Below are 113,428 nucleotides of genomic sequence, written 5' to 3' on the forward strand. Positions count from 1 at the left end.
GCAGGCCACCCTGCAGACCCTGCTCGACAAGCCGGGTGGCTACCTGCGCAATGACATTGCGCCGCCGGGCCTGTGGCTGGATAACATGCCGGCCTGGGAACTGGGTGTCCTGCACCAGACTCGCGGGCTGGTGGCGGCCCTGCCATCCCTGGTGGACGGTACGGCCGATGGGCTCGAATCGGCGGCGGTCAGCCTGCGTGGCAATGGGCGGAACTGGTTCTATCCGTCCACCGAGCACCACCTGCGTCGCGCCATCGAGGCACTGGCGCAGACGTCGGCCGCCACGGCGCGGGAGGACTCGACCGGTCTGGCGAACTGGCTGGCGCGGGTCGCGACCGACCTGGATGCACTGGGCGTTCAACTGTCGGCCAGTGTCGGTGATACCCGGCGGCTCGCCGAGCTGGGGATTCCGGTGGAATCGCTGCCTGAGCCCACGCCCTGGTACCGGGTCGACAACGTCTTCTTCGAGGCTCGCGGGCAGACATGGGCATTGCGCCACCTGCTGACGGCGGTACGCCAGGATGAGCGTGCCCGGATCGAGGCCGCGGGGCTTTCCGACGCCTGGGATGCACTGATCGTGGAACTGGAGCGCAGTCAGCGGCGGCTCTGGAGCCCGGTCGTGCTCAATGGTTCCGGCTTCGGTATCTTTGCCAATCATTCCCTGGTGATGGCCAGCCATGTGCTGAAGGCGCGTGATCTGGTGCGTGAGCTCTCCGATGGGCTGGCGGCCGAATCAGCGGCGCCGGATGCCGCGGGCGAAAACGCCACGACTACCAGTGAGCCGCCGCACGCAACGGCCGACGAGTAGGCCGGCCCCGGCCATGTCAGGCTGGGTCTTGGCGGGGATGCAACGACAGAGGGCCGTCATGCGACGGCCCTCTTGCTGGCGTAGCGGACGCGGTGGTCAGGCTTTCTGATAGGCATCCACGGACTTGTCGATCGCCTTGCGCGCCGCTTCGGAGCCTTCCCAGGATTCGACCTTGACCCACTTGCCTTTCTCGAGATCCTTGTAGTTCTCGAAGAAGTGCGCGATCTGCTGACGCAGCAGCTCGGGCAGGTCGGTGACCTCGTGGATGTCGTCATACAGGCTGGACAGCTTGGAATGCGGTACGCAGACCAGCTTGGCATCTTCACCGGCTTCATCGGTCATGTTGAGGATGCCCACCGGGCGGGCGCGAATCACGCTGCCCGGGGTGACCGGATACGGGGTGACAACCAGGGCATCCAGGGGATCCCCATCATCGGCCAGAGTGTGCGGAATGAACCCATAGTTGGCCGGGTAGAACATCGGCGTGGCCATGAAACGATCGACCAGCAGGGCGCCCATGTCCTTGTCGATCTCGTATTTGACCGGAGAATGATTGGCCGGGATCTCGATCGCCACATAGACGTCGTTGGGCAGATCCTTGCCGGCGGGGATGTTATCGAAGTTCATGAGATCGTCCTTCTCTGGCGAATGTCGGGGCTGTTGCCCGCAAGTGGCCGAATTATACGAAGCCGTCCAGGCGATTACCAATACCCAATTGGCCTCAGTCATGGCGGCAGGGCGGCGCGGCCCCTGTGCAGCGCCCGGTCCGGATTCGGGGGCCTGCCGGCACAAGCCAGTATCGCGGTCGACGTGTATGATGGCCCGGTGTCGAGCCGGCTACCCCGGCGATTCGCCGCCAGCCCGAGGAGAATGTCTTGGCATCCGCAACCCTGTCACTGAGTTATGGTCAAGCCTTCGTGGTCCCGGACAAGCGGCGGCATCGCAGCTCGATGTCGGTGCAGACGCCGGAGGCGCCACAATGGGCGACGAAGGGTGCCTGTGCCCTGATCAGTGACTCCACCATGCGCAACTCCCTGGCCAAGCAGGCGGGGGATATCAGTGTGCGCGGCTTTCTGGCCGACTATTTCTCGACCCCTGACCACTGGGACGTCAAGACATCGGCCAATCGGGTACTGACCGCCCTCAATGGCTGGTGCTATGGCCTGAGTCATCAGGTCAGTAACGGCAGCTATGTCAGCTCCCTGTCGGCCATGGTCTATCGGGGTCAGGAGGCGCACCTGTTTCATCTCGGCGATACCCTGGTATTCCGCTTGCGCGGAGCCGAGTTCGAGCAGCTGTCGCGGGATCATGTCACCGACATCGGCGGCTATCACTATCCCTCCCGGGCGCTCGGCATGGACGCCCGTATCGACATCGACTACGTGCAGATGCCGCTCAAGCAGGGCGATATCTTCCTGTTCACCACTCAGGCCGTGCAGGGCACCCTGATGCCGTCGGACTATGTCGGGCTGATCCGTCAGGATGTCAGTGACCTGGATGCCGCCTGCGAACGCCTGGCCCGGACGGCCCAGCAACGCGCTCAGGAACGCGGCTACGGCGGTGATCAGTTCTGCTTTCAGCTGGTGCGCATCGATGAACTGCCGGCGGAAGACGTCGACAGCCCCGACAAGGTCTATGGTGATCTGCCCATCCCGCCCGAGCTGGCCATCGGCGAGCGCCTGGACGGCATGGAAGTGGTCTCGGTGCTGTCGCGGACGGCCCAGTCGCGGGTGTATCGCGTGCGTGACCTGCGCAACGAGCGTGACATGGTGCTCAAGGCACCGAGCCCCGAGCTTTCCACGCGCAATGCCTACCTTGAGCACTTCCTGCTTCAGCAGTGGGTGGTGGAACGGGTGCATTCGCCCTTCGTAGTCAAGGTCATGCAGCCGTCACGCCCGCGACGCTATCTCTATTATCTGATGGCCCATGTCGAGGGCGAGACCCTGACCGACTGGGCCCACCGGCATCCCCAGGCGAGCCTGGCTCAGCGTCTGGATATCGCGGTGCAGATGGGCAAGGCCCTGCAGGCCCTGCATCATCGGGACCTGCTGCATCAGCAGGTGCATCCCGACAATGTGCTCATCGACCGGCACGGCCAGGTGGTGCTGGCCGATTTCAGTGCCTGCCATCTGCGTGATGTGGACGGTCATCGGCGCTCGCGGACCCTGGTGCGCCAGGTCGGCCTGACCGCGCACAGCGCCCCCGAGTACGCCCTGGATGATGAAGTCGGCCGGCGCAGCGACCAGTACTCGCTGGCGTCGACGATCTACTGGTTGTTGACCGGCGAGTTCCCCTATGCCCTGCCGACCCGCGAGCTGCTGCACCATACCGATATGGAGCAGATGACCTACCGCAGTGCGCGAACGCTGAACCCCGAAGTCTCACCGGCGCTGGATGGAGCCCTGAAGCGTGCACTGGCCCCGCAACGGGCCCTGCGCTTCCGCCGCCTGTCGGAATTTCTGCACGCCCTGCGGACACCGGGCAAGGAGTCCCGGGACCCGGCAGCCCGCCACGGCAGCGGCACGCCGACGCGCTTCTGGCAGGCAGTGGCAGGCCTGTTGATGTTGCTGCTGGTGTTGTCGTGGTTGTTACGCTGAGCTACGAGCTACGAGCTACGAGCTACGAGCTACGAGCTACGAGCTACGAGCTACGAGCTACGAGCTACGAGCTACGAGCTGACTGCCCGCCGCTCGTTTCTCGCAACTCGCGCCTCGCGGCTGTCGCTAGATCTTGAACTCCGGCAGCTTGCGTTCGACGCGGTGCTTGGCCAGTTTGGCGACTCTGGGCAGGCCGTTGTCGAAGGGCGGGAAGTCTTCGCCCTGGATCAGCGGGGCCAGGTAGCGGCGGCCTGCTTCGGTAATGCCGAAGCCGTCTTCGCGGATGAAGTCACGCGGCATGAATTTTTCCTGGTTAGCCACCTCGGCCAGCGGTGCCGGTTCCACGGTCCAGGCATAGGGATCTTCGCTGGTTCGCTTGATGGCCGGCATCTGCGCGTTCTGGCCGTCCAGGGCCAGTTCGACGGCCTTCTCGCCGACGGCGTAGGCCTGCTCCACGTCAGTGCGTGAGGCCAGGTGCCGGGCGGCGCGCTGCAGGTAATCGGCCACCGCCCAGTGGTATTTGTAGCCCAGGTCCTGCTTGATCATGCCGGCCAGGGTCGGGGCCACGCCGCCCAGTTGGCGATGGCCGAAGGCGTCGGTATTGCCCGAGTCGGCGAGGAAGGTGCCGTCTTCGTAGCGAGCCCCTTCGGAGACCACGATGACGCAGTAGCCATATTCCTGCACCGACTCCTGGACCCGGGCCATCACGGCCTCGCGGTCGAAGTGGATCTCGGGGAAGATGACCAGGTGCGGGGGATCCCCTTCGCCCTGGCCGGCCAGGGCCCCGGCGGCGGCGATCCAGCCGGCATGCCGGCCCATGACTTCCAGCACGAAGACCTTGGTGGAGGTGGCGCTCATCGAGGCGATGTCCAGCGAGGCTTCCAGGGTGGAAGTGGCGATGTACTTGGCGACGCTGCCGAAGCCCGGCGAGTTGTCGGTGATCGGCAGGTCGTTGTCGACCGTCTTGGGCACATGGATGGCGGTCAGCGGATATCCCATCTTTTCGGAAAGCTGGGAGACCTTGAGGCAGGTGTCGGCGCTGTCGCCACCGCCGTTGTAGAAGAAGTAGCGGATATCGTGGGCCTTGAAGACCTCGATGAGGCGCTCGTATTGCGCGCGATGCGTCTCGATGTCCTTGAGCTTGTAGCGGCACGAGCCGAAGGCACCTGCAGGGGTGTGACGCAGGGCGGCGATGGTCTCGTCACTTTCCTGGCTGACGTCGATGAGGTCCTCGGTCAGGGCGCCGATGATGCCGTTGTGGCCGGCATAGACCTTGCCGATTCGGTCGCTGTGACGACGGCAGGCCTCGATGACGCCGCAGGCACTGGCATTGATCACGGCTGTGACACCGCCGGACTGGGCGTAAAAGGCATTGTGCTGTGCCATGTAGCTATCCTGTTGCTGGTCGCATCTGGGGCGTGCCGCCGACGACCGGGCCGTCGTGCTGCGGCGCCGCCAAGGAGGTTGGGCAGGCGTGGATTCTAGCCTATCACCACCGGCACTGCATCCTGTGACGATTGTCTGCCCCGGCAGCCGGTTGGCTGGAGAGGGCGCGGGTGCCATGCTAGTCTGCCGCTTTTCCAGGCCGACTGACACCTTCTTGCAGCGGAGACAGCATGCACCTTCATATTCTCGGCATCTGCGGTACCTTCATGGGCAGTCTGGCCTTGCTGGCGCGCGAGCAGGGAGTGCGGGTCAGCGGTTCCGATGCCGGCGTCTATCCGCCCATGAGCACGCAGCTCGAGCAGGCGGGCATCAGCCTGATGGAAGGCTATGCGGCGGCCAACCTGGAACCCCGGCCGGATCTGGTGGTGGTCGGCAACGCCGTGTCGCGGGGCAACCCCGAGGTCGAGGCGCTGCTGGACCTGGGCCTGCCCTATACCTCCGGGCCGCAGTGGCTGGCCGAGCAGGTGCTGCCCGGGCGCCGCGTGGTCGCGGTGGCCGGCACCCATGGCAAGACCACCACGGCCAGCCTGGTGGCCTGGTTGCTCGAGGCGGCGGGGCAGTCGCCGGGCTTCCTGATCGGTGGTGTGCCGCGCAACTTCGGGGTCTCGGCGCGGCTCGGCGCGCCCGATGCACCCTTCGTGGTCGAGGCCGATGAATACGACACGGCCTTTTTCGACAAGCGTTCCAAGTTCGTGCATTACCGTCCCGATATCGCGGTGCTGGGCAACCTGGAGTTCGATCACGCGGATATCTTCGACGATCTGGCGGCCATCGAGCGCCAGTTTCATCATCTGGTGCGCACGGTGCCGGGCAAGGGCAAGCTGCTGGTGGCGGATGGTGAACCCGCGCTGGAACGCGTCCTGCAACAGGGCTGCTGGACGCCGGTGGAACGCTTCGGTCAAGCCGCTGCCAGTGACTGGCGTCTGACGCTGGAGCGCGCCGATGCCGCCGGCTTCAGCGTGTCCCGCCGCGCCGACGAGCAAGCCGCCCCCGCACGTGTCGACTGGTCGCTGAGCGGCACGCACAATGCGCGCAATGCATTGGCGGCCATTGCCGCCGCGCATGCCTGTGGTGTCGACGTGGCAACGGCGGCACGGGCCCTGTCGCGCTTCGAGGCACCGCGCCGGCGTCAGGAGCTGCGCGGCGAGGTGGCCGGCATCAGCGTGATCGATGACTTCGCCCATCATCCCACGGCGATCGCCACGACCCTCGAGGGGCTTAGCGCCGGCGATGCCGGAGGGCGCCTGCTCGCGGTGGTCGAGCCGCGCTCCAATACCATGCGCCTGGGCACGCTGCGGGAACGCCTGGCGGCCAGTGTCGACAGCGCCGACCTGGCGTTCTGGTATCGACCGGCGGAACTGGACTGGCAGCTGGCGCCGGTGATCGAGGCGGCGACCACGCCGAGCCGGGAGTTCACCGAACTGGATGACCTGATAACCTGCCTGGTCGGCGAGGCACGCGCCGGCGACCGCATCGTGGTCATGTCCAACGGCAGTTTCGGTGGCATTCACGAGCGGCTGTTGAACGCACTGGAGGACAAGCATGGTGGGTGAATTTCACGCCCCCGTCAGCGTGGCGATGACCGGCGCCTCCGGGGCGCAGTACGGACTGCGCCTGATCGAGGTGCTGGTGGCGGCCGAGCGCGAAGTCTGGGTAATGATCTCCAAGGCGGCGCACATGGTGATTGCCACCGAGACCGATGTGGACCTGCCGGCGAAGCCGGAACGTCTGGCGGCGGCCTTGATCGAGCGCTGCGGGGCGCGTCCGGGGCAGATCCGCTGCTTTGCGCGCGAGGACTGGATGGCGCCGGTCGCGTCGGGCTCCGGGGCGAGCTCGGCGATGGTCATCTGTCCGTGTTCCACCGGCACCCTGTCGGCCGTGGCCTGCGGGGCCAGCAACAACCTGATCGAGCGGGCGGCCGACGTGGCCCTCAAGGAGCGCCGCCAGCTGATACTGGTGCCGCGCGAGACCCCGCTGTCCGCCATTCATCTCCAGCACATGCTCGACCTGACACGTCTCGGCGCCGTGGTGATGCCGGCGGCGCCCGGCTTCTATCATAGACCCGCCAGCGTGAACGACATGATCGACTTCATCGTGGCGCGCATTCTCAATCAACTGGGGATCGCGCATGAGTTGATGCCGGCCTGGGGGACGGAAGCGTAAGCTGCCCGACACATATCCCGGTCAAGATACGTCGGATATCGCCTCGCCACTAGAGAAACAGACGATGCTCAATCCTTCCCTGCTCTCGGTCTTCGTGCCGACCTTCCTGCTGGTTTCGCTGACGCCCGGCATGTGCATGACGCTGGCCATGGTGCTGGGCATGACCCAGGGCGTGAAGCATACACTGTGGATGATGGTGGGCGAGCTGCTGGGGGTCGGCCTGGTGGCCGCCTCGGCCGGGGCCGGCGTGGCCGCCCTGATGCTCCAGCAGCCGGCCCTGTTCGCGGTGTTCAAGTGGCTGGGTGGCGCCTACCTGGTGTATCTGGGGGTGATGATGTGGCGGTCCCGGGGACGCATGGCGGTTCCCGACCAGGTCGGTGCCGGCAACCGGGCGGGGCGTCGCGAGCTCGCCGTGCAGGGCTTCGTCACCGCCGTCGCCAACCCCAAGGGCTGGGCCTTCTTCGTGGCCCTGCTGCCGCCTTTCCTCGACGCCTCGCGCCCGCTGACCGGCCAATTGGCGCTGCTGGTGACGCTCATCCTGAGCATCGAGTTCCTGGCCCTGTTGACCTACGCCACCGGCGGCCAGACCCTGCGGCACCTGCTCGGCAAGAGCCGCAACGTCCGCCTGCTCAACCGCATCGCCGGCACCCTGATGGTCGGCGTCGGACTGTGGCTGGCGGTAGGCTGAAAAAAGCGGCTCCAGCCGCTTCGAGAATGAAGAGGGCAGAACGGCGCTACGCGCCTTCAAAGAATGAAGAGGGAAGAACGGCGCTGCGCGCCTTGAAGAGGGAAGACAAACCTTGACGCTCCCAACCCTGGGGCTAGCCTGGCACTCTTCACTCTTCACTCTTCACTCTTCACTCTTCACTCTTCACTCTTCACTCTTCACTCTTCACTCTTCACTCTTACGCCGGCCCCATCCAGATGAGTCGGGCGGTGAGCAGGGCGAGCGAGGCGGTGGCGATCAGCGGCCAGGGCCCGGGGGCCAGTCGGGGGCGCTGGCGGCGTTGCCAGGACAGTTGTACCAGGGCGCAGACGACCAGGCCGAGCAGGGCGCCGCCGATCAGGTCGCTCAGCCAGTGCACGCCGATGAGCAGGCGGGAGAGGGCCATGGGTACGGCGAGGGCGATGGCAGCCCAGTAGGCCCAGAAGCGGTACCGGGGAGGCAGCTCGCGGGCCAGGAAGGCGGCCGCCATGCCCAGCAGCACCACCGAGGTCGAGGTGTGGGCGCTGGGGTAGGCCATGGAGCCGCTGAGGTGTTCCGGGGTGGTGGGCCTGGCCCGGCCGATCAAGGCCTTGCCGAGCACATTGAGACCGGCGATGGCCAGCAGGCCGCCGCCGAAATGGCCGAGGACATCCCAGCGTTTGTGCCATAACCACCAGCCGGCCCAGGGCATTACCAGGGCGATGATGCCGAGGAGGTCGCCGACCTCGGCCAGCAGGTATCCCAGCTCACGCAGTGCCGGCATGGACAGGCTGTCCAGCAGCGCATGCAGCTGTCGGTCCATGGGCATGGGGCCGTTGTGCTGCAGGACGATCAGCGTCCAGGCGCAGAGTGCGGCCAGCGAGGCCAGCAGCAACAGCCAGCTGGCCAGGGGCGGCTCGCTGTTGCGCTGCATTACCAGCACGCGCCATATCAGGCGGCCGACGGATGTGTGGCGAGCCAGGCGCACCAGACCGCGATACACGTGGCCGTCACGGTAGGTCTGATGGCGCAGCCAGGAAAAGACCAGTGCCAGTGCCACGACGGCGATGCCGAGCCCGGCCAGCCAGGGCTCGAGTGCTTCGGGTAGCCCCGGCAGGCGTTGCCAGGCATGGCCGAGCAGGTAGCCCGGCAGCACGTAGGCAGGCGCCCAGAGCGCTGCGGATATTAAATTGGCCCACACGAACCGGCGTGGTGGCATGTGCAGCATGCCGGCGATCAGCGGGATGATCGGGCGCACCGGACCGACGAAGCGTCCCAGCACGACGGAAAAGGCACCGTAGCGCTGGAAGAATTTCGCCCCGCGCGACAGCCACTCCGGGTGACGCGAGAAGGGCCACCAGCCGGGCACTTGGCGTCGATGCCGATAGCCCAGCCAGAAGCTCACGCCGTCACCGGCCACGGCGCCGCAGAAAGCCGCGAGCATGACGATGGCCACGCTCAGCTCCTGATGCCCGGCCATCGAGGCGGCGGCCGTGATCAACACCACGCCGGGCACCACCAGGCCTACCAGTGCCAGGGACTCGATCAAGGCAATGATCGCCACGATGACCAGCAGCAGGGGCGGTGAGGGCGAAAGCTGATAAAAGGCATCGGTAAGGCTCAAGGCGCACTCCAGGCGTCGAAGGGCCGACGTTGTGCGTCGGGCCGGTGGATAGAGCGGTATAACCGATAGGCGGCCACTGGCTCAAGAGGCGTTCACTTTGCCGGTGAGGCCGCCATGGCGGAGGCGGGGCGCGTCTAGCCGGCTTTGTACATGCTGAGCATGGTGACTTAGTATGGGAAGCTCCGCGGTGCACGCGAATGTGGCCGCGACGGCGGCGATCCATTTTCAGGAGAAAAGTTACGGCATGACTGCGAACGCCACACATTCTGCCAGCGAAACGCCCCGGGCGACCGACATCGAGGATGTCGAGGCCTACATGGAGCGTCTCGGTCTGGCCGCGCGCGAGGCGGCGACCGCCATGCGGCGCATCGACACGGCGGCCAAGAATGCCGCGCTCAACGCCATGGCCCGTCATCTCGAGGCCTCGCGGGCCGAGGTGCTGGCCGCCAATGCCCGCGATCTGGAAGCGGGGCGTCGTCATGGCCTGGACGCTGCCCTGCTCGATCGGCTGGCGCTGGATGACGCACGCCTCGACGCCATGATCGAGGGGCTCGGTCAGGTGGCCGCGCTGCCGGATCCGGTGGGGGAGGTCGATGGCCTGCGCTCCCGGCCCAGCGGCATCCAGGTGGGGCAGATGCGGGTGCCGCTCGGCGTGATCGGTATCATCTACGAATCACGCCCCAATGTCACCCTGGAAGCCGCGAGCCTGTGCCTTAAGTCCGGCAATGCGTGCATTCTGCGCGGCGGCTCCGAGGCCAGGGAGTCCAATGCCGCCCTGGCCGACTGCATCGCTCGCGGCCTCGAGGAGGCCGGGTTGCCCCGGGCGGCCGTGCAGGTCGTGGCCACTACCGACCGCGAGGCGGTCGGGCGTCTCATTGGCATGCCCGAATACGTCGACGTGATCATCCCGCGGGGTGGCAAGTCGTTGATCGAGCGTATCTCCCGGGAAGCCAGCGTGCCGGTGATCAAGCACCTCGACGGGGTCTGTCACGTCTATATAGATGCCACGGCCGATGCCGACAAGGCGCTGGCCATTGCCATCAATGCCAAGACGCAGCGCTACGGCACCTGCAATACCATGGAGACACTGCTGGTCGACGCCGCCGTGGCCGACAGCCTGTTGCCCCGCCTGGCGGCGGCCTTTGCCGAACATGGCGTCGAGCTGCGTGGCTGTGAACGCACCTGCCGGACATTGCCGCAGGCACTGCCGGCCAGCGAGGCCGACTGGGCGGCCGAGTATCTGGCCCCGGTGCTGGCGATTCGCGTGGTCGATGGGGTCGAGTCCGCGCTGGCGCACATCGAGCGCTACAGTTCGCGTCATACCGATGCCATCGTTACCGAGCATTATGGTCTGGCCCGGCGCTTCATGGCCGAAGTGGATTCCAGCTCGGTGATCGTCAATGCCTCGACGCGGTTCGCCGATGGTTTCGAATACGGGCTGGGTGCCGAAATCGGCATTTCCACCGACCGTCTGCATGTCCGTGGGCCGGTGGGCCTCGAGGGACTGACCACGCGCAAGTATGTGGTGTTCGGGGATGGCCAGGTTCGTGGCTGAGGCAAGCCGACCCCGCCGCATTGCCATGCTGGGAGGCACCTTCGATCCGGTGCATCTCGGTCATCTGCGCAGCGCGGTCGAGCTGCAGGAAGCGCTGGGCCTGGACCACCTGCACATGGTGCCTGCGGCACGTTCGCCGCTGCGCGACTCGCCCCGGATCGCGCCCGAGGAGCGCCTGGCGCTGCTGCGCCTGGGCATCGGTGACACTCCGGGGCTGGTCGCCGACGCCCGCGAGTTCGGCCGTAGTGGCCCTTCCTACACGGCCGATACCCTGGCCGAACTGCGTGATGAATACGGTCAGGCGGCGCGACTGGTCATGGTGCTCGGGCATGATGCCTTCATGCGCCTGCCCGAGTGGCGCCATCCCCACCGCCTGTTCGAGCTGGCCAACCTGGTGGTGATCGACCGTCCCGATCATGAGGCGCCCTTGCCGCAGGCACTGAGTGAACTCCTGGCCGGCCGTGAGGTCGATGGGGTGGCCGACCTGATGGCGTCGCCGCACGGTCACCTGCTGCGCCTGACCCTGCCGTCGCGCATGGCCATTTCGGCCACCGAGATCCGGCGTCGCCTGGCCGAGGGCGAGAGTGTGCGCTACCTGCTGCCCGAAGCCGTGGAGTCGCACCTGCTGGCACACGGTCTGTATCGATCGCGCTCGCGACCCCGGTAGGGCGCCGGGCGGCCTGCGGCATGGCAATCGACGAAAATTCAGCCTTTGCGGCTCCCGGGGCACTGCCATGTGCCGCTCGAGCCGGTACAATGGTTGATCACATTTCCTGCTGACGAGGGCAGACACGAAGGGTATGCACAGCGACGCACTCAAGACTCTGGTGATCGATGCACTGGAGGAACTCAAGGCCCGGGACATCGTGCAACTCGATGTGTCCCGGATGACCAGCGTGACCGAGCTGATGGTGGTGGCCAGTGGTACCTCCAATCGCCATCTGGCGGCTCTCGCTGACAACCTGATCAAGACGGCCAAGGACGAGGGCGTGCCGCCTCTGGGTGTCGAAGGCGAAAGCGGCGCGGAATGGGTCCTGGTGGACCTTGGCGATGTCGTGGTGCACCTGATGATGCCCGACACTCGCGCCCTCTATGATCTCGAGCGACTCTGGGCCGACCTGCCCACCGACGGCCTGCCGCGGCGCGAGGAAGAGGCGAACGGTACTTCATGAAGGTGCGTCTGCTGGCGGTGGGGACCCGCATGCCCGACTGGGTGACCCAGGGGGTCGAGGAGTACCGCAAGCGCCTGCCGCGAGACTTTGCCCTGGAAATCGAGGAAATCGCGCCCGGTGCTCGGGGCAAGAACGCCGACACGCGCCGTGCCATGGCCCAGGAGTCAGAGCGGATTCGGGCACGCCTCAAGGGCAACGAGCACATCGTCGCCCTCGAGGTGGGCGGCAAGGCCTGGAGTACCGAGCAGCTCGCCGAGCAGGCCGATCAATGGCGGTTCGCCGGCCGGGATCTGGTGCTGCTGGTCGGCGGGCCGGACGGGCTCGAGGCTTCGCTGTCGGCCGGGGCCGATCAGCGCTGGTCACTCTCGCCCTTGACCCTGCCGCATCCGCTGGTGCGCATTCTGCTGGCCGAGCAGCTGTACCGTGCCTGGACCCTGATGGTCGGCCATCCGTATCACCGTTGAGCGACACCGCACGTTCCGAGGGCCCCTCCCAGCATGCGTCAGCAACGCGACACCCTGAAGAACCCCCAACACGAGCTGCGGGTCTTTCGTATACGAGCGTTGATGGCGCTGGTGGTGGTGCTGTTGTTGACCGGGCTGCTGGGTGGGCGACTCTTCTATCTGCAGGTGGTCCAGCATGAAGTCTTCAGCACGCGCTCGGAGAAGAACCGGGTACGCGTCGAACCGTTGCCGCCGACCCGTGGCTTGATCTATGACCGCAACGGCAAACTGCTGGCGGAAAACCGTCCCACCTACAATCTGACGCTGGTACGCGAGCGGGTCGATGACCTGGACAAGACGCTGTCGTTGCTGGTCGATCTGCTCGAGTTGCCCGACGAGGAAGTCAAGGCCTTCCGCGAACGCTCGCGCCAGCGCCAGCGCCCCTTTCAGCCGGCGTTGCTGATTAGCGATCTGAACGAGGAACAGATCGCCCGACTGGCCGTCAATCGCTACCGTCTACCGGGCGTCGAGGTCGAGGCGCAGCTGCTGCGTTACTACCCGGATGCCGAGTTGATGTCGCATGTGCTGGGGTATGTCGGGCGCATCAACAGCGAAGAGCTCAAGCGGCTGGACAGCGGCAATTATGCCGGCACGCACTTCATCGGCAAGACCGGCGTCGAGCGGCAATACGAAGAGCAGCTGCATGGCAAGGCCGGCCTGCGCAAGGTGGAAACCAATGCCCGTGGACGCGCCCTGCGCGAGCTCGACCATACCGATCCGGAGCCCGGCAAGGATCTGACGCTGACCCTGGACAAGCCCCTGCAGCAGCATGCCGTCGAACTGCTCGACGGCCGTCGTGGTGCCATCGTCGCCATTGCCCCGCAGACGGGCGAGATCCTGGCCATGGTCTCGGTACCCGGCTTCGACAGCAATCAGTTCGTCACGGGTATCGATGTGGCGTCCTACCGGGCCCTGCAGGAAGACCTGGACCTGCCGCTGTTCAATCGAGCCAGTCGCGGTAGCTATCCGGCCGGTTCGACCATCAAGCCGTTCATGGCCCTGGCCGGGCTGCGGGAAGGGATGATCACCCCCGGGGAGACTATCTATGACCCGGGCTATTACCAGTTGCCCAATGATGATCGGCGCTATCGCAACTGGCTGCGCTGGGGACATGGGCGTGTGGACCTGGAGCGTGCCCTGGAGGTCTCCAATAACACCTACTTCTATTCCCTGGCGCATGATCTGGGCATCGACCGCATCCATGACAATCTTGCACGCTTCGGTTTCGGCCAGCGCACGGCCCATGACGTTCATGGTCAGGGCAAGGCACTGCTGCCGTCCCGCGAATGGAAGCGGGAACGCTTCGGCGAGTCCTGGTATCCCGGCGAGACCCTGTCGGTCGGCATCGGACAGGGCTATCTGCAGATCACGCCCCTGCAACTGGCGACGGCCACGGGCGTGCTGGCCAATCGCGGCGACTGGGTTCAGCCGCGGCTCGCCGCCGAAGTCGGAGATGAGCCGGTGCCCGTGGAGCTACCCGAGACCCCGGCGGACATCGAATTGTCCAATGATCGCTGGTGGGATGAGATATTTTCCGGCATGGAGGCGGTGCTGTCGGGTAACGAGGGCACGGCACGGCGCTCCGGCACCGACCTCGAATACCGCTTGGCCGGCAAGTCGGGAACGGCCCAGGTGTTTTCACTGGGCAAGAATGAAGAGTACAACGCCGAGGAGCTCGAGGAGCGGCTGCGGGATCATGCCCTGTTCACGGCCTTCGCGCCGGTAGGGGACCCGCAGATCGCGGTGTCGGTGATCGTCGAGAATGCCGGCGGCGGCAGCAGTCATGCCGCGGGGCTGGCCCGCTCGATGACCGATTTCTGGTTGCTCGAGCGCAATGCCGGCAAGCCGCAAGAGGTGGGCGATGCAGCGCCCGAGTCGACCTCGTCAGAGCAAGGAGAGCAGGGATGACCCGGTTCGATCTGCCCCTGGGAGGGCGCGGGCATCCGGTGCAACCACCGCGCAGCGGGATGTCGCGACGTCGCAGCATCTGGCAGCGCATTCACCTGGACCCGTGGTTGCTCGGAATGCTGTTGGTGTTGATGTTGGCCGGCCTGGTGGTGCTTTACAGCGCCGGAGGTCAAAGCCTTGATCTGGTCATTGCCCAGGCGTTGCGTTTCGGCGTGGCCCTGGTGGTCATGGTGGTGGTGGCACAATTTTCCCCGGCGACGCTGTATCGCTGGGCCTTGCCAGTGTATCTGCTGGGGGTGCTGATGCTGGTGGCCGTCGAGGTCCTGGGCGACATGGGCATGGGCGCTCAGCGTTGGCTGGTTATCCCCGGCGTGATCCGCTTTCAGCCTTCCGAAATGATGAAGCTGGCCATGCCGCTGGTCGTCTCGGCCTGGCTGTGTCGTCGCCCATTGCCACCCCGGTTGCGCGAGCTGGTGGTGTGCATCGTCCTGGTGGGCGTGCCGGTAATGCTGATCGCGGGCCAGCCGGATCTGGGGACCTCCCTGCTGGTGGCGACCTCGGCGGTGTTCGTGATCCTGCTGGCTGGCCTGTCGTGGCGCATCATCTTTACGCTGGCCGTGATGATGGCAGCCGCCCTGCCATTGCTGTGGATGAACATGCATGCCTATCAGCGCGAGCGGGTGTTGACCTTCCTGTCGCCGGAGAGTGACCCACTGGGCGCCGGCTGGAACATCATCCAGTCCACCACGGCTCTCGGTAGTGGCGGGCTCTGGGGCAAGGGCTGGCTGCAGGGTACCCAGTCACAGCTGGAATTCCTGCCGGAGCGCCACACCGATTTCATCGTCGCCGTTCTCGGCGAGGAATTCGGCCTGATCGGCATGCTGGTGTTTCTCCTGCTGTACCTGCTGATCGTCTGTCGCGGACTCTGGCTGGCCAGCATCGCTCAGGAAAGCTTCGGCCGCCTGCTGGCCGGCAGCATCATCCTGACGTTCTTTATCTATGTCTTTGTCAACATCGGCATGGTCAGCGGTATACTGCCGGTGGTGGGCGTCCCGCTGCCGCTGGTCAGTTTTGGGGGAACCTCCAGCGTGACCTTGCTGGCCGGTTTCGGTATTCTCATGGCGATTCATTCTCACCGCCGTCTGCTGCCACGCTAGACAGCAGGCAGGCCAAGGATTCGAGGGAGACAACAGGATGACCGGGATGTCGCGACGCTTGAGGTGGGCCTGGCTGGCCGGGGGCTGTCTGGTGGTGTCCTGCGCCACGGCTTCGGCCGCCGATTTCGAACCGCGCCAGGGCGATGTCAAGGCGCTGGTCGACGAAGTCAGTGCCCGGGGCGTTGACCGGGCCTGGCTGGAAGACGCCATGCAGCAGGCCGAGTATAGTCAGGAAGTGCTGGATGCCATGTCCGGTGCCGCCGAATACCATATGGTGTGGCACGAATATCGGGATATCTTTCTCGATGATGAACGCGTCGCCAAGGGCGTGCGCTTCATCGAGCAGCATCAGGATGCCTTCGAACGTGTACAGCGTGAGTATCAGGTACCGGCCGAAGTCGTCGCTGCCGTGCTGGGTGTCGAGACGCGCTACGGTGAAGTGAAGGGCGATCACCGGGTGCTGGACTCGCTCTCGACCCTGGCCTTTCACCATGAGTCGCGCGGCAGTTTCTTCTGTGGCGAGCTGGCGGCCTTTCTGGAGATTGCCCACGAGCAGGGTGTGGCACCGGGGTCGCTGGAAGGCTCCTATGCCGGCGCCATGGGCTACCCGCAGTTCATCCCCACCAGTTATCGCGCCTATGCCGTGGATTTCAACGATGATGGTGCGCGCAATCTGTGGACGGACCCGGTGGATGCCATCGGCAGTATCGGCAACTACTTTGCCGAGCATCGCTGGCGGGGCGGGGAGGCCATCTACCAGGAGGCAGAGGGGCCGGCCACGCCGCCATCCGGCATCGACTTCAACACGGACCGCAAGCCCTATGCCTCGGTAGCCGACCTGCGCGACGCGGGCATCGAGCCCGTCGGCTCGATCGCCCCGGATGTCCGGGTGATTCCGCTGGCACTGGAGCAGGCCGACGGTAGCGTCGATTACCGCCTGGGCCTGAATAACTTCTATGTGATCACCCGTTACAACCACAGCTATCTGTATGCCATGGCGGTCACCGAGCTGGCCGAGGCGATCGCCGAGCAGCGTGGCGAGCCGGACGGCTGGTTCGAGGCGACCGCCTTCGAGCCCGAGGAGCGTCCATGAAGTCGAGGTTGAGTATCGTCTGTGCCGGGTTACTGCTGGCAGGCTGTGCCAGTGATGGCGGGCACCAGGCCCCGCCCGCGGAGCAGTCGGGTCAGGCAGCGGCCGAGGGTACCGCCGGGGGCCGTTATGCCATGTCGAGTGATGCCTATCCTGAACAACCCCCGGACGTCAGCCAGGTACCGGATGCCGTGCCGCGCCCTGAAGCGCCCTCGCGTGCCGGCAACACCTCGGAGTACGAAGTGTGGGGCAAGACATACCACGTGCTGCCCGATGCCAGTGGCTATGAACGTCGTGGTACGGCGTCGTGGTACGGCAAGAAGTTTCATGGCTATGCGACGTCGAACGGCGAGATCTATGACATGTACAAGATGAGCGCGGCGCATCGAACCCTGCCCTTGCCGACCTTTGCGCGCGTGACCAGTCTGGACAATGGGCGTTCGGTGATCGTGCGCGTCAATGACCGCGGCCCCTTCCACAGTGAGCGGGAAATCGACCTGTCCTATGCCGCGGCATCGCGACTGGACATCGTCGATCACGGCACGGGCCGTGTCAGGGTCGAGGCAATCGACCCCAAAGCCTGGCAGGCGCGTCAGGGTAGCGAGCCCGAAGGCTCGACGGCTCGCACGGACGACGCCACTGGCGACCGCCTGGACGCGGCGCCGGTCTATCTGCAGGTGGCGGCACTGGGGTCGGCAGATGGCGCCCGCGCCTTGAAGACGCGCCTGGAAGGCAGCCTTTCGCAGCCGGTCCGGGTCGCCAGCGCCGAGGACCTGTATCGCGTCCAGGTCGGCCCCTTGCAACGCGCCGACCAGGTGAGTGCCGTGCGTGGCCAGTTGAGCCGCGTCGGCTTCGACCAGGCCTTTATCGTCGATGGTGCCGAGTGATCGGCATCCCCAGAATTGTTCATCCAGTGATGTACCCGAAGAGATTAACTTCCATGAAAGTGTCGCGCTCGTTTTCCCCCCGCCGCATGATGCCGGTTCTGCTGGCATGCTGGTCACTGATCGCCATGCCGCTTCAGGCTCAGGAGTCGACTCCGTCTCCGCAGCCACAGCCCCAGGCGCAACCCCAGCCACAGACCATGATTCCGGCTCCGCCGCGTCTGGCGGCGACCTCCTGGATCCTGATGGATGCCGGCAGTGGTCGCATCCTGGCCCAGCACAATCCGGATGAGCGCCTGCCGCCGGCCAGCCTGACCAAGCTGATGACGGCCTACCTGGTCGAGCGCGAGCTCAATCAGGGCAATATTTCCCTGGACGATCAGGTGCCGATCAGCGAAAAGGCCTGGCGCACCGGCGGTTCCAAGATGTTCATCGAGGTCGGTGATCGGGTACCGGTCAGCGAGCTCCTGCATGGCATCATCATCGTGTCGGGCAATGATGCCAGTGTCGCCATGGCCGAGTACCTGGCCGGCGGTGTCGAGCCGTTCGCCGATATCATGAACCAGCATGCCGCGCGGCTGGGCATGGAGAACACCAACTTCGTCAACCCCACCGGGCTGCCCCACGATAACCATTACTCCTCGGCCCGTGATTTGGCCCTGCTGTCGCGTCACATCATCAATGACTATCCCAAGCATTACGCGACCTACAGCGAAAAGCAGTTCACCTACGGTGGCATCGAACAGCCCAATCGCAACCGTCTGCTGTGGCGTGACAGCACGGCCGATGGCCTGAAGACCGGCTGGACCGAGGCCGCCGGCTACTGCCTCGTGTCCTCGGCCAAGCGTCAGGACATGCGCCTGATCGCGGTGGTCATGGGCACGGCATCCTCCGAGGCGCGGGTCCAGGAGAGTCAGAAGCTGTTGAGCTATGGCTTTCGTTACTTCGAGACCCTCAAGCTCTATGACAAGGGCGCGGTGCTCAACACCTCTCGGGTCTGGGAAGGTGACAAGGACGAGCTGAAGGTCGGTGTCGAGGAGAATGTCTTCATGACGGTGCCGCGCAATCGCAATGAAGAACTGACGGCCAAGCTCGATATTCGCAAGGGGCTGACTGCTCCCATCAGTGCCGGCGAGACCGTCGGCAGCATGGAGGTGCGACTGGGCGATGAGGTCGTCGGCAAGCGTGATCTGCTGGCGCTCGAGGAGGTCCAGGAGGGCGGCTTCTTCAAGCGCATGATCGACAAGGTCAGCCGCTTCTTCTCCGACCTGTGGAGTGGCTGGTTCGGTTGACAGCGTGTGACCCACGCTGCTTCGCGGACTCCGGCAGGCGCTGATGATCGGCGCCTTGCCGTTGTCTTGGTGGTGAAGCGGCGCTGGCGTAGAATGGGGGAAGATACTTCCACTCAGGTGCGGGATGAACGACAAGACCCGACGCGATCTGCGTCAAGCCAACCAGACGACCACACAGGCCGAACCACCGAAAATCACCTTCCCCTGCGACTATCCGATCAAGGTGGTGGGCGATGCCGTGGAGGGGTTTGTCGATATGGTCCGCGAGACCGTGTCACGCCATGACCCGTCCTTCGATCCGCAGCGCATCGAGGTCATCGACAGTCGCAACGGCCGCTTCCAGTCGGTGCGTTTCTCCATCCGGGCCACCGGCGAGGAGCAGCTCAAGGCGCTGTTTCATGAGTTGAAGGCCAGTGGCCTCGTCCACATGGTGGTGTGACGTGGAGCCCATTCAGGTACATCGCCTGGGACGGCGCCCCTATGAACCCGTCTGGCAGGCGATGCGTGAGCTCACCGACCAGCGCGATGCCGAGACTCCGGATCAGTTGTGGCTGGTCGAGCACGACCCGGTGTTCACCCAGGGACGTGCCGGCAAGCCGGAACACCTGCTGATGCCCGGTGACATTCCGGTCGTGGCCACGGATCGCGGCGGGCAGGTCACCTATCATGGCCCCGGCCAGGTCGTCGCCTATCCGCTGCTGGATGTGCGCCGGGCAGGCATCGGCGTGCGCGAGCTGGTCAATTGCCTGGAGCGGGCGGTGATTGCCCTGCTGGCCGAACTGGACATCGAGGCGCGTGCTCGACCGGACGCACCCGGCGTTTATGTCGGGGAGGCGAAGATTGCGTCTCTGGGCCTGCGCATTCGCCATGGTGGCAGTTTCCACGGCGTGGCGCTCAACGTTGACGGTGATCTGGCACCCTTCCAGCGCATCAACCCCTGCGGCTATGCTGGCATGGCGATGACTCGGGTGGCGGATCTGGTGGCATCGCCGCCGGACATGGCGACCACCGCGACGCGGTTGGCAGAGTGCCTGGCCCACGAGCTGGGACGCGAGTTGCGCTTTGTCGAGACGCCGGCCGTCTCGGCCTGAGCCCTGACGTCACAAGCAGGAGAGCGGACGCCGCCCACCAGGGGCGGCGTTGCGGTATCGCGGGTGGCTGTACTCAGCCGACGTTGAGGGCGGGAATCAGGTTGGGGTCCGCTTCCTCGGCCTGGCCGGGAACCGTGCCCGGGCTGGCCAGCTCGAGGCCCAGGTTGTTGTTCTCGAAGACGCGGTCGGCCCGGTAGCTGGAGCGCACCAGCGGGCCGGAGGGAACTTCCATGAAGCCCTTCTCGAGGCCGAGCTGACGGTAGCGTTCGAACTCCTCCGGGGTGACCCAGCGTTCCACCGGAAGGTGATTGCGGGTCGGACGCAGGTACTGTCCCAGAGTGACGATATCGACGCCGATCTCGCGCAGGTCATCGAAGGTCTGGAGAATCTCTTCCTCGGTTTCGCCGAGGCCGAGCATCAGGCTGGTCTTGGTGATGATGCCGGGACGATGACGCTTGGCGTGGGCCAGTACGTCCAGCGTCTTGCGATAGCCGGCACGCGGGTCGCGCACGCGACTGGTCAGGCGCTCGACGGTCTCGACGTTCTGGGCGAACACCTCGAGGCCGGAGTCGACCACACGCTCGACCGCCGCGGGCTCGGCATCGAAGTCCGGTGTCAGGGCCTCCACGGCGACCTCCGGTGTGCGCGCCTTGATGGCACGCACGCAGTCGGCGTAATGGGTGGCGCCGCCATCCTCCAGGTCATCGCGGTCCACCGAGGTCAGCACGACATACCGCAGCCCCATCAGCTCGACAGACTTGGCGGTATTCTGGGGTTCGTCGCTGTCCAGCCATCCCTTGGGATTGCCGGTATCGACGGCACAGAAGCGGCAGGCGCGGGTGCACACCGAGCCCATGAGCATGATGGTGGCCGTGCCGTTGCTCCAGCACTCGCCCATGTTGGGGCAGTGGGATTCGGCGCAGACGGTGCTCAGACGATGTTCATCGACATTGCGCTTCACGGCATCGAAGCGTTCGCCACCGGGAATCTGGGCGCGTAGCCACTTGGGTTTGCGCCCCAGGGAGGGATTGTCCTCCTCCGGCCGGCTGCGTTGTTTCATGCCGTCCTTGATGGCGGTGGCACCGTGTTCGTTCCGGTACTTGTCACCACTGACTATCTTCTTGACGGTCTCGTCGCTCATGGTCTGCAAGCCTCTCCCTTCGGCGGCTGTGCGTCACGCCCAGGCGGTCGCGGGGTGTCCACGAGATTGCCGCATATCGGCTGACGTCGGGCATGGCGTACCTGGATTCTGGACATAAAGTATCATATTCGCCATCGGCCTGCAGGGGGCGGATATTTCCCTTGCGCCACGGAATTCGCTATATTGCATTGCAGCAAATCGATGCCCGCCGGATGCTGTCCGGCTTTCGCCCTGGAGTCCTGCGATGTATCCCATGATGCTCTCTTCGTCCTCGCCGGCGATGTCCCTGCTGGATCCTCTCGGCTTCGGTCGCGCGGCCTGCGACTACTGGGTCGATACCCTGCAGCGCGGCACCCTCTATCTGGATGTCATGCGCCAGCGTGGCAATCAGTATCTCGAGCACATCGAGAAGACCAAGCCCAATGTCCTGGGCTTCGAGGCCGAGGTGCTGGTCGATGGCCGTGAGCTGCCGCGCCCCGTCAATTACGAACTGCTGCGGATCCTGCCGCCCGAGGGAGTCGAGATCGACGACCAGAGCCGGCCCTTCGTGGTGGTGGACCCGCGGGCCGGGCACGGGCCGGGCATCGGTGGCTTCAAGCCCGACAGCGAGGTCGGGGTGGCCCTGAGAGCCGGGCATCCGTGCTACTTCATCGGTTTTCTGCCTTACCCGGTACCGGGCCAGCAGGTCGAGGATGTGGTCGAGGCCGAAATCGCCTTCCTGCGCCATGTCATCGAGCGTCATCCGGATGTCTCGGAAAAGCCGATGGTGGTCGGCAACTGCCAGGCCGGCTGGCAGATCATGATGGCGGCCGCCCTGGAGCCGGACCTCTTCGGGCCGATCCTGGTGGCCGGTGCTCCCCTGTCCTACTGGGCCGGTGAGCGCGGCGGCGCGCCGATGCGCTATACCGGCGGCATGACCGGCGGCAGCTGGATGACCGCACTGCTGGGCGACATGGGGGCAGGGCTGTTCGATGGCGCCTGGCTGGTGCAGAATTTCGAACGTCTCAATCCGGCCAATACCTGGTGGGACAAGCAGTATCGGCTCTTCGCCAATGTGGACACCGAGGCCCAGCGCTACCTGGAGTTCGAGCGCTGGTGGGGCGGCCATGTGGTCCTGGGGGCCGACGAAATCCAGTACATCGTGGATAACCTCTTTATCGGCAACCGGCTGTCCACCGCTCAACTGGTCTCGTCCGACGGACGGCGCATCGATCTGCGCAACCTGCGCTCGCCGGTGGTGGTGTTCTGCTCGCAGGGCGACGATATCACGCCACCGCCCCAGGCACTGGGCTGGGTGCGCGACCTCTACGAGAACACCGAGGACGTCATTGCCAACGAGCAGACGATCGTTTATTGCGTGCACGACACCACCGGCCACCTGGGAATCTTCGTCTCCGGGAGTGTGTCGCGTCGCGAGCACACCGAGTTCACGGCCAATATGGATTACATCGATGTCCTGCCGCCGGGGCTCTACGAGACCCAGGTGACCTCGGCCGACAAGCACGCCGATGACGAGCTGATCGAACGCGACTACCTGCTCGAGTTCCAGCGTCGCGAAGTCGCTGATCTGGACGAGGTGGTCCAGCATCGCCCCGAGGACGATCGGCGCTTCGCCACCGTGGCGCGCCTCTCGGAGATCAATCTGGGGCTGTATCGCCTCTTCGGCCAGCCCTGGGTGCAGGCCATGGCCTCACCGGAGTCGGCACGCTTCATGCGGCGCATGCATCCCAATCGCCTGGGCTATCGCCTGCTCTCGGATCGCAACCCGCTGATGAGCGCCGTGCCGGTCATGGCCGAGCGCGTGCGGCGTGATCGTCATCCGGTCGACCAGGACAATGTCTTCCGGGCCCTGGAGGGCGTGCTGTCCAGCGGTATGTCGCAGGGGCTGGATGCTTGGCGCCAATATCGCGATGGCCTGATCGAGCAGAGCTTCTTGATGTTCTACGGGCAGCCCATGCTCCAGGCCATGGTCGGCCTGCAGGGCGATGCGCATTCCCGGCGCCACCGCCCCGGTGCCGAGCCGGAACATCGGCGCTTCATCGAGCAGCGTCGCGCGACCACCCGCGCCAAGGTGGCCGAGGGCGGCAGCCACGAGGCCGTGATGCGCTCGGTGATCTATGTGCTGGGCGGGGCGCCGGCCAGTGACGAACGCAATTTCAAGCGTCTGCGGGCGAGCCGTGCCGAGCTCGAGCCGAGCGCTACCCTGGCCGATTTCAAGCAGCTGGTGCGCGAGCAGTTCTTCATTCTGGAGCATGACCGGGAAGCGGCACTGGAAGCGATCCCGACGCTGCTGAGCGGGGAGGGCGCCGAACAGATCGACGCTCACCTCGAACATATCGAGCATGTGCTGGCCGCCAGTGGCGATCTTTCCGCGCATGCCGCCGAGCGTTTCGAGCGTGTGCGCGGCCTCTTCCACTCGGCCAGGCCGGGGAGGGAAGGCGACCGCTCCAGCGCCGCCGGCGAGACCTGAGGAAACGCTGAATAAATCGACGAGCATAGTGAAGCGCAAGGCACACGGAGCACAGAAAGCGAGACATAACAGCAGTTAGGCGAGCTTTCGAGCACCGTGTAACGCAGCGATTCGCATGCGCAGGCATTTAAGCAGTGTTTCCCTGATCGCGCGCTTTCCTCTCGCGCTGCCTGCAACGCCCCCGTCGAGCTTTCGGCGGGGGCGTTGCGCTTTCCGGCGTACAAAGCTTCACTTGTGGCAAAAGGCGGGTAAAGTCTAGGTTCTTGAGTTGCGACTGGCATGAAGCCGAGTGCTGGGGTAGGGTAAGCGCATTTTTCACCGTCGCAGGATGAGGCGGGCCGAATCCGATCGGCGCGAGCCTGGGCTGGCGCCAAACGTATAGTGGAGCACTATGGGCAAGTCACTGGTCATCGTCGAGTCGCCGGCCAAGGCGAAGACGATCAACAAATATCTCGGCAACGACTACATCGTGAAGTCGAGCGTGGGACACATCCGTGACCTGCCGACCAGCGGCTCGGGCAAGGCAGCTTCCGATCCCAAGGAGCGCGCCCGGCAGGCTGCCGAGACGCGCAAGATGTCTGCCGAGGAAAAGGCCGAGCATCGCCGTCGCAAGGCTCACGATCAGCTCATTCGTCGCATGGGCATCGATCCGGACAATGGCTGGGAGGCCGACTATGTCGTGCTGCCCGGCAAGGAAAAGGTTGTCGCGGAACTCAAGAAGCTCGCCGACAAGGCCGATCACGTCTATCTCGCCACCGACCTGGACCGCGAGGGTGAGGCCATTGCCTGGCATCTGCGCGAGACCATCGGCGGCGACGCCTCGCGCTATCGACGCGTGGTGTTCAACGAGATCACCCAGAACGCCATCAAGGAGGCCTTCGAGGACCCGGGGCAGTTGAACATGCCGCGGGTCGAGGCCCAGCAGGCACGGCGCTTTCTCGACCGTGTGGTGGGTTTCATGCTGTCGCCCCTGCTCTGGGCCAAGATCGCCCGTGGCCTCTCGGCGGGGCGAGTGCAGTCGGTGGCCATGCGCCTGATCGTCGAGCGCGAACGCGAGATCCGGGCCTTCGTGCCCGAGGAATTCTGGGATGTGCACGCCGATCTCGCGCCCGCCGATGCGTCCGGTGACGCGGTGCGTTTCGAGCTGGTCAAGCACAACGGCGAGGCCTTCCGGCCGACCAGCGAGAGCGAGACGCTGGACAGGATCGCCGCCCTGCGCGATGCCAGCCTGGCGATTACCGGGCGGGAAGACAAGCCGACGAGCTCCAGGCCCAACGCACCCTTCATCACCTCGACCCTGCAGCAGGCCGCCAGCGGCCGGCTGGGCTTTTCGGTGAAGAAGACCATGACGCTGGCGCAGCGCCTCTATGAGGCCGGCTACATCACCTACATGCGGACGGATTCCACCAATCTGTCCCAGGAGGCGGTGAACGGCGCCCGGGACTACATCCTCGACGCCTATGGCAAGCCATACCTGCCCGAGTCGCCGAACCGTTACACCAGCAAGGAAGGCGCCCAGGAGGCCCACGAGGCCATCCGGCCCTCCGAAGTGACGCGCCAGGCGAGTGACCTGGCCGGCATGGAACGAGATGCCGAGCGCCTCTATGAACTGATCTGGCGCCAGTTCGTCGCCTGCCAGATGACGCCGGCCGAGTATCTGTCGACCACCCTGACGGTCGAAGCTTCGGGCTATGAGCTGCGGGCCAAGGGACGCGTGCTCAAGTTCGACGGTTACACCCGGGTCATGAAGCCCATGGGGCGCAAGGATGAGGACCAGTCGCTGCCCGACCTGGGCGAGGGCACGACCCTGAGCCTGGAAGCGCTGGATCCGCAGCAGCACTTCACCAAGCCGCCGGCCCGCTATACCGAGGCGAGCCTGGTCAAGGAACTCGAGAAGAAGGGCATCGGCCGGCCGTCGACCTATGCCGCCATCATCTCGACCATTCAGGATCGCGGCTATGTGCGCCTCGAGAACCGGCGTTTCTATGCCGAAAAGCTCGGCGATATCGTCACCGAGCGTCTCAAGGAATCCTTCCCGGACCTGATGGATTATTCCTTCACGGCACGCATGGAGGACAGCCTGGATGAAGTGGCCGAGGGCGAGCGTCGCTGGCGGGAACTGCTCGATGCCTTCTATGCCGAGTTTCGCGACGAGCTCAGGGTCGCCGAGAGCGATGCGGGCATGCGTCCCAATCAGCCTGTCGCCACGGGCATCGACTGCCCGACCTGCGGGCGCGAGATGCAGATCCGCACGGCTTCCACCGGCGTCTTCCTGAGCTGCAGTGGCTACAGTCTGCCGCCCAAGGAACGCTGCAAGACCACCGTGGACCTGCTGCCGGGGGATGAAGCCGTGGCCGCCGATGCCGGCGAGGAAGCCGAGACGGATGCCTTGCGCGCCAAGCACCGCTGCCCGAAATGCGGCACGGCCATGGACAGCTATCTCATCGATGAGCAGCGCAAGCTGCACATCTGCGGTGACAGCCCGGACTGTGACGGCCACGAGATCGAGGAAGGGCGCTTCCGCATCAAGGGCTATGAAGGGCCGACCATCGAGTGCGACAAGTGCGGCAGCGAGATGCAGCTCAAGTCCGGCCGTTTCGGCAAGTATTTCGGCTGCACCAGCGACGGCTGCAAGAATACCCGCAAGCTGCTGCGCAATGGCGAAGTGGCTCCGCCCAAGATGGACCCGATTCCGATGCCGGAGCTGGCATGCCAGAAGGTCGAGGACCATTATGTCCTGCGCGATGGGGCCAGCGGGCTCTTCCTGGCCGCCAGCAAGTTCCCCAAGAATCGCGAGACGCGTCCGCCGCTGGTGGCTGAGCTGAAGTCGCATGCCGAGGAGTTGCCCGACAAGTATCGCTATCTGCTGGACGCCCCCACGGCCGACCCGGAGGGGCGACCGGCGCAGATTCGCTTCTCGCGCAAGGCCAAGGAGCAGTACGTGATGACGGACGAGAACGGCAAGGCGACCGGCTGGAAGGCCAATTTCGTGGACGGCCGCTGGCAGGTGGAGGACAAGCGCAAGTGACCCCGCGTGCACGCACCAATCAACTGCTGTATCAGGCCGAACTCCTGCTGGACCGGGCGCCGGGGGATGACGAGCATGCCCAGGCGCGACGCATGGCGGCCGAGGAGGGGGCGCTGGCCTTGTTCGAGCTGGCGCTGGAGTCGCTGGTCGGCGAGCTCACCGAGTTCACCGAGCAGGCGCCGGGGGCGGACTGGCGCTCCCTGCTGCTGTCGCGTGACCTCCCGCTGGCCGAGCTGGAGCGCCTGCGGAGCCTAGCCGAGCGCCCCGGCAGCTGGCTGTATCGTCTCATTGCGTGTCTCGACATGTTGCATTCCAGCGACGGTGCGGCGCGTCGTTCCACCGGCGCCGCTCAGGGCATGATCGCCGTCGGCGGCCAGGACCTGGCCAGTGAACTCGCCGACTGTCTGCAGGATGCCAAGCAGGAAATCGGCGCCCTGCGCCTGACCAACGAGGAGTGGTGACCGCGCGTGTGCCCTCCGTTCCGCTGTCCAACCCCGGTGAGCCAGCTGCCATGACATCGTTTTCCCGTCGACGCTTCGGTTTTCTGCTCTCCTGCTTGTGCGCCCTTGTGCTGACCAGCGGCGTCGCCCACGGCAACCTGATGCAATCCGTGGCCGCCTTCAGCGGCCCCATGGATGAGCTGCTGGCCCGAGCGGCCGCGCCGCGCTACAGCAACGAAGTCTGGGTGCTGGTGGATGATCAGGAGGCCAGTCTGAGCCTGTATCGCGGCGATACCCTGCTGGAACGTTTCGAGCCGATTTCCCTGGGACGCGGCGGCGCCGAGCCTCAGCGTCTGCGCGGCAGTCGTGAGACGCCCATGGGCGAATTCCGGGTCAGCCGCTTCAACTTCGAGAGCAAGTTCCACACCTTCATCGGTCTCGACTACCCGACGCCGCTGCATGCCCGGATGGCGCTGCAGTCCGGCGTGTTCAGCGAGCGGGAATATGATGACTACTTCGCCTACTACCGTCGCCATGGGCAGCCACCCCAGTCGACGGCCCTGGGCGGCTATATCGGGATTCATGGGGTGGGTGTGGCCGATCCGGACATTCATCGTCGTTTTCACTGGACGGATGGCTGTGTCGCCGTCACCGACGCCCAGATCGAGACACTGTCGTCGATGATCGACATTGGCACGCGGGTCGTCATCCGCTAGGCTTTGCGCTGCATCACAAGCGTTCACCGAGCATCGGGCGCTGTTGTCGGAAAACAGTGTTTGACTTCTTCGGCGCTCGGCGTAATGTTGCGCTCAAGAGGTACTTGCGTTAGAAATCGTTCTAGTACTTCCCGTTGTCCCGCATTGCGGGAAACCTGCTTCGGCAGGTGCATCCAAAGTAGTTCAAGGAAAGTTCCAAGGAGAACACCATGACTCTCAAGACGACTCTGAAGCTGTCTGCTGCTGCTGCCTCTCTGGCGATTCTGGCGGGTTGCGCATCTTCCGGCGCACTGGAAGAAGTTCGCACTACTGCCGAGTCTGCCCAGGCGGATGCCGCTGAAGCGCGCAGCATCGCCACTGAAGCCCAGAATACCGCCAACCAGGCCCAGAGCCAGGCTGAGCGCGCTCTGCAGATGTCTCAAAAGAACCGCGAAGAGATGAACCGCATGTTCGAGCGCACCATGCGCAAGTAAGGGTGTTGCCGGCCGCCTTCGGCGGCTGGTCATCACGCTACGACAAGGGCCCCGCCATTCGGCGGGGCCCTTGTCGTTGGGAGAGTGGCAGGCTCAGCGAGCCGGTTCGTGCGGCTCGCCGGCATAGGCCAGGTGGTTGTGAAAGCCGGCGTGGGCGAACTGCAGGTCAAGCTGGTCATAGAACGGCGTGGGTCTGGGTTCCGGTTCCTTCGGTTCCGGGGGAGCTTCCAGCGCTACCGGTATACCGCTCGGCACCTCGACCACTTCCTTCAGGCGAGCGTAATCGACCTCATACTCCTTGCCCGCCAGGCTCGACTGCACCTGAGACAGTGCCTCGGTGACACGCTGGATGGTGGTGCCCTGCTGTTCATCCAGGTAGGGGTAGGCCTGGACGTGAAGCTTGCCGTCGGCCCAGCCGAGCTTGAGGCTTTCATTGATGATGCGCACCCGGGTGCCCACCGAGACCTGGGCGAAGAGGGTTTCCACGTCATCCGGCAGCATCCGCACGCAGCCGTGGGATACGCGCATGCCAACGCCTTCCGGCTTGTTGGTGCCGTGGATCAGGTAGCCCGGAATGCCCAGGCGCATCTTGCGCGTGCCCATCGGGTTGTCGGGGCCGGCCGGCACCACGCTGGGCAGTGGGTCTCCGGCCTCGGCGTGCTCCTGGCGGATCGACTCGGGCGGATACCAGGCTGGGTTCTTGACCATCTGCGTGATGGTGGTGTCGCCCAGCGGTGTCTCCCAGTCCTGGCGGCCGACCCCGAGCGGGTAGGTCTGGACGGTGCGCGGTTCACCGTCCTCGGCGGGCGGATAGTAGTAGAGGCGCATCTCGGCGACATTGATCACGATGTCCTCGCGGGGGGCATCGGGCAGAATGAAACGGCCCGGAATGGTCACTTCGGTGCCTTCGCCGGGGTACCAGACGCTGACCTCGGGGTTGGCGCGCACCATGGCCCGGTAGCCGATGCCATGGGCGTGACCGATGTCGATCAGGGTGTCCTCCTTATCGGCCTCGACCGTGGTGATCTCGCCGACCAGGTCGCCCTGTTCGGGAAGCCGGAAATGCCCGGCGGGAAGGTCGTCCGCGTCGGCCATTGACGGCGTGGCGAAAGCGCCGCCGAGGGCGATGGCCAGAGTGAGGCGGGCAGAAGGCCCGCGCAGGAATCCAGGTCTCATTGCTGTCATCATCATGGTCTGCCGTTGAGTCGTCGCCATGCCCGCCTGTGGGGCGGCCAGGGGCTTGCATTGGAGTTATCCACCGCGGGAAAGTTCGTCACCCGGGTGAGGAAAGTACGCATTCAGGCGGCTTCCGCCTTGCGGTTGAGCATGTCCAGCAGCTCCTCGACGCAGGCGAAGCGTTGGGTCTCGTCCTGCATGTCGGCCGAAAAGCGCAGGGTGTCGGCACCTTCCAGCCGGTAGGTGTCGGGCTGATGCTGGATCAGCTCGACCAGTGCCAGGGGGTCGACCGGCGTCTGGGCGGAAAAGATCACCCGACCACGCTCGCTGCCGGCCTCGAGCTTGAGGATCCCCAGCCGTTCGGCGCGCTGGCGCAGCCGCGTCTGGCGCAGTAGCGTCTTGACCGAATCCGGCAGCAGGCCGAAGCGGTCGACCATCTCGACCTGCAGTTCCTTGAGGTCGGCCTCGTTCTCGGCATGACTGATGCGCTTGTACATGACCAGCCGCTGCTGGACGTCATGCAGGTAATCGTCCGGGATCAGGGCCGGCAGGTTCAGGCTGAGCTCGACGCCCTCGTCGAGCGGGGCCTCGATATTGGGCGTCTTGCCGTCGCGGATGGCCTTCACGGCCCGGTCCAGCATCTGCATGTAGAGGCTGTAGCCCAGGGCTTCCATCTGCCCGCTCTGTTCATCGCCGAGCAGCTCGCCGGCGCCACGGATCTCCATGTCGTGGCTGGCCAGGGTGAAGCCGGCGCCCAGATCCTCGGCCTGGGCGATGGCTTCGAGGCGCTTGGTGGCGTCGCGGGTCATGGCGCGCGGCGGCGGGGTCAGCAGATAGGCGTAGGCCTGATGATGACTGCGGCCGACGCGGCCGCGCAACTGGTGGAGTTGGGCCAGCCCGAACTTGTCGGCCCGCTGGATGACGATGGTGTTGGCGCTGGGCACGTCGATGCCGGTCTCGATGATGGTCGAGCATACCAGCACATTGAAGCGCTTGTGATAGAAGTCGGACATCACGCGTTCCAGCGAACGCTCCGGCAACTGGCCGTGTGCCACCCCGACCCGGGCGTCGGGTACCAGCTCGCGCACCGTCTCGGCCGCGGTCTCGATGGTCTTGACCTCATTGTGCAGGAAGTAGACCTGGCCGCCACGCAGGATCTCGCGCAGGATGGCTTCCTTGATGACGGCCTCGTCGCGCTGCTGGACGAAGGTCTTGACCGAGAGACGCCGCGCCGGCGGGGTGGCGATGATCGACAGGTCGCGGATGCCGCTCATGGCCATGTTCAGCGTGCGGGGAATCGGCGTGGCCGTCAGCGTCAGGATGTCCACCTCGGCGCGCAGCTGCTTGAGTCGTTCCTTCTGGGCGACCCCGAAGCGGTGTTCCTCGTCGATGATCAGCAGGCCCATGTTGGCGAACTGCATGGATTTGGACAGCAGCTTGTGGGTGCCGATGACGATGTCGGCGCGTCCATCCTCGATACGCTGCTTGGCCGCCGCCTGTCCCTGACCGCCGGTAAAGCGTGATACCAGCTCGATGTTCACGGCGGTGTCGGCGAAGCGGTCGCGAAAGTTCTCGTAGTGCTGGCGGGCCAGCAGGGTGGTGGGGACCAGCACCACCACCTGGCGGTCGGAGTGCACGGCGAGGAAGGCAGCGCGCATGGCCACCTCGGTCTTGCCGAAGCCGACATCGCCGCAGACGACGCGGTCCATGGGGCGCGGTGCCGTCATGTCGCCGACCACGGCCTCGATGGCGGCGCGCTGGTCCGGGGTTTCCTCGAACGGGAAGCTGCCGGCGAAGCGAGCGTAGTCGCTGTCCGGCATGGCGCAGGCGAAGCCCTCGCGTGCCTCCCGGCGGGCGTAGACATCGAGCAGCTCGGCGGCGGTGTCGCGGATCTTCTCGGCGGCCTTCTTCTTGGCCTTGTCCCACTGTTCCGAGCCCAGGCGGTGCAGGGGTGCCAGGTCGTCGTCGACGCCGGCATAGCGGGAGATCATGTGCAGGCTGTCGACCGGCACATAGAGCTTGGCGCCATCGGCGTATTCCAGCGACACGAACTCGGCGGCCTGGCCGCTGGCTTCGATGGTTTCCAGGCCCTGATAGCGGCCCACGCCATGCGCCTGGTGCACCACCGGCGCCCCGGGGCGCAGTTCCGACAGGTGGCGAATGGCCAGCTCGTCGTTGTCGGTGGCCTTTTCGCGGCGCCGGCTCTGGCGGACTACCTCGCCGAACAGCTCGGTCTCGCTGATGACCGCCAGGTCGGGGGAGTCGAGCCACAGTCCGGCGTCGATGGTGCCCTCGGTGATCGCCAGGCGCTGCTCGCTGGCGAGAAAGGCGGGGAAGTCCTCGACATGCGGCAGCTCCAGGCGCAGAGGGGCCAGGGTCTCCTCGAGGGCCTCGCGTCGCCCGCGGGACTCCGCCACGAACAGGATGCGGGTCGGATGATCGGCGAGAAAGCCGGACAGCGATGCCAGCGGCTCCCTGGCCCGGGCGTTGACCGTGACCTCCGGTACCGGACGCGCCGCCGGCAGGATGGCGTGCGGGTGTTCGGGGTCGTCGGTCAGCTCGACCCGGGGGAGGCGCTTGATGCCGGCAAACACCTCGGCAACCGGCACGAAGGCTCTGTGTGGCGGCAGCAGGGGCCGGGTGGGGTCGACCCCGAGGTTCTCGTAGCGACTCTCGATGGCGGCCCAGTGGTGCTCGGCGGCCTCATGGACCCCCGGGGTCAGGGCGACCCGCGACTGGCTGGAGAGGTGGTCGAAGAGGGTGGCGGTCTCCTCGAAGAACAGGGGTAGATACTGCTCCAGGCCCGGAGAGGGGATGCCCTTGAGGGCGTCCACATAGAGCGGACACTGGCGCGGATCGACATCGAAGAGCGTTTCGAAACCCTCGCGAAAACAGGCAATCGCCCCGCGTGACAGCGAGTACTCGTGGGCCGGCAGCAGGTCGAGGCGTTCGATCCGGTCCTGGCTGCGCTGGGTGTCCGGATCGAAGCTGCGCAGGGTATCGACCTCGTCATCGAACAGATCGATACGCAGCGGGGTGTCATGGCCCATGGGGTAGAGGTCGATGAGAGCTCCCCGCAGGGCGAACTCGCCGGGCTCGTAGACCGTCTCCACGGCCCGGTAACCGGCGCGGGACAGGCGTTCGCGGAAGCCTTCGCGATCCAGCGTCATGCCGACCTCGAGGGTCATGACCCGGCCGGCGATGTAGTCGACCGGCGGCAAGCGTTGCATCAGGGTGTTGACGGGCACCAGCACGATGCCGTGTTCGCCCTCGTGCAGGCGGCGCAGGGTCCGCAGCCGGGCCGAGACGATGTCCTGGTGGGGCGAGAAGCTGTCGTAGGGCAGGGTTTCCCAGTCGGGGAAGGGCAGGACCGGCAGATGCGAATAAAAGGCCAGGTCGCCTTCCAGGCGCTGGGCGGCGGCCGTGTCGGCGGTGATGACCAGCAGCGGCGCGTCCTCGGCCAGATGCGCCAGGGCCAGGGCCGTGGCGCTGCCCGGCGGTGTCTGCCAGTAGAGGGTGTCACGCAGCCCTTGAGGACGACGAGGGTCGAGTGGCGAAAAGGTCGTCATGATGTCGGTCGCGTCGTGTCGAGTGGGTCAATGCCGGCATCATACCAGCCCGGTGGATCATGTAGTGAGACAGCCGTTGTTGTAATCCGCCTACACCGCCTGCGACCATCCCGTGATTGCTCTTCACGGGCCGGCCTCGGATAATGCAGTGCGTTTTTCCATCCCCGATAAAGAGGCCTCACGTGAGTCAGCAATCCCTCGATACCGTCTTCCAGGAGTGGCACGACAACCAGGCGATTGCCGAGCAGATGATCCCGTTGATCGGCAGCCTGTATCGCTGCAACAACGTGGTGACCACCATGTTCGGGCGTTCACTCTTCAACCGCAGCGTCATCCGGATCCTCAAGGATCACCGCTTCGTCCGCAAGATCGAGGGCACCGAGCTTTCCGTCCAGGACACCTTTCCGCTGATTCGGGCCATGCAGAGCCTCAACCTGGGGCCGGCGCACGTCGACGTCGGCAAGCTGGGCGTGGCCTTCAAGCATCGTGGCGGCGGCGATGCCGAGGCCTTCCTGCGCGAGGAGCTGGCCGAGATCGTCGATGGCCATGACCCGGATGCCGGCACCGGCCAGCCCAAGGACGTGGTGCTCTATGGCTTCGGCCGCATCGGCCGCATCCTGGCACGCGTGCTGGTGGAAAAGGCCGGGGGCGGCAATCTGCTGCGCCTCAAGGCCATCGTCGTGCGGGGCCGCGGCGACATCGCCAAGGACCTCGAGAAGCGCGCCAGTCTGTTGCGTCGCGACAGTGTGCATGGTCCCTTCGACGGCACCATCAGCGTGGATGCCGAGGCCCGCACGCTGACCGCCAACGGCAATGTCATCAAGGTGATCTATGCCGACTCGCCGGCCGAGATCGACTATACCGACTACGGCATCGACAATGCGGTGGTGGTCGACAACACCGGCATCTGGCGCGACGAGGCGGGTCTCGGCCAGCACCTGGAGTGCCGGGGCGTGGCCAAGGCCCTGCTGACCGCGCCGGGCAAGGGCGATGTCAAGAACGTCGTCTATGGCATCAATCATCAGGACATCACCGGCGACGATCGCATCATCTCGGCGGCGTCCTGTACCACCAATGCCATCGTGCCGGTGCTCAAGGTGGTCAATGACGAGTTCGGCATCGCCCACGGCCATGTCGAGACCGTGCACTCCTATACCAATGACCAGAACCTGATCGACAACTACCACAAGGGCGATCGCCGCGGGCGCAGTGCACCGCTCAACATGGTGCTCACCGAAACCGGTGCCGCCAAGGCCGTGGCCAAGGCGCTGCCGGAGCTCGATGGCAAGCTCACCGGCAATGCCATTCGCGTGCCGACGCCCAATGTTTCCATGGCGATTCTCAACCTGACCCTGGACAAGGACACCGATGTCGAGACGCTCAACGACTATGTGCGTCGCATGTCGATCGGCTCCGATTACCAGAAGCAGATCGACTTCGTCGACTCGCCCGAGGTGGTGTCCACCGACTTCGTGGGCAATCGCCATGCCGGCATCGTCGATGCTCAGGCGACCATCGCCAATGGCAAACATGTCGTCCTGTATGTCTGGTACGACAACGAATTCGGTTACAGCTGCCAGGTGATCCGCATCCTGCAACAGGTCTCCAACGTGAGCTTCCTCAAGCTGCCCCGCGCCCAGGCATGACCCCTGCCGCCGCCCCGGCCTTTGCCCGGGGCGGCCATCCCCGCTGTTGTCCCGCCCTCGAGCCCCTCCTTGCACGCCGCATGCTGCCCCGGATGTCGCGCAACGACGTCACCCAACCCGGATTGCGACCTTAGGTCGGTAGTCAGGGGACTGGCTTCTCTTTATAATATCCATGATTTTCGGGGTGGTCCGAGTGCATCTCGGGCCTGACTGGTAACATTCTGACAACCAATAGAATCTGAACCCGTTCGTACCCCTTTCCTTCGTATATCCGATCCATCAACTGGGCGAGACTATGATCGAAGTCAAGAAAGGCCTGGATCTCCCCATCACGGGGGCCCCGGAACAGCGTATCGAGGATGCGCGTCCGGTACGCCACGTGGCCGTACTCGGTACCGACTATATCGGCATGAAGCCGACCATGGAGGTCCGGGAGGGGGACAAGGTCAAACTGGGCCAGCTGCTCTTTACCGACAAGAAGATCGAGGGTGTGCGTTTCACGGCACCTGCTGCCGGTGAGGTCGTGGCCATCAACCGTGGCGAAAAACGCAAGTTACTGTCCGTCGTGATCAAGGTCGACGACACCGAGGAAGCGGAATCCTTCACCGCTCACGGTCGCGACAAACTGGAATCCCTCGAGCGCCAGACCGTGGTCGACCAGCTGGTCGAGTCGGGGCTGTGGACGGCGCTGCGCGGGCGGCCCTACTCGCGGACCCCGGCGCTGGATGCCGAACCCGAGAACATCTTCGTGACGGCCATCGACACCCACCCCCTGTCCGCCGACCCCGGCGTGATCATCAACGAACAGTCCGAGGCCTTCGCGGATGGTCTGAAGGTGCTCAAGCGGCTCACCCAGGGCAGTGTCTTCCTGTGCGGCGCGCCGGATGCCGACCTCCCGGGCGGTGACGTCCAGGGCGTCGAGACCGAGACCTTTGCCGGGCCCCATCCGGCAGGCCTGGTCGGCACGCACATCCATCATCTCTCGCCCGTGGCCTTGCACAAGTCGGTGTGGCACATCGGCTATCAGGATGTCATTGCCTTCGGCAAGCTGTTCGCCGAGGGCAAGCTCGACGTCGACCGGGTGGTCGCCGTGGGTGGCCCGCGTGCCCAGCAGCCACGCCTGCTGCGTACCCGCATTGGGGCCAGTACCGAGGAGCTGCTCGACGGCGAGGTCGTGGATCCCGAGGATACCCGGGTGATCTCCGGCTCGGTGTTCTCGGGCTTCACCGCTGAAGGCAGCCTGCGCTACCTGGGGCGCTTCAACAGTCAGTTCAGCCTGATCGAGGAGGGCAACAAGCGCACCCTGATGGGCTGGCTGTCGCCGGGCAGCGACCGGCATTCCGTGATGGGGATCTATCTCTCGAAGATCAAGGGCCTGAGCAACTATGCGCCGACCACCTCCACCAATGGCTCGGAACGTGCCATGGTGCCGGTAGGGGTCTATGAGGAAGTGATGCCGCTGGACATTCTGCCCACGCAGCTGTTGCGTTCGTTGATTGTCGGTGACATCGAGACGGCCATGCAGCTTGGCTGTCTGGAGCTGGATGAGGAAGACCTGGCGCTGTGCACCTATGTGTGCCCGGGCAAGTACGAATACGGTCCCATCCTGCGCGATAACCTCACCACGATCGAGAAAGAGGCCTGATGATGGGTATCCGACAGACACTCGACAATCTTGAGCCGCACTTCCACAAAGGTGGCAAGTACGAGCAGTTCTATCCGCTGTATGAAGCGGTGGACACCATCTTCTATACACCGCCCAGTGTCGCCAAGACCACGGCGCATGTGCGTGACGGTATCGACCTGAAGCGCATCATGATCACGGTCTGGCTGTGCACCTTCCCGGCCATGCTCTTCGGCATGTGGAATGCCGGCTGGCAGGCCAACCTGGCGATCGGCGATGGCTTCGGTGCCGCCAGCGGCTGGCGTGAGGCCATTGTCATGACCCTGGGCGGCGGGCATGACGCGGGCAGCCTGTGGAGCAACTTCGTGCTCGGGGCGACCTATTTCCTGCCCATCTACCTGGTGACCTTTGCGGTCGGCGGCTTCTGGGAAGTCCTGTTCGCCATCAAGCGTGGCCACGAGGTCAACGAGGGCTTCTTCGTCACCTCGGTGCTGTATGCGCTGATCCTGCCGGCGACCATTCCGCTGTGGCAGGTGGCTCTGGGCATCACCTTCGGGGTGGTGATCGGCAAGGAGATCTTCGGCGGTACCGGCAAGAACTTCCTCAACCCGGCGCTTACCGGCCGTGCCTTCCTCTACTTCGCCTATCCGGCTCAGCTTTCCGGTGACGCCGTCTGGGTGGCCGCCGATGGCTATACCGGCGCGACGGCCCTGTCGACGGCCTTCCAGAGCGGCATGAGCAGCCTCACGGATCAGTTCAGCTGGTGGGATGCCTTCCTCGGGTTCATTCCCGGCTCGGTGGGCGAGACCTCCACCCTGGCGATCCTGATCGGCGCGGCCGTGCTGCTGTGGACCAAGATCGCCTCGTGGCGCATCATGCTGGGCGTCTTCCTGGGCATGGTGGTGACCAGTGCGCTGTTCAACCTGCTGGGCTCGGATACCAACCCGATGTTCGCGATGCCCTGGTACTGGCACCTGGTCGTCGGCGGCTTCGCCTTCGGCATGGTGTTCATGGCCACCGATCCGGTATCCGCTTCCATGACCCAGCAGGGGCGCCTGATCTTCGGTGCACTGATCGGTGTCATGACCGTGCTGATCCGCGTGGTGAACCCGGCCTTCCCGGAAGGCATCATGCTGGCGATCCTGTTCGCCAACCTGTTCGCCCCGCTGATCGATCACTTCTTTGTTCAGGCCAACATCAAGCGTCGTCAGCGGCGTACTGGTGATCCGGTCGAGGAGAATGCCTGATGGCACAGAGCAACAACTCCATCAAGAAGATACTGACGGTGGCGTTTGCACTCTGCATCGTGTGCTCGATCATCGTGTCCACCGCTGCAGTGGCCTTGCGCTCCAAGCAGCAGCTCAATCAGGAGCTGGACCGCAAGACCAACATCCTCAACGTCGCGGACCTCTACGAGCCGGGCGATGATGTGGCGGAAGAGTTCCAGAAGATCACGCCCAAGGTCGTCGACCTGCGCACCGGCGAGTATACCGACGAGTTCGATCCCGACGACTACAGTGGCTTCGAAGCCGCTCGGGATCCGGCCCAGTCGCGTACGCTCTCGGGCGAGAAGGACATTGCCGGCCTGTCGCGTCAGGAAAACTACAGCACCGTCTACCTGGTGGGCGATCCTCAGGACCCCGAACAGCTGATCCTGCCGATTCGCGGTCAGGGCCTGTGGGGGCTGATGCGTGGCTACCTGTCGGTGGAAGGTGACGGCAACACCATCGTCGGCATCACCTACTACTCGCATTCCGAGACGCCGGGTCTGGGTGCCAAGGTCGACACGCCGCGCTGGAAGTCCAAGTGGCCAGGCAAGAAGATCTATGGGGAAGGCGGCGACGCCGAGCCGGCGATCGGCCTGGTCAAGGGCGGCGCGACCGAGGACACGGAAGTCGATGCCTTGTCCGGCGCCACACTGACGAGTAATGGTGTCAGCAACATGCTGGAATTCTGGCTGGGGCCGGAAGGCTTCGGTAGCTTCCTTGCCAAGTTCCGCGATGGCATTGATCAGGAGGCTGTCGATACGGCTTCCACTGACGAGACTGAAGGAGCCTGAAGATGTCTGCACCGACTGCCAAGGGCGTCCTGACGACGCCAATCTTCAAGAACAACCCGATTGCCCTGCAGATTCTCGGGATCTGCAGTGCGCTGGCGGTAACCAGCAGCATGAGCGTGTCGCTGGTCATGTCGCTGGCGGTAATCTTCGTGACGGCCTTTTCCAACTTCTTCGTCTCGTTGATCCGCCATCACATTCCGTCCTCGATCCGTATCATCGTCCAGATGACCATCATCGCTTCATTGGTCATCGTGGTGGACCAGATTCTCAAGGCCTATGCCTACGAGATGTCCAAGCAGCTGTCGGTCTTCGTCGGCCTGATCATCACCAACTGCATCGTGATGGGCCGCGCCGAGGGCTTCGCCATGACCAATTCGCCGGGGCTGTCACTGCTGGATGGTGTCGGCAACGGTATCGGCTATGGCTTCATCCTGATGACCGTCGGCTTCTTCCGTGAGCTGTTCGGTTCCGGCAGCGTGTTCGGCTTCACCGTGCTCGAGCCGGTGGCCACCGGTGGTTGGTACGTGCCCAACGGCCTGATGCTGCTGCCGCCCTCGGCATTCTTCATCATCGGCCTGATCATCTGGGTGCTGCGCGCCATCAACCCGGAACAGGTCGAGGAGAACGAGTTCGAGATGAAGGCCAACACCCAACCGAAGGAGGCCGTGTAACATGGAACATTATCTGAGCCTTTTCGTTGCTTCGGTCTTTGTCGAGAACATGGCCCTGGCATTCTTCCTGGGCATGTGTACCTTCCTGGCGGTCTCCAAGAAGGTATCCTCGGCGTTCGGCCTGGGGATTGCCGTCATCGTGGTGTTGACCATTACCGTGCCGGTCAACAACCTGATCCTGACCTATCTGCTGGGCGAGGGTGCGCTGACCTGGACCGGGATTCCCGGCGCCGCGAACATCGACCTGACCTTTCTCGGCTATCTGAGCTACATCGGCGTTATCGCGGCGATCGTGCAGATTCTCGAGATGTTCCTCGACAAGTATGTCCCGGCGCTCTACAACGCCCTGGGGGTCTTCCTGCCGTTGATCACCGTGAACTGCGCGATCCTCGGTGCGACCCTGTTCATGTCCGAGCGTAACTACAACCTCGGCGAGTCCGTGATCTACGGACTGGGCGCGGGTGTCGGCTGGGCGCTGGCGATCACCGCCCTGGCCGGTATCCGCGAGAAGCTCAAGTACAGCGACGTGCCCGCCTCACTGCAGGGCCTGGGCATCACCTTCATCACCGTCGGCCTGATGTCGCTGGGCTTCATGTCCTTCTCCGGCATTCAGATCTAAGGTGAGTCGTGTTCTGCCGGTGGCCATCGCGCCACCGGTCACCAGGCAACGCAAGCAATAGGAAACCGACATGGTTGATACAACAGTCATATTGCTCGGTGTGGTCATGTTCACCGTGGTCATCATCGGTCTGACGGCAGTGATCCTGGGCGCGCGCAGCAGGCTCGTGAGTACCGGGGATGTCGCCATCGAGATCAACGGTGATCCCGAGCACACGCTAACGACCCAGGCGGGGGGCAAGCTGCTCAACACCCTGGCCGCCAACGGGATCTTCCTGTCTTCCGCCTGTGGTGGTGGCGGCTCCTGCGCCCAGTGCCGCTGCCGCGTGGAAGAAGGCGGTGGCTCCATCCTGCCCACCGAGGAATCGCACTTCACACTGCGCGAGAAGAAGGAAGGCTGGCGCCTGTCCTGCCAGGTACCGGTCAAGCAGGACATGAAGATCGAGGTGCCGGAAGAGGTCTTCGGCGTCAAGAAGTGGGAATGCGAGGTCATCGAGAACCCCAACGTCGCCACCTTCATCAAGGAGCTCAACCTGCGCCTCCCCGAAGGCGAGGAAGTGGACTTCCGGGCAGGGGGCTATGTGCAGCTGCTGGCGCCCCCTTACGACATCAAGTTCTCGGACTTCGAGGTCGAGGAAGAATATCGTGGCGACTGGGAGAAGTTCGGCCTCTTCGATGTGTCGCACAAGAACAACGAGGAGATCATCCGCGCCTATTCCATGGCCAACTACCCGGAAGAGAAGGGTATCCTCAAGTTCAACGTGCGTATTGCCACGCCGCCGCCCAACACCAGCCATCCGCCCGGTGTGATGTCGACCTATGTGTTCAACCTCAAGCCGGGCGACAAGGTCACCGTCATGGGGCCCTTCGGCGAGTTCTTCGCCAAGGACACCGATGCCGAGATGGTCTTCGTGGGCGGTGGTGCCGGCATGGCACCGATGCGCAGCCACATCTTCGACCAGCTCAAGCGCCTGGATACCAAGCGCAAGATCAGCTTCTGGTACGGGGCTCGCTCCTGGCGCGAGACCTTCTACAATGAAGAGTATGACAAGCTGGCCGAAGAGCACGAAAACTTCGAATGGCACCTGGCGCTGTCCGATCCCCTGCCGGAAGACAACTGGGAAGGGGCGACAGGCTTCATCCACAATGTGTTGTACGATGAGTACCTCAAGGACCATCCGGCCCCCGAGGACTGCGAGTACTACATGTGTGGCCCGCCCATGATGAACGCTTCCGTCATCAAGATGCTGGTCGATCTTGGTGTCGAGCCGGAAAACATCATGCTCGACGACTTCGGCGGCTGATACGCCGGGTCAGCCAGGGCCGGCCGGTGTGCCGGCCCTGTGCTTCTGGTCGGGTATGCCGATAGCAAGAAGCTGTCGGCATACCCGACAAGGAGTGCAGGGGATCACATGACCGGATGTCGTGGTCATAAATGATAGACCCCCATGTCTTTTCAATCTGGAGCTATGCCATGAGTACTTTTCTGGTTGTTCTGGCAGTGATGCTGCTTATCGTGGCCGCCATGGCCGTGGGCGTCATCCTGGGACAGCGACCCATTCAGGGCTCCTGCGGCGGTCTCAACAATCTGGGCCTCAAGGAAGGCTGTGAGGTCTGTGGTGGCCAGGACAAGGTCTGTGAGGAAGAGAACCGCAAGCGCGGCGGCCTGCGTCGCAGCAGTGACGAGAACAGCGGCGCCGATCTGGGCTATGATGCCAGCTCTCGGCGTTGATCCATGCCGACCATGACGTGAACCACACAACCCCGGCCACGAGCCGGGGTTGTGCGTTCAGGCATCGTGCTGATGCTCCTGCGTCATAAAGCAGGGCGATGAGGCAGGCTCGCGATCGGAGGCATCCTCGTCGTCCAATGCCGCCAGCACCGCTTCCTTGAGAACCGGCAGGTGCGAGGCGTCCAGGTCACGAGCCGCCGAGAGCAGGGTCAGGCGACCCTGGCGGGCCAGTCGCATCAGCGGCAGCAGGCTATCCGGGGTATCGCGCAACTCGCCCCGGTAGCGGGTGGCGAAGACGCCGAAGCTGATCTCCCCTTCATGGTAGAGCCGCCTCAGGGCCGGGGAGGGCGAGGCGTCGCGGTACCAGTCGGTGAGCGCCAGGGATTCGCGAAGCTTGCCGCGCGGCCATAGCCGGTCCACCAGAAGACGAGCGCCATCCTCTGGCTCGACGGGGTGATAGATTCGCTTCAACGCGATGTCGTAGCTCACTTCAGGCCTCCTTACCTGCTTGCTTTAGTCCAGTTGCCGCCGGGCGCGCTCCTGCCAGGGCCCGGGAAGTTCAGCGGCCCTGGCGATGGCCTGCCGGCCCGCGCTGTCCTGGCCCTGTGCCTGCAGCAGCAGGCCGAGATTCAACCAGGCGGCTCCCAGCGTCGGATCGCGATCCGTGGCGGCGCGAAAGGCGTCGATGGCGCCGTCGACAGCGCCGCTGGCGTGCCGGGCATTGCCCAGTGCGAAGTACGGCATCGCGGCATCGTCATGCCGCTCGGCCAGGGCCTGCCACGCCGGCAGAGCCGCCTCGGGCCCCTGGACGTCCTCGAAGTTGCTGATCGCCTGCATGCCACTGGTGACGTCGATACGCGCCGGCAATTCGCCGGGGGCCAGGGCGACCAGGCCCCAGCGTTGGCTGCGCGACCAGGTGGCATCGAAGCGGTCGAAGTCGGTGCGCTGGCGTGGTGACATGCCGCTGTGCAGGATCATCTGCTGCGCACGCCGATCGTATCCGATGGCGACGGCATAGTGCCAGACCGGCCACCAGGGCAGTGACAGGTTCTGCATCACGACCACCGGGTGTCCGGCTGCCAGCTCGCCGAGCAGGCCCTCGAAGCCGCCTTCCAGCAGGAAGGGAATGCGCCCCTGGCGACGCACCGTGGCGAGCATTTCCGGCTGCACACTGCCTTCCTTGCCGGGCAGGAAGACCTGGGGAATCAGGGTATCCACCTCCACGTCCACGCCGCTGGCGGCCAGGGCCATGGCCAGGGAGGCGGGGCCGCACTGATACTCGCGCTGGCCATGGAAGGGGACATCCTCGATGAGCGTGTCGGGGGCCAGGGTGCGAGACGCCTCGGCCGACAGGCTCGGTGTCGTGGCGCAGCCGCTCAGGCTGATGATCAGCAGCACCAACGCGAAGACGCCCGCTAGGCGGGCGTCCGGTATGGTGCGTGACGGCTGTTGCAAGGGGGAAATCGCCATCAGCGGGTGAACGGATAGACGTCGGTCAGGCCGAGGATATCGGTCACCAGCAGTATCACGAAGACGGCGAAGAGGGCGCCGACCACGCTGGCGCCGGCCGGCATCTGGTCGAGTCGATCGGCCATTTCGCTGACCTCGGCATCCGAGAGGGCGGCGACCCGGGACTTCACTTCATCGGCATCCACGCCCTGCAGCGTCAGCTGGCGCTGTACGTCTTCCCGGGCAAGCACCTCGCGGATGCGTTCGCGGTCCTGCTGAATGGTGCTGGCCTCCAGGACCTCGGCCGTGCCGACCAGGTCCGTTTGTGGCGAGGCGGCCACGGCCGGCAGACTGCCAAGGACCAGGGCGGCGATCAGCAATGGGCTGAGCAGGCGGGTGAGTCGTTTCATGTCGGGTATCCTTCAATCGAAAAGGGTGAGTGAGAACGGCTCTCGTCGGCTCCAGTCGAGGCATCCGTGCCCGATGATGGTTGCGATGATGCGCCAGATTATAGCGGAAGGCCAGTGCCTCCTGCACCTGCGTAATTGCGGTCTGCCGTGGTAGTACCGGAGTGACGATGCTGGCCTGCCATCAGGCACCGATGCGATACGACGAGGGCAACTCCGCCAGCGGTCCGCGTCCACCGGCCAGGGTCAATGCCAGGTCATGCAGGCCATCCCACAGCGGAATGCTGCCGGCGCCCTTGATGGCCAGATCCAGGCGCTGGGCGAACAGCAGGAGTTTATGCAGGCGTTTCATGGGCAGGCGCTTCAGGGCCTGCTGGTAGGCCGGGCGGCGCTTGTCGAAGATCGGTGGCTTCTGGGCCTTGCAGGCATGTTCCAGGCTTTGCCCCTGGTCGAGATGCTGCTGCAGGGAGAGTAACAGGCGCAATTCCCGGGTCAGGGCCCAGAGCACGATGGGCGGTTCCACCCCTTCGCCGCGCAGTCCGCTCATGATGCGCGAAACACGCGAGCGCTCGCCTTTCAGGCAGGCATCCAGCAGGGTGAAGACATCGAAACGTGCGCTGTCCTCCACGCCGCCGGTCACCTGCTGCGGCGAGACACGAGCGCCCGGCGGCAGCAGCAGGGCCAGTTTCTGCAGTTCCTGGTCGGCCGCCAGCAGGTTGCCCTCGGTACGCTCGCCGAGCACGCGGGCGGCATCCAGATCCAGCCCGAGATTGTGGCGCGAGGCGCGGTCGCGCAGCCAGTAATGCAGCCGCGAGGCGTCCACCGGCCAGACCGGGACGAAGAGGCCGGCCTTGTCCAGGGCCTTGAACCAGGCCGCCTTCTGCTCGCGATAATCCAGCCGGGGCGAAGCGATCAGCAGGACGTTGTCGCTGTTCGCCATGCCGTCGGCGTACTCCTTGAGTGCCTTGGCGCCTTCCTGGCCGGGCTTGCCGCTGAGGCGCAGCTCGATGAGCTTGCGCGAGGCGAACAACGACATGCTGGCGGCACTCTCGGTCAGGCGGCCCCAGGCGAAGTTGGCCTCGACATGCAGTACCTCGCGTTCCTCGATGCCATCGCGACGCGCTGCCTCGCGTACCGCATCACAGGCCTCCATGTGCTGCAGCGGCTCGTCGCCGGCCACGATGACCGCCGCTGGCAGCGAACTGGCCAGGGCATTCTCCAGCTTGTCGGCAAAGACCTTCATCACGCCTCCTCAGGCGTCGCCGAGCACATGCAGGCGATGGAAGAGCTGTTCCACGGCCGTGTCGCGCAGTCGCTCCCGGACCTCGGCACGCCTGTCATCCGCCGCGAGCAGGTTGTCGCTGCTGATCGAGAAGCGCTCCTGGACCTCGAGCTGCTGCTCCGCCAGGCGGTAGGCATCATCCGCACTGCGTTGCACCGAATAGGACACATTCAGCGTCATGTCGTATTCCTGATAGCCCGAATTGAGCACGCTCAGGCGCTGCTCGTGAAAGGTCTCGCGGCCCAGGTTGAGACGCAGGGGAGCGGCGTCGCCGACGGCGACACCCGAGGCCGTCAGGCGTTCCCGAACCAGGCGCGTGAAGGCGTCATCCGGGCCGGCCAGGTCCAGCTCGGCGAAAGGCAGGGCATCACTGCCCAGGCCGCGAAGCTGGAAGCCGCATCCGGCCAGCGCCAGGCTGGCGCCGGCGGCGAGAGAGAAGCGAAGCAGGCTGCGGCGCTGCATGAAGACTCCTTTGGCCGTCGCTCAGCCGACGACGATATTGACCAGCTTGCCAGGGACCACGATGACCTTGCGCACCGTCTGGCCCTCGATATGCCGCTGGACGTTCTCGTGGCTCATGGCCTGAGCCTCGATGCTTTCCTTGTCGGCATCCGCGGCGACCTCGAGGCGGGCCCGCAGCTTGCCGTTGACCTGCACCACCAGCTCGATGCTGTCCCGGGTCAGGGCGGATTCGTCGAGTGTCGGCCAGGCGGCATCGATGGCCGCTTCCGCGTGGCCCAGCTCGGACCAGAGAGCATGGCAGACATGCGGCGTGATGGGCGCCAGCAGCAGCACGCAGGTCTCGACGGCTTCACGGGCGACGGCCAGGCCCTGCGGTGAGGTATCGGTGAAGCGCCCGATGGCATTGGCGAGTTCCATGACGGCGGCGATGGCGGTGTTGAAGGTGGTGCGCCGGCCGATATCGTCGCTCGCCTTTTGAATGGTCTCGTGCGTCTTGCGGCGCAGTTCGCGCTGGTCGTCGTCCAGCGACCCGCTGTCCAGGCTGTCCAGGCTGCCCGGCGTGCCGGCTTCGAGGTGCTCGGCAACCAGCCGCCAGAGGCGCTTCAGGAAGCGGTGAGCGCCCTCCACGCCGGAGTCCGACCATTCCAGTGACTGCTCGGGCGGGGCGGCGAACATCATGAACAGGCGCACGGTATCGGCGCCGAAGCGATCGATCATGGCCTGGGGATCGACGCCATTGTTCTTCGACTTGGACATCTTCTCGATGCCGCCCATTTCCACCGGCTGGCCGTCCGACACCAGGATCGCGCTAACCGGCCGGCCCTTGTCGTCCCGGCTGACCTCGACATCGGCCGGATTGAACCACTGCTTGCCGCCATTGGCGGTGGGGCGGTAGTAGGTCTCGGCGATGACCATGCCCTGGGTCAGCAGACGCTGGAAGGGCTCATCGGCCTGGACCAGGCCGAAGTCGCGCATCAGCTTGGTGAAGAAGCGGGCGTACAGCAGGTGCAGGATGGCGTGTTCGATGCCGCCGATGTACAGGTCCACCGGCAGCCAGTGATCGGCGCGCTCGTCGAGCATCGCCGAGTCGTTGTCGGCACAGCAGAAGCGCGCGAAGTACCAGGACGACTCCATGAAGGTGTCGAAGGTATCGGTCTCGCGCACCCAGCCCTCGCCGAGATCGCTGAACTCGGGCATCTTCTTGAGCGGCGACCCCGAGGCATCGACGGTGACCTCCAGGGGCAGCGAGACCGGCAGTTCCTCGTCGGACAGCGGCACGGTCTGGCCCTCGGGGCCGTACTTGACGGGGATCGGCGCGCCCCAGTAGCGCTGACGGGCCACGCCCCAGTCGCGCAGGCGGTAGTTGGTCTTGACCTCGCCACGCCCCAGCTCGGCGAGCCTGGCGGCAATGGCATCGAAGGCCGCCTCGAAGTCGAGGCCATCGAACTCGCCGGAGTTGATCAGGGGGCCAGGCTCGACATGGGCTCCTGCCGAGAGATCCGGCGTCTGGCCGTTGGTATCGGCGATCACCGGCTCGATGGGGACCTCGTAGCGGGTGGCAAACTCCCAGTCACGCTGGTCGTGCGCGGGCACGGCCATGACGGCGCCGGTGCCGAATTCCATCAGCACGAAGTTGGCGACATAGATGGGCAGCTCACGGCCGCTGAGCGGGTGGACCGCGGTATGCCCGGTGAGCATGCCTTTCTTCTCGCGGGTGGCCAGATCGGCCTCGGAGGTGCCGCCCAGCGCGCACTCCTCGAGGAAGTCGGCCAGTGCCGGGTTATCCTCGGCGGCCGACCGGGCCAGGGGGTGATCCGCTGCCACGGCCATATAGGTCACGCCCATCAGGGTATCGGGCCGGGTGGTGTAGACCGACAGCGGTTCCAGGGCCTCGCCGCCGGCGCCGCGGGTGTCGAACGTCAGCTCGACGCCGCGGGATTTGCCGATCCAGTTGCGCTGCATGGTCTTGACCTGCTCGGGCCAGTCGATATGGTCCAGGTCGGCCAGCAGTTCTTCGGCATAGTCGGTGATCTTGAGGAACCACAGCGGGATTTCCTTGCGTTCCACCAGGGCGCCGCTGCGCCAGCCACGCCCCTCGATGACCTGTTCATTGGCCAGCACGGTCTGGTCGACCGGGTCCCAGTTGACCGTGGACATCTTCTTGTAGACCAGCCCCTTCTCGACCAGCCTGGTGAAGAACCACTGCTCCCAGCGGTAGTAATCCGCGTCGCAGGTCGCGAATTCACGGCTCCAGTCATAGGCAAAGCCCAGCGACTTGAGCTGGTCGCGCATGGCCTCGATGTTCTGGTGGGTCCAGCTGGCGGGCGGTACCTGGTTCTGTATGGCCGCGTTTTCCGCCGGCATGCCGAAGGCGTCCCAGCCCATGGGCTGCATGACATTGCGGCCCTGCATGCGCTGGTAGCGCGAGACCACATCGCCGATGGTGTAGTTGCGCACATGCCCCATGTGCAGCTTGCCGCTGGGATAGGGAAACATCGACAGGCAGTAGAACTTCTCGCGACTGGCATCCTCTATCGCCTTGAAGCACTGGTGCTTTTCCCAGAACCGCTGGGCATCGCGTTCGATATCAAAGGGCTTGTATTGTGCGTCCATCGCTGTATTCGGATACCTTGCTGGTCGAGGGCAACGCGGGCGACGCTGCGCGCGTCAGCGGGTCGATGTCAGCCGAGGCCACCCGGAGGATCCTTCGCGAGGCGGAATCTGCTTGATTCACCGACGGCGTGCCGTCTAAATGGAAAATGTGTCGGCCAGCAAGGATACCCCAGGAGCCCGGGTTCCGGCTATGGGCCGGCGAATGTCAGGCGCCACACGAGGAGAATGTCATGAGCGACCATCCGGATCCGCGTCATCAGGATCACCGCCTCAAGGCGGCCTACGAACGCATGCTGGGGCGCCTGAAGGAAGGGGCCGGGGATCTCAATCGCGAGAACCTGCAGCATGAGCTCGATGAAGCCGTCGAGTTCGAGGCCGAGGTGGAAGAGTTCACCCGCGATGAGCTGGCGCTGCTGCGCGCCTGGGTCGAACGCGACCTCAAGGAGATGCGCCGTTACCTGAGCGCCGGCGGCGAAGGCGTGGCCAGCTGGCTGGGCATCGACCTCTCGGCTCTGTCACGCACGGTCACCGAGGCGCTGTTCTCGATCGCCGACCGCAGTCGTATCGAGCGCGAGCGCCTCGAGGATGACCTGGAGGCCTCGCGCGCCGACTACACGGCCGGGGAAATGGCCGTGCCGGGGCGCATGGCCTGTGTGCATTGCGATGCCATTGTCGAGCTGACCGGCGTGGAGCGTATCGAGCCCTGCCACAAGTGCGGTCATCGTTATTTCGTGCGTGCGCCGAGCTGAGGCATGCCCGCGCGCCTCAGTCGGCCAGCAGCCACAGCACCGCTACCACCAGCAGCGCCATGACCAGCGCATAGCCCAGGTTATGGCGCATCATGCGGGTGCCGCTGACGTCGTAACGGCCCTGCAGTGAGAGGTTGATGCCCGACAGCGGGCCGACGCTGGTGCCGATGGCCCAGGCGCTGAGCGCCACGAAGGCAAACAGCGTCTGCTCGCCGGGGGCCAGTTCGAGCATCGACGCCAGTACCGAGACCCCGATGATGGGGTGCAGACCGGCCACGGCACTGGCCACGATGGCCAGGAAGCTCAGGCTGGCCTGGGCGATGCCGAAGTCGGCAAACAGGGTCCAGCCGCTGCCGGTGGCGGCATCCAGCAGGGTCGAGAGGCCCTGCGTCAGCAGCCCGGCGCACAGGAAGAGAGAAATCTCGCCGCGCATGGCCGGCAGCCGGGTCAGGGTATGCTGGCGCAGCCGATACAGGGTCCAGGCGGGGCCGCGGCTCAGGTTGGTGGCCAGGGCCACGCTCGGCATCAGGAAGGTGATGATGCTGACGATGGACAGCTGCGGAGTCAGCCCGTAGTGGAAGAGCATCACCAGCCCGGCCATGGCCACCGGCATCAGCAGGCTGCGGGGTGACATCGAAAAGCCGGCCGTGGCGCTCAGGTCGAAACGCCGGGGCAGTTCCAGCAGAGTCAGCAGGCCGGAGCACAGCGCCAGTGGCAGGCCGTGCATGACGACAGTGGCATAGTCCATCTCGGGCGCCAGGGTCATCACGATGCCCATGGAGGCGAAAAAGGGCGACCACCAGGCGGCACTCGATAGGCCGCGATTCAGCCCCAGCAGTTGGGGCATGCTCAGGGGGCCGCGGCGCTGCAGGCGGTCGCCGACCATGAAGACCGTCGACAGGTTGAGGATGGTGCCCAGCAGGTGCACGCCCAGCCAGGTTCCGGCGAGTCCGCGGCGCCCGGTGATCGCCTGGCCGCCGGGCGGCCGTGACTGGCCACGCAGGTTGCCGATCAGGCCGATGAAGCTGACCCCGACCAGCATGGCGACCACATAGGTATTGCCATCCAGGATGGCCCACCACGCGATATCGGCATCGAAGACCAGACGCGCGACCAACAACAGGCTCAGCCCGATCGCCGCGAGCCAGCCTGCCTGGCGGCGGTTGCGGGGCGGCAGGTCGCGCCATAGCAGGGCGGTACTCAACCACAGGAGGTAGCCGACCCCATGCGGGGCGAGCGTGATGCCGGCAAACTGGGCGATCTGCAGGGCGAGGCCGGCGACGATGGCCAGGCCGGCCAGGGCATGGCGCCAGGCCACCCGTTCGGCGGGCGAGTGATCGGGATCGGCTTTCCGGGACATGGTCGAGGCCAACGAAATTTATAGCATCCTAAGCAACTGTCCGGCGTGGCTCAAGTCGGCCACGGCGTCCGCTGCGCTCACGCCTCGCTCGCCGGTGCTGACGAGCCTGGGCTCCAGGCCTGCGCCTCCGCTGTGCGCGCCGCATCGAACATCTCGAGCATGGCCCGCGCGGCGTTGGACAGGGTGCGATTGCGGTGGACCAGATAGCCCAGCGGTCGCTGGATGGGGGGATGGTCGACGTCCAGCTCCTGCAGTTCCTCTCCCAGCATGCTCTCCGGCAGCAGGCTCCAGCCCAGCCCGATGCCGGTCATCATCTTGAGGGTCTCCAGGTAATTGGTGGAGATGGCCACCGGCAATTCGAGGCCGGCCGCCGCGAAGCGGGATTCGACCAGGCGACGGGTGAAGGTCATCGGACCGGGCAGCACGGCATCATGCGCGCAGAGTTCCTGCAGGGCCAGTTGCCGGCGGCGCGCCAGGGGGTGATGCCGGGCGCAGACGAAGCACAGCCGGTCGATCCACACCGGTACCGTGGTCAATTGAGGCTCCGGCGTGGGCGACAGGGTGGCCGCGGCGATTTCCAGCTCGCCATCCAGCACGCCCTGATAGGCCTGCTCGGAGTCGAGGAAATGCAGATCCAGGCGGACCCGGCGATGGCGGTGGGTGTAGTCCTCCAGCAGGGACGGCAGACGGTGCAGCCCCAGGTGGTGGCTGGTGGCCAGCGTCAGCCTGCCGGCCACATCGCCGCTCAGGTTGCCCAGGGCACGCCGGCTGTCGTCGACCATGACCAGGATGCGCCGTGCCCGGGGCAGCAGCAGTCGGCCGGCCTCGGTCAGCGCCACTCGCCGCCCGATGCGATCGAAAAGGCGCGCATCGATCTGCCCCTCGAGCACGGCGATGCGCTTGCTGACTGCCGGTTGCGTCAGATGCAGCTGCTCGGCGGCACGCGAAAAGCTGCCGCTGTCGGCCACCGCAAGGAAGGCTTGCAGGCTCTGGGTATCCATGGCGACTCCCGCTTAACTATTCCATTATGGAATGCGTTAAATAAATAACATGAATTGCTTTTATGCGCACGCCGCGGGACACTTGTCATCATACTCAATAAGGGCAGATTCACTGCCCCACCGTGACGCAACATGCGGGCCCTGCCCGGGAGGAAGACATGCCAGGCCAGACACTCTACGACAAGCTGTGGTCCCAGCATCTGGTGAAGCAGCGCAATGACGGCACCGCCCTCATCTATATCGACCGACACCTGCTGCACGAGGTCACCTCGCCGCAGGCCTTCGAGGGCCTGCGTCTGGCCGGCCGGCGCCCGTGGCGCATCGACGCCAACCTGGCCACCCCGGATCATAACGTGCCCACCACCCTGGTCGAGCGTTCCGAAGGCAATGCCGGCATCAAGGACCAGGTCTCCCTGATTCAGGTGCAGACCCTGGATGACAACTGCGAGTCCTTCGGCATCGAGGAATTCCGCATCAATGACCCGCGCCAGGGCATCGTGCACGTGGTCGGGCCGGAGCAGGGCGCAACCCTGCCGGGCATGACCGTCGTCTGCGGGGACTCGCATACGGCGACCCACGGCGCCTTTGCGGCCCTGTCGCATGGCATCGGCACTTCCGAGGTCGAGCATGTGCTGGCGACCCAGTGCCTGCTGGCGCAGAAGATGAAGAACATGCAGGTGCGTGTCGAAGGCGAACTCGGCGAGGGCGTGACCGCCAAGGATGTCGTGCTGGCCATCATCGGCCGCATCGGCACCGCCGGCGGCACGGGCTACGCCATCGAATTCGCCGGCAGCGCCATTCGCGGGCTTTCCATGGAAGGCCGCATGACCGTCTGCAACATGGCCATCGAGGCGGGTGCCCGGGTCGGTCTGATCGCCGTGGACGACACCACCATCGATTATCTGCGCGACCGCCACTATGCCCCGCGTGGCGAGATGTGGGACGCCGCCGTGGCCGACTGGCGTCAGCTGGTGTCGGATGCCGAGGCCGAGTTCGACAAGGTCGTCACCCTGGATGCCGCCGATATCGAGCCGCAGGTGTCCTGGGGCACCAGCCCGGAAATGGTCACCGGCGTGGGCGGTGAAGTGCCCGATCCGGACGAGGCCGGCGATGACACGGCGCGCACCGGCATCATCCGCGCGCTGGACTACATGGGGCTGGCGCCGCGGCAGAAGATCACCGATATCCGTCTCGACAAGGTCTTCATCGGCTCCTGCACCAACTCGCGGATCGAGGATCTGCGCGCCGCCGCCAAGGTCGCCAGGGGCCACAAGGTGGCCGATTCGGTGGCACTGGCCATGGTGGTGCCGGGTTCCGGGCTGGTGAAGCGCCAGGCCGAGGAAGAGGGCCTGGACAAGGTCTTCCTGGACGCCGGTTTCGAATGGCGCGAGCCCGGCTGCTCCATGTGCCTGGCCATGAATGCCGACAAGCTGGGCGCCGGCGAACACTGCGCCTCGACCTCGAACCGCAACTTCGAGGGGCGCCAGGGCTATGGCGGGCGGACCCACCTGGTGAGCCCGGCCATGGCCGCTGCCGCCGCGATTGCCGGGCATTTCGTCGATGTCCGCCATTTCGACACTGCCCAGGAGGCCTGAGCCATGCAGCAATTTCATCACCTCGACGGCCTGGTGGCCCCGCTGGATCGCGCCAACGTCGATACCGACCTGATCATCCCCAAGCAGTTCCTGAAGTCGATCAAGCGCACCGGCTTCGGCGTCAACCTGTTCGACGAGCTGCGCTATCTCGATGAGGGCTATCCCGGTCAGGATGCCTCGCAGCGTCCGCTCAACCCGGACTTCGTGCTCAATCAGCCGCGTTATCAGGGCGCCAGCATCCTGCTGGCGCGCCACAACTTCGGTTGCGGCAGCTCCCGCGAGCACGCGCCCTGGGCGCTGGAGGACTTCGGCTTTCGCGTGGTCATCGCGCCGAGCTTTGCCGATATCTTCTACAACAATGCCTTCAAGAACGGCATCCTGCTGGTCAGGCTGAGCGAAACCGAGGTCGACCGCCTGTTCGAGGAAGTCGCCGCCAATGAGGGCTACCGGCTGGAGGTGGATCTGGAGAAGCAGCGCGTGACCACGCCGTCGGGGGAGCTGCTGGAGTTCGAGGTCGACGACTTCCGCAAGCACTGCCTGCTGGAAGGGCTCGACGACATCGGCATCACGCTCAAGGACGAAGACGCGATTCACGCCTTCGAGCAACGCCATCGAGTCGAGCGGCCCTGGATGTTTCGCGAAGCCTGACCCGGCTGCGCCGGGAGCTTGAAGATCGTCCGCTTCGCGGCCGTCAGCTTGAAGCTGGAAGTCCCCGGCTGCGCCGGGAGCTTGAAGATCGTCCGCCTCGCGGCCGTCAGCTTGAAGCTGGAAGTCCCCGGCTGCGCCGGGAGCTTGAAGACCGTCCGCTTCGCGGCCGTAAGCTTGAAGCTGGAAGAAAAATCCTTGACCCCATATTGTCGGGGTTCATGCTGCCTTCCAGCTTCCAGCTTCCAGCTTCCAGCTTCCAGCTTCCAGCTTCCAGCTTCCAGCTTCCAGCTTCCAGCTTCCAGCTTCCAGCTTCCAGCTTCCAGCTTCCAGCTTCCAGCTTCCAGCTTCCAGCTTTTACAAGGATTAATTGGTCATGACACGCAAGATTCTGGTTCTCCCGGGCGATGGTATCGGTCCGGAAATCACCGCTCAGGCGAGCCGTGTGCTGGCGGCTTGCCAGGCGCGGGGCCTGGATGTCGAGGTCGAGGAGGCGCCGGTGGGCGGCACGGCCTATGACCTGCATGGTACGCCCCTGCCGGACAGTACCCTCGATCTCGCCCGGGCGGCGGATGCGGTGCTGCTGGGGGCCGTGGGCGGGCCCCAGTGGGACGCGATCGAGGATATCAGCAAGCGCCCGGAGAAAGGGCTGCTGGGGCTGCGCAAGGAGCTGGGACTGTTCGGCAACCTGCGTCCGGCGTTGCTGTATCCGCAGCTGGCCGAGGCCTCGAGCCTCAAGCCGGAACTGGTCGCCGGCCTCGACATCATGATCGTGCGCGAGCTCACCGGGGGCATCTACTTCGGCCAGCCGCGCGGCATCGAAGAGCGCGATGGTCAGCGCGTCGGCTTCAACACCTACATCTACTCCGAGGCGGAGATCGAGCGTATCGGCCGCGTTGCCTTCGAGATGGCACAGAAGCGTGGCAAGAAACTCTGCTCCGTGGACAAGGCAAATGTGCTCGAAGTGACCATGCTGTGGCGCGAGGTCATGGAACGCCTGGCACCCGAGTATCCGGATGTCGAACTGACCCACATGTATGTCGACAACGCTGCCATGCAGCTGGTGCGGGAGCCCAAGCAGTTCGACGTGGTGGTGACCGGCAACATGTTCGGCGACATTCTCTCGGATGCCGCCGCCATGCTCACCGGCTCGATCGGCATGCTGCCGTCCGCCTCGCTCAACGAGAGCGGCCAGGGCATGTACGAACCGTGTCACGGCAGCGCCCCGGATATCGCCGGCCAGGGGCTGGCCAACCCGCTGGCGACGATTCTCTCGGTGGCCATGATGCTGCGTTACTCGCTGGGCGAGAACGCACTCGCCGAGCGTATCGAAGCGGCGGTCGGCAAGGTGCTGGATGATGGCCTGAGGACCGCGGATATCGCCCCGCAGGGTGGCCCGTATGTATCCACGGTCGAGATGGGTGATGCGGTGCTGGCCGCGCTGGAAGCGTCCTGAGGCAGCCATGTGGTGTCGCGATCGCGACAGCAGGGTGGGCGCTGATACGGCATCGTTTTTTCTGTAGTATTAATCGTTCACTTTTTCTGGAGGACTTCACATGTTGAAAGTCGGTTTCGTCGGATGGCGTGGCATGGTCGGCTCCGTGCTGATGCAGCGCATGATCGAAGATGGCGATTTCAGCGGTATCGAGCCGATCTTCTTCACGACCTCCCAGGCCGGTCAGCCCGGTCCCGATGTCGGTGTGGACGTGCCCGCGCTGAAGGATGCCCACGATCTCGAGGCGCTGAAGGCCCTGGACGTGATCATCACCTGTCAGGGTGGCGATTACACCCAGGCGGTCTACGCCGACCTGCGCGGCGAAGGCTGGAAAGGCTACTGGATCGATGCCGCCAGCACCCTGCGCATGGCCGATGACGCCACCATCGTCCTCGACCCGGTCAACCGCAAGGTCATCGACGAGCAGCTGGCGCGTGGTGCCAGGACCTTCACGGGTGGTAACTGCACGGTCAGCCTGATGATGATGGGCCTCGGCGGGCTCTTCGAGTCTGACATGGTCGAATGGATGACCTCCATGACCTATCAGGCGGCTTCCGGCTCGGGTGCCAAGCACATGCGCGAACTGCTCAACCAGATGGGCACGCTGCGTGACAGTGTGGCCACCGAGCTGGCGGATCCGGGCAGTGCCATTCTGGATATCGATCGCCAGGTGACCGCGGCCATGCGCGGCGGCGACTTCCCGGTCGACAACTTCGGTGCCCCTCTGGCCGGCAGCCTGCTGCCATGGATCGACTCCAAGCTCGATAATGGCCAGAGCCGCGAAGAGTGGAAGGGCTCGGTGGAGACCAACAAGATTCTCGGTCGCCAGGACAACCCGATCCCCATCGACGGGCTCTGTGTGCGGATCGGCGCCATGCGCTCGCACAGCCAGGCCTTCACCATCAAGCTCAAGCAGGATGTGCCGCTCGACGAGATCGAGGAGCGCATCGCGACCCACAACGACTGGGTCAAGCTGATCCCCAACGACAAGGATGCCACCAACGACAGCCTGACGCCGGCCGCCGCGACCGGCACCCTGACGGTCCCGGTGGGCCGCCTGCGCAAGCTGGCCATGGGCGGTGAATACCTGTCCGCCTTCAGCGTCGGCGACCAGCTGCTGTGGGGTGCCGCCGAGCCGCTCAAGCGTATGTTGAAGATCCTGCGCGAGCAGTAAATCGGCTCGCCCGCCATGCGCGTGCGTCGCGGGGCGCCCTGACAGGGGCGCCCCGTTTCTTTTCAGGACGGTCCCACGGCTGGCGTTATGCGCGTCTGGCAGGGATAATGTGGCGTCATATCTTTCCGGGCAGCCGCCTGGTGAATCCCGAGCCGATGACCCGATCGCACCATGAGCTTTTTTCGACGTCTTGACGAGAACCAGCCCCTGACAGGCCGCCTGGCCATGTCCGTGGAGTATGACGGCAGTCATTACTGTGGCTGGCAGCGCCTCAAGCATGCGCCTTCCATCCAGGGCGCCCTCGAGAGGGCCCTGTCGCGGGTAGCCAGTGCGCCGGTCGATCTGCATGCCAGTGGACGCACCGACTCCGGGGTGCACGCCACGCGACAGATCCTGCACTTCGACCCGCCGGCAGCGCGCTCCGCCAAGGCCTGGGTGTTCGGCGGCAATGCCAACCTGCCCGGTGACATTGCCATCCGCTGGGTCAAGTCGGTGGATGAAGCCTTCCATGCGCGCTTCATGGCGCTGGCCCGGCGCTATCGTTATGTCTGGCTCAACCAGCCCACCCGGCCGGTACTCGAGCGTGCCAACGTCACCTGGTGTCGTGATCCGCTGGACGCCGAGGCCATGAACGAAGCGGCCCAGGTGCTGGTCGGCGAGCATGACTTCTCCAGTTTTCGCGCCGCCGGCTGTCAGTCGCGAACACCCTGGCGCCACCTGCACTTCATCGAGGTGAAGCGCCATGGTCCCTATCTGGTGCTGGATGTCCAGGGCAATGCCTTCCTGCACCACATGATCCGCAATATTGCCGGCGCCCTGATGCGGGTCGGGCGTGGCGAACAGGGCACCGACTATCTCGGCCGTCTGCTGGCGCTGCAGAACCGGGCGCTGGGCGATATCACCGCTCCGGCGCACGGCCTGCATTTCGTCGACTCGATCTATGACGCGGCCTGGGACCTGCCCGCTGAACCACTGGGCCCCAATCTGCTGGCCTTGCTCGGCGAGTGGACCGGGGAACGCCCCTTGCCGAGCATACGCCCCGAGCTTTTGCGCGGGCGGAGTCGGGAAGAGGGGCTGGCCTTTGCCGCGGCGCGCGCCGCGGCCGATGCCGGGGCCGCCGAGGCTCAGCCGCGCGGCGATGAACAGGAGTCCGCCGATGCTTGATCATGCCAGCCGGGCCGCGCGAACCCGGGTGAAATTCTGTGGCCTGACGCGGGCCGAGGATGTCGATGCGGCCGTTGCGGCGGGGGTCGATGCCCTCGGCTTCGTGCTGTGGCCGGGCAGCAAACGCGCCATCTCGCTGGACCGGCTGACCGCACTGAGCGACCGGGTGCCGGCCTTCGTGACCCGGGTGGGACTCTTTGTCGATGCATCGCCCGAGGAGGTCGAGGCGGCGGGGGCGCACCTCGATCTGCTGCAGTTTCATGGTAACGAGGCGCCCGCGGCCTGTGCGGCCTCCGGCAGTCCCTGGATCAAGGCGCTGCGCATGCGCGACGAGCTCGATCTCGACGCGGCAGCCGCGCGCTTCAGCGGGGCGCGGGCGCTTTTGCTGGATGCCTATCGGCCCGGTGTGCCGGGCGGCACCGGCGAGACCTTCGACTGGTCGCGGATCCCCGCAAGCCTGGCAAAACCTGTTATCCTCGCCGGAGGTCTTGCGCCGACCAATGTTGGCGAAGCCATCGCCGGGGTGGCTCCCCATGCGGTGGATGTTTCCGGCGGCATCGAGGCCGAGCCCGGCATCAAGGATGCCGGTGCAATGACGGCCTTCATGAGCGCGGTGCGCCGCGCCGATTCATGATTCCATTCACCGTTGTGCTGTGCATCGACAACGCTACACCGATCCTGTGAGGTGTCTTTCGTGAGCAAGTTCAGTGACCTGACCCGACTGCCGGACGACCGCGGCCACTTCGGCCCCTATGGTGGCCGGTTCGTCTCGGAGACCCTGAGCTTCGCCCTGGAGGATCTGGAGAAGACCTATCGGCGTCTTCGTGAGGATCCGCAGTTCCAGGCCGAGTTCGACCATGATCTGGCCCACTATGTGGGGCGTCCATCACCGCTCTATCATGCCGAGCGATGGTCGAACCGGATCGGTGGGGCACAGATCTGGCTGAAGCGCGAAGACCTCAACCACACCGGGGCGCACAAGGTGAACAACACCATCGGCCAGGCACTGCTCGCCAAGAACAGCGGCAAGCCCAGGGTGATCGCCGAGACCGGGGCCGGCCAGCACGGCGTGGCCACGGCCACGGTGGCCGCGCGTCTGGGACTGCAGTGCGAGGTCTACATGGGGGCCGCGGATGTCGAGCGCCAGAAGCTCAACGTCTATCGCATGCGGCTGCTCGGTGCCACGGTCATTCCGGTCGAGTCGGGCACCCGTACGCTCAAGGACGCCATGAACGAGGCATTGCGTGACTGGGTGACCAATGTCGATGACACCTTCTACATCATTGGCACCGTGGCGGGGCCGCATCCCTATCCCATGCTGGTGCGCGACTTCAACGCCGTGGTCGGGCGTGAAGCACGCCGCCAGTCATTCGAAGAGTTCGGCCGCCTGCCCGACGCCCTGGTCGCCTGTGTCGGCGGCGGTTCCAATGCCATCGGCCTGTTCTATCCGTTCGCCGAGGATGACGAGGTGGCCATGTTCGGTGTCGAGGCCGGCGGCGATGGTGTCGCCACCGGGCGGCATGCGGCACCGCTGACGTCCGGTGCGCCACATGGCGTGCTGCATGGCAACCGCACCTACCTGATGTCCGACGAGGGTGGCCAGGTTTCCGATACCCACTCGATATCGGCGGGCCTCGATTATCCGGGTGTGGGCCCCGAGCATGCCATGTGGAAGGATGTCGGCCGCGTCGAGTATGTGGCCGCCAATGATGATGCCGTGCTCGAGGCGTTTCGCGAGCTGACGCATGTCGAGGGCATCATGCCGGCGCTCGAGTCGGCCCATGCACTGGCCCATGCCAGGCAGCTGGCAGCGACCATGCGGCCCGACCAGCACATCGTGGTCAACCTTTCCGGGCGCGGTGACAAGGACATCATGACCGTTGCCAAGCTTGACGGCATCGAATTCTAAGGAAGCCTGATGAATCGTATCGATCAACGTTTTGCCGATCTGAAGGCGCAGGACCGCCGCGCACTGATTCCCTATATCACCGCCGGTGATCCGTCCCCGGCGTACACCGTGGGCTTCATGCATGCCCTGGTGCGCGGCGGTGCCGATGTCATCGAGCTGGGGGTGCCGTTTTCCGACCCCATGGCCGATGGCCCGGTCATCCAGAAAGCCTGTGAAAGGGCCCTGCGCCATGACGTTCGCCTGGTGGACCTGCTGGAGATGGTCAGCGAGTTCCGCCGTGACGATCCGCATACCCCGGTCGTGCTGATGGGCTACCTCAACCCCGTCGAGCGTCTGGGGGGCGAGCACTTTGCCGATCGGGCCGCCGAGGCCGGTGTCGATGGCGTGCTGCTTGTCGACATGCCGCCGGAAGAAGCCGACCTGCTCGGGCCGGTGCTCAAGGCACGCGGTCTGGCCTCGATCTTCCTGGTGGCCCCTACCACTTCGCATGCTCGGGCCGCTACAATATGCGCCCATGGTGAGGGGTATCTCTATTATGTCTCGCTCAAGGGCGTCACCGGCGGGGCGGCGGCCGATGCCGCGGACATCGCGGACCACCTGGCGCCCCTGCGCGAGATGACCGACCTGCCGTTGTGCGTCGGGTTCGGCATTCGCGACGGCGCCTCGGCGGCGGCCGTCGGCCAGGTGGCGGATGGCGTCATCGTCGGCAGTGTCCTGGTGCAGCAGATCGCCGACAACGCCGAGACACCCGAGGCGATCCCCGCGGCCCTGGAAGCGGTGCTGGGGGAAATGCGTCAGGCCCTGGACACCTGAACGCCTTGCTGGGCTCTCGCTCGCTGGACCTGCAACAGGCGCTGACGAACTTGAGTCGACCGATTTGATTTGGCCCCCGCCCGGCGGGGGCGACAGTACAAAGGGAAGCGATTCTGACATGAGCTGGCTAGACAAGATCGTGCCCTCGGTGGGGCGCATTCAGCGCAAGGACCGGCGTACCACGAGCGTTCCCGACGGCCTGTGGCGTAAGTGTCCCAAGTGCGAGTCGGTGCTCTACCTGCCGGAGCTCGAGAAGCATCACAACGTCTGCCCCAAGTGTGATCATCATCTGCGCCTGACCGCTCGCAAGCGGCTCGACTGGTTCCTCGACAAGGAAGGGCGGGAGGAAATCGCCGCCGACCTCGAGCCGGTCGACCGCCTGCGATTCCGCGACTCCAAGAAGTACAAGGACCGCCTGGCGGCCGCCCAGAAGTCGACCGGCGAGAAGGATGGCCTGATCGCCATGCGCGGCTCGCTGGAAGGCCTGCCGGTGGTCGCCGTGGCCTTCGAGTTCACCTTCATGGGCGGCTCGATGGGCACCGTGGTCGGCGAGAAGTTCGTGCGTGCCGCGACCCTGGCCCATGATGAAGGCGTGCCGCTGGTCTGCTTCGCCGCCTCCGGCGGGGCGCGCATGCAGGAAGCGCTGTTCTCGCTGATGCAGATGGCCAAGACCTCGGCCGCGCTCGAGAAGCTCAAGGAAGCCGGGGTGCCCTATATCTCGGTGCTCACGGATCCGGTGTTCGGTGGTGTCTCGGCATCGCTGGCCATGCTCGGCGATATCAATGTGGCCGAGCCCAATGCCCTGATCGGCTTTGCCGGCCCGCGGGTCATCGAGCAGACCGTGCGCGAACAACTGCCGGAAGGCTTCCAGCGCAGCGAGTTCCTGCTCGAGCACGGCGCCGTGGACATGATCGTCCACCGCCAGGAGATCCGCGAGCGTCTGGGCGGCATGCTGCGCAAGTTCACGCATCAGCCGGCCAATGGACCGGCGGCGCATGGCGGTGAAGAGCCCGACCTAGTGGATCGCGCCGAACAGGCCGAGGAGTCGCCGCAAGAGCCGCTGACACAAGAGCCGGCGGCGTCCGAGGAGGTCCCGCAAGAGGCTGGCGGCGACAGCGAGAGTTCGGAGTCCGAGCCGACGCCACGCTCCGACGGCCAGCGCTGAGTTAGGCGTCATGAACGAAACGGCTTCACCCACCGAGCTCGAGGCCTGGCTGAGGCGACTGGAGGCGGCTCATCCAGTGGATATCGACCTCGGCCTGGAGCGTGTGGCCGAGGTGGCGCAACGCATGGGGCTGTTCGACGGCCCCGTCGCCGAGCGGATCATCAGCGTCGCCGGTACCAACGGCAAGGGCTCCACCGTGGCCATGCTGGAGTCGCTGGCCAGCCAGCACGGCCTGTCCACGGCCACCTACACCTCTCCCCACCTGCTTCGCTACAACGAGCGGCTCCACCTGAACGGCCAGGAGGCCGATGACGCGACCCTGATGGACGCCTTCAGGGCCGTTGAAGCGGCGCGCCTGGCGGGTGAGCCGGTCAGCCTGACCTATTTCGAGGTCGGCACCCTGGCCGCCCTGCATGCCATTCGTAACCTGTCACCTCAACTGGCCATTCTCGAAGTCGGCCTGGGCGGCCGCCTCGATGCGGTCAATGTCGTCGACGCGGATGTGGCCGTGGTGACCACCATCGCGCTGGACCATGCGGCCTTTCTGGGCGATGACCTGGCGAGTATCGGTCGCGAGAAGGCCGGCATCATGCGGTCGGGACGACCGGCCGTCCTAGGATCCCGCAGCCTGCCCGCCAGTGTCCGCGAGGCGGCGGACTCCTTGCCGGCGCCGGTCTTTGCGCTGGACGAGGCCTATGGCCTGGAGCAGGAAGCGGCGACCTGGCACTGGTGGCGTCGGGCGGGAGAGCGCATTACGCACCTGCCCGATCCGGGCCTGCCCCTGGACAATGCCGCCACCGCCCTGGCGGCCCTGGCGCTGGCGGGTATCACCCTGAGCCCCGAAGCCTGTCGGGCCGCCATGGCCAATGTCCGCCTGCCGGGGCGCATGCAGTGGGATGGCGCCTGGTGCCTGGATGTGGGGCACAACCCCCAGGCGGCGACTTATGTGGCGACCCGGCTGGCCGAACGGCGCGTCGCCGGCAAGACCTATGCACTCATCGGCATGCTGGGTGACAAGGATGCCGATGGGGTGATCGAGGCCCTGTCGCCGGTCATCGATGCTTGGGTGCCGGCTTCGCTGGAAGGCAGTCGCGCGCGAAGCGCCGATGACCTGGCCGCCTGCCTGCTGCGACATGGTCAGGAAGTCGTCGCCCGGGCCGCGTCGCCCACCGCCGGGGCGCACTGGCTGGAAGGCCGGCTCGAGCCGGAAGATCGTGTGCTGGTCTGTGGTTCTTTCTTCACGGTCGCCGAGGTGCTGGCCGCCCGGGAGAATCCGGCGCAGACTGGTCGGGATGACACGTCCATCGAGGGAATGACATGAAATACGGTATGCGTGAGCGGGTCAGTGGGGCACTGGTACTCATTGCCCTGGCAGTGATCTTTGTGCCTCTCTTGCTGGATGACCCGGCGCCGCGGGAGGAACGCCCCGATCCCGTGCTGACCATCGAACAACCGGTCGATGTCGAGCAGCGTGACGTGGCGGAGCCGACACCGCCGGAAAGCGTCGAACAGCAGCAGGACGCATCGCCCACGACCGCCGACGAGACAGAGGTATCTCAGGCAGCGGTCGAGACGGTTGCCACCGAGGATGCTGAGCGGCAGGAGGCGGCGCAGGAGTCGTCGTCGGAGACCGCGTCCACCGAGGCGTCTCGGGACGAGTCGTCATCGGATACCACCAGTGAGTCGACGTCGAATGACTCGCAGCAGGCCGATGACCCCATCGCCGAACTGGCGCGGGCGGCCGACGAGCGTCAGGCGAACGCTACCCCGGACGGCGAGTGGGCCGTGCAGGTCGGCAGTTTCGGTCAGCCCAGCAACGCCGAAGGTCTTCATGCGCGCCTGCAGGAGCAGGGCTATCCGGCTTATCAGCGGGCGCGTGACAACAACATGACAACGGTCTATGTCGGCCCCTATGCCAGTTCCGAAACGGCCGAGAATGTCATGGGCAAACTCAAGGCGGGGCTGAATCTGCAGGGCCTGCTGGTGAGGACAGAGTGAGCGACATGACGCTGACCTGGATCGACTGGCTGTGTATCGCCGTGCTGGCGCTCACCGCCATCACCGGGCTGTTCCGCGGGCTGGTCCGCGAGGCTCTGGGGCTGGCGTCCTGGGTCGTGGCACTGCTGGCGGCCCGCTGGTTGTCGCAGCCCGTTGCCGAGCGCCTGGCGAGTCTGATCGAGAGCCCCGATGGTCGCCTGGTGCTGGCCTTCGTGCTGGTCGTCTTCGTGGTCATCCTGGCCTGTGGCCTGGTGATCCGCGTCATGCATGCGGCGGTTGAATGGGTCGGCATGGGGCTCTTCAATCGTCTGGCCGGCGCCGCCTTCGGGGCCGCCAAGGGGGGCGCCGTACTGGTACTGGCGACGGTACTGATCGGCCTGACCCCCCTGTCGCAGTTGAATGCCTGGCAGGATGCCGAGCTTCGCCCTCGACTGGAACAGCTGCGCGGCTGGGCCGTCGGGTATCTGATGGAATGGGGAGAACGCCTGCCGGGTTCGACGACCAGCCTGGAACGCCTGGCGTCACCGGCAGCGACCGAAACGCAGGGTGCAGCGCGCGACGGCGCGAGCACGGAATGATCGGAATATCGAGATGGAATGCCCATCTCCTCCACTTTTGGCAAGCGAGGTAAGCAGTAATGTGCGGGATCGTGGGCCTGATGGCCAAGCAGGCGGTGAACCAGGGGATCTATGATGCCCTGACGGTATTGCAGCACCGCGGCCAGGATGCCGCCGGCATGATGACCTGGAACGAAGGACGCTTCCTGCTGCGCAAGAGCAACGGTCTGGTGCGGGATGTCTTTCATACCCGTCACATGACGCGCCTCAAGGGCAATCTGGGTATCGGCCATGTGCGCTATCCGACGGCGGGCTCCTCCAGCGAGGCGGAGTCCCAGCCGCTGTATGTCAATTCCCCCTATGGCATCACCCTGGCGCACAACGGCAACCTGACCAACTCCGAGCAGCTCAAGCAGGAGTTGTTCTCCTCGGACCTGCGCCACATCAACACCAGCTCGGATTCCGAGGTGCTGCTCAACGTCTTCGCCCATGAGCTGGGCAAGCAGGGACTGCACCTGGCGCCCGGGGACATCTTCGATGCCGTGCGTCGGGTGCATCGTCGCTGTCGGGGCGCCTATGGGGCCGTGGCCATCATCAATGGCGTGGGCCTGGTGGCCTTCCGGGATCCCAACGGCATTCGCCCGGTGGTCTTCGGCACGCGCGACGAAGGGGAAGGGCAGGAAGTGATGATTGCCTCGGAGTCGGTAGCGCTGGACGTCGGGGGCTTCGAGCTGCACCGCGATCTGGCGCCGGGCGAGGCAATCTTCGTCGACATGGACGGCCAGATTCACACCCAGGGCTGCGCCGACACGCCGCGCCTGGCGCCCTGCATCTTCGAGCATGTCTATCTGGCGCGTCCCGATACCCTGCTGGATGGCGCCTATGTGTATGGCACGCGCATGCAGATGGGACGCAAGCTGGGCGACCGCATACAGCAGGAGTGGCCGGATCACGATATCGATGTGGTGATCCCCATTCCGGATACCTCGCGGACCTCGGCACTGGAACTGGCCCAGCACCTGGGCGTGACCTATCGCGAAGGCTTCATGAAGAACCGTTATATCGGACGCACCTTCATCATGCCCGGCCAGACCCAGCGCAAGAAGTCGGTGCGCCAGAAGCTCAATGCCATCGACATCGAGTTCAAGGACAAGAACGTGCTGCTGGTGGATGATTCCATCGTGCGGGGCACGACCTGTCGCCAGATCATCCAGATGGCGCGGGAGGCCGGTGCCAACAAGGTGTATTTCGCCTCGGCGGCCCCTCCGGTACGCTATCCGAATGTGTACGGCATCGATATGCCGGCGGCCAACGAACTGATTGCCCACGGGCGCAGTGAGGCCGAGGTCGGCGAACTGATCGGCGCCGATCGCATGGTCTATCAGGATCTGGAAGACCTGAAGCAGGCGTGTCGCGATGTCAATCCGGCGCTCGGCGAGTTCGACTGCTCGGTGTTCGATGGCCATTACATCACCGGTGATATCGATGACGCCTACCTGGCCGACCTCGAAGCGATGCGCAACGACGAGGCCAAGCTGACGAGTGCCGGCGATCATGCGCTGGTCGGCATGCACAACCAGGAAGATGACATCGACTAGGGAGAGCGTCATGCAGGATGACCAGCATACCCCGGAGGACTGGGGGCTTGCGACGCTGGCGGTGCGCGCCGGGCATCGGCGGACGGCCGAGCAGGAGCACAGCGAGCCGATCTTTCCGACCTCCAGCTTCGTCTATGGCAGTGCCGCCGAGGCGGCTCGCAAGTTCGGCGGCGAAGAGCCGGGCAACGTCTATTCGCGCTTCACCAACCCCACGGTGCATACCTTCGAGCGGCGCCTGGCGGCGCTCGAGGGCGGGGAACGCTGCGTGGCCACGGCATCCGGCATGTCGGCGATTCTCGCCACCGCACTGGCGCTGCTGTCCGCCGGTGACGAGATCGTGGCCTCGCGCTCGCTGTTCGGGTCCACGGTGAGCCTGTTCGACAAGTATCTGAGCAAGTTCGGCATCACCACCCGCTATGTGGAACTGTCCAATCTCGACGACTGGGAAGCGGCCCTGAGCCCGGCCACCCGGCTGCTGTTTGCCGAGACGCCATCCAACCCGCTGGCCGAAGTAGTCGATATCGCCGCCCTGTCGCGTATCGCGCAGCGTCACGGGGCCTGGCTGGCCATCGACAACTGCTTTCTGACCCCGGCGTTGCAGCAGCCGCTGGCGCTGGGGGCTGATCTGATCATTCACTCGGCCACCAAGTACCTGGATGGTCAGGGCAGGGCCGTTGGTGGCGCCGTGGTCGGCTCCGACAAGCTGCTCGAGGAGGTCTTCGGCGTCGTGCGCACCTGTGGCCCCTGCATGAGCCCCTTCAATGCCTGGATCTTCACCAAGGGGCTCGAGACGCTGAGCCTGCGCATGAAGGCGCATTGCGCCAGTGCCATGGAACTGGCGCAGTGGCTGGATGCACATCCGGCGGTCGAACGCGTGCATTACAGTGGCCTGCCGCATCATCGCCAGCACGACCTGGCAGCCCGCCAACAGGCGGCGTTCGGAGCCGTGCTGGGCGTCGAGGTCAAGGGCGGGCGCGACGCCGCCTGGTCGGTGATCGACGCCACCCGCCTGCTGTCGATCACCGGCAACCTCGGCGATGCCAAGACGACCATCACCCATCCCGGAACCACGACCCATGGGCGGCTGTCCGCGGAGCAGAAGGCGGCGGCCGGCATCGAGGAGGGCCTGATTCGCGTGGCCGTGGGGCTCGAGGACCTGGATGATATTCGGCGGGATCTGGCGCGAGGGTTGGACGCCCTGGTTTAACCTTAGCGTTCGGCAGTGGTTTTTCCGAATGAAGCGTTCGGCAATTTTCAGCGGACGCTGCGGCCGTGGCATCGTATAGTGCTGTGCAAGTCATGACGTCGCGGGAAGATCGACCATGTGGACCAATACGCGTAGTGGATGGGGTTGGATCAGCATACTGCTGCACTGGGTGAGTGCACTGGCCATTGTCGGCCTCTTTGTGCTCGGCTGGTGGATGACCGGGCTGGGTTACTACTCTGACTGGTACAACCTGGCGCCCTGGTGGCATCGCAGTATCGGCGTGCTGCTGTTGCTGGCGACCCTGGGCAGGCTGGCATGGCGCCTGCTGCAACCCGCTCCGGCCTCGCGCGGCCACCGCCTGGAACGGCTGGCAGCCCATGCCGGCCATGTCCTGCTGTATGTCCTGATGCTGTTGGTATTGATCAGCGGTTATCTGATCGCCACGGCCGAGGGTAAGGGCATCGATGTCTTCGGCTGGTTCCAGGCACCGCCGCTGCTCACCGGACTGCCGGATCAGGCCTCGCTGGCCGGCACGATCCACTGGTATGCCGCCCTGGCACTGATCATCCTGTCCGCGGGTCATGCCCTGGCGGCGATCAAGCACCACCTGGTCGATCGCAACGATGTTCTCGTGCGCATGCTGTTTCCACGCTATACCCGCCGACGTTGACCGTGATAAAGGTGGGCCCTCGCATCATCCCCAACTCAGGAGAGCGACATGATGTTCAAGAAGACCGTGATGAGCGCCAGCCTTGCCGCTGCCGCCCTGGTACCCCTGGCTCAGGCCCAGGCTGCCGAGTACAAGATCGATACCGAAGGCCAGCATGCCTTCGTGCAGTTCAAGATCAGCCACCTGGGCTATTCCTACATCCTGGGGTCCTTCGAGGAGTTTTCCGGCAGCTTTCAGTATGACCCGGACAACCCCGAGGCCTCTGCGGCCAGTGTCGAAGTCGACGTGACCAGCCTGACCACCAATCATGCCGAGCGCGACAAGCACATCAAGAGCGCCGATTTCCTCGATGCCAGCGAGTACCCGACGGCCAGCTTCACGAGCACGGACTTCGAGCCGACCGGTGAGGGCGAGGGCGTGCTGACCGGCGATCTGACCCTGCATGGGGAAACCCGGGAAATCGAAATGCCGGTTACCCTGCTGGGCGAGGGCGAAGACCCCTGGGGCGGCTATCGCGCGGGTTTCGAGGGAAGCACCAACCTGACGCTGTCCAACTACGGCATCGACATGTCCGACTTCCCCGAAGCCATGCATGAACTCGAGCTCTATGTGACCTTCGAGGGACTGCGTCAGTAACGCCGATCCGCGAGACGCGCCATCCGGCACTCCGTGGTGCCTGGTAAGCGAGAACCCCCCTGGCGTCAGCCAGGGGGGTTCTGTTGTAGAGGGTGTCGACAAAGGGCGTCTCGCGAGACGTTTGTCACCCCTCAAGGGCGATGGCGAGATGGCTCACCACCGGACGCGGAAGGACTCAGCCTTCGTTGAGGATGGCGTCGGGGAAGTGACGACGCAGGATGCGGTTCTGGTAGGGATCGACGAACCGGCTGTTGATGATGATGATGAAGCGCTCGAATGCCTGATGAGGCGCCTGCTGCGTGATGGCGTCCACACTGTGGTAGAGCTTGTCGTCACGTAGATGCAGGATATCCCCGGGCGCCAGGGTGGCGTTGGCCACGAGCTCGGTTCCGGCCTTGTCGGTGTAGAGATGGTTATCCGCTCCGACCAGGTTCTGTCGGCTGACCACCATGATGCTCAGGGCCTTGCAGCCATCCGCATGAATCCCCTGGCCCTGCAGCGGATCGATCTTGCCCTCGCCACGCACGCCGGTTATCTGCATCAGGATCGGCTCATTGGCCTGCAGGCCCCAGAGCCCTGCCCAGGCTTTCACGAAGCGCTTGACGTCGTGCCGCTCCAGGAATGCTCGGGTCAAGGGCGCATAATAGCGGAGCTTGTCGGCCATGCTCTCGGCATCGTTGAAGGCTCCACCCTGGGCCATGGGGCAGTGGCCAAGATCCTGCATTTCGCCGGCCTGGTCCAGGGCGAGCCATGCCATGCGCTTCCAGCGCTGCTCCACGTAGGGATCGCGGGGCAGGTCCGTGGTATGCGATTGCCATGCCGATAGATCGATGCGGTTGCGGATATGGGTCAGCGCCCAGTCCTGATGGGCCAGCTGTTCCGTGACTTCCCGCGACCAATAGCCGGTGTGGCTCGTCTCGGGCATTGCGGTGTGGTCGAAGCCATGCTTGAGCTTGTCGAGTTTCATTTTCTACATCCTTTCCAGTTGATTACAAGATTGGTCTTCGTTGCCGAGAAAGCTCAGGCAACATTAAGGAAAGGAAGAGAAAACGCGCCCAATGTCAAAGTGGGGATGGACGAAGAGAGGCAGGTGAGACCGGGTTGGGGCGGAGGCGTGGACCGAGAGTTGCACTAAGTCGCCATCGATGACATTTTGCATGTCTCAAGGCGTTGGGTTGTAAGAAATGACAGTGCACCACGTCGTTTCTTCCTACAGCATCGGGGATCAACATGCTAGGTCGCGTAGCGCGTCTACGAAGGTGGTGGAACAAGATTATTAGGCGACGTCACGGCCTCTTTGGGCGCTTTCAGCCGGCATCGACTGCCTCCGATGGCGTGGAGCGCGTCAGGCAGCAGTATCTGGAAAGCGAGCAGCGTTTTCGCGTCCTCCTGGAAAGCCTCCCCAAGGTGGCTGTCCAGGGGTATGACCGCGAACGCCGCGTCATATACTGGAACGAGGCCAGTACCCGGCTTTACGGCTACACAGCGGCAGAGGCGAGGGGTCGGGCCCTGGAAGATCTGATTATCCCCGGTGAGATGCGTGAGTCGATGATCGAGGCGCATCGGGCCTGGGTCGATGAAGGCAAGGAAATCGCGGCGGAAGAAGTGGAACTCGTTCATCACAGTGGCGAGCGTGTGCCGGTGTTCTCCCATCACGTCATGCTGGGCGAACATACCGACTCTCCTACCATGTTCTGTGTCGATGTCGACCTGTCCGACCAGAAACAGGCCCACCGTGACCTGGATTTTGCCAAGCGCTTCGATGCCCTCACGCATCTGCCCAATCGCACGGCATTCGAGGCCGAGCTCGAGGAAGCACTCGAGACCTGTCTGGTGCGTCATGCCGGCCTGGCCGTGATGTATCTGGACGTCGATCGTTTTTCCGAGATCAACGATGCCCTGGGTTATGACCAGGGGGACCGCCTGCTGGCCCAGATGGCGGGCCGGCTGGGTGAGGAGCAGCGTCTGACGGATCTGATCTCGCGTGTTTCCAGCGATGAGTTCGTGCTGGTCTTTCTGGGCGTTGGTCAGCGCGATGATGTCAGCCGCCTGGTCAGCAAGGTTCAGCACGCCATGCGGCGACCCTTCCTGATCAATGGCGTCGAGCGACGCGTGACGGCAGCTCTCGGGGTCAGCCTGTATCCCGACCATGGCACCAGTGCTCGCGAGTTGATCCGCAACGCCGACGTGGTCAAGAATCGCGCCAAGATGGATGGGCTGGGGGGGCTGCGCTTCTTTCAGCAGCACCATTATGATGAACTGGTGCGCGAGCAGCATCTGGTGGAAAAGCTGGAGCAGGCGATCGAGCGTGACGAGCTCAGCCTGCATTATCAGCCTCAGTTGTCGGTTGCCAGCGGTCGCATCGAGAACCTGGAGGCCCTGCTGCGCTGGAAACCGAGCGATACTGATGCCTTCGTGTCACCTGCCGAGTTCATTCCACTGGCGGAGCGGACCGGCCTGATTCATCGTCTGGGTGATTGGGTCATGGAGGAAGCCTGTCGTCAGCAGGCGGCCTGGAAGCAGGCTGGGCTGACCGGGATACGCGTCGATATCAACCTGTCCGGGCGGCAAATGCTGAGGGCCAATTGCCTGGCCCGTTTCGAGGCGTGCCTGGAACGGCACGGCCTGGCGCCTCAGGATGTCGGCATCGAACTGACCGAGAACGTCCTGATCGAAGCCGCTTCCATGGTGCTGGAAGATCTGCGGCGGCTCTATCATCGGGGGGTGCGTATTGCCATCGATGATTTCGGCACCGGCTATTCATCGCTGAGCTACCTCAAGCATTTTCCCGTGACCTCACTCAAGGTCGATCGTACCTTCATGCAGGACGCTCATCTGCGACCGGAAGACCGCTCCATCCTCGAAGCGGCCATTTTCATTGGCCACCGTCTCGGCCTCGAGGTAGTCGCCGAGGGTGTCGAGTGTGCCGAGCAATTGACGCTGATCCGTCAGATGCACTGTGACCTGGCCCAGGGCTATTACTTCCACCGGCCCATGGGCGTCGCGGATGTTCAGCGGCTGCTGGAGACCAGTGAATTGCCCTGATGTTCGCATCAGCGGCCGGGTGCATACGGGAGGCCCACGCTTCGCCATGCATGACGTAGAATGGTCGCGTTGTCATGCACTGGAGTCTCTGTGAGCCGTAACGATTCGACCGCGACGTCTTCCCTGGGTGCCACACTGTGGCGCCAGACCTGGCCGATGGCCATCGGTGTGCTGTCCCTGCTGGGGTTTCAACTGGTGGACAGTGCCTTCATTGCCCGTCTGGGTACCGCGCCCCTGGCCGCCCAGACCTTCACCTTCCCGCTGGGCTTTCTGATCATCGGTGTCCAGGTGGGCATGGGGATCGCCATTGCTGCCTTGATCTCGCGTGCTCTGGGGGCCGACGAGTTCGATTCGGCCAGACGCCTGGGGAGCCTGGTGCTGATCAGTGGTGCCGGCGTGATCGCGTTGCTGGCGCTGTTGCTGTGGTGGTGGCAGGCGCCGATCTTTCTGCGCCTGGGAGCAGCGCCCGAGTCCCTGTCGCTGATCCGCAGCTACTGGAATCCGCAGCTGGTGGCTGCCTGGGTCGGCGCCTGTCTGTACTTCGGCTACAGCCTGTTTCGTGCCCATGGGGATACGCGTCTGCCGGGCATCCTGATGGTCACCACCAGCTTCGCCAACCTGGTCCTCGATCCGCTGCTGATCTTCGGTATCGGTCCCTGGGAGGGGCTGGGGCTGCCGGGTGCCGCCATTGCCACCGTGCTCGCCTTTGGCCTGGGCCTGGCCATTCTGGCGTGGCGGCTGTCGCGACATGACTGGTTGTCGGCCCGAGGGCTGACAGGAGAGCTGCGCGTTTCCGTGAGACCCTTCGCCGGTATTGCCGGGCCGGCCATGATCAGCCAGTTGATGCCGCCCCTGGCCGCCATGCTGGCGCTCTCGGCGGTGGCCGGTCTGGGCGAGTCGCAAGTGGCTGCCTGGGGGCTGGCCAATCGTCTGGAGACCGTCTCGCTGATGGTGGTGCTGGCCCTGACCATGTCGCTGCCACCCTGGCTGGGACGTTGCTATGGTGCCGGCGATTGGCAGCAGGTGCATCGGCTGCTGCGGCTGGCCTTGCGGGTGGTGGTCATCTGGCAACTGGCGCTGGGGCTGATACTGGCGGTGGCTGCTCCCTGGCTGGCCCAGGCGCTGGCCGGCAACCCCGAAGTGCGTCACGACCTCGCCATGCTGATTCGCTTCATGCTGCCGAGTTATGCGGCCCTGGGTGTGTGCATGCTGGTCGTCTCGGCCGGCAATGCGCTGGGCTGGCCCCTGCGGGCGATGCTGATGTCGGCGGCGCGACTCTTCGTCTTCTATCTGCCCTGTCTCTGGGCCGGGGTCTGGATGGCGGGGCTCATCGGCCTGGCGGCCGGGGCGGCGCTGGGCAATCTGCTGGCAGGCCTGGCCGCCTGGTGGCTGCTGCGTCGGGTGCTGGCCAGTCCGCGGCGTGCCGTTGCCGAGCCGGCCGGGTAACGAGGCTTCAGCAGAGGGCGCGCCTCGGCCTGTCGCCATGCAAAGGGGCCCCGCGATCCCGCGGGGCCCCCGAATGCTGACAGCCTGTCGGTCAGCGCCTAGTTGACGGCAGCGATCGCCTTCGCCAGATAGGGCAGGTTGTCGTGAGAAAAGCCGGCCACATTGGCGCGGCCCGAGCGCACCATGTAGATGCTGAACTCGTCACGCAGGCGGTCGACCTGTTCCGGTGTCAGGCCGGTATACGAGAACATGCCCTTTTGTTCGGCCACATGGGCGTACTTCTCGTCCAGCCCGTAGGGCTTGAGGGCCTCGACGAAATCGCGGCGCAGGCTGTTGATGCGGTCGCGCATTTCGGTGAGTTCTTCACGCCAGGTGGCGGTGAGTTCCGGCGAGTGCAGGATCTCCGCGACGATCGAGCCGCCATGAGCGGGCGGGTTGGAGTAGTTCTCACGGGCCACGATGGCGACCTGGGAGCGGATGTTTTCCATCTGCTCGTTGTTGCGGGCGACCATGATCAAGCAGCCGGTACGCTCGCAGTAGATGCCGAAGTTCTTGGAACAGGAGCTGGTGATGATCACCTCGTCGAGGTTCTCGGCCAGCAGGCGCGGGCCATAGGCGTCTTCGTCGAGCCCCTTGCCGAAGCCCTGGTAGGCGAAGTCGACCAGGGGCAGCAACTTGCGTTCCTTGAGGACTTCCAGGACCTGTCCCCATTGATCGCGGGAAAGGTCGAAGCCCGTGGGGTTGTGGCAGCAGGCATGCAACAGCACCACATCGCCTTCGGGGATCTGCTTGAGGGCCGCCAGCATGCCGTCGAAATCCAGGCGGTTGTTGCCGTCGACATAGGGGTACTTCTTGAGGGTCAGGCCGGCGGCCGGAAAGATGCCCAGATGATTGGGCCAGGTGGGGTCACTGACCCAGATGCTGCGGCCTGGCAGTTGAGTGGCGATGAAGTCGGCGGCCAGGCGCAGGGCGCCGGTACCGCCGGGGGACTGGGTGGCGCTGGCACGACCGGCCTCGAGCACCGGGGAGCCTTCCCCGAGTACCAGCGGCAGGACGGCCTGGCCATAGCGCGGATCGCCGTGAGAGCCGATGTAGGTCTTGGTCATTTCGTTTTCGAGCAGCTGGGCCTCGGCATCCTTGACCGCGCGCATGACCGGTGTATTGCCCTTGGCATCACGATACACGCCGACACCGAGGTCGACTTTCTGAGGATTGGTATCCTTCTTGAAGGCCTCGATGAGACCCAGGATGGCGTCCCCGGGGACCCGCTCTATTTGCTCGAACATGTTACGTCGCTACCTCGTCGGTTCTGGCGGCAAGAATGAAGTCGTTCTTGTGCAGGCCCTTCATTTCGTGGGACCACCAGGTCACGGTGACCTTGCCCCACTCGGTCAGCAATGCCGGGTGATGTCCCGCTTGCTCGGCGATTTCACCCACTTCATTGGTGAATGCCAGGGCCTGACGGAAGTTGCGGAACTTGTAGCTCCGCTCCAGTTGCATGATGCCATCGCGCTCGACGATCTGCCACTCGGGGATGTCGCGCCGATAAGACTCGATCTCGCTGTCGGTGACATGCGGGGCGTCCCAGCTGCAGGCTTCGCACTGTTGTTCGGAGAGGTCGCTCATCTTGCCTCCTTCATCGCGGATGGATGTATCCCATTGTCTGGGGCTGGTGTCGCCTCCTGTCAAGCAGGCTCGGCTTCAGACCGTGGTGGGCTCGGCGGAGGCGGGAGTGAAATGCGGGGCATGCAGGCCCAGTTCCATGGCCTGGTGCACCAGGCCCATGATGTCTTCCCGGGCGAGCTGCTCCAGTGTGCCCAGGCCGTCCAGCACATAGTAGAGCGGCTGCAGAATATCGATGCGATAGGGCGTGCGCAGGGCATCGAGCGCATCGAAGTCGGCATGCAGCGGCGTGTCGGAGAGGGCATGGAGTGTTTCCCGGGGCGACGAGAGGATACCGCCGCCATACAGGCGTCGCCCGGCGGGTGTGTCGACCAGCCCGAATTCGACGGTCATCCAGTAAAGCCTGGCCAGATAGACGCGCTCCCGGGAGCTGGCCGCGAGGCCCAGTCGTCCATAGGTGGCGGTGAACTCGGCGAAGGCCGGGTTGGTCAGCATCGGGCAATGACCGAAGACTTCATGGAAAATGTCCGGTTCCTTGAGATACTCCATTTCTTCCGGTGAGCGGATGAAGGTGGCCACCGGAAAGCGCCGCTCGGCCAGCAGCTCGAAGAAGGTATCGAAAGGAATCAGGGCCGGTACCGCCGCGGTACGCCAGCCAGTGGTGGCGGTCAGCACGCGATCGATGTCGGCGAGTTGCGGCACCCGGTCGCGGGGGAGGGAGAGGCGCTCCAGGCCTTCCAGGTATTCGCTGCAGGCGCGCTCTTCGACCAGGGGCAGCTGGCGGTCCATGAGGCTGCGCCAGGTGGCATTCTCGCGCGATGACCAGGCAATCCGGCCTTCGTCATCCGGGGAATGAACGCGATACCCTGTCTTGCTGGTGGCAGCATCCGTGGTCGTCTCGGCTTTCATGACGGCTCCCGTTGTTGTGTTGTGATGGCAGGCAGTTTCCTCTGAGTCTAGGCTTCGGGAGCGGTCACGGTGGATCCAGGCGATGAATCTGCAAGCGGACTGCACGGCTCTTTTGTAAAGGATTCGTGACAGTTGATTCTGTCGAGGCCGGGACAAGCGAGGAGCAGCGCCATGCGCTGAATTGCCGTGGCGCCACTGTCACGTTAGGTTGCCAGTTGAGGCATGCCGGCTTGACGATGTCTGCGCCAGTGCCGGCATCGATACCACTGTTCAGCGAGGGAAGAGCCCGGCATGCGCTTGAGATTTCATTGTCAGAATCGTATCGGCATCCTGCGCGATATCGTCGCGCACTTTGCCGATTATGGCCTGAATGTGGCGCATGGCGAGGTGGGCGGCGACCATGGCAATGCCATCTACCTGCATGTACCGAACCTGCTCAATGCCCAGTTCACCACCCTGCGCCCCGAACTGGAGAAGGTTCCCGGGGTGTTCGGGGTGCGGCGGGTGAGCCTGTTGCCCAGCGAGCGACGCCACCTGGAACTGGATGCGCTGTTGTCGTCCCTGAGCGATCCGGTGATGTCCATCGACATGGAAGGTCACCTGGTGGCGGCCAATCGGGCGGCGGGGCAGTTGCTGGGCGTCCGGGTCGATGAAGTGCCGGGCCTGTCGCTGGATCGCTATCTTCCGGACCTCGACCTGCCGGGCTTGATTCGACGCAACAATGCCCGGGTCAATGGCTTGCGCCTGGAGCTGCATGACGCCACCTATCTGGCCGATATCGAGCCCCTGCACCGTGAGCACCTGGAGGATGTCGCCTCCCTGGCAGGGGCCGTGGTGACCCTGCATCGCGCCGATCGCATCGGCGAACGCATCTATCAGGTACAGCGTCAGGCGTCACCGGGATTCGAGTCGCTGTTTCAGGCCAGCCCCCGGCTCGAAGTGCTGATGCGCGAAGCACGACGCATGGCCCCGCTGGATGCGCCCTTGTTGATCCAGGGGGAAACCGGCACCGGCAAGGAACTGCTGGCGCGTGCCTGTCATCTGGCAGGCGCGCGCGGCCAGTCGCCCTTCATGGCGCTGAATTGTGCCGGCCTGCCGGAGTCCATGGCCGAGACCGAGCTCTTCGGTTATGCGCCGGGCGCATTCGAAGGCGCGCGTCCCGAGGGCAAGCTCGGGCTGCTGGAGTTGACTGCGGGTGGCACCATCTTTCTCGACGAGGTCGGTGAAACCAGCCCGCGCATGCAGGTCAAGCTGTTGCGCTTTCTGCAGGACGGCGGCTTCCGCCGTGTGGGCAGTGACGAGGAAACCTACCTGGATGTCCGCATCATCTGCGCCACCCAGCAGGACCTGCCGAGCCTGTGCCGTGAAGGGCGCTTTCGCGAGGACCTCTATCACCGTCTCAATGTGCTGACATTGAGCGTGCCCCCCTTGCGCGACTGTCTGGATGGCATGGAAACACTGGCCGAGCAGTGCATCGATCGTGCCGCCAGGCAGATCGGCTGTGCGTTGCCGCACCTGTCGCCGGCGGCGCTGGCCCGACTGCGTGGCTATCATTGGCCGGGCAATGTGCGTCAGCTGGAAAACGTGCTGTTCCAGGCCGTGTCGCTCTGCGAGGGAGGCGTCATCGAGGCCGAGCAGTTGCGCATGCCGGATGTGGGCCAGGCGCCGGGCCTGGCCGGCATCGACCTGGAGGGGTCGCTGGCCGACATTCTCGGGGAGGTCGAGCGACAGGTGCTGAGTCGTCTCTACCCCGAGAATCCGTCGAGCCGTCAACTGGCCAGGCGTCTCGGGGTCTCGCATACGACCATTGCCAACAAGCTCAAGCGCCATGGCATCGATGGCGGGGATTCACCATGAAGTATCCTGAGCGGCGTCGCTTGCCGTTGTGGCTGAAGCTCGCCTTCACCCTGTGGATCCTGTTCTGGGCACCTGCGGTCGCCATCCAGGTGGGGGTCCAGAATTATCTCTGGATGTGCAATCTGGCCAATTTCCTGTTGCTGTTAGGGCTGTGGTCGGAGAGCCGCCTGCTGGTCTCCATGCAGTGGCTGGCGACGGCCCTTGTGGGCAGCCTCTGGGCGCTGGATGCCGGCACGGCCTGGATCAGTGGCTGGCATCCGATCGGCGGCACCGAGTACATGTTCGATGCCGCCACGCCACTGGGCGTCAGGCTCTTGTCGCTCTACCACCTGATTCTGCCGTTGGTGGCCTGGGTCGGTATCGCGCGCCTCGGGTATCAGCCACGGGCCCTGTTCTGGCAGACAGGCGTCACCTGGATGGCCGTGCTCGCTGCCTATCTGTTGACCGACCCCGCGCGCAACGTCAACTGGGTTCAGGGGCCCTTCGGGAGCGTACAGACCTGGTTCGATCCCGCGGTCTATGTTGGCGTGCTGATGCTGGTCTGGCCGCTGCTGCTGTATCTGCCGGTGCACCTGCTGACGACTCGCAAGCTCACGGGTTAGACGACGTCAGCGGCTGGCGACGACCTGATTGCGTCCTTGATGCTTGGCGGCATAGAGGTTGTTGTCGGCGCGTTCCAGCAATCTGTTGCGATCCTCCCCGATGCGGTGTTCGGCAATCCCCATGCTGACCGTGATGGTGCCGTCGTCGAGCGCGAAATCGTGGGCGGCGATGCGCTGTCTCAGACGCTCGGCCAGGTTTTCGGCACTGCTGCGGGCAGTAAGCGGCAGGACCAGGGCAAATTCCTCCCCGCCGAGTCGGCCCAGGAAGTCCTCGCGGCGCAGCAGGTCGCGAACGTAATGGGCGAGATTGATCAGCACATCATCGCCCTTGAGGTGTCCCCAGCTGTCATTGATGTGCTTGAAATGGTCCAGATCGAGGATGACCAGCGACAGTGGCAACGCATGTCGATTGCTGAGCGAAATTTCCTCGTCGAGGCGCTGCAGCAGCTTGCGTCGATTGGCCAGTCCCGTCAGCGGGTCGGTATCCGAGAGCAAGCGCAGGCGCTCTTCCTCGGCAACCTGTTCACTGATGTCGAGCATGATGCCGTGCCACAAGGTGCCCGACTCGACCTCTTCGGGCTGTGCGCGCACGGCGATCCAGCGGTCATGGCCCTCCCGGGTGCTGAGTCGGAATTTGCCCATCAGGGGCGTCTGCCATCGGGCAGAGCGCTCGATGGACGCCATCCAGCGGGGATAATCGGTTTCGTCCAGCTGCTCGAAAGCCAGGGATGCGTCTTCTGCCAGCCGCTCCGGCGCCACGCCCAGCAGCCGTCTGCCACTACCGACGAGATAGGGAAAATGCATGCGGCCTCCGGGGCTGCGGTGCAGCTGGAAGAGCAGGCCGGGCAGTTGTTCGGCCAGGTTTTTCAGGGGCTGCAAAGTATGGTCAGGAATGACATCGTTGACCGGCATGCGCTCATCCTTGTGTTCCGTCTGCGTTTAGATTCGTTGTTGGTTATACCCAGGCCAGTTCCTTGTTCGGGTAGTTATTTATTTAATGCCTGTTATTAGGCGCGACATCATACCCTGGGCCCATGTTCCAGGCATCCGGCAAACGTCGTAGGAAATTGACTACAAGCACGATGGCTTCGTGGATCGGTCGGCTCTCTCGGTGGCTTCCGGACTGATCAGGGCTTTCGAATATCGTGGAGAAGTGGGTGGGCTTGTCAGAAGGCCCCTTGCATTAGATATTAGCAAAGTGTCGAGAATCGCGCGTGAACTCTGTGCCAGACCTTGACGGCTTGCCTATCGAATCGCGCGAGTCGACGACCTGCCAGAGCTGCGGGGCGCGGGCCCGAAAGGGCCATCAGGGTCCTGTTGTGGTCGGGGCCGGGGTTGCGTGAGTGCTGGTTCAGCGCGGTGCATCATAGCGGCCATCACGATGGCGCGAGTAGACGACCTGCCACAGCTGCAGGTCGCGGGCCCGAAAGGCGCCGGCACAGACCGAGAGGTAGTAGCGGAACATGCGTCGGGTGCGTTCGTTGTAGCGGTCCGCGATCTCCGGCCAGTGGGTGTCGAAATTGGTCAGCCAGGCCATCAGGGTCCTGTCGTAGTCGGGACCAAAGTTCTGCCAGTCCTCCATCAGCAGCCTTCCCTCGCTGGCATCGGCGATATGCCTGATCGCCGGCAACACGCCGTTGGGAAATATATAGCGATGAATCCAGGGGTCGGCACTAATCTCGGAGGTGTTGGAGCCGATGGTGTGCAGGACGAAGAGGCCATCATCGGCCAGCAGCTGCTTCACCGTATCGAAATAGGTCGCGTAGTTGCGGTGTCCGACGTGCTCGAACATGCCGATGGACACGATGCGGTCGAAGGTGCCCTCGAGGTCGCGATAATCCTCGAGCAGGATCTCGACCGGCAGCCCGGCACAACGTTGGCGTGCCAGCTCGGCCTGTTCCTGCGAGATGGTAATGCCCGTCACCTCGACGCCATAGTGGCGCGCGGCATGTTCGGCGAAACTGCCCCAGCCGCAGCCGATATCCAGGACCCGCATGCCGGGTTGCAGCTTCAGCTTGCGACAGGCGAGGTCCAGCTTGGCCACCTGGGCCTGGTGCAGGGTATCGGCGTCTTTCCAGTAGCCGCAGGAGTAGCACATGGTGTCATCGAGCATGCGCTCGAAGAGGTCATTGCCCAGATCATAGTGGGCCTTGCCGACAATGTAGGCCCTGGCACGGCTCTGCAGGTTCATGACGCCGGCCTGAAGGCGGTACTTGAGGCGTTCGGAGCGCGTCTTGGCATGTGTGCCGAGCCCCTGGCGCAGCAACAGATGAGCCATCTCGTCGATACGTTCGCACTCCCACCAGCCATCCATGTAGGACTCACCCAGCCCCAGGGTGCCGTGGCGCAGGACGCGCGAGAAGAAGCCTGGGTGGTAGACGCGAAGATCATGCGCCGCGCTACCATTCAGGGTGACACCGGAGCCCTGCAGCAGTTGCTCGATAGTGTGTCGGGCGCGGGTATCGGGGAGTTCGACGGGGCCAAGCTTCGGCTGGCTGGTCATGAATGTCCTCCTGGTCCTTGAAAAGCGACAGGGGGTTGTACGGGTCGGGTGACGACGGATGAAGGCATGGCCGACCGCGTTACGCTATCAATACGAGCATAGTGCATGCCAAGCCTCATCTGTTAGCCCGCTCATCCAAACCTTGAATCGGAGATACCGGAATGCATGTCATCATTGATATCTGCGTGGTTCCCATCGGCGTCGGCGTGTCGGTGTCACCGCATGTCGCGGCTTGTCAGGAAGTGATTGACGAGGCCGGGCTTGACTATCGTCTGCATGCCTACGGCACCAATGTCGAGGGTCCCTGGGATGAGGTCATGGCCGTGGTCAAGCGTTGTCACGAGGTCGTGCATGACATGGGGGCGCCTCGCATCACGACGACGATGAAGATTAGCACGCGAACAGATCGTGTGCAGCATCTGGATGAAAAGGTCGCAAGCGTGACGGCCCGGACGCCTGAGCGAGACTGAGTGAGGCGGTGGGTCGCATTGGCGAGGCTCCAGGGCCTGGCCATGCCACGGCGTCAGGGGGATGTGACGCCTTGTAAGGATTTCTTTACGCATGGCAGCACTGAATCGGGCGCTGCGCGGGGCTGTCACGCAGGCCTTACGGTCGGACTCGAAAGGCGGCCCGGTGGGGCGCTCGAAAGCCGGGAGTAACGGCTGCCAGGACCGTGCGGATGACTCTAGTCTTGAGGGCATCGAAGGGGGAGACCGGCGCATTTCTCGTGAAGTGCGGGTGGTCTCCCGGAAGGAACTGCCACTCCGGAGGAGTCATCATGAACGCACCTGCCACCACACCGCGCACCATCAGCGCCGAGAACCCCATCGGGACCGACGGCTTCGAGTTCGTCGAGTATACCGCTCCCACCCAGGAAGGCATTGACGCCCTGAGGGCGCTCTTCCTGGCCATGGGCTTCAGCGAGACGCGGCGTCACCGTTCCAAGGCCGTGACGCTCTTTCAGCAGGCGGATATCAATTTCGTGCTCAATGCCGAGCCGGATAGCCATGCGGCGGCCTTTGCCGCCACCCACGGCCCCTCGGCCTGTGCCATGGCCTGGCGTGTGGCCGATGCGCGGCAGGCCATGGAGCAGGCGCAAAGTGCCGGTGCCAGGGCCGTCGAAACCTCGGTCGGACCGGGGGAGGTGGGCATTCCGGCCGTCGAGGGCATCGGTGGCTCGCTGCTGTATTTCGTCGACCAGAGCCGGGATGACCAGGGGCGCAGCATCTATGACATCGACTTCGAGCCGATTCCCGGTGCCAGTGCCGATGATAATGCGGTCGGCCTCGAGGTACTCGATCACCTGACCCACAATGTCGACCGCGGCCAGATGGACGTCTGGGCGGACTTCTACACTCGCCTGGCCAATTTCCGCGAGAATCGCTACTTCGATATCGAGGGCAAGAAGACCGGCCTGCATTCGCGTGCCATGACGGCGCCCTGCGGCAAGATGCACATTCCGATCAATGAGTCGGCCGATGACACCTCGCAGATCGCCGAATTCCTGCGCGACTACAACGGCGAGGGCATTCAGCACCTGGCCATGGCCACCAACGATATCTATGCCACGGTACGCGCCCTCAAGGCCAACGGCATCAGCTTCATGACCACACCGGCGACCTACTACGAAAAGGTCGATCAGCGCGTGCCCAACCATCAGGAAGATCTCGATGCGCTGCGCGAGCTTAACCTGCTGGTCGATGGCGGACCGGACCAGGGGGTGCTGTTGCAGATCTTCACCAATACCGTGATCGGCCCGATCTTCTTCGAGATCATACAGCGCAAGGGCAACGATGGTTTCGGGGAAGGCAACTTCAAGGCACTGTTCGAATCCATCGAGGAAGACCAGATTCGCCGCGGTGTGCTCGGTGCCGATGACGCCTGAGGGCAAGCCTCTCGAAAACGGCAGTGGGGCGGCGCCTGACCGGCCTGCCGGCAGGTGCCTGTCGCCGGATCGACGAGCATCGCGGGGCTAGCCATTGCCTCACTGCCCAATCACGACAAAATCCGTCACAATATGGCGCTTCTCGCTGCCATGTCGCGTGATGGGCGACAACAAGATTTCCGTGATTCTGGTGCAACATGACAAAGACTGATCGACCCCGTACCCAGTGGCTAGGCCGCTGGGGCTTCGTGCTGGCGGCAACCGGCTCTGCGGTTGGCCTCGGCAATGTCTGGAAATTTCCTTACATGACCGGTGAATACGGTGGTGCGGCCTTCGTGCTGGTCTACCTGGTGTGCATACTCTCGGTCGGCGTGCCGGTGATGATGACCGAGATCGCGCTCGGCAGGCGTGGCAGGGGCAGCCCCATCGATGCCATCCGCCGCATGGCCAGCGAGTCGGGACGCTCCCCGGCCTGGTCGTTGCTGGGCTGGATGGCCATGCTGTGCGGCTTTTTGATTCTCAGCTTCTATGTGGTCGTGGCCGGCTGGTCGTTCGCCTATCTGTGGAAGATGCTGAGTGGTGGCCTGGCCGCCTCCAGTGTCGATGACATGGCGGCCATCTTCGCGGCCAACAATGCCAACCCCTGGAGCCTGGGGGCGTGGAGCAGCCTGGTGACCCTGGCGACCATGCTGATCGTCGGCAAGGGGGTGCAGTCCGGTATCGAGAAGAGTGTCAGCTGGATGATGCCGGGCATGGTCATCATGCTGATGATCTTGATCGGTTATGGCGCCTTTTCCGGTGGCTTCAGCGAGGCGCTGTCCTTCCTGTTTGCCTTCAATGCCGGCAGCCTGTCCAGTGAAGGCATGCTGGCGGCCATGGGGCATGCCTTCTTCACGCTCTCGCTGGCTTCCGGGGCCATTCTGACCTACGGCAGCTATCTACCCCGCGAGGCTTCCATCGGTCGCACCACCCTGACCGTGGCAGTAGCCGATACGCTGGTGGCCCTGATGGCCGGGCTGGCGATCTTCCCGGTGATCTTCGCCAACGGCCTGGAGCCCGGCAGTGGCCCGGGGCTGATCTTCATGAGCCTGCCACTGGCCTTCCAGGCCATGCCGTTGGGCACCCTGTTCGGTATTCTCTTCTTCGTGATGCTCTCCATGGCCGCGCTGACGTCCTCGATCTCGATGGTCGAGGCCACGGTGTCCTGGCTCACCGACAACAAGGGCCTCAGCCGTCGGGCGGCCGCCTGGGGGACGGGGATCGTGCTGTGGTGCATCAGTACCCTGGCCATGCTGTCATTCAATGTGGGAGCGGAGTGGACGCTGCTCGGCAAGCACTTCTTTGACTGGCTGGACTTCCTGACATCGCGCCTGATGATGCCCCTGGGCGGGCTCGGCATGGCCTTGATGGCCGGCTTCGTGCTCAGCAGCGAAGCGCTGCGCGAAGAGTTGGGGCTGTCACCGCTGGCGCATGGGCTCTGGCTGTTCATGGTCCGATATGTCAGCCCACTGGGCATACTGGTGATCTTTGTCGATGCCCTGGGCTGGCTCGATATCGACTTTGCCGCTCAATGGCCCTGGTTGCTGCTGGCCCTGGCGGTCATGGCGGTAATCGGCGAGTTGATGCGTCCTGGTTTGCGGCGCGCCCTGTCCTGCTGAACGGTCCTGTCCCGCCTGCCTGGCTATGCATCGCCCCGCTCAGCGGGGCGATGCTGTGTGGGGCAAGGCGCTGGTTATATGCTTGCGCTCAGACGTTAGTAGCGTTACTGCCTTTTTTTCATTACGTTACGGCATATTAATCACTCGATTCCAGGTGTCAGGGAATATGGCAGCTAACACTTCAGCGTGCCCGCCGGCGGCGACTTCTCCCCCGCTGACGGCGTTCGAGCCGGGGCGGGTGTGCCTGGTCGGAGCGGGGCCGGGCGACCCGGAGCTGCTGACGATCAAGGCGCTGCGCCGCCTGCAGCAGGCCGAGGTCATCCTGCATGATCGCCTGGTCAGTGACGCCATTCTGGCGCTCGCCAACCCGGACGCTCAGTGCCTTTACGTGGGCAAGCAACGCTCGCGGCACAGCGTGCCCCAGGGGGAGATCAACCAGGCCCTGGTGGAGTGGGCCCAGGCCGGCAAGCGCGTGGTGCGCCTCAAGGGGGGCGACCCCTTCATCTTCGGGCGTGGTGGGGAAGAGCTGGAAACACTGGTCGGCGCCGGCGTGCTGGTCGAGGTCGTGCCCGGCATCACGGCTGCCTCGGGGTGCGCGGCCTATGCCGGCATCCCCTTGACCCACAGGGATTACGCACAGTCGGTCCGCTTCATCACCGGGCATCTGCGTGATGGAGGGTGCGAGCTCGACTGGCCGACGCTGGTGCAACCCGGCCAGACCCTGGTGTTCTACATGGGGCTTGGCAGCCTGGCGATCATCGGGGAACGTCTGCAGGCCCATGGGCTGGCCGCCCGCACGCCGCTGGCGCTGATCGAGCAGGGCACGACGCGCCGCCAGCGGGTGCACCTGGGCACACTGGGTAATTTGCCTTCGGGCGGCGAGGTGGATAAAATCTGTCCACCGACATTGATCATCGTCGGAGATGTGGTGACGTTGCATGACGCTCTGGATTGGTTCGACTCGACACGAGCCAGTGCAGATGGGTGGCTGCAGGGAAAACACCCAACGCCGTCTGACGCGTCTCGAGGCGCCTGACCCACGCGAGGAGCAGGGCAGGGCGTACAAGCCGTTGTGAGGTGACGAATGGGATTTCCTTGCACGACCAGGGGCGCTGGGCGCCCGGGATTTATCCGTCAGGGTGCCATGGCCGTGGCGCTGGTGATGCTCTCTGGCTGCGCCAGTGAGTCGCAGGCCAACAGCCCGATCCAGGAGGGTGTGGCATCCTACTATGCAGACCGTTTCGATGGCCGCACCACCGCCAGTGGTGTACCCTTCGATCAAACGGATCTGACCGCGGCGCACAAGTCGCTGCCCTTCGGCACCCGCGTGCTGGTGACGCGCCGCGATAACGGTCGCCAGGTCGAGGTGCTGATCAACGACCGCGGCCCCTATGTCGATGGGCGTGTCATCGACCTGTCCAAGCGCGCCGCCCGCGAGCTGGGCATGCTGGGACGAGGTGTGGCCCCGGTCGAACTGACCTACGTACGCTGATCGCGTCGCGGGCCCGGCATCATGCCGGGCCCTGCTTTGCATCCCTCGGGCTATTACCCCTCACGCACTTACATCTCATCCATCACTCCATCACTCCTCACTCCTCACTCCTCACTCCCTGACACCTTGCCCGTTACCCGCTTTTCGGGATTGACCGTCGTCGCGCTTGAATTCGCGTTGCCAACGGCTCAGCAGGGCCTGTCGCTTGAGTTCGTCCAGGGTTGCCAGCAGGCCGGGGCCGATGGTCAGTGGTCGCAGGGCATCGCCATGCGTCGTGCGCCAGGCCTGTGCCGTACCGGGGCCGCTCAGGTCCGGGTGAATGGCACCGAGAGAGGTTTCCCCGGCAATCACTGCCTGCCCCCGGCGGCTGATCAGGTAATCGAGAAAGCGCCGGGCATTTTCCGGGTGCGGCGCCTGGCGAGGCATGAAGGCCAGGCGCTGGATCACCAGGGTATAGTCATCGGGAATGATCATCTCGAGATCGGGGTTTGTCGCGACGATCTGCCGGGCATAACTGCCCAGGAGGTTGTAGCCGATCCAGTAGCGGCCCGCGGCGAGCCCCTCGAGCATTTCCCCGGTGGTCGCGACCAGTGAGGTGTCGACATCGCCCAGGGCCGCCACCAGGTCCCAGTAGCGTGGCGAGAGCCGGGACTCCTCGATGGCGTAGGTGTAGCCTGCTCCGCTGAGGCGTGGATCATAGGTCACCACCCGGCTTGTCAGAGGCTCCCGCTGCTGCCGCAGCAGTGCCAGCAGTTCGGCATGGTTGTCGGGGCGGGAGTAGCGCTCCAGCAGCTTGCGGTGCACGACCATGACGATGGGCTCGAAGGTGAAGGCGAACAGCTCCTGTCGCCATCTGGCCCAGGCCGGCCATTGTTGTGCTGACGGTGTATGCAGTGGCTGGGCATAGCCATCGTTGGCGAGACGGTATTGCCAGGGCATGGCCGAGGAGATCACCACGTCGGCCTCATCCGGTGCGGCCAGGAAGTCACGGTACAGCGGCAATGTATCGCGATTGCGGTAGTGCACCTGTAGGGAAGGGTGTTGCTGCCGGAAGTCGTCCAGCAGGGGCTGCATGTGCGGCTCGTCCAGGGCGCCCTGGATGGTCAGCGTCGATGCCTGCTGACGTGTGTCGCCCGGCTCCGGATCGGCAGAGGCGATCAGGGACAGGCCGCCGAGCAGCAGGATGGCCAGGCCTCGTTTCATGCCGGATCTCCTTCGGGAAATGTCAGGGTTACGCTCAGCCCCTGGCCTGCCTTGCCGTCGGCAAGGCCCAGGCGGGCGCCATGACTGCGCGCGATGCCGTCGACGATGGCCAGCCCCAGACCGGAGCCGTCGGGATCGTCGCTGTCTCGGTGGAAGGGGCGCAGCATCAGCAACTGCTTGGTGGCCGGGATGCCGGGGCCATCATCCTCCACTTCCAGTCGGGGCGGTGCCGCGCTGACGCGCACCGTTATGCGCGCGGCGCCGTAGCGGCGACTGTTGTCGATGAGGTTGGTCAGTGCCTCTTCCAGCTGCCAGTCCAGCCCCGACACCATGACCTCGCCCTCCGGCAGCTCGGCACCCAGGTCGATGGCCTGACGATGACAGTCACTCCAGTGGCGCTTCACCAGGCGTCTGGCCAGGTCGCCGAGGTCGACCGTCGTGAGCTCCGGACGGTATTCCGGGTTGTCGAGGCGGGTCAGGGACAATAACTGCATGGCCAGGCGCGACGTCCGGGCGCTGGTCTCGTGCATGACACTCAAGGCCTGATGCCATTGCGCCGGGTCATCCTGGCGCAGCGCCAGTTCGGCACGCGCCGAGAGGCCGGCCAATGGGGTGCGCAACTGATGCGAGGCATCGCCGATGAAACGCTCCTGGTTGGCGCGCACCCGGCGCATGCGGGCGAGGAGCTCATTGAGGGTCTCGCGGAGCTCGGCCAGTTCTCGGGGCAGTGGCAGCTCCAGGGGAGACAGGGTGCGCGGATCCCGGGCGCGGATGGCACGGCGCAGACGGGTCAGGGGCGCCAGGGCGCTGCGAATGGCGATGAACAGCGTAATGGCGGCCAGCAGTGCCATGCCGAAGATGTACATCAGGTTGCCGCGGAGCAGCTGTCCGGCGAGTTGCTGGCGACCTTCGCGGGTGTGGGCCACGCGTACCTCGAAGCGTTCGCGCTGGCGCCAGTCCTCGATATGGGTGCGCCGCACGCCCATGCGCAGGGCCAGGTCATGCCAGCGAGTGTCCTGATAGAAGAGTGCATCGTCGGTGTCGCGATTCTCCGCGACAGGTGCGTCGACGCCGGGCAGGTCGGCATTGCCGGTCACGAAGTGGCCACGGTCGTCGTAGATGGCGTAGAAGACCCGCTCCTCGGCATCCGTTGCCAGCATTTCCAGGGCGGCCGGCGGCAGGTCGAGCCACAGGCGCCCATCCTGCCACTGGACCTGTTCGGCAATCGCCAGGGTCGAGGCTTCCAGCAAGCGGTCGAAGGCCCGGTCGGCGGTCTGACGCGCATCCAGCCAGGCCTGGAAAAGCATCAGGCCCCCCAGCGCCAGCATGGGCAGCATCAGCCACGACAGCAGGCGGCGGTAGAGGCTGTCCCGGCGAATCACTCGGCCTCCAGCAGGTACCCGATACCGCGCACGGTACGCAGCGCGATACCGGCGTCGCTGAGCCGCTTGCGCAGTCGGTGGATATAGACCTCGATGGCATTGTCGCCCATGGCGGCTCCCTGAAAGGCTTCTTCGGTCAATTGCGCCTTGTCGACCGGTTCGCCGGCATGACGCATCAGGCAGGCCAGCAGGCGCTGTTCCCGTGGAGGCAGCGCAAGCGGCTGGGCGTCCAGGCTGAAGGTCTGGGACAGGCCATCGAACTGCAGTGGCCCGACCTGCAGCACCTGACGTCGCTCGCGTCGCCGTAGCAGCGCTCGCATGCGGGCTTCCAGTTCATCCAGCGCGAAGGGTTTGGCCAGGTAGTCGTCGGCACCCAGGTCCAGTCCGCGCACCCGGTCTTCCACGGCGCCGCGGGCGGTCAGAATCAACACCGGCGTATCCCGGTCATGCTGTCTCAGGGCTTCGAGAACCGCCAGCCCGCTGCAGCCGGGAAGATTGAGGTCCAGCAGGATCAGGGCATGGCCATGGCGCGGCGTGTCCAGTGCCTGGCGCGCCGCCGTGCCGTCGGTCAGATGCTGGACGCGGTGGCCCTCGAGTTCCAGCGTATCGACGAGGGTATCGGCCAGCAGGTGATCGTCCTCTACCAGCAGCACGGTCATGTTGTCATCTCCTCGCCCGCTCGAAGCGTTGCCAGCGCCTTGTCCAGGCACCGCCCCGCCCGGGATGGCGTGAGTCGGCTGGCCGGCCCCGACAGTGTCAGCCAGTGCAGTGGTGTCGGGGCGGGCGTGTCGAGGGCGCGATACCCCATGGTGCCCCCCGGCAAGGGCGGACGCGGATCTTCGGCGGATGCCGTGGTCCAGCGCTGGCCGGGGCGCAGCTCATGACGCAGGGCGTTGTCGGGCAGTGCCACCAGACGGCACTCGACGCAACCGGCCTGGACTTCCAGCAGGGCCGCGGTTTCGCCGGTTTCACTGGCCATCCGGTCGAGCAGCGGCTGCAGGCGCGTGGCCAGCCATTGAGAGGGTGCATGGCGGCGCGCCAGGCGTGACGGGCTGCCGCCCAATTGCCAGCGGCTGTCATCGCCCCGCTGAACATAGTCGTGGCGTTCCAGAGAGCCCAGCAGGCGCAGCAGGGTGCTCTTGTAGAACCCGGTGGCCTGGGCGAGCTCGGCCAGCGTGAAGTGCTCCTGAGACGAGTCGAAGGCCTCGAGAATCCTCAGGGCGCGTTCGACGGCTTCCACACGATCCTGTGCCATGCCGGGGCTCCGTGTCTGATGAGTTGACGCTGGGTCCTGGAGTTAAACTTTGGTCGCAATTTATCTCGGCAGCGTTGACCCGAAGCGGTGCTACGCCTAGCTTTCTACCCTAAGGAACGTTGTTCTGCCTTACAGAATTGTAAGCCAGCCGTCAGCGTTCTTCAAGCGAACTTCATTTCACGACTTCAGGGGACAACAATAATGTCCATCAAGACGCCTCTCACGATTGTTGCCGTTGCCACCTTGTCGGTGAGTGCCGGCTCTGCCATGGCCTTCGAGCCCGAAGGCAAGATGGAATGCCTGGCTCCCGCCGATCCGGGCGGTGGCTGGGACTTTACCTGCCGCAGTGTGGGCAAGGTCTTGGAAGAACTGGGCTTGGTGCCGGCCAGCGTCCAGACCATCAACATGGCCGGTGCCGGTGGTGGCGTGGCGTATGCACACACCGTCAGCAAGCGTGCCGGTGATGAGGAACTCCTGGTAGCCGCTTCCACGGCGACCACCACGCGCCTGGCCCAGGGTCAGTTCCCGGGCATGAATGCCGACATGGTCAACTGGATCGGCGCCCTGGGGGCCGACTACGGTGTCATCGGCGTGGCCGAGGATTCCGAGTACGACGACCTGCCCGAGCTGATGGAGGCCCTCAAGGAAGACCCGCGCAGCGTCAAGTTCGCCGGGGGCAGCGCCAAGGGTGGCTGGGATCACCTCAAGGTATTGATCACCGCCCAGGAAGCGGGTGTCGAGAACCTGCCGCGGGTGCCGTACCTGTCCTACAACAATGGCGGCGAAGCCATGACCCAGGTGGTCGGCGGGCATGTCGATGCCTTCACCGGAGATATCAGTGAGGCCCAGGGCTTCATGGAATCCGGGGACCTGCGCGTGCTGGCCGTTCTGTCCGAGGAGCGCCTGCCGGGTGAATACAGCGACATTCCCACCGCCAAGGAGCAGGGTATCGATGCCGTCGGCCCCAACTGGCGCGGCTTCTACATGCCGGCGGATATCTCCGACGATGCCAAGTCCTACTGGACCGATGCCATGGACACCATCTACGAGAGCGAGGAATGGAAGTCCGTCATGAAGCAGAACGGGCTGATGCCGTTCCACATGAGCGCCGGTGAATTCGAGGACTTCGTCAAGAACCAGATCGATGACATCGAACAACTCTCCAAGGACATCGGGCTGATCAAGCAATGACCTTCAACGACCGTATCTGCGGTATTCTGCTGATCGTCCTGGCCGTCGCGTACGGCTGGGGCGCCAGTCAGTTCCCCGTGCCGTTTGGCGGGTCCGAGGCCGTCGGGCCCGAAACTTTTCCGTATCTGCTGTCGGCAGTGCTCATCCTCAGCAGTCTGTACATGATCGTGCGGCCCGACCCTGACAATGCCTGGCCCTGGAGCCGCACCGGTGTCGAGCTGATCATCGCCGTGGTGGTCCTGTTGCTGTATACCGCACTGCTGCAGCCACTCGGCTTCATCATCAGCACCACCCTGGCCGTCGGCACCCTCTGCTGGCGCATGGGGGCGACGCTGCCCCGGGCCTACCTGACCGGCGCTGCTGCCGGTGTCGTGGTGTTCCTGGTATTCAATTACGCACTGGGTCTGGCGCTGCCGCTGGGTGTGCTGTCCTTCGTGGAGGCTGGCTGATGGAAACCCTTGGTTATCTGATGGATGGGTTTGCGGTTGCCCTGGCACCGCATAACCTGATGTTCGCCCTGCTGGGGGCATTTCTGGGTACCCTGATCGGTGCCTTGCCGGGGCTGGGTCCGGCCAATGGCGTGGCCATCCTGATTCCGCTGGCCTTTACCCTCGGCCTGCAGCCGGAAACCGCCCTGATCATGCTGACCTCGGTCTATGCCGGGGCCATGTACGGTGGGCGCATTTCCTCGATTCTGCTCAACATTCCCGGTGACGAGCCGGCGATGATGACCTGCCTGGATGGCTATCCCATGGCCAAGCAGGGCAAGGCTGCCGAGGCACTGGCGATTTCGGCCGTGGCGTCCTTCATGGGCAGCCTGATCGCGACCATCGGCTTGATTCTGCTGGCGCCGTTGCTGGCGGATTTCGCCCTGACGTTCGGTCCGGCAGAGTATTTCGCGCTCTTCCTGCTGGCCTTTGCCACCCTGGGGGGCATCACCGGCAAGAACCCCATGAAGACCGTGGTGGCGGCCTGTATCGGCCTGATGATCGCGACCGTGGGCATCGATACCACGGGCGTGCAGCGCTATACTTTCGGTGTCCTGGAGCTCTATGAGGGTGTCGACTTCATCATCGCCATCGTCGGCCTGTTCGCCATCTCCGAGCTTCTGTTCTTCATCGAGGACAAGGCGGGTGGCGGCAAGGAAAAGATGTCCGTCAACAAGCTGACCCTGTCCTTCAAGGACCTGCGCGCGATCATGCCGTCGAGCATTCGTGGCGGTATCCTGGGCTTCATCGCCGGCGTCCTGCCGGGGGCAGGGGCTTCACTGGGCAGTTTTATCGGCTATACGCTGGAAAAGAAGGTGGTCGGCAAGAAGGGCTACTTCGGTCAAGGCGACCCGCGTGGTGTGGCGGGACCCGAGGCCGGTAACAACGGGGCCTCCAGCGGCGCCCTGGTGCCCATGCTGACGCTCGGGGTGCCGGGCAGCGGCACCACGGCCGTGCTGCTGGCCCTGCTGATTTCGCTGAACATCACGCCGGGGCCGCTGATGTTCACGCAGAATGCCGATATCGTCTGGGGCGTGATCGCGGCCCTGCTGATCGGTAACTTCCTGCTGCTGGTGCTGAACATCCCGCTGGTGGGCATCTTCGTCAAGCTGCTCTCGGTGCCGCCGATGTTCCTGTTACCGGTGGTGACCATGATCGCCTTCGTGGGCATCTACTCGATCTCCAACACCACCTTCGATCTCTACTTCATGGTGGCCTTCGGCGTGGCCGGGTACCTGCTGCGCAAGCTGGAGATACCCCTGGTGCCGGTCATACTCGGCCTGTTGCTCGGGCCGGAGATGGAGAAGAACCTGCGCCATGCCATGGATATCTCCGACGGCGACTGGGCCATTCTGTGGGACAGCGGCCTGGCCATCGGCCTGTGGGTCTTCGCCGGCCTGGGGCTGATCCTGCCGTACATCGTCGGCCCCATTCTGCGTCGACGCATGAAGGTAGAGACGGCCGAGGCCAGGGCAGATGATTAAGCCCTGACGGCCAGCTGGCTGGAAAGGAAAAAGGCGCCGCTCAAGCCGGCGCCTTTTTAGTTCCCGGGCTGGCCCCGGTTGACGGCATGAGTGGCGGCGCTGTCTTCATGAGTTTGATCTGCTGCACCCAATTCTGCGTGGCATTCTGCCGAGTGGTATTCTGCTCCGCCTGACTCGAGGGCGAGTCGCCACGCGATAGCAGGGAGTGCCGCCGGCATGTCGGAACCCGCAAGTGGCCGCCAGGACGGCGGCAAGAGGATGTATCTATGCCTGTTGCTGGGCATCGGATTGGTGATAGCCGCCATGGCCAGCTGGCAGCGTTACAAGCCGTTGCCCGCCGGCATCGGGGTGGCATATCCCGAGCGGCCCGCGCACGAGGTCCGCTTGCTGAGCGACGAGACCTGGTACGATGCCGACGGGCAGCAGAGACTCGATCAGGAGATCTTCCCAGAGGTCCTGGCCATGATCGGCCAGGCGCGTCGACTGATCGTTCTGGACATGTTCCTGTTCAACGACTTTGCCGGCAAGGTGACCGCCGAGTCGAAGTTCGTGCCCTTGTCGTCGCGGATCACCCGGGCACTGATCGAGCAACGGGCTCGCTTTCCCGGGCTGCAGGTCATCGTCATTACCGACCCCCTGAACACTCTCTATGGCGGGCTGAGGCAGCCACACCTCGAGCGACTGGATGACGCCGGTGTCCAGGTCGTGATGACCGATCTGGATCGGCTTCGCGCCTCCAATCCGTTGTGGTCAGGCATCTGGCACCTGGGGCTCAATCGACTGGGCAACGACGCCGAGAGTGGCTGGCTGCCCAATGCGTTGGGGCAGGGGAAGGTGACGCTACGCTCGTACCTGGCCATGCTCAATTTCCGTGCCAATCATCGCAAGACCCTGGTGGTCGATCAGGGGGATGGTTGGGCGGGGCTGGTGACTTCGGCCAATCCGCATGATGCGAGCAGTCTGCACGATAACCTGGCGCTGCGCTTCGAAGGGCCGGCGGCACTCGACCTGCTGGCATCCGAGCGTCCGGTTGCCGCCTGGGCCGGTGTGGATCTGCCAGGCCCACCGCCACCCGAGTCATCCGGTGGGTCTCCCGGGGCGAGCATGCAGGTGCTGACCGAGGGCGCGATTCGCGATGACCTGCTGCGGATGGTACGCGCGGCGTCATCCGGCGACCGGCTGGATGTCGCAGTGTTCTACCTGTCACACCGGCCACTGATCGAGGCACTGATTGACGCCAGGCGTCGCGGTGTGACGGTCCGGGTGCTGCTCGATCCCAATCGGGAGGCCTTCGGCATGACGAAAGGCGGCATTCCCAACCGGCCGGTAGCCGACGAACTCGAGGCAGCCGGCATCGAGGTACGCTGGTGCGTGACCCGGGGCGAACAGTGTCACACCAAGTTGCTGCTGCACCGGCCCGATGGATCGGGCGAGGGCGGGCTGATTCTGGGATCCGCCAACTATACGCGCCGCAACCTGGATAACCTCAATCTGGAGACCAGTGTTCGCCTGACGGGACCCGTGACACAGCCGGCGCTGGCCGAGGCCAGCCGCTACTTCGAGCGCCGTTGGCACTCGGTGCCCGGCCGCACCACCAGTCGTGCGTATGACGATGTCGATGACATGGGCCCCTTGACCTGGTGGCAATATCGCTGGATGGAGGCCAGCGGGCTGTCGACGTTCTGATGGTGCTGCCGACGCTGTGTCTGATCGCCGGCTTTCAGGCAACGCTTAGTTCACGCGCGTCACGGCCTGATGGCGCGAGTCGACGTGCCAGGGCAGGCCGAGCCGGGTGTTGCGCTCCAGCTCGGCAATCACCTGGGCACCGAGCAGCAGGATGATGGCGCCGACTTCGAGGATCAGCAGGATGACGATCAGGGTCGCCAGGGAGCCATAGACGGCGTTGACGAACGACAGGTTGGTGAAATAGAAGACCAGCAGCAGGCGCGCGCCTTCCCACATCAGGGCGGCCACAAAGCCGCCGATCAGGGCGCGATGAATGGCAATGCGCACCACCGGAAGCACCTTGTAGATGGCACTGAACAGCAGGAAAACGCCGATGAAGCTGGTCAGGTTGAGCATCGAGCCGGACAGCCCGGCCAGCGGCAGCTCGCGGCCCAGCAGCGCCATCCAGACGGTATTGACGGTATTGGCCAGGCTGACCATCAGCGTCAGGCTCAACAGGGCGGCGCCGAGCACCAGCATGAAGGCATAGGGCATCAGCACCGAGACCCAGACCGAACGGCCGGCGTGGGTGTCCGAGGCATGAAAGATGATCGCCAGGGCGTCCTCAAGCATGCGAAAGGCGAAGGAACTGAAGACCAGCAGCACGGGAATGCCGAGCACGCCGATGGCGTCACGTGAATCGAGCAGTGAGCGTACGGCATCCAGCACCACTTCGGCATAGGCCGGGGTGAGGTGGCGCACCTGGATGGCCAGCACGCTCATGAGCTGCTGTTCATCGACCACACCGGCCAGCAGCACGACCAGCAAGGCAAACAACGGCACGATCGACAACAGTACATTGTAGCCGACGCCACCCGCCAGCAGGATCCCGCGGTTGCCCAGGAAAGCGGTCAGCACGCGCCAGGCAAAGCGGATCACTCGACTGGCGAGCAAGCCGAGACGTGGTCTACCTGCTGAAGTCGCTGCGTCGCTCATTGCCAGGTCCGTCGAAGATGCCAGGGTATGATACGCTGATCGATGCAAGATGCGTCAATTGCTTGATGACGCCCCGCAACGATCCTGTTCGTGTGTCGGTCGCAAAGCAGCTAGGGCCGTGAGGGTTGACACGGGAAGGGGTTCCGGGGTGAATGTTGAGCTGGATTCAGCGTGCGGGATTCAGGAGCGAGTCCTGCCTCACCACACATCGACCCATGACGGGGAGAAAGCCGATGTCAGATACTTCCATGCGACAGCTCTTTCAGGACAATCGCGTCAAGGCCCTTTCGGCCGTGGCCGTGGTTGCCGTGATCTGGGCACTGTTCGCGCAATCCAGTGTCAGTTCCAGCAACGAGGCACGCGAGTCACTGCAGTCGCGTCTCGATTCGGTGCAGTCGGAAAACGAGGAACTCGAGACTCAGCTGGCGGAACATGAAGCGGCACAATCGGAGGTCGAGTCCCTCCAGGCGCGTACCGACGAGCTGGAGCAGCAGCGCCAGCAGGCCCAGGCGGAACTCGAGGAAGTCACGGCCAAGGTTGAGCAGGCCCGCGGCGAACTGGAAGAAGCCAATGCCGCGCTCGAGCCCGTGCAGAGCCAGGTCCAGGAGGCCGAGCAGAAGCTGGAAGAGCAGCAGGCGTCTCTGACGAGTGTGCAGCAGGAGCTTGAAGAGGCCACACAGGCACGTGACGAGGCCCTGAGTGCGCGTGATGAAGCCGTCGAGGCGCGTCAGCAGGCGGAGGAGCGCAAGGCCAGCCTGGATGAGCAGCTTGCCGAGCTGGAAAAGCAGCAAGGTGAACTGAACTCCAGGGTGGAAAGCCTGACCGAGGAGCGCGAGCAGCTCCAGGCGCAGCGTGATGAGGCCAGCCAGGCACTCGAAAGCGTCAAGAGCGACCTGAAGTCGAGCCGTGACGAGCTGGCCAACCTCGATGCCAAGGTGGATACCCGCAGCCAGCAATTGGCCAGCCTGAAGAGCGATCTGGCCGCATGGCGGGACAGGCTCTCCGACCTCGGTAGCGATGCCCAGTCCGGCGATGAAGCAGCGGCGTCCTCCAGCGAGTCCGACGCGGGCGAGCAGGGCGATACCCAGTCCGAGTCCGGCGGCGATGCCGCGGCGTCTTCCAGCGAGTCCGATGAGGGCGAGCAGGCTGACAGCCAGTCCGGCGGGGAAGCCGCGGCGTCCTCCAACGAGTCCGACGCGGGCGCGCAGGGCGACAGCCAGTCCGGCAGTGATGCCGCGACGTCTGCCAGCGATTCCGACGCGGACGAGCAGGGCGACAGCCAGTCCGGCAGTGATGCCGCGGCGTCTTCCAGCGATTCCGACGCGGACGAGCAGGGCGACAGCCAGTCCGGCAGTGATGCCGCGGCGTCTTCCAGCGAGTCCGACGCGGGCGAGCAGGGCGACAGCCAGTCCGGCGGGGAAACCGAGTCGTCCGCTGCGGAGGCAGACGACGCGGCGCCATCCGAAGACGAGGCCTCGACTCGCAACCGCGAACAGGAATCGGCTCAGGAAGTCTGACGTCGGATCCCGAGGCGACTCGAAGGGCGCGCTCTTGGCGCGCCCTTCGTCGTTTTCAGGCATCCCGCAAGATTGCGTGCCGCCGTCAGGTGGCAGGTATACTGTTCGATGTTCCGGCCCTTGCAGGGGCCGGCCCCAAGCATTGAAAGGAGCGAGTCGTGATCGAAGGGGTCAAGCATATTGTTGCCGTGGCATCCGGCAAGGGGGGCGTCGGTAAGTCCACCGTGACCGCCAACCTGGCACTGGCCATGGCGGCCGAAGGATATCGTGTGGGCGTGCTGGACGCCGACATCCATGGGCCCAGCCAGGCTCGCATGCTGGGGGTTGCCGATGATGCGCGGCCCGAGACGGCCGGTGAAAAACGCCTCAAGCCCCTAGAGGCCCACGGGCTGCAGACGATGTCCATGGCCTTCATGGTGGATATTCGTGAACCCACGGTGTGGCGTGGGCCTATGGTTGCCGGGGCCTTTCAGCAGCTGCTGACGCAGACCGTCTGGGATGATCTCGATGTCCTCTTCATCGATATGCCGCCCGGTACCGGCGATGTTCAGCTGACGCTGGCGCAGAAGGTGCCAGTGGATGGTGCCGTGATCGTCACCACGCCACAGGACATTGCCCTGCTGGATGCGCGCAAGGGCATCGAGATGTTTCGCAAGGTCAATGTGCCGTCTTTCGGTGTGGTCGAGAACATGAGCCTGCATGTCTGTACCCAATGCGGGCACAGCGAGCCGATTTTCGGCGAAGGCGGTGGGGAGAAGATCGCCCAGGAATATGACACCCGCCTGCTGGGCCGCTTGCCGCTGACCCTGGGGATTCGCGAACAGGCGGATAGCGGCAATCCCACCGTGGTAGCCGAGCCCGATGGCGAGGTGACGCATACCTTCCGCGACATGGCCCGCCAGGTGGCCGAGCAGCTGGGCAAGCCGGTGGATGATGGCCCGGAGATCTCGTTCAGCGAGTGAAGGTCGTGACGGCGGGCGCCGCGACGGCTATCATGTGCGGCGCCCGGCCGTGAGCGGCCGGGCCCTTCACCCTTTACCCGGCAGGACCTTCCCATGAGCATCAAATCAGATCACTGGATACGCCGCATGGCCGCAAGCGACGGCATGATCGAGCCATTCGAAGCCGATCAGGTGCGTTATGTGAACGACCAGCGGGTGATCTCATACGGAACATCCAGTTACGGGTATGACGTGCGCTGTTCCGATGAATTCAAGGTGTTCACCAACATCCACTCGGCGGTCGTCGACCCCAAGGGCTTCGATGAAAAAAGCTTCGTCGACGTCAAGGGGGATGTCTGCGTGATCCCGCCCAATTCCTTCGCTCTGGCGCGGACCATCGAGTACTTTCGGATCCCGCGCAGCGTGCTGACCATCTGCCTGGGCAAGTCGACCTATGCCCGCTGCGGCATTATCGTCAACGTGACCCCGCTCGAACCCGAGTGGGAAGGTCATGTGACCCTGGAGTTCTCCAACACCACCAACCTCCCGGCGAAGATCTACGCCAATGAAGGCGTGGCGCAGATGCTCTTCCTGGAATCCGACGAGGTCTGCTCGACCTCCTACAAGGACCGCGGCGGCAAGTACATGGGGCAACGCGGCGTGACACTGCCGAGGACCTGATACCGGCCCGGCCTTCGGCCGGGAACTGGAAGTTTGAAGAGCGCGGCTGGCGCCGCCTCGAGAGCGAAGAGCGGCGCTGCGAGCGATCCAGGAATGAAGAGGGAAGAACGGCGCTGCGCGCGATCCAGGAATGAAGAGGGAAGAACGGCGCTGCGCGCCTTGAAGAGGGAAGAAAACCCTTGACACCACTGTGGTCGGACGTACGCTTCCTTCTTCCTTCTTCCTTCTTCCTTCTTCCTTCTTCCTTCTTCCTTCTTCCTTCTTCCTTCTTCCTTCTTCCTTCTTCCTTCTTCCTTCTTCCTAGAGCCCTTCGTCCAACTCCTCGGCGGCGTCTTCGTGGGAGAGTCGCATGCCGGTGGGTGGCAGGCTGATGCCGTCCATGGTGATGTGGTCGCCGGTCAGTTGCAGGCGGCCTTCCAGGAACCAGTTGACGGCAATCGGCAGGATCAGGTGTTCGCGAGCCTGTACCTTGTCCTTGAGGCTTTCCAGGCCATCGTCGGCGTCGACGCGGACCGCGGCTTGCAGGGCGACTGGCCCGCCGTCCAGTTCCTCGGTGACGAAATGGACGCTGCAGCCATGTTCGCTCACGCCGTCCTCGAGCGCCCGGTCATGGGTATGCAGGCCCTGATAGGCCGGCAGCAGCGACGGATGGATGTTGAGCATCCGGCCCAGGAAGCGCTGTACGAAGCGTGGTGTCAGAATGCGCATGAAGCCGGCCAGCACGACCAGGTCGGGTTCATGGCGTTCGATGACCTTGATCAGCGCGCCGTCGAAGGCCTCGCGACTCTCGTATTCGCGATGCGGCAGGGCGACTGCATCGATGCCGGCATCGCGGGCGCGCTTGAGGCCCTGGGCATCCGCCTGGTTGGAGACCACGGCGACGATCTCACCGCCCAGGCGGTCATGTTCCTGGGCTTCGATCAAGGCCTGCAGGTTGCTGCCGGTACCGGAAATCAGCACCACGATGCGCCGCGCGTCGGCGGGCTCGGGGGTGAAGTCCTGGAGCGTGTCGCTCGGGTAGTCGGTGTCGCTCATTCGTTCAGGTTCTCCAGCTGGACTACTTCGTCATCCTCGCCACGCGCCACGATCTGGCCGATGCGGTGAACCGTCTCGCCCTGGGCCTGGAGGTGGGCGCGCGCCTGGTCGGCACGTTCGGCGGGGACGGCCAGGACCATGCCGATGCCGCAGTTGAGGACTCGATGCATCTCGTGTTCGTCGACATTGCCGTGTTGCTTGAGCCAGTCGAATACCGCGGGACGTTGCCAGCTGCTGGTATCGATGCGTGCGGCGGCTCCCTCGGGGAGTACGCGCGGCAGGTTTTCCAGCAGGCCGCCGCCGGTGATGTGCGACAGGGCATGGACCGGGATATCGGTTTCCTTGAGCAGCGACAGCAGCGGCTTGACGTAGATGCGGGTCGGTGCCATCAGGGCATCGCCCAGGGAGCGCCCGTCGAGCGCGGTATCCAACGAAGTCGCGTTGAGTTCGAGGATCTTGCGGATAAGCGAATAGCCGTTGGAGTGTGGCCCCGAGGACGTCATGCCGAGCAGTACGTCTCCCTCGCCGACAGCCTGGCCGTCGAGGATGCCGTCCTTTTCGACGACGCCGACGCAGAAGCCGGCCAGGTCATAGTCGTTGCCGGCATACATGCCCGGCATCTCGGCGGTTTCGCCACCGACCAGGGCACAGCCAGCCTGCTCGCAGCCCTGGCCGATGCCGGTGACCACGTCGGCGGCGATGTCGACATTCAACTGACCCGTGGCATAGTAGTCGAGGAACAGCAGGGGTTCGGCACCGGCGACCACCAGGTCATTGACGCACATGGCCACCAGGTCGATGCCGATGGTGTCGTGACGCTCCAGGTCCATGGCCAGGCGCAGCTTGGTACCGACGCCATCGGTGCCGGTGACCAGCACCGGCTCGCGATACCCGCTCGGCAGCTGGCAGAGGGCGCCGAAGCCGCCCAGTCCGCCCATGACTTCGGGACGCGTGGTGCGTTTGGCGACGCCCTTGATGCGGTCGACCAGGGCATTGCCGGCGTCGATGTCGACGCCGGCATCCTTGTAGCTGAGCGATGCGCCGTGCGGGCGCTGGGTGGAATCGGTCATGACCTGTCCTGTTATGAACATTGCTGTCGAAGGGCGCGACCCGCGATCTGGTCGTTGACTGGCGCCAGCGCGTCGCGGTGGGCAATATGGGCCGCAGATTGTAGCATCACCAGGCGTGGCACGCACCGCCACATCAGGCATCGCACAGGGAGAGCAGGATGCGTAGACAGGGTTGGATCGTCGCCATACTGGCGGCCATCGGGTTGTGGTTTTTCATCAGCATCGAGCCGGTGTTGATGCCGTTTTTCGTCAGCATGGTGCTGGCCTACCTCGGCGACCCGCTCGCCGACCGGCTCGAGGAACGGGGGTTATCCAGGCGCCTGGCGGTCTCGGTGGTATTCCTGCTGCTGATCCTGGTCATCAGTCTCAGCCTGGTGCTGGTGATTCCGGTGCTGGGCCGTCAGCTGGGCCAGTTCATCGAAGCGATACCGGCTATCCTGGGCTGGGTGCAGAGCACGGTGGTGCCGCATGTGCGTTCGGTGACCGGCCTGGATCTGAGCACCGATTTCGATCAGATGCGCCAGACCCTGGTCGACAACTGGAAGGAGACCGGGACCCTGGCAGCCACCCTGCTGGCCAAGGTGTCCAAGTCCGGCATGGCCCTGGTCGCCATGATCGGCAACCTGGCGCTGATTCCGGTGGTGACCTTCTACCTGCTGCTCGACTGGGATGACCTGGTGGCCAAGGTGCGCGGCGTGCTGCCACGCCGCTGGGAGCCGACCGTGGCGCGTCTGGCTGCGGAATGCGACGAGGTGCTGTCGTCCTTCTTGCGCGGCCAGCTGATCGTCATGCTGTGCCTGGGCGTGATCTATGCCGTTGGCTTGACGCTGCTGGGTGTCAGGTTCGGTCTGCTGATCGGCCTGTTATCCGGCCTGGCCAGCATCGTGCCGTATCTCGGCGTGATCGTGGGGATCTCGGTGGCCGGCCTGGTGGCGTTCTTTCAGTCCGGCGAGTTGTGGATGCTGGTCGGTGTGGCCGCGGTATTTGGCTTCGGCCAGTTCGTCGAGAGTATCGTCCTGCAACCCAAGTTGCTCGGCGACAAGATCGGCCTCCACCCGGTTGCCGTGATCTTTGCCGTCCTGGCCGGTGGTCAGCTGTTCGGCTTCACCGGCGTGCTGCTGGCGCTGCCCGTGGCGGCCATGGTCATGGTGGTGTTGCGTTATCTGCATGATCGCTATAAAAACAGCTCGCTGTATGATGCAGAGCGATCCGTATCCGACGAGGAGTCTCCATGAGCCGAGCACCCGCGCAGCTGCCACTGGGAGTGGGGCTGCGTGACGACGCCACTTTCGCCAACTTCCATCCGGGCCCCAATGCCACACTGGTGGCCTGCCTGAAGCGGCAGCTCGAGGCCGCCGGGGAACCCTTCGTCTATATCTGGGGAGGCGATGGCGTCGGACGCAGTCATCTGCTCCAGGCGGCCTGTCACGCGGCATCCGACCAGGACAGACGATCCCTGTATCTGCCCCTCGAAGAGCTCGGCCACTTCCCGCCCCTGATGCTCGAGGAGGTCGAACGGCTCGACCTGGTGGCCATCGATGACCTGGACAGGGTCGTGGGACGCAAACGTTGGGAAGAGGCGCTCTTCCATGCCTTCAATCGTCTGCGTGATGGCGGGCGACGCCTTCTCGTGGCCGCTTCCGCACCGCCACGCCAGCTGTCGGTCCAGTTGCCGGATCTGGCCTCGCGGCTGACCTGGGGCATGACGTTCCAGGTTCCCGGCCTGGATGACCAGGGGCGCCTCGAGGCCTTGCAACTGCGTGCCAGGGGGCGCGGCATGCAACTTTCCGATGAGGTCGCGCGTTATATTCTGCACCGTGGCCCGCGGCATCTGGAATCGATGTTCGAAGTGCTGGAGACCCTCGACCGAGCCTCACTATCTGCCCAGCGCAAGCTCACGATTCCGTTCGTCAAGCAGGCGCTGGACTGGTAGCCCGTTCACTCCTGGCGGCCACATAACCATTCGGTGTCGAAGCGGAAGGCGTTGAGAACGTCATCCTGGGTGAAGCCATGGTGGGTCAGGATGTCTTCCCATGCCTGGGTGTGGCGATAGTCCGTGAGTGCTTCATTGAAGGCGTCCCGCAATGTCTCGGCATCGTTGGGGAAGGCGAACCCACCCCAGCTGCGCACGATTTCTCCGTCCACCTTCGGGTCCTCGAAGCCCTCCGCCACCTCGACGTCCGGACTCTGCTCACCCAGTTGGCTGACCGTGAGGCCGGTGCCGGCATAGGCATCGGCGCGCCCGGACAACAAGGCCTCGATGGCCGCATCATTGGCAGTGACCGAGGTCAGGCGTGTGTCGGGGACGCCGAGCTCGCGGAGGATATCGAGCTGGGTTGCCCCCTGCAGTACGGCGACCTTGATATCGTCACGCTCTGCAAAGGCCTGGTAGCTGCGAATGTCTAGGGGGTTGGTGGCCTTGACCAACAGCCCCTCGCCATAAGAGGTGTTGGGCGTCGAGAAGAGCACGCGCTCACAGCGTTCGGGGCGAATCGCCATCTCGGCGGCAGCCATATCGAAGCGACCCTCTTCGAGGCCCGGGATCAAGTCACCGAAGGATGTGCTCATCCATTCGATGTTGTCGAGGCCCAGCTCGGCGAGTACGTGGCGCGCCACTTCAGGGCCGACTCCCTGAGCCTGTCCATTGTCATCCAGATAACCATAGGGCACTTCGTTGGCCACGGCGACTCGAATGCTGCCTGCCTGACGAAGCTCTTGCAGGGAAGCCCCCAGGGCGTTTGTCGCGCCAAGAGCGACCACCAGGGGCAGAGCCAGCCAGGCAAGGCGTGCATGGCTGATGACACCGCGGGGTGTATTGTTGTGCTGGCCCATTGATGGCTCCTCCGTTGCTACCACCGGCATGGTGGTACGCGACTCCTCTATTAAGGTAGATCGCTGGCCCGGAGGTTGCCATCAGGGAGCGGCTTAGCGGCTCAAGTCGATTTCACGGTGCTGTCCCTTGCCCAGACTGATTTCGTGAATCACGACCTGGCGCTGACCGCTGGCGGGGTTGACCAGGCTGCCGGACACATAGAAATCGCCACTGGGCAGGCCACGTAGCGTGAAATAGCCGTTGCCGTCGGTGCGGGTGGTATGGGTATAGGCGCGCGCCCGTGGATCGGCCCGTTCGACCGCGCGGCCGGCGAGGGCCTGCTCGGCGGCTTCCGCCGAATAGGTCGTGATCGGCGCGACCGAGATGGTTTCGCCGGCGCCGACGGCCGTGCCTGATGCCGTATCGAGCGTCAGTCGCCCGCTGAGAGCGGCAGAGCCGGACTTTTCCAGGGCGGCATACTGATCCTCGGGAAAGTCGACCTGGCGCGCCACTCGACCGCGATCGGACGGCGGGGGATCGGCTTCGGCGCTGTCTGTCCTGTCAGTACCCCGGTTGACGTCCGAGATCTCGATGGACTCGTCGCGTTGTGTCTCGCCGGAGTAGGGTGCCATCTGGCAACCGGCGAGTAGCATGGCGAGGGAAAGTCCCAAGAAGAGGTGTCGCATGAAGTCTCCTGGTGGCTGGGGCCCTGTGTGCCAGGAGAGCTTAACGCAAAAAGGCTACCGCCAGTAGCGGTAGCCCTTCATCGTCACGCGCGAGGCCGGGTTCAGGCCTTGCGAGTGGCCTTTTCGACGGACTCGGAAGCCTGCTTGACGTTGGCATCGGTCAGCTTCTGGCTTTCCTGAACGAAGTCCTGCTGCATGGAGACGACCTTTTCGGCGTCACCCTTGAAGCGCTCGGTCAGCTCCTTGGCGACCTTCTGCTGGCCTTCCATGTAGCTGCGCAGGCCTTCGGCATCCTTGACGTCGAGCAGCGAGCGGAGCTGAGCAATACCGGTCTCGGTATAGGCCTGGCCGGCGTCCATCTGGGCGCGCAGCATCTTCTCGGTGAAGTCCACGGACAGCGACGCATAGGCGCGAGCCGGACCGAAGAACAGAGACTCGAATTGCTCGCTAAACTGTTGGGTGTTGAAATCGCGCATCGTGTGAACCCTCCTGGGGTCGGTCTTCGTTGAAGGCCTGGGCGATTCGCCGATGCCTTCGCGTTGATGTTGCAATGCACAATAGCAGTGCTTTTTGTGCATTGCAACATAGGCCGAAGAATTTCTTTCGTCGCTCTCTTCGGCGTTCCCTCGAAGGGTCGGGTGGGCTCACTCTCGGTATGCCGGTGCCCGGGTTCCGGACGATGCCATCGGGACGCGTTATCAAAGACCTTGCATGCTCGGCCGGCCAGCGCCATGGTGAGCGGAGACTCTGTCGACAAGGAGGCGAAGATGACCGATACACGCATCGAGCGGGACAGCATGGGCGAACTGGAGGTGCCGGCGACGGCGCTTTACGGCGCCCAGACCCAGCGAGCCGTCAATAACTTTCCGGTATCCGGCCAGGCCATGCCGGCGGCCTTCATCCATGCCATCGCGCACATCAAGCGAGCTGCGGCCTGTGTCAATCGGGACCTGGGACTGCTCGATGAGCAACGCGCCGACGCCATCGTCGAGGCCACAGAGGCCATCATCGACGGACAGCATGACGATCAGTTCCCGGTGGATGTCTTCCAGACCGGCTCGGGCACCTCGAGCAACATGAACGTCAACGAGGTAGTGGCCCATCTGGCGAGTGGCGAGGGTCTGGAAGTCGGCCCCAATGATCACGTCAACATGGGGCAGTCGAGCAATGACGTCATTCCCACCGCGCTCCATCTCTCCGCGGCGCTGGAAGTGACCCGGGAGCTGCGCCCGGCACTCGAGTACCTGCGCAAGGCGATCGACAAGCGGGCCGTCGAACTCGACGGGGTGGTCAAGACCGGGCGTACGCATCTCATGGATGCCATGCCACTGCGCATGAGCCAGGAGCTGGGCGCCTGGTCGAGTCAGGTGGGCCAGGCCATCGAACGTCTCGACAGTGCCATGACGCGACTCTGCCGTCTGGCGCAGGGGGGCACGGCCGTGGGCACCGGCATCAATGCGCATCCGGAGTTTGCCGAGCGCATGGCGGCGCAGCTCAGCGAGCGCACCGGCCTGTCGCTGACGCCCAACGACAGCTTTTTCGCCAGCCTGGGCTCCCAGGATGCTGCCGTGGAGCTTTCCGGTCAGTTGCGCGGCCTGGCCTGCGTGATCATGAAGATCGCCAACGATCTGCGCTGGATGAATTCCGGCCCCCTGGCCGGACTGGGCGAGATCGAACTCGAGGCCCTGCAGCCCGGCAGCTCGATCATGCCCGGCAAGGTCAATCCGGTGATCCCTGAATCCGCCGCCCAGGCCGCCGCTCAGGTCATCGGCCTGGACACCGCCGTGAGCGTCGCCGGACAGAGCGGCAACTTCCAGCTCAATGTCATGCTGCCGATGGTGGCCAACAACCTGCTGTCCTCGATTCAGCTGATGAGCAATACTTCCGCCCTGCTGGCGGATCGGGCCATCGCGACCTTCAAGGTGCGTGAGGATCATCTGAGCGAACCCCTGTCGCGCAACCCCATCCTGGTCACGGCGTTGAACTCGGTGATCGGCTACAACGCCGCGGCGGCCATCGCCAAGCATGCCTACCAGGCCGGCCGCCCGATCATCGATGTCGCGGAGGAAGAGACCGATCTATCCCGCGAAGAATTGCAACGCCTGCTCGACCCCGCGGCCCTGACCCGAGGCGGGATACCCGAGTAAGCGGGCGCAGCCCGGGAGCGAAGAAGGAAGGACGGCGCCGTGCGCCTTCGTACGAGTGAAGAGGGAAGAACGGCGCGCGCGCCTTTAAGAGGGAAGAAAACCCTTGACGCCACTGTGGTCGGACGTACGCTTCCTTCCTTCTTCCTTCTTCCTTCTTCCTTCTTCCTTCTTCCTTCTTCCTTCTTCCTTCTTCCTTCTTCCTTCTTCCTTCAGTCTTCCTGCTCCCGGAGCTGTCCTTCGCGAATGGTGTCGCGGGCCTCCTGATGCTCCTGGCTGTCGGCTTGCGGGTTGTCGTGCTCGTCGGCACGCGAGGGGCGGTAGCAGAGGGTCGTGAGGATCGGGAAGTGGTCGGAACCGAAGCCGGGCAGGCGTTGCATGGCGCTCAGCGTGAAGTGTTCGCTGGAAAAGACGTGGTCGAGTGGCCAGCGCAGCACGGGGTAGCTGGCGTGAAAGGTGCTGAACATGCCGCGGCCGCGTCTCGGGTCGAGCATGCCGCTGACGCGACAGAAGCTGCGAGTGGTGCGCGACCAGGCCACGTCATTGAGGTCGCCGGCCACCAGCGTCGGGCCGGGGTCGGCATGAATCCGTTTGCCCACCAGCAGCAGCTCGGCGTCGCGCCATAGCGATTCCTTGCTCTCGCTGGGAGCGGGTGGGCGCGGGTGTACCGCATGGAGGTGGATGCTGTCACCGCAGCGCAGCTGGATCCCGGTCGAGATGGAGGGAATATCCTCCTGAATCAGTCGCTCGACACGCGGCGATAGCAGCGGCAGGCGGGAGTAGAGGTGCATGCCGTAGAGGTTGTCCTGGGGGATTCGAACGGCATGTGGCCAGTCTTCGGCGAGAGCCTCGTCGAGCTGCTGCTCCCACCAGGCGTCGGACTCCAGCGTCAGCACGACATCCGGCTGATATTGATGAATCATGGCGACCAGACCTTCGGCCTGGCGGTTGGGCGTCAGCACATTGGCGACCAGCAGGCGCAGGCAGCGATCCTCATGGCCGGGCTGGGCAGGCTGTACCTGTATCGGCCACAGGCGGGTCCAGGGCAGGATATGCACGACCTGTATCACCAGGGTGACAAGGCCACAGACCATGGCCAGCCAATGCCAGGGCGGCTCCACCAGTGGAGTGGCAACCAGACAGAGCAGGGCGAGGGCGGCGATCTGCAGGCGGGGAAACTCGCAACTGCGAATGCCCCACCAGTGCATCGGCAGGTGTGCCACCAGAGTGGCCGCCAGCAGCAAGACGGCCAGTAGCGTGATGAGGATGGACAGCACGGCATTTGCTCCCTGTCGGTGCCATGACGATATACAACGAGCATACCGCGGATATCGTAGTGATGGGAAAGTCGCCGTGTTGTTGGTTATCGAACTTGTGGTCGTGCTAGCTAGAGCACCTTGCTCCGTAGCAGGCCGGTCAAGGCCTCGCCGATAAGGACGAGGGCAATGATGGCAATGAGGATGGTGGCCACGGTAGGCCAGGCGAAGGTGTCGATAGCGCCCTGGAGGATCACGCCGATGCCGCCGGCACCGACCAGGCCGAGTACGGTGGATTCGCGAATGTTGATGTCCCAGCGCAGGATGATGATGGCGAAGAAGGCCGGCATCACCTGGGGGACCACCGCGTAGGCGATGACCTTGGGCTTCGAAGCGCCGGTGGCCTGCATGGCCTCGACCGGTCGCTTGTCGATCTCCTCGATGGCCTCACCCATCAGTTTGCCGATGAAGCCCACCGAGCGGAACATGATGGCCAGAATGCCGGCCAGCACGCCGGGGCCGAAAATGGCCACGAACAACAGGGCCCAGATGATGGTGTTGACGGAGCGACTGGCTACCAGGATGAAGCGGCCAAGCCACAGGCAGGCACGATTGGGAGTGGTGTTCTGGGCCGCGATGTAGGAGACCGGCAAGGCGATGAAGATGGTCAGCATGGTGGACAGGGTCGCGATATGCACGGTCTCCAGCATGGCGGCGACGATGGCGCCGAGGCGCGTCGGGTCGGGGGGCCACATGCGTGCGCCCAGGTTCGAGATCTGGTTCGGGGCATCCCAGACCCAGGGCCAGAAGATATCGATGTCACGGACCGCCCAGACGACTGCCATTGTCACGGCCAGAAGGACGGCATAGCGAATCAGCTGCTGGCGATGATCGTAACGGCGCCACACCCGATCGGCGGTATGCTCGGCGTGTTCTTCTACCATAAACGTTTCCTCACCCAGCCACTGATACCTTCACTGACCAGGATCACGGCGATGATGACCAGCAGGATGGCGAAGGCAAAATCATAGTCGTAGCGCCCGAAGGCATTCATCAGGGTGCTGCCGATGCCACCGGCGCCGACGATACCGACCACCGCGGAAGCGCGCAGGTTGCTGTCGAGCTGATACATCGACAACCCGACCTGGCGGGGCAGGATCTGTGGGAAGACGGCATAAAAGAGAGTGGCCAGATAACCTGCGCCGGAGGCACGCACGGCCTCTACCTGACCCCAATCGATCTCTTCGATCTCCTCGGCGAGCAGCTTGCCGACGAAACCGATGGAGTAGAGCGTCAGGGTCAGGATGCCGGCGAGCGGGCCGAAACCCACGGCGGCAACGAACAGGATTGCCACGATCACCGGGTGGAAACTGCGCGACACGATGATGACTGTCCGGCCCAGAAGGTAAACGGGGAGTGGTGCGGTATTGCGCGCCGCCATGATGGCGAAGGGGATCGACAGGGCAACGCCGAGCAGGGTGGCCAGGATGGCGATCTGCAGGCTCTCGACGAAGCCCGTCAGCAGCAGGTCGGCACGCGAGAAATTCGGCGGGAAGCCCCCGCCGAAGATGCGTGCGGAACGTGGCAGGCCCTCGGCGATACGCTGCCAGTTGAACGGCAGGGTGGCGAAGGCCCAGACGAGATATGTCGCGGTAACGGCCAGGATGCCGTAACGCAGCCAGGGGTTGGCGATAAAGGGCGGCTTGCGCCAGGTGCGGGGCGTGTCAGAACGACTCATGGGGCTCCTCGCGATGCCGTTCGGGCGCCGGCGCGCTGGGCTCATCCGAGGCTTCGATGCCGCCGTAGACGGCCTCGAGAGCGTCATGGGTGAAATCATCGGGTCGGCCGTCGAAGATCATCTTGCCATGACGCAGGCCGACGATGCGTTCGGTGTAGGTCTTGGCCTGGCCAACGTTGTGGATGTTGATCAAGACCGGCAGGGACAGCTCTCCAGCCAGTTGCTGCAGCAGTATCATGATCTGTTCGGATGTACGCGGATCGAGTGAGGCCGTGGGCTCGTCGGCCAGGAGTACCTCTGGCTCCTGCATCAGGGCGCGTACCACACCCACGCGTTGACGTTCGCCGCCGGACAACTCATCGGCTCGCTTGTTGGCATAGTGGGCAATGTCGACCCGTTCCATGAGCTGGAAGGCCCGCTCGATGTCCGAGTCGGGGTAGCGCCGCGTCACGGCCTGGAAGAGGTTGACGTAACCCAGGCGGCCAGCAAGCACGTTTTCCATCACGGTGAGGCGGTCGATGAGGTTGAAGCCCTGAAAGACCATGCCGATACGGCGGCGGGCGCGTCTTAGCTCGGCACCCTTCAGGTCGACCAATTCGTGTCCATTGAGCCGGATCGAGCCGGAGCTCGGTTCGACGAGACGATTGATGCATCGCAACATGGTGCTCTTGCCGGCCCCTGAGGCGCCGACGATGGCGACAACACTGTTGCCTTCCACGGCCAGGTCCAGGCCGGTGAGAACCGGCGCGTCCTGGCCATATCGCTTGGTCAGGCCAGAGATTTCGAGCATGGTGGCGTCCGGATGAATACCTGAATGCAGGAAACAAGTGAGTGGGCGGCTGGTAGGGCCGCCCGTGATTGAACTCGTGAACTCGTCTTACTGCAGGTTGTCGGGGGTATACTCGACGCCGTTGGCAGTCTGGATGGTACGGATGACCTTCCAGTTGTCCTGATAGTTGATGGGGATGAACTTCTCTACGCCGTCGAACTCTTCGCCGAGCTCGGTGCCTGCGAAGTCGAAGGTAAAGAATGCCTCTTCGATCTTCTCGACCAGTTCGGGGGCCAGATTGTGGGCATAGGTATAGGACGTGGTCGGGAAGGGGTCGGACTCGTAGAGAATCTTCACGTCATCAGGGTCGTACAGTCCCCGATCGGCCATACGCTCGACGACTTCCGAAGCCACCGGGGCGGCATCGTAATCCTGAGCTACCACGCCCAGCATCGACTGGTCATGGCTACCCGAGTAGAGCACTTCATAATCCTCGCCGGGCACGATACCGAGGTCGGGGAACAGGGCTCGCGGGGCTTGATTGCCCGAGTTCGAGGTGGGCGAGGTGTGTGCCACGCGCTTGCCCTTGAGGTCCGTGACCTCGTCGATGCCCGAGTCGACATGGGTATACAGCTGCAGGGTGTAGCCGAAGCGTCCGTCGTCGGACCCCATCAGGGCGAAGGGCACAGCGCCGGCCAGGTTGACCGCGAAGGGAGTGGGGCCGGTAGAGAACCCGGCAACATGCAGGCGTCCACTGCGCATTGCCTCGACCTGGGCAGAATTGGACTGCACGGCGAAGAAGCGCACATCGCGGCCGGTCACGTCTTCCATGTGTTCGATGAAGGGTTGCCAGATATCCGAATAAATCGCCGGATCCTCGACCGGGGTATAGGCGAAGATCAGCGTTTCAGGATTGGCCCATTCGGACTCATCTTGTGGTCGATCGGCGACCAGATCGCCATTATTGTCGCAATAGATGGAATCCAGGTCACCGTGGGGGCAGTCTTCCTGTGCCATGGCGGGGCCAGTGATCAGCAGCAGGGGGAGAAAGGTGAACGCGGCCAGCGCAGGCCGTGCCGCAGAAGCGGGGATGCGTCGCATGGCGTACCTCGATGATTGTTGTTATAAAGTGGAGTGTTTTTCGAAAATTGACATTGACGTATTTTTTCGAAAGCCTCTGTCTGTAATCTAGGGTTTGTGACAGTTCAATGTCAAACACTTTACCGCCTGGCTCGTCGAGCTTGCGTCATCGCTACCTGCTGATGCGGCATGGTCATAGCGAAGCGAATCAGCAGGGGCGCATCGTGAGTTCGCCGTGTCGGGGCGTTGCTTCATTCGGCCTGTCCGACCGGGGACGGAAAGAGGTGGACGAGAGCCTGGTGGCCTGGCGCTGGGCCACGCCAACACGGGTCGTGCATTCCGATTTTCTGCGCACGACCCAGACGGCCCAGCGAGTGGCGGAGTGGTTCGATGTCGGGGCCGTTGTCGACCGGCGTCTGCGCGAGCGGGATTTCGGTGAACTGGAGGGGCAGTCGGACGCGCGTTATGCCGAGGCCTGGGCCCGCGACGCCCTGGATGCCGGGCATCAGTGCCAGGGGGTCGAAGCCGTCGATCGGGTGGCCGGGCGCCTGTTGGCGGTCATCCGGGATCTGGAGCAGGCGTCATGCGACGAGTGTGTACTGCTGGTCAGTCACGGCGACCCCTTGCAGATCCTCCTGACCGCCCTCGAGGGGCGTGATCTCCGACAGCATCGCGACCGGGTTCTCATGCAGCCGGCGGATGTGGTGGCCTGGCCGCCGCCGGTCAGGCAATGGCCGTGAGCCTGGCCCGTTGCAGATAGCGGGCGAGCCGCTGGTGCTGCTCGGTGGTCAGCCGCAGGGCCAGCTTGGTGCGTCGCCACAGGATATCTTCCGGCAGGCGTGCCCATTCGTGTTCCACCAGGTAGTCGACTTCGGCGGCCGTCAGGCCGGCACCGAAGGCCTCGCCCAGGTCTTCCTCGCGTCGTGCGCCCTGCAGAAATGCCAGGCAGAGACTGCCGTAACTGCGTGCCAGACGCGCTGCACGCGCGCGACCCAGAAAGGGGTAGTCGGCTTCCAGGCGGGCCGCGAAACTGGCCTGATCCTGGATATCGCCGCCGGGCAGCACAGCATCCTTGGTCCAGGGCTCACCCATGTTCGGGAAGTGCGCCGCCAGCGCGTCCAGCGCCGCCTCGGCGAGCTTGCGGTAGGTGGTGATCTTGCCGCCGAAGATCGATAGCAGCGGTGCGCCCTGGTCGTCGTCCAGGTCCAGGGTGTAATCACGGGTCATGGCGGCAGGGTCGGCGGATTCGTCGTCACACAGGGGACGTACGCCGGAGAAGGTGCGCAGTACATCCCCGCGCTCCAGGGGCGTGGCGAAGTGCTCGTTGACCACCTCGAGCAGGTAGTCGATTTCCTCCTCGCTGGCTTCGATCCGGGAGGGATCCCCCTGATATCGACGGTCCGTGGTGCCGATCAGGCTGAAATCATCCTCATAGGGCAGCACGAAAACGATGCGCTGGTCGCTGTTCTGCAGGATATAGGCCCGCTCGTCGACGTTGAGGCGCGGCACGATCAGGTGACTGCCCTGAATCATGCGTACCCCGTAGCGGGATGAGCGCTGAGTCTGGTCGCGCACTACGCTGTCCACCCAGGGGCCGGCGGCGTTGACCAGGGCCCTGGCATATCGGCGCTGGCGGTGGCCCGTGTCGCGATCCTCGAGCTCGATTTCCCAGTACTGCTGCCGGTCCCGGGCGGATACGCAGCGACTGCGCGTCATGACTTCGGCACCGTGCTGACGGGCCTGCATGGCGTTGAGCACCACCAGTCGCGCATCATCGACCCAGCAATCCGAGTACTCGAAACCGCGACGGATGTCCGCTTTCAATCCCTGGTGCGCGTCCAGGCGAATGCCTCGCGAACCGGCGAGCGTCTGACGCTTGCCCAGGTGGTCGTAAAGGAAAAGGCCGGCACGCAACATCCAGGCCGGGCGCAGGTGAGCCCGGTGAGGCAGCACGAAACGCAGCGGACTGATGATGTGCGGTGCCTTGGCCATGAGGACTTCACGTTCGCGCAGGGCTTCGCGGACAAGCCGGAATTCGTGATGTTCCAGGTAGCGCAGACCACCGTGAATCAGCTTGCTGCTGGCCGAGGAGGTGGCGCTGGCCAGGTCGGCCTGTTCGCACAGGGCGACGCCGAGGCCTCTACCCGCAGCATCGGCGGCAATGCCGGTACCATTGATTCCGCCACCGATGACAAACAGATCCAGGATGTCGTCCTTGGTAGGGTGCATCGTGCCAGCTCCGACCGGCGAGCCGCCGGGTTCAGGTGTGAACATTGAGTGTTTGAAAACGAAAATAAAACAATCGTGTTCGAACATCAAGAGTCGCCGCACCTGCAGCGCGGTTAAGAGGGGCGCGAGGTTCGGGATGCAGGATGCGAGATGCGGGCCGCGCCGAGAGGGCGGCCAGGAGTGGCGGGGCTGTCAGGCCAGGTGGAGGGTAACGTCGTGCTGGGTCAACAGCCGCTGGATGCTCTCGGGGGGCTCGCGATCGGTGAAGAGGGCATCCAGCTGAGCCAGATTGCCCTGGCGCACCACGGGGTTGCGCTGGAACTTGGAGTGGTCCGCGGCCAGGAAGACCTGCCGGGAGTTGTGGATAATGGCCTGTGCGACCCTGACTTCCTGATAGTCGAACTCGAGCAGTGAGCCATCTTCATCGATCCCGCTGATGCCGATGATGCCGAAGTCCACCTTGAACTGATTGATGAAATCGATGGTGGCCTCACCGATGATGCCGCCATCCCGTGAGCGGATCTGGCCGCCGGCGATGATGACATTGAAGTCCTCCTTGTGCTGGAGGATAGCGGCGACATTGAGGTTGTTGGTGATGATCTCGAGCCCGCGGTGGTCCAGCAGGGCCTCGGCGATGACCTCGTTGCTGGTGCCGATATTGATGAACAGGGAGGCGTGGTCGGGAATCTGGTGCGCCAGGAGTGCCGCGATGCGCTGCTTGGCCTCGAGGTTGAGCGTCTTGCGAGTCGCGTAGGCGGTGTTGACGGTGCTCGATTCCATGCCGGCACCACCATGCACGCGGCGCAGATGTCCTTCGGCGGACAGCTGATTGAGATCACGGCGTATGGTCTGGGGCGTGACCGCAAAGTGCTCGGTGAGCTGCTCGATACTGGCGTATCCCTGGCGGGCGACGAGTTCGAGAATGCTGGCCTGGCGTTGTTGTTGATTCATGGCGACTCCTTGATGCCGGTCATTCTACGATATCGTCATCTTCAATGCAGTGAAGGCTGATATGCGCCGAAGGTCTTAGGTGTCCAGGCGTGATGTCAATTGAGCGCAGGCCGCCACTGGAGTAGGCTTTGTGATCAGAAACGAACATTTTCGTTGGAAAGCGAAATTGCCGAGTGTATCCAGAGCCGGGCGCTAGTGCGGTTTGCGATTGTCGGCCAAACTCCACAACAATCAGGGTGCTTGCATGGCTTCTTATCTGCTCGCCATTGACCAGGGCACGACCAGTTCCCGCGCCATTGTCTTCAATCGGGAAGGCAATGTGGTATTGACCGCCCAGCGGGAATTCGAGCAATGGTTTCCCCGGGATGGGTGGGTCGAGCACGACCCCGAGGCAATCTGGGAGACGGTCGTCGCCACCTGTCGGGAGGCCATCGAACGGCTCGAGGGTGGTGTCGAGCTGATTGATGGTATCGGCATCACCAATCAGCGGGAAACCACCCTGGTCTGGGACCGGAAGACCGGCAAGCCGCTGTATAACGCCATTGTCT

Annotated in this window: 104 protein-coding genes (2 of these 104 only partly in view); 67 read left to right on the top strand and 37 right to left on the bottom strand. The window is 64.4% G+C overall.

Annotated elements, in window-relative coordinates:
• Positions 1-808: the 3' portion of a DUF2333 family protein gene (locus QWY79_RS00470; RefSeq protein ID WP_290268803.1), read on the top strand. 227 nt of this gene lie to the left of the window's left edge; 808 of the gene's 1,035 nt are visible here — the last part of the coding sequence; the start codon falls outside the window, past its left edge; the stop codon is at positions 806-808.
• Between the two features lie 96 nt (positions 809-904).
• Here QWY79_RS00470 and ppa read toward each other — a convergent pair whose 3' ends face one another.
• Positions 905-1,435 (bottom strand): inorganic diphosphatase, encoded by a 531-nt coding sequence (ppa, locus tag QWY79_RS00475; protein WP_141317996.1) that lies wholly within the window; start codon positions 1,433-1,435, stop codon positions 905-907.
• Between the two features lie 248 nt (positions 1,436-1,683).
• Between ppa and QWY79_RS00480 the strand changes: the two genes are divergently transcribed.
• A complete protein-coding gene (locus tag QWY79_RS00480) occupies positions 1,684-3,405 on the top strand; it encodes a bifunctional protein-serine/threonine kinase/phosphatase (protein ID WP_290268807.1) in 1,722 nt (573 codons plus the stop codon).
• Positions 3,406-3,531: 126 nt separating this feature from the next.
• Here the strand turns inward: QWY79_RS00480 and QWY79_RS00485 are convergent, their stop codons facing one another.
• On the bottom strand, positions 3,532-4,791 hold the full coding sequence (locus tag QWY79_RS00485; RefSeq protein WP_290268809.1) for a 6-phosphofructokinase: 1,260 nt from the start codon (positions 4,789-4,791) through the stop codon (positions 3,532-3,534).
• Between the two features lie 230 nt (positions 4,792-5,021).
• Here QWY79_RS00485 and mpl point away from each other — a divergent pair, with 230 nt between their 5' ends.
• From mpl to QWY79_RS00500, 3 genes are all read left to right on the top strand, one after another.
• Positions 5,022-6,404, top strand: a complete 1,383-nt coding sequence (gene mpl, locus QWY79_RS00490; protein WP_290268812.1) for a UDP-N-acetylmuramate:L-alanyl-gamma-D-glutamyl-meso-diaminopimelate ligase — start codon at positions 5,022-5,024, stop codon at positions 6,402-6,404.
• Positions 6,394-7,014: a flavin prenyltransferase UbiX gene (locus tag QWY79_RS00495; protein WP_290268814.1), complete on the top strand. Its 621-nt coding sequence runs from the start codon at positions 6,394-6,396 to the stop codon at positions 7,012-7,014. The genes mpl and QWY79_RS00495 overlap by 11 nt, the downstream gene beginning before the upstream one ends.
• Positions 7,015-7,078: 64 nt before the next feature.
• Complete coding sequence (locus QWY79_RS00500) at positions 7,079-7,702, top strand: LysE family translocator (protein WP_290268816.1); 624 nt, start codon at positions 7,079-7,081, stop codon at positions 7,700-7,702.
• 217 nt (positions 7,703-7,919) lie between these two features.
• On the opposite strand, the gene QWY79_RS00505 is transcribed toward QWY79_RS00500, so the two are convergent.
• The gene (locus QWY79_RS00505; RefSeq protein WP_290268818.1) at positions 7,920-9,323 is read right to left on the bottom strand and encodes a bifunctional DedA family/phosphatase PAP2 family protein; all 1,404 of its coding nucleotides are present in this window, start codon (positions 9,321-9,323) and stop codon (positions 7,920-7,922) included.
• A gap of 244 nt (positions 9,324-9,567) precedes the next feature.
• On the opposite strand from QWY79_RS00505, the gene QWY79_RS00510 reads away from it, so the two are divergent.
• The 11 genes from QWY79_RS00510 (at position 9,568) to lipB (ending at position 19,975) form a co-directional block, all read left to right on the top strand.
• Positions 9,568-10,878 carry a glutamate-5-semialdehyde dehydrogenase gene (locus QWY79_RS00510; protein WP_290268820.1) on the top strand — a complete coding sequence of 437 codons (1,311 nt, stop codon included), beginning with the start codon at positions 9,568-9,570 and terminating at the stop codon, positions 10,876-10,878.
• Entirely contained in the window at positions 10,859-11,545 is a 687-nt protein-coding gene (gene nadD / locus QWY79_RS00515; RefSeq protein ID WP_290268821.1) for a nicotinate-nucleotide adenylyltransferase, read from the top strand. Before QWY79_RS00510 ends, nadD begins: the two co-directional genes overlap by 20 nt.
• A 133-nt stretch (positions 11,546-11,678) precedes the next feature.
• On the top strand, positions 11,679-12,050 hold the full coding sequence (gene rsfS, locus QWY79_RS00520; protein WP_141318014.1) for a ribosome silencing factor: 372 nt from the start codon (positions 11,679-11,681) through the stop codon (positions 12,048-12,050).
• On the top strand, positions 12,047-12,514 hold the full coding sequence (gene rlmH, locus QWY79_RS00525; protein WP_290268825.1) for a 23S rRNA (pseudouridine(1915)-N(3))-methyltransferase RlmH: 468 nt from the start codon (positions 12,047-12,049) through the stop codon (positions 12,512-12,514). Before rsfS ends, rlmH begins: the two co-directional genes overlap by 4 nt.
• Before the next feature lie 33 nt (positions 12,515-12,547).
• Positions 12,548-14,461, top strand: coding sequence for a penicillin-binding protein 2 (gene mrdA, locus QWY79_RS00530; protein ID WP_290268827.1), 1,914 nt, complete (start codon positions 12,548-12,550; stop codon positions 14,459-14,461).
• Positions 14,458-15,618, top strand: a complete 1,161-nt coding sequence (gene rodA, locus QWY79_RS00535) for a rod shape-determining protein RodA (RefSeq protein WP_290268828.1) — start codon at positions 14,458-14,460, stop codon at positions 15,616-15,618. The genes mrdA and rodA overlap by 4 nt, the downstream gene beginning before the upstream one ends.
• A 37-nt stretch (positions 15,619-15,655) precedes the next feature.
• On the top strand, positions 15,656-16,711 hold the full coding sequence (gene mltB, locus QWY79_RS00540; protein ID WP_290268830.1) for a lytic murein transglycosylase B: 1,056 nt from the start codon (positions 15,656-15,658) through the stop codon (positions 16,709-16,711).
• Positions 16,708-17,595 (top strand): septal ring lytic transglycosylase RlpA family protein, encoded by an 888-nt coding sequence (locus QWY79_RS00545; protein ID WP_290268831.1) that lies wholly within the window; start codon positions 16,708-16,710, stop codon positions 17,593-17,595. The genes mltB and QWY79_RS00545 overlap by 4 nt, the downstream gene beginning before the upstream one ends.
• Before the next feature lie 53 nt (positions 17,596-17,648).
• On the top strand, positions 17,649-18,884 hold the full coding sequence (locus QWY79_RS00550; RefSeq protein ID WP_435389737.1) for a D-alanyl-D-alanine carboxypeptidase family protein: 1,236 nt from the start codon (positions 17,649-17,651) through the stop codon (positions 18,882-18,884).
• A gap of 124 nt (positions 18,885-19,008) precedes the next feature.
• On the top strand, positions 19,009-19,323 hold the full coding sequence (locus tag QWY79_RS00555; RefSeq protein ID WP_290268833.1) for an HP0495 family protein: 315 nt from the start codon (positions 19,009-19,011) through the stop codon (positions 19,321-19,323).
• A gap of 1 nt (position 19,324) precedes the next feature.
• Positions 19,325-19,975 carry a lipoyl(octanoyl) transferase LipB gene (gene lipB, locus QWY79_RS00560; RefSeq protein WP_290268834.1) on the top strand — a complete coding sequence of 217 codons (651 nt, stop codon included), beginning with the start codon at positions 19,325-19,327 and terminating at the stop codon, positions 19,973-19,975.
• A gap of 73 nt (positions 19,976-20,048) precedes the next feature.
• On the opposite strand, the gene lipA is transcribed toward lipB, so the two are convergent.
• The gene (gene lipA, locus QWY79_RS00565) at positions 20,049-21,116 is read right to left on the bottom strand and encodes a lipoyl synthase (protein ID WP_290268836.1); all 1,068 of its coding nucleotides are present in this window, start codon (positions 21,114-21,116) and stop codon (positions 20,049-20,051) included.
• A 244-nt stretch (positions 21,117-21,360) separates the two neighbouring features.
• Between lipA and QWY79_RS00570 the strand changes: the two genes are divergently transcribed.
• The 5 genes from QWY79_RS00570 (at position 21,361) to QWY79_RS00590 (ending at position 28,243) form a co-directional block, all read left to right on the top strand.
• Positions 21,361-23,586: a DUF3141 domain-containing protein gene (locus tag QWY79_RS00570; RefSeq protein ID WP_290268839.1), complete on the top strand. Its 2,226-nt coding sequence runs from the start codon at positions 21,361-21,363 to the stop codon at positions 23,584-23,586.
• Between the two features lie 391 nt (positions 23,587-23,977).
• The gene (gene topA, locus QWY79_RS00575; protein WP_290268841.1) at positions 23,978-26,614 is read left to right on the top strand and encodes a type I DNA topoisomerase; all 2,637 of its coding nucleotides are present in this window, start codon (positions 23,978-23,980) and stop codon (positions 26,612-26,614) included.
• Positions 26,611-27,075, top strand: coding sequence for a DUF6586 family protein (locus tag QWY79_RS00580; RefSeq protein WP_290268843.1), 465 nt, complete (start codon positions 26,611-26,613; stop codon positions 27,073-27,075). Before topA ends, QWY79_RS00580 begins: the two co-directional genes overlap by 4 nt.
• 140 nt (positions 27,076-27,215) lie before the next feature.
• Positions 27,216-27,770 carry a L,D-transpeptidase family protein gene (locus tag QWY79_RS00585; protein WP_435389744.1) on the top strand — a complete coding sequence of 185 codons (555 nt, stop codon included), beginning with the start codon at positions 27,216-27,218 and terminating at the stop codon, positions 27,768-27,770.
• Between the two features lie 209 nt (positions 27,771-27,979).
• Positions 27,980-28,243 (top strand): Lpp/OprI family alanine-zipper lipoprotein, encoded by a 264-nt coding sequence (locus QWY79_RS00590; RefSeq protein WP_290268848.1) that lies wholly within the window; start codon positions 27,980-27,982, stop codon positions 28,241-28,243.
• A gap of 93 nt (positions 28,244-28,336) precedes the next feature.
• On the opposite strand, the gene QWY79_RS00595 is transcribed toward QWY79_RS00590, so the two are convergent.
• Both QWY79_RS00595 and mfd read right to left on the bottom strand, forming a co-directional pair.
• Positions 28,337-29,419, bottom strand: coding sequence for a L,D-transpeptidase family protein (locus tag QWY79_RS00595; protein WP_290268850.1), 1,083 nt, complete (start codon positions 29,417-29,419; stop codon positions 28,337-28,339).
• A 122-nt stretch (positions 29,420-29,541) separates the two neighbouring features.
• A complete protein-coding gene (gene mfd / locus QWY79_RS00600) occupies positions 29,542-32,988 on the bottom strand; it encodes a transcription-repair coupling factor (protein WP_290268852.1) in 3,447 nt (1,148 codons plus the stop codon).
• 182 nt (positions 32,989-33,170) lie between these two features.
• Between mfd and QWY79_RS00605 the strand changes: the two genes are divergently transcribed.
• The 8 genes from QWY79_RS00605 to nqrM all read left to right on the top strand — a co-directional run bounded on the left by QWY79_RS00605 (position 33,171) and on the right by nqrM (position 41,338).
• Positions 33,171-34,634, top strand: a complete 1,464-nt coding sequence (locus QWY79_RS00605) for a glyceraldehyde-3-phosphate dehydrogenase (protein WP_290268854.1) — start codon at positions 33,171-33,173, stop codon at positions 34,632-34,634.
• Positions 34,635-34,929: 295 nt separating this feature from the next.
• Positions 34,930-36,279: a Na(+)-translocating NADH-quinone reductase subunit A gene (locus QWY79_RS00610; RefSeq protein ID WP_290268856.1), complete on the top strand. Its 1,350-nt coding sequence runs from the start codon at positions 34,930-34,932 to the stop codon at positions 36,277-36,279.
• Positions 36,279-37,505: an NADH:ubiquinone reductase (Na(+)-transporting) subunit B gene (locus QWY79_RS00615; protein ID WP_290268858.1), complete on the top strand. Its 1,227-nt coding sequence runs from the start codon at positions 36,279-36,281 to the stop codon at positions 37,503-37,505. Before QWY79_RS00610 ends, QWY79_RS00615 begins: the two co-directional genes overlap by 1 nt.
• A complete protein-coding gene (locus tag QWY79_RS00620) occupies positions 37,505-38,317 on the top strand; it encodes a Na(+)-translocating NADH-quinone reductase subunit C (protein WP_290268860.1) in 813 nt (270 codons plus the stop codon). The genes QWY79_RS00615 and QWY79_RS00620 overlap by 1 nt, the downstream gene beginning before the upstream one ends.
• Positions 38,318-38,319: 2 nt before the next feature.
• The gene (locus QWY79_RS00625; protein WP_290268861.1) at positions 38,320-38,988 is read left to right on the top strand and encodes an NADH:ubiquinone reductase (Na(+)-transporting) subunit D; all 669 of its coding nucleotides are present in this window, start codon (positions 38,320-38,322) and stop codon (positions 38,986-38,988) included.
• Position 38,989: 1 nt separating this feature from the next.
• The gene (gene nqrE, locus QWY79_RS00630; protein WP_290268863.1) at positions 38,990-39,607 is read left to right on the top strand and encodes an NADH:ubiquinone reductase (Na(+)-transporting) subunit E; all 618 of its coding nucleotides are present in this window, start codon (positions 38,990-38,992) and stop codon (positions 39,605-39,607) included.
• 70 nt (positions 39,608-39,677) lie between these two features.
• Positions 39,678-40,910 (top strand): NADH:ubiquinone reductase (Na(+)-transporting) subunit F, encoded by a 1,233-nt coding sequence (gene nqrF / locus QWY79_RS00635; protein ID WP_290268865.1) that lies wholly within the window; start codon positions 39,678-39,680, stop codon positions 40,908-40,910.
• A 170-nt stretch (positions 40,911-41,080) separates the two neighbouring features.
• On the top strand, positions 41,081-41,338 hold the full coding sequence (nqrM, locus tag QWY79_RS00640) for a (Na+)-NQR maturation NqrM (RefSeq protein WP_290268867.1): 258 nt from the start codon (positions 41,081-41,083) through the stop codon (positions 41,336-41,338).
• A gap of 57 nt (positions 41,339-41,395) precedes the next feature.
• Here nqrM and QWY79_RS00645 read toward each other — a convergent pair whose 3' ends face one another.
• The 6 genes from QWY79_RS00645 to leuS all read right to left on the bottom strand — a co-directional run bounded on the left by QWY79_RS00645 (position 41,396) and on the right by leuS (position 47,551).
• Positions 41,396-41,827, bottom strand: coding sequence for a DUF488 domain-containing protein (locus tag QWY79_RS00645; protein ID WP_290268869.1), 432 nt, complete (start codon positions 41,825-41,827; stop codon positions 41,396-41,398).
• A 24-nt stretch (positions 41,828-41,851) separates the two neighbouring features.
• The gene (locus QWY79_RS00650) at positions 41,852-42,793 is read right to left on the bottom strand and encodes a PA2778 family cysteine peptidase (RefSeq protein ID WP_290268871.1); all 942 of its coding nucleotides are present in this window, start codon (positions 42,791-42,793) and stop codon (positions 41,852-41,854) included.
• Between the two features lie 14 nt (positions 42,794-42,807).
• The gene (locus QWY79_RS00655; RefSeq protein ID WP_290268873.1) at positions 42,808-43,197 is read right to left on the bottom strand and encodes a PA2779 family protein; all 390 of its coding nucleotides are present in this window, start codon (positions 43,195-43,197) and stop codon (positions 42,808-42,810) included.
• A gap of 181 nt (positions 43,198-43,378) precedes the next feature.
• The gene (gene holA, locus QWY79_RS00660) at positions 43,379-44,437 is read right to left on the bottom strand and encodes a DNA polymerase III subunit delta (protein WP_290268875.1); all 1,059 of its coding nucleotides are present in this window, start codon (positions 44,435-44,437) and stop codon (positions 43,379-43,381) included.
• A gap of 9 nt (positions 44,438-44,446) precedes the next feature.
• The gene (locus tag QWY79_RS00665; protein WP_290268877.1) at positions 44,447-44,938 is read right to left on the bottom strand and encodes an LPS-assembly lipoprotein LptE; all 492 of its coding nucleotides are present in this window, start codon (positions 44,936-44,938) and stop codon (positions 44,447-44,449) included.
• A 21-nt stretch (positions 44,939-44,959) separates the two neighbouring features.
• Positions 44,960-47,551, bottom strand: a complete 2,592-nt coding sequence (gene leuS / locus QWY79_RS00670) for a leucine--tRNA ligase (protein WP_290268879.1) — start codon at positions 47,549-47,551, stop codon at positions 44,960-44,962.
• 230 nt (positions 47,552-47,781) lie between these two features.
• Between leuS and QWY79_RS00675 the strand changes: the two genes are divergently transcribed.
• On the top strand, positions 47,782-48,300 hold the full coding sequence (locus QWY79_RS00675; protein ID WP_290268880.1) for a zinc ribbon-containing protein: 519 nt from the start codon (positions 47,782-47,784) through the stop codon (positions 48,298-48,300).
• Between the two features lie 16 nt (positions 48,301-48,316).
• Here QWY79_RS00675 and QWY79_RS00680 read toward each other — a convergent pair whose 3' ends face one another.
• Together QWY79_RS00680 and QWY79_RS00685 are read right to left on the bottom strand one after the other, a co-directional pair.
• Positions 48,317-49,660, bottom strand: coding sequence for a hypothetical protein (locus tag QWY79_RS00680; protein WP_290268882.1), 1,344 nt, complete (start codon positions 49,658-49,660; stop codon positions 48,317-48,319).
• A gap of 77 nt (positions 49,661-49,737) precedes the next feature.
• Positions 49,738-50,661, bottom strand: coding sequence for a LysR family transcriptional regulator (locus QWY79_RS00685; protein WP_290268884.1), 924 nt, complete (start codon positions 50,659-50,661; stop codon positions 49,738-49,740).
• Positions 50,662-50,819: 158 nt separating this feature from the next.
• On the opposite strand from QWY79_RS00685, the gene leuC reads away from it, so the two are divergent.
• The 16 genes from leuC (at position 50,820) to QWY79_RS00765 (ending at position 67,287) form a co-directional block, all read left to right on the top strand.
• Entirely contained in the window at positions 50,820-52,256 is a 1,437-nt protein-coding gene (gene leuC / locus QWY79_RS00690) for a 3-isopropylmalate dehydratase large subunit (RefSeq protein ID WP_290268885.1), read from the top strand.
• A 3-nt stretch (positions 52,257-52,259) separates the two neighbouring features.
• Positions 52,260-52,904: a 3-isopropylmalate dehydratase small subunit gene (gene leuD / locus QWY79_RS00695; RefSeq protein ID WP_290268888.1), complete on the top strand. Its 645-nt coding sequence runs from the start codon at positions 52,260-52,262 to the stop codon at positions 52,902-52,904.
• A gap of 373 nt (positions 52,905-53,277) precedes the next feature.
• Positions 53,278-54,357 (top strand): 3-isopropylmalate dehydrogenase, encoded by a 1,080-nt coding sequence (gene leuB / locus QWY79_RS00700; protein ID WP_290268889.1) that lies wholly within the window; start codon positions 53,278-53,280, stop codon positions 54,355-54,357.
• A 100-nt stretch (positions 54,358-54,457) separates the two neighbouring features.
• On the top strand, positions 54,458-55,570 hold the full coding sequence (gene asd, locus QWY79_RS00705) for an aspartate-semialdehyde dehydrogenase (protein WP_141318102.1): 1,113 nt from the start codon (positions 54,458-54,460) through the stop codon (positions 55,568-55,570).
• Positions 55,571-55,741: 171 nt separating this feature from the next.
• Positions 55,742-56,734 (top strand): tRNA pseudouridine(38-40) synthase TruA, encoded by a 993-nt coding sequence (gene truA / locus QWY79_RS00710; RefSeq protein ID WP_290268891.1) that lies wholly within the window; start codon positions 55,742-55,744, stop codon positions 56,732-56,734.
• Complete coding sequence (locus QWY79_RS00715) at positions 56,727-57,368, top strand: phosphoribosylanthranilate isomerase (RefSeq protein ID WP_290268894.1); 642 nt, start codon at positions 56,727-56,729, stop codon at positions 57,366-57,368. Before truA ends, QWY79_RS00715 begins: the two co-directional genes overlap by 8 nt.
• 60 nt (positions 57,369-57,428) lie before the next feature.
• Complete coding sequence (gene trpB, locus QWY79_RS00720; RefSeq protein ID WP_290268896.1) at positions 57,429-58,643, top strand: tryptophan synthase subunit beta; 1,215 nt, start codon at positions 57,429-57,431, stop codon at positions 58,641-58,643.
• Positions 58,644-58,652: 9 nt separating this feature from the next.
• Positions 58,653-59,456, top strand: coding sequence for a tryptophan synthase subunit alpha (gene trpA, locus QWY79_RS00725; protein ID WP_290268898.1), 804 nt, complete (start codon positions 58,653-58,655; stop codon positions 59,454-59,456).
• A 118-nt stretch (positions 59,457-59,574) separates the two neighbouring features.
• Positions 59,575-60,621, top strand: a complete 1,047-nt coding sequence (gene accD, locus QWY79_RS00730; RefSeq protein WP_290268900.1) for an acetyl-CoA carboxylase, carboxyltransferase subunit beta — start codon at positions 59,575-59,577, stop codon at positions 60,619-60,621.
• A 10-nt stretch (positions 60,622-60,631) separates the two neighbouring features.
• A complete protein-coding gene (gene folC, locus QWY79_RS00735; RefSeq protein ID WP_290268902.1) occupies positions 60,632-61,942 on the top strand; it encodes a bifunctional tetrahydrofolate synthase/dihydrofolate synthase in 1,311 nt (436 codons plus the stop codon).
• Positions 61,939-62,619 (top strand): SPOR domain-containing protein, encoded by a 681-nt coding sequence (locus tag QWY79_RS00740; protein WP_290268905.1) that lies wholly within the window; start codon positions 61,939-61,941, stop codon positions 62,617-62,619. The genes folC and QWY79_RS00740 overlap by 4 nt, the downstream gene beginning before the upstream one ends.
• 5 nt (positions 62,620-62,624) lie before the next feature.
• Positions 62,625-63,197, top strand: a complete 573-nt coding sequence (locus QWY79_RS00745; RefSeq protein WP_290268907.1) for a CvpA family protein — start codon at positions 62,625-62,627, stop codon at positions 63,195-63,197.
• 59 nt (positions 63,198-63,256) lie between these two features.
• Complete coding sequence (purF, locus tag QWY79_RS00750; protein WP_290268909.1) at positions 63,257-64,774, top strand: amidophosphoribosyltransferase; 1,518 nt, start codon at positions 63,257-63,259, stop codon at positions 64,772-64,774.
• A 10-nt stretch (positions 64,775-64,784) separates the two neighbouring features.
• Positions 64,785-65,981 (top strand): O-succinylhomoserine sulfhydrylase, encoded by a 1,197-nt coding sequence (locus QWY79_RS00755; protein WP_290268911.1) that lies wholly within the window; start codon positions 64,785-64,787, stop codon positions 65,979-65,981.
• A 115-nt stretch (positions 65,982-66,096) separates the two neighbouring features.
• Positions 66,097-66,651: a cytochrome b gene (locus tag QWY79_RS00760; protein WP_290268913.1), complete on the top strand. Its 555-nt coding sequence runs from the start codon at positions 66,097-66,099 to the stop codon at positions 66,649-66,651.
• Between the two features lie 51 nt (positions 66,652-66,702).
• Positions 66,703-67,287, top strand: coding sequence for a YceI family protein (locus QWY79_RS00765; protein WP_290269113.1), 585 nt, complete (start codon positions 66,703-66,705; stop codon positions 67,285-67,287).
• A 175-nt stretch (positions 67,288-67,462) separates the two neighbouring features.
• Here QWY79_RS00765 and QWY79_RS00770 read toward each other — a convergent pair whose 3' ends face one another.
• Entirely contained in the window at positions 67,463-68,254 is a 792-nt protein-coding gene (locus QWY79_RS00770; RefSeq protein WP_290268916.1) for a 2OG-Fe dioxygenase family protein, read from the bottom strand.
• 263 nt (positions 68,255-68,517) lie between these two features.
• Here QWY79_RS00770 and QWY79_RS00775 point away from each other — a divergent pair, with 263 nt between their 5' ends.
• Positions 68,518-70,332 carry a putative bifunctional diguanylate cyclase/phosphodiesterase gene (locus QWY79_RS00775; RefSeq protein ID WP_290268918.1) on the top strand — a complete coding sequence of 605 codons (1,815 nt, stop codon included), beginning with the start codon at positions 68,518-68,520 and terminating at the stop codon, positions 70,330-70,332.
• 156 nt (positions 70,333-70,488) lie between these two features.
• Positions 70,489-71,778 carry an MATE family efflux transporter gene (locus QWY79_RS00780; protein ID WP_290269114.1) on the top strand — a complete coding sequence of 430 codons (1,290 nt, stop codon included), beginning with the start codon at positions 70,489-70,491 and terminating at the stop codon, positions 71,776-71,778.
• Positions 71,779-71,876: 98 nt separating this feature from the next.
• Here QWY79_RS00780 and QWY79_RS00785 read toward each other — a convergent pair whose 3' ends face one another.
• The 3 genes from QWY79_RS00785 to phhA form a co-directional block, all read right to left on the bottom strand.
• The gene (locus tag QWY79_RS00785) at positions 71,877-73,064 is read right to left on the bottom strand and encodes an amino acid aminotransferase (RefSeq protein ID WP_141318133.1); all 1,188 of its coding nucleotides are present in this window, start codon (positions 73,062-73,064) and stop codon (positions 71,877-71,879) included.
• Position 73,065: 1 nt separating this feature from the next.
• Positions 73,066-73,404, bottom strand: coding sequence for a 4a-hydroxytetrahydrobiopterin dehydratase (locus QWY79_RS00790; protein ID WP_141318135.1), 339 nt, complete (start codon positions 73,402-73,404; stop codon positions 73,066-73,068).
• Between the two features lie 75 nt (positions 73,405-73,479).
• Positions 73,480-74,310: a phenylalanine 4-monooxygenase gene (gene phhA / locus QWY79_RS00795; protein ID WP_290268923.1), complete on the bottom strand. Its 831-nt coding sequence runs from the start codon at positions 74,308-74,310 to the stop codon at positions 73,480-73,482.
• A 291-nt stretch (positions 74,311-74,601) separates the two neighbouring features.
• Between phhA and QWY79_RS00800 the strand changes: the two genes are divergently transcribed.
• Together QWY79_RS00800 and QWY79_RS00805 are read left to right on the top strand one after the other, a co-directional pair.
• The gene (locus QWY79_RS00800) at positions 74,602-76,167 is read left to right on the top strand and encodes a sigma-54-dependent transcriptional regulator (RefSeq protein WP_290268925.1); all 1,566 of its coding nucleotides are present in this window, start codon (positions 74,602-74,604) and stop codon (positions 76,165-76,167) included.
• The gene (locus tag QWY79_RS00805) at positions 76,164-76,769 is read left to right on the top strand and encodes a hypothetical protein (RefSeq protein WP_290268927.1); all 606 of its coding nucleotides are present in this window, start codon (positions 76,164-76,166) and stop codon (positions 76,767-76,769) included. The genes QWY79_RS00800 and QWY79_RS00805 overlap by 4 nt, the downstream gene beginning before the upstream one ends.
• 6 nt (positions 76,770-76,775) lie before the next feature.
• Here QWY79_RS00805 and QWY79_RS00810 read toward each other — a convergent pair whose 3' ends face one another.
• Both QWY79_RS00810 and cfa read right to left on the bottom strand, forming a co-directional pair.
• Positions 76,776-77,681, bottom strand: coding sequence for a GGDEF domain-containing protein (locus QWY79_RS00810; RefSeq protein WP_290268929.1), 906 nt, complete (start codon positions 77,679-77,681; stop codon positions 76,776-76,778).
• Positions 77,682-78,120: 439 nt separating this feature from the next.
• Positions 78,121-79,272 carry a cyclopropane fatty acyl phospholipid synthase gene (cfa, locus tag QWY79_RS00815; RefSeq protein ID WP_290268931.1) on the bottom strand — a complete coding sequence of 384 codons (1,152 nt, stop codon included), beginning with the start codon at positions 79,270-79,272 and terminating at the stop codon, positions 78,121-78,123.
• Between the two features lie 161 nt (positions 79,273-79,433).
• On the opposite strand from cfa, the gene QWY79_RS00820 reads away from it, so the two are divergent.
• The 5 genes from QWY79_RS00820 (at position 79,434) to QWY79_RS00840 (ending at position 84,307) form a co-directional block, all read left to right on the top strand.
• Complete coding sequence (locus QWY79_RS00820) at positions 79,434-79,742, top strand: MTH1187 family thiamine-binding protein (RefSeq protein WP_290268933.1); 309 nt, start codon at positions 79,434-79,436, stop codon at positions 79,740-79,742.
• 308 nt (positions 79,743-80,050) lie between these two features.
• The gene (hppD, locus tag QWY79_RS00825) at positions 80,051-81,157 is read left to right on the top strand and encodes a 4-hydroxyphenylpyruvate dioxygenase (RefSeq protein ID WP_290268935.1); all 1,107 of its coding nucleotides are present in this window, start codon (positions 80,051-80,053) and stop codon (positions 81,155-81,157) included.
• A gap of 197 nt (positions 81,158-81,354) precedes the next feature.
• Positions 81,355-82,815, top strand: a complete 1,461-nt coding sequence (locus QWY79_RS00830) for a sodium-dependent transporter (protein WP_290268937.1) — start codon at positions 81,355-81,357, stop codon at positions 82,813-82,815.
• Positions 82,816-82,981: 166 nt separating this feature from the next.
• Positions 82,982-83,851 (top strand): uroporphyrinogen-III C-methyltransferase, encoded by an 870-nt coding sequence (gene cobA, locus QWY79_RS00835; protein WP_290268938.1) that lies wholly within the window; start codon positions 82,982-82,984, stop codon positions 83,849-83,851.
• 126 nt (positions 83,852-83,977) lie between these two features.
• Positions 83,978-84,307, top strand: a complete 330-nt coding sequence (locus QWY79_RS00840) for a septal ring lytic transglycosylase RlpA family protein (RefSeq protein ID WP_290269116.1) — start codon at positions 83,978-83,980, stop codon at positions 84,305-84,307.
• A gap of 111 nt (positions 84,308-84,418) precedes the next feature.
• Here the strand turns inward: QWY79_RS00840 and QWY79_RS00845 are convergent, their stop codons facing one another.
• The 4 genes from QWY79_RS00845 to QWY79_RS00860 are packed head-to-tail and all read right to left on the bottom strand — an operon-like array spanning position 84,419 to position 88,147.
• A complete protein-coding gene (locus QWY79_RS00845; protein ID WP_290268940.1) occupies positions 84,419-85,510 on the bottom strand; it encodes an ABC transporter substrate-binding protein in 1,092 nt (363 codons plus the stop codon).
• Entirely contained in the window at positions 85,507-86,892 is a 1,386-nt protein-coding gene (locus QWY79_RS00850) for a sensor histidine kinase (RefSeq protein ID WP_290268942.1), read from the bottom strand. The genes QWY79_RS00845 and QWY79_RS00850 overlap by 4 nt, the downstream gene beginning before the upstream one ends.
• Positions 86,889-87,551 (bottom strand): response regulator transcription factor, encoded by a 663-nt coding sequence (locus QWY79_RS00855; protein ID WP_290268944.1) that lies wholly within the window; start codon positions 87,549-87,551, stop codon positions 86,889-86,891. The genes QWY79_RS00850 and QWY79_RS00855 overlap by 4 nt, the downstream gene beginning before the upstream one ends.
• Complete coding sequence (locus QWY79_RS00860) at positions 87,548-88,147, bottom strand: helix-turn-helix domain-containing protein (RefSeq protein WP_290268946.1); 600 nt, start codon at positions 88,145-88,147, stop codon at positions 87,548-87,550. The genes QWY79_RS00855 and QWY79_RS00860 overlap by 4 nt, the downstream gene beginning before the upstream one ends.
• Positions 88,148-88,348: 201 nt before the next feature.
• Here QWY79_RS00860 and QWY79_RS00865 point away from each other — a divergent pair, with 201 nt between their 5' ends.
• From QWY79_RS00865 to QWY79_RS00880, 4 genes are all read left to right on the top strand, one after another.
• Positions 88,349-89,338 carry a Bug family tripartite tricarboxylate transporter substrate binding protein gene (locus tag QWY79_RS00865; RefSeq protein WP_290268948.1) on the top strand — a complete coding sequence of 330 codons (990 nt, stop codon included), beginning with the start codon at positions 88,349-88,351 and terminating at the stop codon, positions 89,336-89,338.
• Complete coding sequence (locus QWY79_RS00870; protein WP_290268950.1) at positions 89,335-89,787, top strand: tripartite tricarboxylate transporter TctB family protein; 453 nt, start codon at positions 89,335-89,337, stop codon at positions 89,785-89,787. Before QWY79_RS00865 ends, QWY79_RS00870 begins: the two co-directional genes overlap by 4 nt.
• On the top strand, positions 89,787-91,310 hold the full coding sequence (locus QWY79_RS00875; RefSeq protein ID WP_290268952.1) for a tripartite tricarboxylate transporter permease: 1,524 nt from the start codon (positions 89,787-89,789) through the stop codon (positions 91,308-91,310). Before QWY79_RS00870 ends, QWY79_RS00875 begins: the two co-directional genes overlap by 1 nt.
• Positions 91,311-91,526: 216 nt before the next feature.
• Positions 91,527-92,996 carry a phospholipase D family protein gene (locus QWY79_RS00880; protein ID WP_290268954.1) on the top strand — a complete coding sequence of 490 codons (1,470 nt, stop codon included), beginning with the start codon at positions 91,527-91,529 and terminating at the stop codon, positions 92,994-92,996.
• A gap of 45 nt (positions 92,997-93,041) precedes the next feature.
• On the opposite strand, the gene QWY79_RS00885 is transcribed toward QWY79_RS00880, so the two are convergent.
• Positions 93,042-93,971 carry a YihY/virulence factor BrkB family protein gene (locus QWY79_RS00885; protein WP_290268956.1) on the bottom strand — a complete coding sequence of 310 codons (930 nt, stop codon included), beginning with the start codon at positions 93,969-93,971 and terminating at the stop codon, positions 93,042-93,044.
• Positions 93,972-94,204: 233 nt separating this feature from the next.
• Here QWY79_RS00885 and QWY79_RS00890 point away from each other — a divergent pair, with 233 nt between their 5' ends.
• The 3 genes from QWY79_RS00890 to dcd all read left to right on the top strand — a co-directional run bounded on the left by QWY79_RS00890 (position 94,205) and on the right by dcd (position 97,110).
• Entirely contained in the window at positions 94,205-95,488 is a 1,284-nt protein-coding gene (locus QWY79_RS00890; RefSeq protein WP_290268958.1) for a coiled-coil domain-containing protein, read from the top strand.
• Positions 95,489-95,649: 161 nt separating this feature from the next.
• On the top strand, positions 95,650-96,450 hold the full coding sequence (gene apbC, locus QWY79_RS00895) for an iron-sulfur cluster carrier protein ApbC (protein ID WP_290269118.1): 801 nt from the start codon (positions 95,650-95,652) through the stop codon (positions 96,448-96,450).
• A 93-nt stretch (positions 96,451-96,543) separates the two neighbouring features.
• Positions 96,544-97,110 carry a dCTP deaminase gene (gene dcd / locus QWY79_RS00900; RefSeq protein WP_141318178.1) on the top strand — a complete coding sequence of 189 codons (567 nt, stop codon included), beginning with the start codon at positions 96,544-96,546 and terminating at the stop codon, positions 97,108-97,110.
• Between the two features lie 300 nt (positions 97,111-97,410).
• On the opposite strand, the gene purN is transcribed toward dcd, so the two are convergent.
• The gene (gene purN / locus QWY79_RS00905) at positions 97,411-98,145 is read right to left on the bottom strand and encodes a phosphoribosylglycinamide formyltransferase (RefSeq protein ID WP_290268962.1); all 735 of its coding nucleotides are present in this window, start codon (positions 98,143-98,145) and stop codon (positions 97,411-97,413) included.
• Complete coding sequence (purM, locus tag QWY79_RS00910) at positions 98,142-99,215, bottom strand: phosphoribosylformylglycinamidine cyclo-ligase (RefSeq protein ID WP_290268964.1); 1,074 nt, start codon at positions 99,213-99,215, stop codon at positions 98,142-98,144. Before purM ends, purN begins: the two co-directional genes overlap by 4 nt.
• A gap of 158 nt (positions 99,216-99,373) precedes the next feature.
• Between purM and QWY79_RS00915 the strand changes: the two genes are divergently transcribed.
• Positions 99,374-100,450 carry an AI-2E family transporter gene (locus tag QWY79_RS00915; RefSeq protein ID WP_290268966.1) on the top strand — a complete coding sequence of 359 codons (1,077 nt, stop codon included), beginning with the start codon at positions 99,374-99,376 and terminating at the stop codon, positions 100,448-100,450.
• Positions 100,447-101,148, top strand: a complete 702-nt coding sequence (gene hda / locus QWY79_RS00920; RefSeq protein ID WP_290268968.1) for a DnaA regulatory inactivator Hda — start codon at positions 100,447-100,449, stop codon at positions 101,146-101,148. Before QWY79_RS00915 ends, hda begins: the two co-directional genes overlap by 4 nt.
• A gap of 5 nt (positions 101,149-101,153) precedes the next feature.
• Here the strand turns inward: hda and ehuB are convergent, their stop codons facing one another.
• The 3 genes from ehuB to QWY79_RS00935 all read right to left on the bottom strand — a co-directional run bounded on the left by ehuB (position 101,154) and on the right by QWY79_RS00935 (position 103,189).
• Positions 101,154-102,047: an ectoine/hydroxyectoine ABC transporter substrate-binding protein EhuB gene (gene ehuB / locus QWY79_RS00925; RefSeq protein WP_290268971.1), complete on the bottom strand. Its 894-nt coding sequence runs from the start codon at positions 102,045-102,047 to the stop codon at positions 101,154-101,156.
• A 93-nt stretch (positions 102,048-102,140) separates the two neighbouring features.
• Entirely contained in the window at positions 102,141-102,713 is a 573-nt protein-coding gene (locus QWY79_RS00930; protein WP_290268973.1) for a carboxypeptidase-like regulatory domain-containing protein, read from the bottom strand.
• A 101-nt stretch (positions 102,714-102,814) separates the two neighbouring features.
• The gene (locus QWY79_RS00935) at positions 102,815-103,189 is read right to left on the bottom strand and encodes a phasin family protein (RefSeq protein ID WP_290268975.1); all 375 of its coding nucleotides are present in this window, start codon (positions 103,187-103,189) and stop codon (positions 102,815-102,817) included.
• A 291-nt stretch (positions 103,190-103,480) separates the two neighbouring features.
• On the opposite strand from QWY79_RS00935, the gene QWY79_RS00940 reads away from it, so the two are divergent.
• Complete coding sequence (locus QWY79_RS00940; protein ID WP_290268977.1) at positions 103,481-104,860, top strand: class II fumarate hydratase; 1,380 nt, start codon at positions 103,481-103,483, stop codon at positions 104,858-104,860.
• Positions 104,861-105,069: 209 nt separating this feature from the next.
• Here QWY79_RS00940 and QWY79_RS00945 read toward each other — a convergent pair whose 3' ends face one another.
• From QWY79_RS00945 to phnD, 5 genes are all read right to left on the bottom strand, one after another.
• The gene (locus QWY79_RS00945; protein ID WP_290268979.1) at positions 105,070-106,134 is read right to left on the bottom strand and encodes an endonuclease/exonuclease/phosphatase family protein; all 1,065 of its coding nucleotides are present in this window, start codon (positions 106,132-106,134) and stop codon (positions 105,070-105,072) included.
• 110 nt (positions 106,135-106,244) lie between these two features.
• Positions 106,245-107,057, bottom strand: coding sequence for a phosphonate ABC transporter, permease protein PhnE (gene phnE / locus QWY79_RS00950; protein ID WP_290268981.1), 813 nt, complete (start codon positions 107,055-107,057; stop codon positions 106,245-106,247).
• On the bottom strand, positions 107,051-107,851 hold the full coding sequence (gene phnE / locus QWY79_RS00955) for a phosphonate ABC transporter, permease protein PhnE (RefSeq protein ID WP_290268983.1): 801 nt from the start codon (positions 107,849-107,851) through the stop codon (positions 107,051-107,053). Before phnE (QWY79_RS00955) ends, phnE (QWY79_RS00950) begins: the two co-directional genes overlap by 7 nt.
• Entirely contained in the window at positions 107,838-108,641 is an 804-nt protein-coding gene (gene phnC, locus QWY79_RS00960; RefSeq protein ID WP_290268985.1) for a phosphonate ABC transporter ATP-binding protein, read from the bottom strand. Before phnC ends, phnE (QWY79_RS00955) begins: the two co-directional genes overlap by 14 nt.
• 87 nt (positions 108,642-108,728) lie before the next feature.
• Entirely contained in the window at positions 108,729-109,721 is a 993-nt protein-coding gene (gene phnD, locus QWY79_RS00965; protein WP_290268987.1) for a phosphate/phosphite/phosphonate ABC transporter substrate-binding protein, read from the bottom strand.
• A 203-nt stretch (positions 109,722-109,924) separates the two neighbouring features.
• Between phnD and QWY79_RS00970 the strand changes: the two genes are divergently transcribed.
• Positions 109,925-110,440: a histidine phosphatase family protein gene (locus QWY79_RS00970; RefSeq protein WP_435389738.1), complete on the top strand. Its 516-nt coding sequence runs from the start codon at positions 109,925-109,927 to the stop codon at positions 110,438-110,440.
• Here QWY79_RS00970 and glpD read toward each other — a convergent pair.
• Positions 110,424-111,929, bottom strand: coding sequence for a glycerol-3-phosphate dehydrogenase (gene glpD, locus QWY79_RS00975; protein ID WP_290268991.1), 1,506 nt, complete (start codon positions 111,927-111,929; stop codon positions 110,424-110,426). The genes QWY79_RS00970 and glpD overlap by 17 nt on opposite strands.
• 192 nt (positions 111,930-112,121) lie before the next feature.
• Positions 112,122-112,880: a DeoR/GlpR family transcriptional regulator gene (locus QWY79_RS00980; protein ID WP_290268993.1), complete on the bottom strand. Its 759-nt coding sequence runs from the start codon at positions 112,878-112,880 to the stop codon at positions 112,122-112,124.
• A gap of 244 nt (positions 112,881-113,124) precedes the next feature.
• Between QWY79_RS00980 and glpK the strand changes: the two genes are divergently transcribed.
• A protein-coding gene (gene glpK / locus QWY79_RS00985; protein ID WP_290268995.1) for a glycerol kinase GlpK crosses the window boundary here: on the top strand, positions 113,125-113,428 show its start. Its footprint extends 1,205 nt past the window's final position; the window shows 304 of its 1,509 coding nt (coding positions 1-304); the start codon lies at positions 113,125-113,127; its stop codon lies beyond the right edge, outside the window.

Source organism: Halomonas sabkhae (assembly GCF_030409265.1).
Classification (GTDB): Bacteria; Pseudomonadota; Gammaproteobacteria; order Pseudomonadales; family Halomonadaceae; genus Halomonas; species Halomonas halmophila.

What these genes read in the sequence shown, in the direction of transcription:
- phnD (WP_290268987.1), bottom strand. Translation starts at nt 109,721, where the DNA reads ATGCGACGCATCCCCGCTTCTGCGGCACGGCCTGCGCTGGCCGCGTTC.
- QWY79_RS00840 (WP_290269116.1), top strand. Translation starts at nt 83,978, where the DNA reads ATGCTCTCTGGCTGCGCCAGTGAGTCGCAGGCCAACAGCCCGATCCAG.
- mrdA (WP_290268827.1), top strand. Translation starts at nt 12,548, where the DNA reads ATGCGTCAGCAACGCGACACCCTGAAGAACCCCCAACACGAGCTGCGG.
- trpA (WP_290268898.1), top strand. Translation starts at nt 58,653, where the DNA reads ATGAATCGTATCGATCAACGTTTTGCCGATCTGAAGGCGCAGGACCGC.
- QWY79_RS00785 (WP_141318133.1), bottom strand. Translation starts at nt 73,064, where the DNA reads ATGTTCGAGCAAATAGAGCGGGTCCCCGGGGACGCCATCCTGGGTCTC.
- QWY79_RS00890 (WP_290268958.1), top strand. Translation starts at nt 94,205, where the DNA reads ATGTCAGATACTTCCATGCGACAGCTCTTTCAGGACAATCGCGTCAAG.
- QWY79_RS00935 (WP_290268975.1), bottom strand. Translation starts at nt 103,189, where the DNA reads ATGCGCGATTTCAACACCCAACAGTTTAGCGAGCAATTCGAGTCTCTG.
- QWY79_RS00760 (WP_290268913.1), top strand. Translation starts at nt 66,097, where the DNA reads ATGTGGACCAATACGCGTAGTGGATGGGGTTGGATCAGCATACTGCTG.
- holA (WP_290268875.1), bottom strand. Translation starts at nt 44,437, where the DNA reads ATGAAGGTCTTTGCCGACAAGCTGGAGAATGCCCTGGCCAGTTCGCTG.
- QWY79_RS00655 (WP_290268873.1), bottom strand. Translation starts at nt 43,197, where the DNA reads ATGAAACGACTCACCCGCCTGCTCAGCCCATTGCTGATCGCCGCCCTG.
- QWY79_RS00820 (WP_290268933.1), top strand. Translation starts at nt 79,434, where the DNA reads ATGCATGTCATCATTGATATCTGCGTGGTTCCCATCGGCGTCGGCGTG.
- mpl (WP_290268812.1), top strand. Translation starts at nt 5,022, where the DNA reads ATGCACCTTCATATTCTCGGCATCTGCGGTACCTTCATGGGCAGTCTG.
- QWY79_RS00510 (WP_290268820.1), top strand. Translation starts at nt 9,568, where the DNA reads ATGACTGCGAACGCCACACATTCTGCCAGCGAAACGCCCCGGGCGACC.
- nqrF (WP_290268865.1), top strand. Translation starts at nt 39,678, where the DNA reads ATGGTTGATACAACAGTCATATTGCTCGGTGTGGTCATGTTCACCGTG.
- ppa (WP_141317996.1), bottom strand. Translation starts at nt 1,435, where the DNA reads ATGAACTTCGATAACATCCCCGCCGGCAAGGATCTGCCCAACGACGTC.
- cobA (WP_290268938.1), top strand. Translation starts at nt 82,982, where the DNA reads ATGGCAGCTAACACTTCAGCGTGCCCGCCGGCGGCGACTTCTCCCCCG.
- QWY79_RS00880 (WP_290268954.1), top strand. Translation starts at nt 91,527, where the DNA reads ATGTCGGAACCCGCAAGTGGCCGCCAGGACGGCGGCAAGAGGATGTAT.
- QWY79_RS00685 (WP_290268884.1), bottom strand. Translation starts at nt 50,661, where the DNA reads ATGGATACCCAGAGCCTGCAAGCCTTCCTTGCGGTGGCCGACAGCGGC.
- QWY79_RS00740 (WP_290268905.1), top strand. Translation starts at nt 61,939, where the DNA reads ATGAAATACGGTATGCGTGAGCGGGTCAGTGGGGCACTGGTACTCATT.
- dcd (WP_141318178.1), top strand. Translation starts at nt 96,544, where the DNA reads ATGAGCATCAAATCAGATCACTGGATACGCCGCATGGCCGCAAGCGAC.
- QWY79_RS00765 (WP_290269113.1), top strand. Translation starts at nt 66,703, where the DNA reads ATGTTCAAGAAGACCGTGATGAGCGCCAGCCTTGCCGCTGCCGCCCTG.
- folC (WP_290268902.1), top strand. Translation starts at nt 60,632, where the DNA reads ATGAACGAAACGGCTTCACCCACCGAGCTCGAGGCCTGGCTGAGGCGA.
- QWY79_RS00780 (WP_290269114.1), top strand. Translation starts at nt 70,489, where the DNA reads ATGGCCATCGGTGTGCTGTCCCTGCTGGGGTTTCAACTGGTGGACAGT.
- QWY79_RS00715 (WP_290268894.1), top strand. Translation starts at nt 56,727, where the DNA reads ATGCTTGATCATGCCAGCCGGGCCGCGCGAACCCGGGTGAAATTCTGT.
- purF (WP_290268909.1), top strand. Translation starts at nt 63,257, where the DNA reads ATGTGCGGGATCGTGGGCCTGATGGCCAAGCAGGCGGTGAACCAGGGG.
- QWY79_RS00845 (WP_290268940.1), bottom strand. Translation starts at nt 85,510, where the DNA reads ATGAAACGAGGCCTGGCCATCCTGCTGCTCGGCGGCCTGTCCCTGATC.
- QWY79_RS00830 (WP_290268937.1), top strand. Translation starts at nt 81,355, where the DNA reads ATGACAAAGACTGATCGACCCCGTACCCAGTGGCTAGGCCGCTGGGGC.
- QWY79_RS00610 (WP_290268856.1), top strand. Translation starts at nt 34,930, where the DNA reads ATGATCGAAGTCAAGAAAGGCCTGGATCTCCCCATCACGGGGGCCCCG.
- QWY79_RS00570 (WP_290268839.1), top strand. Translation starts at nt 21,361, where the DNA reads ATGTATCCCATGATGCTCTCTTCGTCCTCGCCGGCGATGTCCCTGCTG.
- QWY79_RS00810 (WP_290268929.1), bottom strand. Translation starts at nt 77,681, where the DNA reads ATGCCGGTCAACGATGTCATTCCTGACCATACTTTGCAGCCCCTGAAA.
- nadD (WP_290268821.1), top strand. Translation starts at nt 10,859, where the DNA reads ATGGCCAGGTTCGTGGCTGAGGCAAGCCGACCCCGCCGCATTGCCATG.
- mfd (WP_290268852.1), bottom strand. Translation starts at nt 32,988, where the DNA reads ATGACGACCTTTTCGCCACTCGACCCTCGTCGTCCTCAAGGGCTGCGT.
- ehuB (WP_290268971.1), bottom strand. Translation starts at nt 102,047, where the DNA reads ATGGGCCAGCACAACAATACACCCCGCGGTGTCATCAGCCATGCACGC.
- QWY79_RS00800 (WP_290268925.1), top strand. Translation starts at nt 74,602, where the DNA reads ATGCGCTTGAGATTTCATTGTCAGAATCGTATCGGCATCCTGCGCGAT.
- accD (WP_290268900.1), top strand. Translation starts at nt 59,575, where the DNA reads ATGAGCTGGCTAGACAAGATCGTGCCCTCGGTGGGGCGCATTCAGCGC.
- purM (WP_290268964.1), bottom strand. Translation starts at nt 99,215, where the DNA reads ATGACCGATTCCACCCAGCGCCCGCACGGCGCATCGCTCAGCTACAAG.
- QWY79_RS00680 (WP_290268882.1), bottom strand. Translation starts at nt 49,660, where the DNA reads ATGTCCCGGAAAGCCGATCCCGATCACTCGCCCGCCGAACGGGTGGCC.
- QWY79_RS00545 (WP_290268831.1), top strand. Translation starts at nt 16,708, where the DNA reads ATGAAGTCGAGGTTGAGTATCGTCTGTGCCGGGTTACTGCTGGCAGGC.
- nqrM (WP_290268867.1), top strand. Translation starts at nt 41,081, where the DNA reads ATGAGTACTTTTCTGGTTGTTCTGGCAGTGATGCTGCTTATCGTGGCC.
- QWY79_RS00625 (WP_290268861.1), top strand. Translation starts at nt 38,320, where the DNA reads ATGTCTGCACCGACTGCCAAGGGCGTCCTGACGACGCCAATCTTCAAG.
- QWY79_RS00675 (WP_290268880.1), top strand. Translation starts at nt 47,782, where the DNA reads ATGAGCGACCATCCGGATCCGCGTCATCAGGATCACCGCCTCAAGGCG.
- QWY79_RS00595 (WP_290268850.1), bottom strand. Translation starts at nt 29,419, where the DNA reads ATGAGACCTGGATTCCTGCGCGGGCCTTCTGCCCGCCTCACTCTGGCC.
- QWY79_RS00865 (WP_290268948.1), top strand. Translation starts at nt 88,349, where the DNA reads ATGTCCATCAAGACGCCTCTCACGATTGTTGCCGTTGCCACCTTGTCG.
- hppD (WP_290268935.1), top strand. Translation starts at nt 80,051, where the DNA reads ATGAACGCACCTGCCACCACACCGCGCACCATCAGCGCCGAGAACCCC.
- phnC (WP_290268985.1), bottom strand. Translation starts at nt 108,641, where the DNA reads ATGCTCGAAATCTCTGGCCTGACCAAGCGATATGGCCAGGACGCGCCG.
- rlmH (WP_290268825.1), top strand. Translation starts at nt 12,047, where the DNA reads ATGAAGGTGCGTCTGCTGGCGGTGGGGACCCGCATGCCCGACTGGGTG.
- QWY79_RS00755 (WP_290268911.1), top strand. Translation starts at nt 64,785, where the DNA reads ATGCAGGATGACCAGCATACCCCGGAGGACTGGGGGCTTGCGACGCTG.
- QWY79_RS00615 (WP_290268858.1), top strand. Translation starts at nt 36,279, where the DNA reads ATGATGGGTATCCGACAGACACTCGACAATCTTGAGCCGCACTTCCAC.
- QWY79_RS00590 (WP_290268848.1), top strand. Translation starts at nt 27,980, where the DNA reads ATGACTCTCAAGACGACTCTGAAGCTGTCTGCTGCTGCTGCCTCTCTG.
- asd (WP_141318102.1), top strand. Translation starts at nt 54,458, where the DNA reads ATGTTGAAAGTCGGTTTCGTCGGATGGCGTGGCATGGTCGGCTCCGTG.
- QWY79_RS00500 (WP_290268816.1), top strand. Translation starts at nt 7,079, where the DNA reads ATGCTCAATCCTTCCCTGCTCTCGGTCTTCGTGCCGACCTTCCTGCTG.
- QWY79_RS00805 (WP_290268927.1), top strand. Translation starts at nt 76,164, where the DNA reads ATGAAGTATCCTGAGCGGCGTCGCTTGCCGTTGTGGCTGAAGCTCGCC.
- QWY79_RS00860 (WP_290268946.1), bottom strand. Translation starts at nt 88,147, where the DNA reads ATGGCACAGGATCGTGTGGAAGCCGTCGAACGCGCCCTGAGGATTCTC.
- rsfS (WP_141318014.1), top strand. Translation starts at nt 11,679, where the DNA reads ATGCACAGCGACGCACTCAAGACTCTGGTGATCGATGCACTGGAGGAA.
- hda (WP_290268968.1), top strand. Translation starts at nt 100,447, where the DNA reads ATGAGCCGAGCACCCGCGCAGCTGCCACTGGGAGTGGGGCTGCGTGAC.
- mltB (WP_290268830.1), top strand. Translation starts at nt 15,656, where the DNA reads ATGACCGGGATGTCGCGACGCTTGAGGTGGGCCTGGCTGGCCGGGGGC.
- cfa (WP_290268931.1), bottom strand. Translation starts at nt 79,272, where the DNA reads ATGACCAGCCAGCCGAAGCTTGGCCCCGTCGAACTCCCCGATACCCGC.
- QWY79_RS00870 (WP_290268950.1), top strand. Translation starts at nt 89,335, where the DNA reads ATGACCTTCAACGACCGTATCTGCGGTATTCTGCTGATCGTCCTGGCC.
- QWY79_RS00550 (WP_435389737.1), top strand. Translation starts at nt 17,649, where the DNA reads ATGAAAGTGTCGCGCTCGTTTTCCCCCCGCCGCATGATGCCGGTTCTG.
- rodA (WP_290268828.1), top strand. Translation starts at nt 14,458, where the DNA reads ATGACCCGGTTCGATCTGCCCCTGGGAGGGCGCGGGCATCCGGTGCAA.
- truA (WP_290268891.1), top strand. Translation starts at nt 55,742, where the DNA reads ATGAGCTTTTTTCGACGTCTTGACGAGAACCAGCCCCTGACAGGCCGC.
- leuC (WP_290268885.1), top strand. Translation starts at nt 50,820, where the DNA reads ATGCCAGGCCAGACACTCTACGACAAGCTGTGGTCCCAGCATCTGGTG.
- phnE (WP_290268983.1), bottom strand. Translation starts at nt 107,851, where the DNA reads ATGAGTCGTTCTGACACGCCCCGCACCTGGCGCAAGCCGCCCTTTATC.
- phhA (WP_290268923.1), bottom strand. Translation starts at nt 74,310, where the DNA reads ATGAAAGCCGAGACGACCACGGATGCTGCCACCAGCAAGACAGGGTAT.
- QWY79_RS00855 (WP_290268944.1), bottom strand. Translation starts at nt 87,551, where the DNA reads ATGACCGTGCTGCTGGTAGAGGACGATCACCTGCTGGCCGATACCCTC.
- phnE (WP_290268981.1), bottom strand. Translation starts at nt 107,057, where the DNA reads ATGGTAGAAGAACACGCCGAGCATACCGCCGATCGGGTGTGGCGCCGT.
- QWY79_RS00930 (WP_290268973.1), bottom strand. Translation starts at nt 102,713, where the DNA reads ATGCGACACCTCTTCTTGGGACTTTCCCTCGCCATGCTACTCGCCGGT.
- QWY79_RS00585 (WP_435389744.1), top strand. Translation starts at nt 27,216, where the DNA reads ATGCAATCCGTGGCCGCCTTCAGCGGCCCCATGGATGAGCTGCTGGCC.
- leuB (WP_290268889.1), top strand. Translation starts at nt 53,278, where the DNA reads ATGACACGCAAGATTCTGGTTCTCCCGGGCGATGGTATCGGTCCGGAA.
- QWY79_RS00620 (WP_290268860.1), top strand. Translation starts at nt 37,505, where the DNA reads ATGGCACAGAGCAACAACTCCATCAAGAAGATACTGACGGTGGCGTTT.
- nqrE (WP_290268863.1), top strand. Translation starts at nt 38,990, where the DNA reads ATGGAACATTATCTGAGCCTTTTCGTTGCTTCGGTCTTTGTCGAGAAC.
- QWY79_RS00940 (WP_290268977.1), top strand. Translation starts at nt 103,481, where the DNA reads ATGACCGATACACGCATCGAGCGGGACAGCATGGGCGAACTGGAGGTG.
- QWY79_RS00875 (WP_290268952.1), top strand. Translation starts at nt 89,787, where the DNA reads ATGGAAACCCTTGGTTATCTGATGGATGGGTTTGCGGTTGCCCTGGCA.
- QWY79_RS00915 (WP_290268966.1), top strand. Translation starts at nt 99,374, where the DNA reads ATGCGTAGACAGGGTTGGATCGTCGCCATACTGGCGGCCATCGGGTTG.
- QWY79_RS00485 (WP_290268809.1), bottom strand. Translation starts at nt 4,791, where the DNA reads ATGGCACAGCACAATGCCTTTTACGCCCAGTCCGGCGGTGTCACAGCC.
- leuD (WP_290268888.1), top strand. Translation starts at nt 52,260, where the DNA reads ATGCAGCAATTTCATCACCTCGACGGCCTGGTGGCCCCGCTGGATCGC.
- QWY79_RS00790 (WP_141318135.1), bottom strand. Translation starts at nt 73,404, where the DNA reads ATGAGCGACCTCTCCGAACAACAGTGCGAAGCCTGCAGCTGGGACGCC.
- topA (WP_290268841.1), top strand. Translation starts at nt 23,978, where the DNA reads ATGGGCAAGTCACTGGTCATCGTCGAGTCGCCGGCCAAGGCGAAGACG.
- QWY79_RS00770 (WP_290268916.1), bottom strand. Translation starts at nt 68,254, where the DNA reads ATGAAACTCGACAAGCTCAAGCATGGCTTCGACCACACCGCAATGCCC.
- QWY79_RS00745 (WP_290268907.1), top strand. Translation starts at nt 62,625, where the DNA reads ATGACGCTGACCTGGATCGACTGGCTGTGTATCGCCGTGCTGGCGCTC.
- QWY79_RS00665 (WP_290268877.1), bottom strand. Translation starts at nt 44,938, where the DNA reads ATGCAGCGCCGCAGCCTGCTTCGCTTCTCTCTCGCCGCCGGCGCCAGC.
- lipA (WP_290268836.1), bottom strand. Translation starts at nt 21,116, where the DNA reads ATGAGCGACGAGACCGTCAAGAAGATAGTCAGTGGTGACAAGTACCGG.
- purN (WP_290268962.1), bottom strand. Translation starts at nt 98,145, where the DNA reads ATGAGCGACACCGACTACCCGAGCGACACGCTCCAGGACTTCACCCCC.
- leuS (WP_290268879.1), bottom strand. Translation starts at nt 47,551, where the DNA reads ATGGACGCACAATACAAGCCCTTTGATATCGAACGCGATGCCCAGCGG.
- QWY79_RS00555 (WP_290268833.1), top strand. Translation starts at nt 19,009, where the DNA reads ATGAACGACAAGACCCGACGCGATCTGCGTCAAGCCAACCAGACGACC.
- QWY79_RS00495 (WP_290268814.1), top strand. Translation starts at nt 6,394, where the DNA reads ATGGTGGGTGAATTTCACGCCCCCGTCAGCGTGGCGATGACCGGCGCC.
- QWY79_RS00980 (WP_290268993.1), bottom strand. Translation starts at nt 112,880, where the DNA reads ATGAATCAACAACAACGCCAGGCCAGCATTCTCGAACTCGTCGCCCGC.
- QWY79_RS00885 (WP_290268956.1), bottom strand. Translation starts at nt 93,971, where the DNA reads ATGAGCGACGCAGCGACTTCAGCAGGTAGACCACGTCTCGGCTTGCTC.
- QWY79_RS00775 (WP_290268918.1), top strand. Translation starts at nt 68,518, where the DNA reads ATGCTAGGTCGCGTAGCGCGTCTACGAAGGTGGTGGAACAAGATTATT.
- glpD (WP_290268991.1), bottom strand. Translation starts at nt 111,929, where the DNA reads ATGCACCCTACCAAGGACGACATCCTGGATCTGTTTGTCATCGGTGGC.